This is a genomic window from Stutzerimonas sp. (genome assembly GCF_982611455.1).
The window spans coordinates 1-81,781 of sequence record NZ_CEXBBO010000022.1 but is presented as its reverse complement, the minus strand read 5'-3'; the positions used below and the strand labels follow the sequence as shown (position 1 = coordinate 81,781).

The 81,781-nt window shown below is 60.1% G+C and carries 79 protein-coding genes and 1 pseudogene; 45 read left to right on the top strand and 35 right to left on the bottom strand.

The window, feature by feature from the left end; genetic code table 11:
* Positions 1-198: 198 nt before the first annotated feature.
* The 3 genes from AC2LD7_RS14385 to AC2LD7_RS14375 all read left to right on the top strand — a co-directional run bounded on the left by AC2LD7_RS14385 (position 199) and on the right by AC2LD7_RS14375 (position 3,449).
* Entirely contained in the window at positions 199-1,914 is a 1,716-nt protein-coding gene (locus AC2LD7_RS14385) for a proline--tRNA ligase (RefSeq protein WP_484598414.1), read from the top strand.
* An 8-nt stretch (positions 1,915-1,922) separates the two neighbouring features.
* Entirely contained in the window at positions 1,923-2,870 is a 948-nt protein-coding gene (locus tag AC2LD7_RS14380; protein WP_484598413.1) for a hypothetical protein, read from the top strand.
* Positions 2,871-2,939: 69 nt separating this feature from the next.
* The gene (locus AC2LD7_RS14375) at positions 2,940-3,449 is read left to right on the top strand and encodes a transglycosylase SLT domain-containing protein (protein WP_484598412.1); all 510 of its coding nucleotides are present in this window, start codon (positions 2,940-2,942) and stop codon (positions 3,447-3,449) included.
* Between the two features lie 60 nt (positions 3,450-3,509).
* On the opposite strand, the gene AC2LD7_RS14370 is transcribed toward AC2LD7_RS14375, so the two are convergent.
* Positions 3,510-3,965, bottom strand: a complete 456-nt coding sequence (locus AC2LD7_RS14370; protein WP_484598411.1) for a TlpA family protein disulfide reductase — start codon at positions 3,963-3,965, stop codon at positions 3,510-3,512.
* A gap of 25 nt (positions 3,966-3,990) precedes the next feature.
* Positions 3,991-5,211 carry a virulence factor BrkB family protein gene (locus AC2LD7_RS14365; protein ID WP_484598410.1) on the bottom strand — a complete coding sequence of 407 codons (1,221 nt, stop codon included), beginning with the start codon at positions 5,209-5,211 and terminating at the stop codon, positions 3,991-3,993.
* 173 nt (positions 5,212-5,384) lie between these two features.
* Here AC2LD7_RS14365 and arsC point away from each other — a divergent pair, with 173 nt between their 5' ends.
* The 3 genes from arsC to AC2LD7_RS14350 are packed head-to-tail and all read left to right on the top strand — an operon-like array spanning position 5,385 to position 6,743.
* Entirely contained in the window at positions 5,385-5,738 is a 354-nt protein-coding gene (arsC, locus tag AC2LD7_RS14360) for an arsenate reductase (glutaredoxin) (RefSeq protein WP_484598409.1), read from the top strand.
* Positions 5,735-6,340, top strand: a complete 606-nt coding sequence (wrbA, locus tag AC2LD7_RS14355; RefSeq protein WP_484598408.1) for an NAD(P)H:quinone oxidoreductase — start codon at positions 5,735-5,737, stop codon at positions 6,338-6,340. Before arsC ends, wrbA (AC2LD7_RS14355) begins: the two co-directional genes overlap by 4 nt.
* A complete protein-coding gene (locus AC2LD7_RS14350) occupies positions 6,333-6,743 on the top strand; it encodes a DUF2069 domain-containing protein (protein WP_484598407.1) in 411 nt (136 codons plus the stop codon). The genes wrbA (AC2LD7_RS14355) and AC2LD7_RS14350 overlap by 8 nt, the downstream gene beginning before the upstream one ends.
* Before the next feature lie 113 nt (positions 6,744-6,856).
* Here the strand turns inward: AC2LD7_RS14350 and hda are convergent, their stop codons facing one another.
* The 3 genes from hda to AC2LD7_RS14335 all read right to left on the bottom strand — a co-directional run bounded on the left by hda (position 6,857) and on the right by AC2LD7_RS14335 (position 9,842).
* Complete coding sequence (gene hda / locus AC2LD7_RS14345; RefSeq protein ID WP_484598406.1) at positions 6,857-7,561, bottom strand: DnaA regulatory inactivator Hda; 705 nt, start codon at positions 7,559-7,561, stop codon at positions 6,857-6,859.
* Positions 7,558-8,655 carry an AI-2E family transporter gene (locus AC2LD7_RS14340; protein WP_484598405.1) on the bottom strand — a complete coding sequence of 366 codons (1,098 nt, stop codon included), beginning with the start codon at positions 8,653-8,655 and terminating at the stop codon, positions 7,558-7,560. The genes hda and AC2LD7_RS14340 overlap by 4 nt, the downstream gene beginning before the upstream one ends.
* 131 nt (positions 8,656-8,786) lie before the next feature.
* Positions 8,787-9,842 carry a DUF2066 domain-containing protein gene (locus AC2LD7_RS14335; protein ID WP_484598404.1) on the bottom strand — a complete coding sequence of 352 codons (1,056 nt, stop codon included), beginning with the start codon at positions 9,840-9,842 and terminating at the stop codon, positions 8,787-8,789.
* 324 nt (positions 9,843-10,166) lie between these two features.
* Here AC2LD7_RS14335 and purM point away from each other — a divergent pair, with 324 nt between their 5' ends.
* The 5 genes from purM to dapC are packed head-to-tail and all read left to right on the top strand — an operon-like array spanning position 10,167 to position 14,561.
* On the top strand, positions 10,167-11,225 hold the full coding sequence (purM, locus tag AC2LD7_RS14330; RefSeq protein WP_484598403.1) for a phosphoribosylformylglycinamidine cyclo-ligase: 1,059 nt from the start codon (positions 10,167-10,169) through the stop codon (positions 11,223-11,225).
* Positions 11,225-11,872, top strand: coding sequence for a phosphoribosylglycinamide formyltransferase (gene purN / locus AC2LD7_RS14325; protein WP_484598402.1), 648 nt, complete (start codon positions 11,225-11,227; stop codon positions 11,870-11,872). The genes purM and purN overlap by 1 nt, the downstream gene beginning before the upstream one ends.
* An 8-nt stretch (positions 11,873-11,880) precedes the next feature.
* On the top strand, positions 11,881-12,591 hold the full coding sequence (locus AC2LD7_RS14320; RefSeq protein ID WP_484598401.1) for a DUF3108 domain-containing protein: 711 nt from the start codon (positions 11,881-11,883) through the stop codon (positions 12,589-12,591).
* A gap of 55 nt (positions 12,592-12,646) precedes the next feature.
* Positions 12,647-13,312 (top strand): COG3650 family protein, encoded by a 666-nt coding sequence (locus AC2LD7_RS14315; RefSeq protein ID WP_484598400.1) that lies wholly within the window; start codon positions 12,647-12,649, stop codon positions 13,310-13,312.
* 52 nt (positions 13,313-13,364) lie between these two features.
* Entirely contained in the window at positions 13,365-14,561 is a 1,197-nt protein-coding gene (gene dapC, locus AC2LD7_RS14310) for a succinyldiaminopimelate transaminase (RefSeq protein ID WP_484598399.1), read from the top strand.
* 36 nt (positions 14,562-14,597) lie between these two features.
* On the opposite strand, the gene AC2LD7_RS14305 is transcribed toward dapC, so the two are convergent.
* Entirely contained in the window at positions 14,598-14,744 is a 147-nt protein-coding gene (locus AC2LD7_RS14305; RefSeq protein WP_484598398.1) for a hypothetical protein, read from the bottom strand.
* 11 nt (positions 14,745-14,755) lie between these two features.
* The gene (locus AC2LD7_RS14300; RefSeq protein WP_484598397.1) at positions 14,756-15,001 is read right to left on the bottom strand and encodes a hypothetical protein; all 246 of its coding nucleotides are present in this window, start codon (positions 14,999-15,001) and stop codon (positions 14,756-14,758) included.
* 138 nt (positions 15,002-15,139) lie between these two features.
* Between AC2LD7_RS14300 and AC2LD7_RS14295 the strand changes: the two genes are divergently transcribed.
* From AC2LD7_RS14295 to AC2LD7_RS14275, 5 genes are all read left to right on the top strand, one after another.
* Complete coding sequence (locus AC2LD7_RS14295; RefSeq protein WP_484598396.1) at positions 15,140-15,472, top strand: thioredoxin family protein; 333 nt, start codon at positions 15,140-15,142, stop codon at positions 15,470-15,472.
* A 130-nt stretch (positions 15,473-15,602) separates the two neighbouring features.
* Positions 15,603-15,974 carry an ArsC family reductase gene (locus AC2LD7_RS14290; protein ID WP_484598395.1) on the top strand — a complete coding sequence of 124 codons (372 nt, stop codon included), beginning with the start codon at positions 15,603-15,605 and terminating at the stop codon, positions 15,972-15,974.
* 43 nt (positions 15,975-16,017) lie between these two features.
* Entirely contained in the window at positions 16,018-17,052 is a 1,035-nt protein-coding gene (dapD, locus tag AC2LD7_RS14285) for a 2,3,4,5-tetrahydropyridine-2,6-dicarboxylate N-succinyltransferase (protein ID WP_484598394.1), read from the top strand.
* Between the two features lie 94 nt (positions 17,053-17,146).
* Positions 17,147-18,352, top strand: coding sequence for an aminotransferase class V-fold PLP-dependent enzyme (locus AC2LD7_RS14280; protein ID WP_484598393.1), 1,206 nt, complete (start codon positions 17,147-17,149; stop codon positions 18,350-18,352).
* Positions 18,349-18,762, top strand: a complete 414-nt coding sequence (locus AC2LD7_RS14275; protein WP_484598392.1) for a SufE family protein — start codon at positions 18,349-18,351, stop codon at positions 18,760-18,762. Before AC2LD7_RS14280 ends, AC2LD7_RS14275 begins: the two co-directional genes overlap by 4 nt.
* A 54-nt stretch (positions 18,763-18,816) precedes the next feature.
* Here the strand turns inward: AC2LD7_RS14275 and tcdA are convergent, their stop codons facing one another.
* Positions 18,817-19,623, bottom strand: a complete 807-nt coding sequence (gene tcdA, locus AC2LD7_RS14270) for a tRNA cyclic N6-threonylcarbamoyladenosine(37) synthase TcdA (protein WP_484598391.1) — start codon at positions 19,621-19,623, stop codon at positions 18,817-18,819.
* Between the two features lie 225 nt (positions 19,624-19,848).
* Between tcdA and dapE the strand changes: the two genes are divergently transcribed.
* From dapE to AC2LD7_RS14255, 3 genes are read left to right on the top strand one after another with little or no spacing between them, the layout of a single operon-like run.
* Positions 19,849-20,994 carry a succinyl-diaminopimelate desuccinylase gene (gene dapE / locus AC2LD7_RS14265; RefSeq protein ID WP_484598390.1) on the top strand — a complete coding sequence of 382 codons (1,146 nt, stop codon included), beginning with the start codon at positions 19,849-19,851 and terminating at the stop codon, positions 20,992-20,994.
* A complete protein-coding gene (locus AC2LD7_RS14260) occupies positions 20,988-21,797 on the top strand; it encodes a putative RNA methyltransferase (RefSeq protein ID WP_484598389.1) in 810 nt (269 codons plus the stop codon). Before dapE ends, AC2LD7_RS14260 begins: the two co-directional genes overlap by 7 nt.
* 22 nt (positions 21,798-21,819) lie before the next feature.
* Positions 21,820-22,191 (top strand): hypothetical protein, encoded by a 372-nt coding sequence (locus AC2LD7_RS14255; protein WP_484598388.1) that lies wholly within the window; start codon positions 21,820-21,822, stop codon positions 22,189-22,191.
* 91 nt (positions 22,192-22,282) lie between these two features.
* Here AC2LD7_RS14255 and AC2LD7_RS14250 read toward each other — a convergent pair whose 3' ends face one another.
* Positions 22,283-22,492, bottom strand: coding sequence for a cold-shock protein (locus AC2LD7_RS14250; protein WP_014852307.1), 210 nt, complete (start codon positions 22,490-22,492; stop codon positions 22,283-22,285).
* A 555-nt stretch (positions 22,493-23,047) separates the two neighbouring features.
* Between AC2LD7_RS14250 and AC2LD7_RS14245 the strand changes: the two genes are divergently transcribed.
* The 6 genes from AC2LD7_RS14245 to trhA all read left to right on the top strand — a co-directional run bounded on the left by AC2LD7_RS14245 (position 23,048) and on the right by trhA (position 30,039).
* Positions 23,048-23,362: a hypothetical protein gene (locus AC2LD7_RS14245; protein ID WP_484598387.1), complete on the top strand. Its 315-nt coding sequence runs from the start codon at positions 23,048-23,050 to the stop codon at positions 23,360-23,362.
* Positions 23,363-23,627: 265 nt separating this feature from the next.
* A complete protein-coding gene (locus tag AC2LD7_RS14240) occupies positions 23,628-24,014 on the top strand; it encodes a hypothetical protein (RefSeq protein WP_484598386.1) in 387 nt (128 codons plus the stop codon).
* Between the two features lie 221 nt (positions 24,015-24,235).
* A complete protein-coding gene (gene plsB, locus AC2LD7_RS14235; RefSeq protein WP_484598385.1) occupies positions 24,236-26,719 on the top strand; it encodes a glycerol-3-phosphate 1-O-acyltransferase PlsB in 2,484 nt (827 codons plus the stop codon).
* A gap of 163 nt (positions 26,720-26,882) precedes the next feature.
* Positions 26,883-28,517, top strand: coding sequence for a choice-of-anchor Q domain-containing protein (locus tag AC2LD7_RS14230; RefSeq protein ID WP_484598384.1), 1,635 nt, complete (start codon positions 26,883-26,885; stop codon positions 28,515-28,517).
* 195 nt (positions 28,518-28,712) lie between these two features.
* Entirely contained in the window at positions 28,713-29,399 is a 687-nt protein-coding gene (locus AC2LD7_RS14225) for a DUF4197 domain-containing protein (protein WP_484598383.1), read from the top strand.
* A gap of 22 nt (positions 29,400-29,421) precedes the next feature.
* The gene (gene trhA, locus AC2LD7_RS14220; RefSeq protein ID WP_484598382.1) at positions 29,422-30,039 is read left to right on the top strand and encodes a PAQR family membrane homeostasis protein TrhA; all 618 of its coding nucleotides are present in this window, start codon (positions 29,422-29,424) and stop codon (positions 30,037-30,039) included.
* Between the two features lie 51 nt (positions 30,040-30,090).
* Here the strand turns inward: trhA and AC2LD7_RS14215 are convergent, their stop codons facing one another.
* The 4 genes from AC2LD7_RS14215 to AC2LD7_RS14200 all read right to left on the bottom strand — a co-directional run bounded on the left by AC2LD7_RS14215 (position 30,091) and on the right by AC2LD7_RS14200 (position 32,904).
* Positions 30,091-30,327, bottom strand: a complete 237-nt coding sequence (locus AC2LD7_RS14215) for a hypothetical protein (protein WP_484598381.1) — start codon at positions 30,325-30,327, stop codon at positions 30,091-30,093.
* A gap of 18 nt (positions 30,328-30,345) precedes the next feature.
* On the bottom strand, positions 30,346-30,546 hold the full coding sequence (locus AC2LD7_RS14210) for a hypothetical protein (protein ID WP_484598380.1): 201 nt from the start codon (positions 30,544-30,546) through the stop codon (positions 30,346-30,348).
* Positions 30,547-30,862: 316 nt separating this feature from the next.
* Entirely contained in the window at positions 30,863-32,224 is a 1,362-nt protein-coding gene (locus tag AC2LD7_RS14205; protein WP_484598379.1) for a heavy metal sensor histidine kinase, read from the bottom strand.
* Positions 32,221-32,904 carry a heavy metal response regulator transcription factor gene (locus AC2LD7_RS14200; RefSeq protein ID WP_484598378.1) on the bottom strand — a complete coding sequence of 228 codons (684 nt, stop codon included), beginning with the start codon at positions 32,902-32,904 and terminating at the stop codon, positions 32,221-32,223. The genes AC2LD7_RS14205 and AC2LD7_RS14200 overlap by 4 nt, the downstream gene beginning before the upstream one ends.
* A gap of 219 nt (positions 32,905-33,123) precedes the next feature.
* Between AC2LD7_RS14200 and AC2LD7_RS14195 the strand changes: the two genes are divergently transcribed.
* The 5 genes and pseudogenes from AC2LD7_RS14195 to AC2LD7_RS14175 all read left to right on the top strand — a co-directional run bounded on the left by AC2LD7_RS14195 (position 33,124) and on the right by AC2LD7_RS14175 (position 37,534).
* Positions 33,124-33,387, top strand: coding sequence for a heavy-metal-associated domain-containing protein (locus tag AC2LD7_RS14195; protein WP_484598377.1), 264 nt, complete (start codon positions 33,124-33,126; stop codon positions 33,385-33,387).
* A 34-nt stretch (positions 33,388-33,421) separates the two neighbouring features.
* Entirely contained in the window at positions 33,422-33,856 is a 435-nt protein-coding gene (locus AC2LD7_RS14190; protein WP_484598376.1) for a DUF411 domain-containing protein, read from the top strand.
* 171 nt (positions 33,857-34,027) lie between these two features.
* A pseudogene (locus tag AC2LD7_RS14185) lies at positions 34,028-35,857 on the top strand (copper resistance system multicopper oxidase); the annotation flags it as partial.
* A gap of 53 nt (positions 35,858-35,910) precedes the next feature.
* Positions 35,911-36,876 (top strand): copper resistance protein B, encoded by a 966-nt coding sequence (locus tag AC2LD7_RS14180; RefSeq protein WP_484598375.1) that lies wholly within the window; start codon positions 35,911-35,913, stop codon positions 36,874-36,876.
* A 10-nt stretch (positions 36,877-36,886) separates the two neighbouring features.
* The gene (locus AC2LD7_RS14175) at positions 36,887-37,534 is read left to right on the top strand and encodes a c-type cytochrome (RefSeq protein WP_484598374.1); all 648 of its coding nucleotides are present in this window, start codon (positions 36,887-36,889) and stop codon (positions 37,532-37,534) included.
* A 65-nt stretch (positions 37,535-37,599) separates the two neighbouring features.
* Here AC2LD7_RS14175 and mdoH read toward each other — a convergent pair whose 3' ends face one another.
* From mdoH to AC2LD7_RS14155, 4 genes are all read right to left on the bottom strand, one after another.
* On the bottom strand, positions 37,600-40,185 hold the full coding sequence (gene mdoH, locus AC2LD7_RS14170; RefSeq protein WP_484598373.1) for a glucans biosynthesis glucosyltransferase MdoH: 2,586 nt from the start codon (positions 40,183-40,185) through the stop codon (positions 37,600-37,602).
* On the bottom strand, positions 40,178-41,695 hold the full coding sequence (locus AC2LD7_RS14165; RefSeq protein ID WP_484598416.1) for a glucan biosynthesis protein G: 1,518 nt from the start codon (positions 41,693-41,695) through the stop codon (positions 40,178-40,180). The genes mdoH and AC2LD7_RS14165 overlap by 8 nt, the downstream gene beginning before the upstream one ends.
* A gap of 272 nt (positions 41,696-41,967) precedes the next feature.
* Positions 41,968-44,259, bottom strand: a complete 2,292-nt coding sequence (bglX, locus tag AC2LD7_RS14160; protein WP_484598372.1) for a beta-glucosidase BglX — start codon at positions 44,257-44,259, stop codon at positions 41,968-41,970.
* Between the two features lie 174 nt (positions 44,260-44,433).
* Positions 44,434-44,976 (bottom strand): DUF3087 family protein, encoded by a 543-nt coding sequence (locus tag AC2LD7_RS14155; RefSeq protein ID WP_484598371.1) that lies wholly within the window; start codon positions 44,974-44,976, stop codon positions 44,434-44,436.
* 127 nt (positions 44,977-45,103) lie between these two features.
* On the opposite strand from AC2LD7_RS14155, the gene AC2LD7_RS14150 reads away from it, so the two are divergent.
* Entirely contained in the window at positions 45,104-45,592 is a 489-nt protein-coding gene (locus AC2LD7_RS14150; protein WP_484598370.1) for an N-acetyltransferase family protein, read from the top strand.
* A gap of 63 nt (positions 45,593-45,655) precedes the next feature.
* Here the strand turns inward: AC2LD7_RS14150 and wrbA (AC2LD7_RS14145) are convergent, their stop codons facing one another.
* From wrbA (AC2LD7_RS14145) to AC2LD7_RS14135, 3 genes are all read right to left on the bottom strand, one after another.
* Positions 45,656-46,255, bottom strand: a complete 600-nt coding sequence (gene wrbA, locus AC2LD7_RS14145) for an NAD(P)H:quinone oxidoreductase (RefSeq protein ID WP_484598369.1) — start codon at positions 46,253-46,255, stop codon at positions 45,656-45,658.
* A 56-nt stretch (positions 46,256-46,311) separates the two neighbouring features.
* Positions 46,312-47,010: a pirin family protein gene (locus AC2LD7_RS14140; protein ID WP_484598368.1), complete on the bottom strand. Its 699-nt coding sequence runs from the start codon at positions 47,008-47,010 to the stop codon at positions 46,312-46,314.
* A gap of 160 nt (positions 47,011-47,170) precedes the next feature.
* Positions 47,171-48,046 (bottom strand): alpha/beta fold hydrolase, encoded by an 876-nt coding sequence (locus AC2LD7_RS14135; RefSeq protein WP_484598367.1) that lies wholly within the window; start codon positions 48,044-48,046, stop codon positions 47,171-47,173.
* A 372-nt stretch (positions 48,047-48,418) separates the two neighbouring features.
* Between AC2LD7_RS14135 and AC2LD7_RS14130 the strand changes: the two genes are divergently transcribed.
* Both AC2LD7_RS14130 and AC2LD7_RS14125 read left to right on the top strand, forming a co-directional pair.
* Positions 48,419-50,710 (top strand): hypothetical protein, encoded by a 2,292-nt coding sequence (locus tag AC2LD7_RS14130; protein WP_484598366.1) that lies wholly within the window; start codon positions 48,419-48,421, stop codon positions 50,708-50,710.
* Positions 50,707-51,123: a lysozyme inhibitor LprI family protein gene (locus AC2LD7_RS14125; protein ID WP_484598365.1), complete on the top strand. Its 417-nt coding sequence runs from the start codon at positions 50,707-50,709 to the stop codon at positions 51,121-51,123. Before AC2LD7_RS14130 ends, AC2LD7_RS14125 begins: the two co-directional genes overlap by 4 nt.
* A gap of 122 nt (positions 51,124-51,245) precedes the next feature.
* On the opposite strand, the gene AC2LD7_RS14120 is transcribed toward AC2LD7_RS14125, so the two are convergent.
* Both AC2LD7_RS14120 and AC2LD7_RS14115 read right to left on the bottom strand, forming a co-directional pair.
* Positions 51,246-51,956: an LrgB family protein gene (locus AC2LD7_RS14120; protein WP_484598364.1), complete on the bottom strand. Its 711-nt coding sequence runs from the start codon at positions 51,954-51,956 to the stop codon at positions 51,246-51,248.
* Positions 51,953-52,318: a CidA/LrgA family protein gene (locus AC2LD7_RS14115; RefSeq protein WP_484598363.1), complete on the bottom strand. Its 366-nt coding sequence runs from the start codon at positions 52,316-52,318 to the stop codon at positions 51,953-51,955. Before AC2LD7_RS14115 ends, AC2LD7_RS14120 begins: the two co-directional genes overlap by 4 nt.
* Positions 52,319-52,717: 399 nt before the next feature.
* On the opposite strand from AC2LD7_RS14115, the gene ccoG reads away from it, so the two are divergent.
* Both ccoG and mapR read left to right on the top strand, forming a co-directional pair.
* Complete coding sequence (gene ccoG, locus AC2LD7_RS14110) at positions 52,718-54,124, top strand: cytochrome c oxidase accessory protein CcoG (RefSeq protein ID WP_484598362.1); 1,407 nt, start codon at positions 52,718-52,720, stop codon at positions 54,122-54,124.
* 201 nt (positions 54,125-54,325) lie between these two features.
* Positions 54,326-55,735, top strand: coding sequence for a GntR family transcriptional regulator MpaR (gene mapR, locus AC2LD7_RS14105; protein ID WP_484598361.1), 1,410 nt, complete (start codon positions 54,326-54,328; stop codon positions 55,733-55,735).
* A gap of 161 nt (positions 55,736-55,896) precedes the next feature.
* Here the strand turns inward: mapR and AC2LD7_RS14100 are convergent, their stop codons facing one another.
* The 5 genes from AC2LD7_RS14100 to AC2LD7_RS14080 form a co-directional block, all read right to left on the bottom strand.
* Positions 55,897-56,676, bottom strand: a complete 780-nt coding sequence (locus tag AC2LD7_RS14100) for a PhzF family phenazine biosynthesis protein (RefSeq protein ID WP_484598415.1) — start codon at positions 56,674-56,676, stop codon at positions 55,897-55,899.
* A 132-nt stretch (positions 56,677-56,808) separates the two neighbouring features.
* Positions 56,809-59,934, bottom strand: a complete 3,126-nt coding sequence (locus AC2LD7_RS14095) for a transglycosylase domain-containing protein (protein WP_484598360.1) — start codon at positions 59,932-59,934, stop codon at positions 56,809-56,811.
* Between the two features lie 140 nt (positions 59,935-60,074).
* Positions 60,075-60,824, bottom strand: coding sequence for an MBL fold metallo-hydrolase (locus tag AC2LD7_RS14090; RefSeq protein ID WP_484598359.1), 750 nt, complete (start codon positions 60,822-60,824; stop codon positions 60,075-60,077).
* A gap of 3 nt (positions 60,825-60,827) precedes the next feature.
* Entirely contained in the window at positions 60,828-61,757 is a 930-nt protein-coding gene (locus tag AC2LD7_RS14085; protein WP_484598358.1) for a pyridoxamine 5'-phosphate oxidase family protein, read from the bottom strand.
* A gap of 26 nt (positions 61,758-61,783) precedes the next feature.
* On the bottom strand, positions 61,784-62,383 hold the full coding sequence (locus AC2LD7_RS14080) for a glutathione S-transferase family protein (protein WP_484598357.1): 600 nt from the start codon (positions 62,381-62,383) through the stop codon (positions 61,784-61,786).
* A 150-nt stretch (positions 62,384-62,533) separates the two neighbouring features.
* Here AC2LD7_RS14080 and AC2LD7_RS14075 point away from each other — a divergent pair, with 150 nt between their 5' ends.
* A complete protein-coding gene (locus tag AC2LD7_RS14075; RefSeq protein WP_484598356.1) occupies positions 62,534-63,094 on the top strand; it encodes a TetR/AcrR family transcriptional regulator in 561 nt (186 codons plus the stop codon).
* 23 nt (positions 63,095-63,117) lie between these two features.
* On the opposite strand, the gene AC2LD7_RS14070 is transcribed toward AC2LD7_RS14075, so the two are convergent.
* Both AC2LD7_RS14070 and AC2LD7_RS14065 read right to left on the bottom strand, forming a co-directional pair.
* The gene (locus AC2LD7_RS14070) at positions 63,118-66,192 is read right to left on the bottom strand and encodes an efflux RND transporter permease subunit (protein WP_484598355.1); all 3,075 of its coding nucleotides are present in this window, start codon (positions 66,190-66,192) and stop codon (positions 63,118-63,120) included.
* A 5-nt stretch (positions 66,193-66,197) separates the two neighbouring features.
* Positions 66,198-67,295, bottom strand: a complete 1,098-nt coding sequence (locus tag AC2LD7_RS14065) for an efflux RND transporter periplasmic adaptor subunit (protein WP_484598354.1) — start codon at positions 67,293-67,295, stop codon at positions 66,198-66,200.
* 95 nt (positions 67,296-67,390) lie between these two features.
* Between AC2LD7_RS14065 and AC2LD7_RS14060 the strand changes: the two genes are divergently transcribed.
* Positions 67,391-68,044 (top strand): TetR/AcrR family transcriptional regulator, encoded by a 654-nt coding sequence (locus AC2LD7_RS14060; protein ID WP_484598353.1) that lies wholly within the window; start codon positions 67,391-67,393, stop codon positions 68,042-68,044.
* Positions 68,045-68,113: 69 nt separating this feature from the next.
* Here the strand turns inward: AC2LD7_RS14060 and AC2LD7_RS14055 are convergent, their stop codons facing one another.
* Both AC2LD7_RS14055 and dgt read right to left on the bottom strand, forming a co-directional pair.
* A complete protein-coding gene (locus AC2LD7_RS14055) occupies positions 68,114-69,322 on the bottom strand; it encodes an ammonium transporter (protein WP_484598352.1) in 1,209 nt (402 codons plus the stop codon).
* Between the two features lie 383 nt (positions 69,323-69,705).
* A complete protein-coding gene (gene dgt, locus AC2LD7_RS14050) occupies positions 69,706-71,202 on the bottom strand; it encodes a dGTPase (protein ID WP_484598351.1) in 1,497 nt (498 codons plus the stop codon).
* A 127-nt stretch (positions 71,203-71,329) separates the two neighbouring features.
* Here dgt and AC2LD7_RS14045 point away from each other — a divergent pair, with 127 nt between their 5' ends.
* The 3 genes from AC2LD7_RS14045 (at position 71,330) to AC2LD7_RS14035 (ending at position 73,879) form a co-directional block, all read left to right on the top strand.
* On the top strand, positions 71,330-71,518 hold the full coding sequence (locus tag AC2LD7_RS14045; RefSeq protein ID WP_484598350.1) for a hypothetical protein: 189 nt from the start codon (positions 71,330-71,332) through the stop codon (positions 71,516-71,518).
* Positions 71,519-71,646: 128 nt separating this feature from the next.
* The gene (locus tag AC2LD7_RS14040) at positions 71,647-73,569 is read left to right on the top strand and encodes a HAMP domain-containing methyl-accepting chemotaxis protein (protein ID WP_484598349.1); all 1,923 of its coding nucleotides are present in this window, start codon (positions 71,647-71,649) and stop codon (positions 73,567-73,569) included.
* Between the two features lie 178 nt (positions 73,570-73,747).
* Complete coding sequence (locus AC2LD7_RS14035; protein WP_484598417.1) at positions 73,748-73,879, top strand: hypothetical protein; 132 nt, start codon at positions 73,748-73,750, stop codon at positions 73,877-73,879.
* A 56-nt stretch (positions 73,880-73,935) separates the two neighbouring features.
* Here the strand turns inward: AC2LD7_RS14035 and AC2LD7_RS14030 are convergent, their stop codons facing one another.
* Entirely contained in the window at positions 73,936-74,832 is an 897-nt protein-coding gene (locus tag AC2LD7_RS14030; protein WP_484598348.1) for an EamA family transporter, read from the bottom strand.
* 228 nt (positions 74,833-75,060) lie between these two features.
* On the opposite strand from AC2LD7_RS14030, the gene AC2LD7_RS14025 reads away from it, so the two are divergent.
* Together AC2LD7_RS14025 and AC2LD7_RS14020 are read left to right on the top strand one after the other, a co-directional pair.
* Positions 75,061-75,765 carry a YebC/PmpR family DNA-binding transcriptional regulator gene (locus AC2LD7_RS14025; RefSeq protein WP_484598347.1) on the top strand — a complete coding sequence of 235 codons (705 nt, stop codon included), beginning with the start codon at positions 75,061-75,063 and terminating at the stop codon, positions 75,763-75,765.
* Between the two features lie 35 nt (positions 75,766-75,800).
* Positions 75,801-76,145 (top strand): YajD family HNH nuclease, encoded by a 345-nt coding sequence (locus AC2LD7_RS14020; RefSeq protein WP_484598346.1) that lies wholly within the window; start codon positions 75,801-75,803, stop codon positions 76,143-76,145.
* Positions 76,146-76,229: 84 nt separating this feature from the next.
* Here the strand turns inward: AC2LD7_RS14020 and AC2LD7_RS14015 are convergent, their stop codons facing one another.
* Entirely contained in the window at positions 76,230-76,661 is a 432-nt protein-coding gene (locus AC2LD7_RS14015) for a universal stress protein (RefSeq protein WP_484598345.1), read from the bottom strand.
* 121 nt (positions 76,662-76,782) lie between these two features.
* Between AC2LD7_RS14015 and AC2LD7_RS14010 the strand changes: the two genes are divergently transcribed.
* From AC2LD7_RS14010 to AC2LD7_RS14000, 3 genes are all read left to right on the top strand, one after another.
* Positions 76,783-77,232 (top strand): group II truncated hemoglobin, encoded by a 450-nt coding sequence (locus AC2LD7_RS14010; RefSeq protein ID WP_484598344.1) that lies wholly within the window; start codon positions 76,783-76,785, stop codon positions 77,230-77,232.
* A 102-nt stretch (positions 77,233-77,334) separates the two neighbouring features.
* Positions 77,335-77,883, top strand: a complete 549-nt coding sequence (locus tag AC2LD7_RS14005; protein ID WP_484598343.1) for a non-canonical purine NTP pyrophosphatase — start codon at positions 77,335-77,337, stop codon at positions 77,881-77,883.
* Between the two features lie 10 nt (positions 77,884-77,893).
* On the top strand, positions 77,894-78,685 hold the full coding sequence (locus tag AC2LD7_RS14000; protein ID WP_484598342.1) for an SIR2 family protein: 792 nt from the start codon (positions 77,894-77,896) through the stop codon (positions 78,683-78,685).
* Positions 78,686-78,771: 86 nt separating this feature from the next.
* Here the strand turns inward: AC2LD7_RS14000 and AC2LD7_RS13995 are convergent, their stop codons facing one another.
* Together AC2LD7_RS13995 and AC2LD7_RS13990 are read right to left on the bottom strand one after the other, a co-directional pair.
* Positions 78,772-79,287, bottom strand: a complete 516-nt coding sequence (locus AC2LD7_RS13995) for a hypothetical protein (protein WP_484598341.1) — start codon at positions 79,285-79,287, stop codon at positions 78,772-78,774.
* A 303-nt stretch (positions 79,288-79,590) separates the two neighbouring features.
* Positions 79,591-81,537: a sodium:solute symporter family protein gene (locus tag AC2LD7_RS13990; protein WP_484598340.1), complete on the bottom strand. Its 1,947-nt coding sequence runs from the start codon at positions 81,535-81,537 to the stop codon at positions 79,591-79,593.
* Between the last annotated feature and the right edge of the window lie 244 nt (positions 81,538-81,781).

Below are 81,781 nucleotides of genomic sequence, written 5' to 3'. Positions count from 1 at the left end.
TCGGCAGGGGCTGAAGTCAGCCAGAAATACACAACTACTTCAGACCATCCCTAGTAACTCACGCAACACAAGAAGCCCGGCACTCGCCGGGCTTCTTCGTTCTGACCCTGTAGCTACCCGATCGATTCTGTACGCCACCGTAGCGCCGCCGTACAATGCCGAGCCAAACTCCCCGCTCTGCAAGGACATAACGGCCACATGCGCACCAGTCAGTTCCTGCTCTCGACCCTCAAAGAAACCCCTTCCGATGCCGTCGTCATCAGCCATCAGCTGATGCTGCGTGCCGGAATGATTCGTAAGCTGGCTTCCGGTCTTTACACCTGGATGCCGATGGGGCTCCGTGCTCTGCGCAAGGCCGAGGCGATCGTGCGCGAGGAAATGAACAAGGCTGGCGCTCTGGAAGTGCTGATGCCCGCCATTCAGCCCGCCGAACTCTGGCAGGAATCCGGCCGCTGGGTGCAATACGGCCCCGAGCTGTTGCGCCTGAAAGATCGCCACAACCGAGAGTTCTGCGTAGGCCCGACGCATGAAGAAGTCATCACCGACCTGGCACGCAACGAGCTGAACAGCTACAAGCAGCTGCCGATCAATTTCTATCAGATCCAGACCAAATTTCGTGACGAAATCCGTCCCCGCTTCGGCCTGATGCGTGGCCGGGAATTTCTGATGAAAGATGCCTATTCCTTTCATGGCGATCAGCAGTCACTGCAAGAAACCTATAACCGCATGCATGAGGCGTACTGCAACATTTTCAGCCGCCTAGGGCTGGACTTCCGCCCCGTACAAGCCGATACCGGATCGATCGGTGGCACCGGTTCGCATGAATTTCATGTCCTGGCCGACTCCGGCGAAGACGACATCGCCTTCAGCGACAGCTCCGATTACGCAGCCAATATCGAGAAGGCCGAAGCCATCCCGCGCGAAACCGAGCGAGGCGCTGCCAGCGAAGAGCTGCGCCTCGTCGACACACCGAAGGCCAAGACCATCGTCGAGCTCGTCGAGCAGTTCGATCTGCCGATCGAGAAAACGGTCAAGACGCTGGTGGTGCATGGCACCGAAGAAGGCCAACTGGTTGCACTGATCGTCCGCGGCGACCATGAACTCAACGAGATCAAGGCGGCGAATCTGACGCAGGTGGCAAGCCCAATGGAGTTCGCGTCCGATGCGGAAATTCGTGCAGCGATTGGCGCCGGACCCGGCTCGCTGGGCCCGCTGAACCTGCCGATCAGCTGCATCATCGATCGGTCGGTTGCATTGATGAGCGATTTCGCCGCTGGCGCTAACCAGGACGACAAGCATTACTTCGGCCTCAACTGGGAGCGCGATCTGCCGCTGCCCGAGGTTGCCGACCTGCGCAACGTCGTCGCTGGCGATCCGAGCCCGGACGGTGTCGGCACATTGGTGATCAAGCGCGGCATTGAGGTCGGCCACATTTTCCAACTGGGCACCAAGTACAGCGAGGCAATGAACTGCAGTGTCATGGGCGAAAACGGCAAGCCGGTAACGCTGACCATGGGCTGCTACGGTATCGGTGTATCACGCGTGGTCGCTGCGGCTATCGAACAGAATTATGACGATCGCGGCATCCTCTGGCCGGACGCCTTGGCGCCCTTCCAGATCGCTCTGGTGCCAATGAAGTATGAGAACGAAGCAGTCCGCGAAGCGACGGACAGGCTCTATGCCGAACTCACCGCTGCCGGCTACGACGTTTTACTCGACGACCGTGACAAGAAGACCAGTCCGGGCGTCAAATTTGCCGATATGGAATTGGTAGGCATCCCGCATCGCGTCGTCGTGGGCGATCGCGGACTTGCCGATGGCACCCTGGAATACAAGCATCGGCGCGATGCACAGAGCCAGGCCGTGCCCGCTGCCGATATCCTCGAGTTCATTAATTCGCGCGCCAACCGCTGACGGAAATCATGCTCAACCGACGTGTTCCAGCCTGCGCCACGCTTTGCGTGGCGCTTTTTCTTGGCGGCTGCGCCAACCAGCTGCCCCAACGCAGCGAACAGGAAGCCCGCACCGAACGTGAGCTGCTCGATCACAGCCTGCGTATCGAGGTGGGCGAGCCGCTGCTTGAGCTACCTCAACGGCGCGTTCGTGTGCTCGACCAGAAAACGTACGAAGTCACCGATTTCGAAGTGACTCGCCGCTACGACCGTTACACGCCTTACCAGGCGTGGCGCGAATTGTACGAAATACCGCTGGGCGCAGTCGCCGTGGTCGCCGGAATAGGCGCCAACGTGCTCAACGTGGCAATGCTCGGCAATCTGCCGGAAAGCGCCACGCGTGACTGGATCAGCTATGGCTTTTCCGGCCTCAATCCCTTCATCAACGTCGAGTCCAATGGTCGTTCGCAGCAAAATCTTGCCAGCCTCGATGAGCAACGCCGCGACGAACGACTGGAATATTCCAGCCTGCCCTGGGCTGAGCGCCCGGTACTGGTCACGGCAGGCTCCGAGACCCACGAACTGAGCACTGATCGCAACGGTGTGCTGCGTCTGAATCTTCTTGACGGTCCGTTCGCCGATCAGGACATCAGCCAGGTCGGCAGGCTACACCTGCAGGTCGAAGACTCGCAGGATGCTACCCGCGCCGATGCCATGTTGCTGGTCAGTCGCAGCTTGCGCGGCAAGCTTCTCGAAGCCCATGACCTGATTTTCGACGACCTCGAAGGTGACGACGTGAGTCGGTGGGTGCATCGCGTCAAGCGGCTCTCGGAACTGGGGCTGGAAGAGGAAGCCAGCGAGCTCGAGCAGAGCCTGATCGAACTGACGCGCAACGATCCCGATCTGCAGCAGGAGTTTCTACGCAGCCTGATGCAGGATGCCGGTCGTCAGGCCAGCGATCCGGGCGAAGACGGCTGATTCATCGTGACGTCTTTGCGTTACTTGTTTTGGCTGGTATTGGTCATAGCCTGGCCGGCCGCAGCGAACGTGCGCCAAGCCCCAGAGCCCGAACTGCGCGAGCTGATGCAGCGTACCGTGGCAGAAGCCGGGAGCTTTCAGGATCGTTTCGAGGCCGAGGTCTGGCTGTTGGATATGTCAACTCGGCTGAAGCGCTACATGCCCGACCCGGGGGAGCGATTAACCTTGCTGCGACTGGTCCATCAAGAAGCCAGCAAGGCGGGATTGAAGCCCGACATGGTCCTGGCGCTGATCCATGCCGAAAGTCATTTCGATCGTTTCGCCATTTCGTCCGTCGGCGCACAGGGCATGATGCAGGTGATGCCGTTCTGGAAAGCAGAGCTTGGGCGTCCGCAGGACAACCTTACCGATAACGCAACCAATCTGCGCTACGGCTGCACCATCCTCAGTTACTACCTGAAGAAAGAAAACGGTGACATCAATCGCGCCCTAGCCCGCTACAACGGCAGCCTCGGCAAAACCCGTTATCCGGCGAAGGTCATCGGCTTCTGGCAGGATTTCTGGTATGTGAAGCCCTGAACGCAGTGGTTAGCCTCAAGCGGCATAAAAAGCGCCACATACTTTGCTTGCAGCTTCGCCTTATCGGGCCAACCGCGCGAGATGTTCCTGAAGCCCTTCGGCGGTCTGCTCGCCAACCAAACTCTGGCGCACCTTGCCAGCCTCATCGACGATATAAGTCACCGGCAGCACCGCACTGCGTGGCAACTCCAGACGCTCAGCCGGGTCCACGCTGAGCACTCGGAAGCGTATGCCCAGGTCTTCGGCTGCCGTGGTCAATTCGCCACCTTGAAGCCCATCGAAATTCACCCCGAGCACGGTGATGTCATTCCTCGACTCGTCCAAGGCATTGAGTTCGGGAATTTCGGTTCGGCATGGGCCGCACCATTCCGCCCAATAATTTATTAACAGCCACTGACCCTCGAGCTGCTGCGCCGTCACATCTGCGCCGTGTTGGTCTGGTCCCCAATCCTCTTTGCAGCCAGCCAGTGCCAGACAGGCGAGCAAGCCGAGAGCCCCCATGGATCGCTTGATCATCTTTGGTTCCTTGCATAGTGCTTGTTCATACCCGCCGCGCCTGCAGCCAATCAGCGACACTGCCACCGAATAGATTCGCCTGTTCCTGCTGCAGCAGTTCCAGCGATTGGCGCAGCGTTGGATACCAGGGCTCATCAAGGTGCGCTGGCAGCGCCTGCATTCCCGAGAGCGGCCAGGGGTTATGGCGCAACAGCCGGTCGAAGCTGTAATGGTTCAGGTCGCGACACAGCACCCAACCGGACGATCCGGTCCGGCAGACAAGTTGCTCCCGCTCGAAGAATTCGAATATTTCGTCCCACTCATCTTCTGGCAGCTGCCAGCCGCTTCGATGCGCATCGCGCAGGCGCACCTCGCGCCCGGCCTGGTGATTTTCATAAAGCACCCTCAGCAAACCGAGCATTACCAACAAACGCGGAACCGATCGACGCCGCCACTGCTGCGACGAAGACAGGCCGCACACCAGCTCCGCACCGAACAGCACGATCATCCAGGAAAGATAAACCCAGAGCAGAAACAGCGGCACCGCCGCGAATGCCCCGTAAATCAGCTGATAGCTAGGAAAATAACTCACATACAAACCGAACATCTGCTTGGCCGCCTCGAACAGGACCGCGGTAAAGACGCCACCGACAAGCGCGTGACGCAGGGGCACGCGAGTGTTGGGCACGGCTGCGTAGATCAGCGTAAACGCCGCGATACTGAGCACCAGCGGCATCGCCTTGAGTATGGTGCGCACGCCTATCAGCGCATGCGGGCCGGAAATCAGCGACAGCGAGGTGATATAGGTACTCATGGCAAACCCCGCACCCAGCAACAGCGGGCCGAGGCTGAGAATGGCCCAGTACAACAGGAAGCTCGACATTCCACGGCGAGGCTGTCGCACCCGCCAGATGACGTTGAAGGCTTTCTCGATGGTCAGCAGCATCATCAGCGCGGTCGCCATCAGAAACCCGACACCGAACCAGGTCAGCTGCCTTGCCTGATCAGTGAACGCGACCAGATATTCCTGAATGGTTGCGCCCGTCGAAGGAATGAAGTTACTGAAGATATACATCTGGATCTGCTCGCCAACGCCTTGAAACGCCGGGATTGCCGAGAGCATGGCGAAGGTGACCGTCATCATCGGCACCACCGCGAACAAGGTGGTGTACGTCAATGCAGCTGCGCTGTGTGGGCCGCGGTCCGCTAGAAAGCGCTGCACCAGGAAACGGCCGAACTCCATGAAATCGTTGATCCGTTGCTGCATTCCATCCCCTCGGTGACGAAATCACTATCGTCGGCTGTCGGCTGTCGGCTGGCTCGGCAAGCTTGTGACAATCGAAGCCTACCTGTTGCTGACAGCCGCTTGCGACCAGCGTTTCAGGCCTCGCTGCATTGAAGGTTAGAATGGCCAACTACACTGGCGCGAAGCAACCACAAATGACCGAACTGACCTTCTATCACAATCCACGCTGCTCGAAATCACGCAGCGCGCTGGAGCTGCTCGAAGCCCGCGGGCTCAACCCCACCGTTGTCCGTTACCTGGAAACGCCACCCTCCGCCGCCGAGCTCAAGCATATCCTGACCCGCCTGGGCATCGGCCCGCGGCAGTTGCTGCGCAGCGGTGAAGACGAATACAAAACCCTTAACCTGGCCGATCCAACCGTCACCGACACGCAACTCATCGACGCGATGGTCGCGCATCCGCGACTGATCGAGCGGCCGATCCTGGTAGCTGGCGATGTGGCGGTGATCGGCCGACCGCCAGAGAAAGTGCTGGAGATACTGCCATGAGCGCACCGTACATTCTGGTGCTGTATTACAGCCGCCACGGCGCCACGGCCGAAATGGCACGACAAATCGCTCGCGGTGTCGAGCAGGTCGGTTTCGAAGCGCGGCTACGTACCGTGCCGGCAATCTCTACGGAATGCGAAGCCGTGGCGCCGACGATTCCGGAGCAGGGCGCGATCTATGCGACGCTCGACGACCTGAAGAACTGCTCCGGCCTAGCGCTAGGCAGCCCGACCCGTTTTGGCAACATGGCCGCTCCGCTGAAATACTTTCTCGACGGTACCAGCGGCCTCTGGCTGACTGGAGAGTTGGTGGGCAAGCCCGCCGGCGTATTTACCTCGACCGCCAGCCTGCACGGCGGCCAGGAAACTACTTTGCTCTCCATGCTGCTGCCTCTGCTGCACCACGGCATGCTGATACTCGGCCTGCCATACAGCGAGAACGCATTGCTGGAGACCCGAGGTGGCGGTACCCCCTACGGCCCTAGCCATCACGCTGGCGCAGACGGCAAGCGTCTACTGGATGAGCATGAAATAAACCTCTGCCGCGCATTGGGCCATCGCCTCGCGCAAACCGCCAAACGTTTGGAGAATGCCCGTGGCTAGAAAGCCCAAACCGCTGCCTTCGCTGGAATGGCTGACACCGCGCGTGAAACTCAGCCGGGCGGTCAGTTTGGCTAGCTTCATCGGCCTGGCCGCACTACTGGTCATCTGGAATCTGGCTTTTGCCGACCTGCACGGTGCGCGCACCTGGGTGGTGATCAGCATCCAGCTAATTCCGCTTCTGTTGGTCGCCCCGGGGATGATTTCCGGCAGTCCTCGTGCCCATGCCTGGACCTGCTTCATCGTCAACCTGTACTTCATCCAGGGCGTGCTGGCCGCCATCAACCCGACTCGGATGGTCTACGGCTGGCTGGAAGCGATCATCAGCCTGACGCTGTTTATCAGCGCCCTGCTCTACACCCGCTGGGCTTATCAATACGAACGCAAAGCAATGGGTGAAAGCTGAGGCAAGCTTGGAAATCTCGCGAACCCTTCATCACGCCGTAGGGTGGGCTTCAGCCCACCAGTTCGGCGTTCGGTTGCACCCTCGGCGGAGCGCAACAGCTTGCAGCCAGTCTTTTACCAGCCGAGGGTTTCCTTGAGAAAGGGAATGGTCAGCTTACGCTGCGCCTGCAGTGACGCCTGATCGAGTCGATCGAGCAATTCGAATAGCGCGCTCATGTTGCGCGCGCCACGCGTGAGGATGAAGCGACCGACATCATCCGGCAGGTTCAGGCCGCGTCGCGAAGCGCGAAGCTGAAGAGCGCGCAGCTTGTCCTCGTCGGAAAGCTCCTGCAGTTGGAATACCAACGAAAGACTCAAACGCGACTTGAGGTCCGCTAGCTGCACCGCAATTTCTCGCGGTGAAGCATCGGCGGCGAGCAATAGACGCCGACCACTGTCACGCAGCCGGTTGAATAAATGGAAAAGCGCTTCCTCCCAGACCGGATCGCCCGCCACCGCATCCAGATCATCCAGACATACCAGCTCGCTCTGTTCCAAGTTGTCCAGCAGCGCCGGTCCATATTCGGCGACCTCGGAGAGCGGCAGGTAGACCGCCAGTTCACCTCGCTGCTCGACCCGCAAACAGGCGGCTTGCAATAGGTGGCTGCGCCCAACGCCGGCATTGCCCCAGAGATAGATCAGCTCGTCGGTCCAGCCAGCCTCGGGCGAACATACGCGCTCGACATAGCCCAGCGCGGCAGCATTGGCGCCCGGATAGTAATTAGCGAAGGTGGCATCGTCGCGTAGACGAATACCCAGAGGAAGCTGAACAGGTTTCATGTTTGGCTGGGTGGTTCGACCGGCGGCTCTGCGTAAAGATCGGAGAGTTTATAGAGATCATGTACGTGACGCAGCAGAACCATGATCACCGCCGCCACCGGTAGTGCCAGCAGAACCCCGGTAAAACCGAACAATTGCCCACCCGCCAGCACCGCGAAAATCACCGCGACCGGATGCAGCCCGATCCGATCACCCACCAGTAGCGGCGTCAGCAGCATGCCCTCGAGCATCTGTCCGACGGTGAACACCGCCGCAACGCCCAGCAACGGATAGGGCTCCAGACCGAACTGGAACAGCACCGCGATGATGGCTGCTGCGATACCGACCACGAACCCCATGTAAGGCACGATGCTCGCGAGACCAGCCAACACTCCGATCAACAACCCCAGCTCGACACCGACCAGCATCAGCCCGACGGAATAGACAACCGCCAGCGCCAGCATCACCAATAACTGGCCACGCAGGAAGGCTCCGATGACCTCATGGCATTCGCGCATCAGCGCCATGACGGTCTCCTCACGCCGCCTGGGCAGCAACGACCGCAACTTGGCCATGATCAGATCCCAGTCGCGCAGCAGGTAGAAGCAGACCACCGGCACCAACAGCAGATTGGCCAGCCAGGCCAGCCAGGCCAGCAAAGCGATGCTCGATGCAGTCGCCTGGCTGAGGATCACCGCTACCACGTCCTTTGTGCTGCCCAGATTTTCGGAAAACGCACTCTTTAGCTGATCGAAGCGCCAGAAATTCTCGTCGAGACCAAACTGCATCTGCACCCAGGGCAGCGCCGTCAGTTGCAGCCAATCGAGCCCCTGGGGTGCAAGCTGATAAAGGTGCATCAGCTGTTTGCCAAGCATCGGCACCAGCACCAACAACAACAGCAAGCACAGCAGAATGAACAGCGCAAAAACCACAATCACGCCCCAGGTCCGGGACAGCTTCCAGCGCTCCAGACGATCAACCAGAGGATCGCCCAGGTAGGCCAGCAGGATGCCTACTAGAAATGGCGAAAGGATTGGCGAAAGCTGATAAATCAACCAGCCGAGCAGCAACAATGCCGCCAGCCATAACCAGCGGTTGGTGTGAGTGATCGTCATGTTCAAGACGCCTTGCTCCAAGATGATTCGCAGGCTGTAGGACCGCTGCAGGCGAAAGGGATAAGTTGAATCGCCGTCGAGGTGTAAGTTCAGCGCGCGGTGCACACGAGCAAGGCGCCCCGGTTTCAGCGTTACCAGCGGTAGCGCAGCACCTCGCCCTTATCCAACTGCGGTGGCTGTTCGGCAGCAGGTTGACCCGGCTGTTCAAGCGGTGCCTCGGCATCAACCGGTTGCGCCTCGATTTCATCGGCAGGTATTTCCTGCAAACGCGCCAGTGCCAGCTGTGCGCGCAGTTGCTCAGGGCTGGCATTGAGGCGATACACCAGACGATCGTTTTCGACACGCTGCAGGCGAGCGTCGAAGGGTTCGAGCAGGCGATCCAGTTCGGCAAACCGCTCGACATCGGCGCCCAACACTTCAAGCGTAATCTCCGCTGTCTCGCCAGGCGCGACGCGGTATTGCGGGGCGAGGAACTTGCTGACCGCAAGCATCACGGCATCGGCCAAGGCGGCCCGGCTGTCGCCGTTCGTCTTGCCCTGCGTTTGCTTGTCGCCGAGCCAGAGTCGCCAATTCGCTTCCCAGGTTTCGCCGGATTGCCTGGCCATCACGGCTAGCAGCCCATCTGCATCGTAACGTTCGGACGCCTCGCGAAGCGCTTGCGGATCCGTCGACCCAACCGTCTCGGCAGTGGCCGCGAGTTGCTCGCTAAGATCGGCGAGCGGCAAACGCAGCGGCAAACCCCGATGGCTAGCAGCCGCTTGCAAGTCGGCAGAACCCTCCTGGGCATCACCGACGAGCTGCGAGCCGTTAGGCGACTCTCCAAGCCACCAGGTCAGAATGCTCGGACGGTCCGCGCCCCACAATGACAGACCGGCTGATCGCAGAGCGCGCTCGGTAGTGATCGGGTCAAAATTCACCACCACTGCATTGTCTTCGTAAGCGTATCTACCTATCAGCTGCTGCGGATCCTTGCGCAATTGCGCAACGGCCGCCTGATCCGTCTCGGCGTTACCCGTCAGGCGCAGTACCAGTGTGTCGAAGGCCTTGCGCAATGCCTCTTCGCGCTCTGCCGGCTGCTGGCTGGCAACCGGTTCGCGTACCTGGTACAGATCGCTGAGAGGTGCAGCCATGCCTGGAACGGCAACGATTGCGCAGCAGAGGGCCAATAGGGGAGGAATAAGACGCATGAAAGTACTCGCTGGCTGGCCAATCATGGGGAGCCCGCCGGTCGCGCGGAGGCAACCGGGTTCGGCCACGGTGAATCAAGCGTTATACCTTAAACAGGCGTCTGAATCGGGGCAACCGCCACACATATGAGTTGAGCAACGAGCGCCAAAGTCCATGCAGTTTTTTGCAGGCATGCCCTGCGAGATCGCGCGGGATGGCCGCTATGCGGCAAGCCTGATAAAATCGCGCGCTTTCCCAGACCGGTCCGGCGTCCTCGCCGCGTCGAGACAACAGCCTCGTTCCGACCCGGTCGCCCGCACTCTCCTCACAGGTCCGGATTTTTTATGAGCAAGCAACCTTCCATCAGCTACAAGGACGCCGGTGTCGACATCGATGCAGGCGAAGCGCTGGTCGAACGCATCAAGGGTGTTGCCAAACGCACCGCGCGTCCTGAAGTCATGGGCGGTCTGGGCGGTTTCGGCGCGCTCTGCGAAATCCCGGCTGGCTACAAACAGCCCGTGCTGGTGTCCGGTACCGATGGTGTCGGCACCAAACTGCGCCTGGCGCTGAATCTGAACCGTCACGACAGTATCGGCCAGGATCTGGTCGCCATGTGCGTCAACGATCTGGTGGTGTGTGGTGCCGAGCCACTGTTCTTTCTCGACTACTACGCCACCGGCAAGCTCAACGTCGACATCGCCGCCACCGTGGTCACCGGCATTGGCGCCGGCTGCGAACTGGCCGGCTGCTCGCTGGTCGGTGGCGAGACCGCCGAGATGCCCGGCATGTATGAAGGCGAAGATTACGATCTCGCCGGTTTCTGCGTCGGCGTGGTGGAAAAGAGCGAAATCATCGATGGCTCAAAGGTTACCGCTGGCGATGCACTGATCGCTCTGCCCTCCTCCGGTCCGCATTCCAATGGCTACTCACTGATCCGCAAGATCATCGAAGTCGCTGGGGCCGATATCGAGAACATCCAGCTCGACGGCAAGCCGCTCACTGAACTGCTGATGGCGCCGACCCGCATCTACGTCAAGCCGCTGCTCAAGCTGATCAAAGACACTGGCGCGATCAAGGCCATGGCCCATATCACTGGCGGCGGATTGCTGGACAACATTCCGCGTGTACTGCCCGATAACAGCCAGGCCGTGATCGACGTCGCCAGTTGGCAACGTCCAGCCGTATTCGACTGGCTGCAACAGCAGGGCAACGTCGACGAGCACGAAATGCACCGTGTACTCAACTGTGGCGTCGGGATGGTCATCTGCGTGGCGCAAGATCAGGTCGAGACGGTTCTCGCAAACCTGCGCAGCTCCGGCGAGTCGCCGTGGGTTATCGGTGAAATCGCATCGGCTGGCGAGGGTGCCGAACGCGTCTTGCTGAACAACCTGAAAAACCACTGATGAGCGCGCCATGCAATGTCGTGGTGCTGATCTCAGGGTCCGGCAGCAATCTTCAGGCCTTGATCGACAGCCTCGGCGAGGGCAACCCGACACGTATCTGCGCGGTCATCTCGAATCGCGCCGAAGCGTTGGGACTGCAGCGCGCACAAGCAGTCGGCATTGCTACCCACGTCGTACGACACAGTGACTTTGCCGACCGTGAAGCCTTCGATGCGGCATTGATGGAAATCATCGACACGCACGAGCCGCAACTGGTGGTGCTGGCCGGCTTCATGCGTATTCTCACGGCGGGCTTCGTTCGCCGCTACCAGGGCCGCCTGCTGAACATCCATCCATCTCTGCTACCGAAGTACAAAGGGCTGGACACCCACCGCCGTGCACTCGAAGCGGGTGATCTTGAGCACGGCTGCAGCGTGCATTTCGTCACCGAGGAGCTTGATGGTGGCCCCGTGGCAATACAAGCCGCATTCACCATCGACCCTGACGAAAGCATCGATACGCTGACCAGTCGGGTTCACGCGGCCGAGCACATTATCTACCCGTTGGCCGTTCGCTGGTTCGCTGAAGGCCGCTTGCGCCTTGCCGAGCAAGGCGCGATGCTGGACAACATTCCGTTGCCGACTACCGGCCATCTGTTACGAATCTAGGAGATATTATGCGTCGCGCCTTGCTGCTCGCTCTCGCCGCACTGGCCTTGCCGGTTCAGGCTCTGGAGCTCAAACCTTTCTCCGCCAGTTACACCGCCGACTGGAAACAGGTGCCTGTCAGCGGCACCGCACAGCGCAGCCTGGAAAAACTCGACGGCGATACCTGGCGGCTGGATTTCGAAGCTTCCATGCTGGTGGCCAGTTTCAATGAGCGCAGCACGTTCAGTATCGAAGGCGAAACCTTGGTGCCGCAGAGCTACCGCCTCAAGCGCAGCGGGCTTGGCAAGGGAAAGACGATCAAGCACGACTTCGACTGGGCCGCCAAACAGGTAGTGGGTGAAGATCGCGGCGATCCGGTCAAGCTGCCGCTCAACCGCGGTTTGTTGGACAAATCCACCTATCAGATCGCTCTGCAGGAGGCTGTGGCGGCTGGCGAGAAGAGCATGAGCTATCAGGTCGTCGATGGTGATGAGATCGAAACCTATGACTTCCGTGTACTCGGCGAAGAGAAAGTCAGCACTAAAGCCGGCCAGGTCGATGCGATCAAGGTCGAGCGAGTGCGCGATCCGACTCAGAGCAAGCGCCAAACGATTCTCTGGTTCGCCACCGACTGGGATTACCTGCTGGTGCGCTTGCATCAGATCGAGAAAGACGGCAAGGAATATCAGATCATGCTCGAAGAAGGCACTGTCGACGGCAAAGCCGTAAAAGGTAACTGATCCCCTGCGCCGGCCTGCCGGCGCAGCACTACCCGCCGCCACCACGAGTCTGTTCATGACCGCTTCCCGTGTCCTGCTGTTCGCCTTGCTACCGATTTTCGCCGGCTGTCAGTCGCTGTCATGGAACGATGAGCCTCCGGCGCCGCCAACCGAGCGGCTGCAGGGCGAAGTCACGCAGGCCGATGGCAAGTTACTGCTGCGCACTTGCCAAGGCCAGCGCAGCCTGGAGCTGCTGGATACCGGCACGACAGGCCTGCCGGACGATGCGCAGGTGCTTTTGGCGGACGGCGGCCAACCGTTGTTCGCAGACGTCCGTGGCAGTCTGATTTCACGACCCGACGGCAAGGGCCAGCTGCAGCTGAGCCAGGTCTATCGACTACAGGCCGAAGGTCCGGGCTGCAGTGCACCTGATTTCAAACAATTGATGCTGCGGGCTGGCGGCCACGAGCCGGGCTGGAGCCTGCGTATCACCCGTCAGGGCATGCTGCTCGAACGTCCTGGCCAACCACCGTTGGCCGTGCCCTATCTCGAGGAGCAACTACCCAGCGGTCAAACCAGTTTCAGCAGCGAAGCCAATAACCAGCGACTCAACCTCTGGGTCGCCCCGCAGCGCTGCATTGATACCGCCACTGGCGCTGTCAGCCACCTGACTGCCGAACTTCGCCTTGACGACCAGACCCTGCGTGGCTGCGCCTATTACGGCGGCGCGCGCAACGACTGAACTTATCGAAGCGCGTTGCTGCGCGCCTATTGACGTTTCGAAGACCCCAACAATGAATGACGCCCTGACCCTGCTGCAGCCCTACCCATTCGAAAAACTCCGTGGCCTGCTCGCCGACGTACAACCAGCGGCCGACAAGCGCCCTATCGCCCTTTCGATCGGCGAACCGAAACACCGCTCGCCGGATTTCGTTGCCCAGGCGCTGGCCGACAACCTCGACCAGTTGGCGGTGTATCCAACTACGTTGGGCATTCCCGCGCTACGCGAATCGATCGCTGGCTGGTGCGAACGCCGCTTCGGCTTGGCTGAGGGCGCAATCGACCCAGCGCAGCACGTGCTACCCGTCAACGGCACCCGCGAGGCACTGTTCGCCTTTACCCAGACCGTGGTCAATCGCGGACCGGATGCATTGGTGGTCAGCCCCAACCCCTTCTACCAGATCTATGAAGGTGCGGCCCTGCTGGCCGGCGCGACACCGCATTACCTGCCGTGCAACGTCGAGAATGGTTTCAACCCGGACTTCGACGCGGTCTCGGCCGATACGTGGAAGCGCACACAGATTCTTTTTCTCTGCTCACCTGGCAACCCTACCGGCGCCCTGGTGCCGCTCGACACCCTGAAGAAGCTGATCGCATTGGCCGATGAGCACGATTTCGCTATCGCCGCCGACGAGTGCTACAGCGAATTGTATTTCGATGAAAACCAGCCGCCGGCAGGTCTGCTGACGGCATGCGCAGCGCTCGGTCGCGATGATTTCAAGCGCTGCGTGGTGTTCCACAGCCTGTCCAAACGTTCCAACCTGCCCGGCCTGCGCTCCGGCTTTGTCGCGGGTGACGGGGAGATTCTCAAGGCCTTCTTGCTTTATCGCACCTATCACGGCTGCGCCATGCCAGTGCAGACGCAACTGGCCAGCATCGCCGCCTGGAACGACGAAGCGCACGTACAGGCTAACCGCCAGATGTACCGGGAAAAATTCGATGCGGTGCTGGATATCCTCGCACCGGTAATGGATGTACAGCGTCCCGATGGCGGCTTCTACCTTTGGCCGAAGACGCCTATCGACGACCAACGTTTTACCCGCGAGCTCTTCGCGCGCGAACACGTGACCGTGGTACCCGGCTCTTATCTGTCACGTGAAATCGACGGATTCAGCCCAGGGGCTGGCCGGGTTCGCATGGCACTGGTCGCGCCGCTCGCAGAATGCATCGAGGCCGCCAAGCGAATCCGCGATTTCGTCGCCACGCTGTAATGCCGGAGCCGGACGCTACGGCGTCCGGCGGGCAACTCAGGCGACGCCCGGCGGAATTTTGTCCTTGCCGTAATCCCGCAGTTTTTCCAGATTCTCTGGCTTCATGTGTTCAGGAATGTCCGCTGTGGTTGAATCATCACGCTTGTCATGATCATCCACGTCCGGCTTTTCTGGCTCGTTCATGCTGCCCTCCGTCAGATCGCGTTCTCTTCCCAGATCAGCTCGCCCTCGTCGTTGATCTCTCTCACCTTGGTCAGCGCCGCCTCGGCAGCGACATCCGCTTCCGAGGCAAGATCGAAACGCCGACCGTTGGCGACCTTGACCACATGGGCATTTTCATCCGTGCCACGGCGCTTCACAGCGATCACTGCCTCGAATGCGTCCTCGGCGGGCACCGCGGACGAAATGGCTTCATAGTTCTCGAAATGCTTGCGTGCCATACATGACCTCATCGTTGCGACTGTCATCAATGGACAACGCTCGAAGGGAAAAAGGTCGAACGGCTTCGAGACCCTGCAGCTGAACCGAGAGCCGCCGACGCGACTCCCATCTTTAACGTCATCACCGGGAGCCCAGCCATGCCCATGAATGAGATCTACAGCGCTAGCGCACCCTCGCGTGCGGAGGTGGACGCTCTGGAAGGCTTCACCCTGCTCGAATTCGGCACCGCCTGGTGCGGCCATTGTCGTGCGGCGCAGCCATTGCTAGCCGCTGCCATGGCCGAGCGCGACATTCGCCACCTGAAGGTCGAGGATGGTCCGGGGCGAGCGCTGGGCCGCTCTTTTCGCGTCAAGCTTTGGCCAACCTTGATTCTCATGCGCCAAGGGGAGGAGCTGGGGCGTGTTGTGCGTCCTACCAGTACCTCGGTCATCGAGGAGCTACTCAGCCATACGGATAATGCCGCGAGCTAGCGAGCCCCCTGCCCGTCAGGCCCTAACACCAAGCCAGATTAGTGCTGGTCCTGGCCCTCCAGGCGGCAGGCTTTGTCTCGTCATGGCATAATTCGCGACCCCAGTTTGGCCGAGGAGCGCGGAGCCCGTCATGCCCGATCGAAACAAAGGACTGTGTCTGTACGGCATCAAGGCCTGTGACACGATGAAAAAAGCCCGCACCTGGCTCGATGAGCAGGGGCTAAGCTATAGCTTTCATGATTACAAGAGCGCCGGCATCGACCGCGCCCACCTGGAAACCTGGTGCGAAGAACATGGTTGGCAGACCGTACTCAACCGTGCAGGCACCACCTTCCGCAAGTTGGACGACGCGCATAAGGCAGACCTCGATCAGGCGAAAGCCATCGAGTTGATGCTGGCTCAGCCGTCGATGATCAAACGCCCGGTACTCGACCTGGGCAACAAGACGCTGATCGGCTTCAAGCCGGATATATACGCTGCCGAACTGGCAGCCAAGAACTGAGACCCGCTCGCCGAGACGAGCGCGATTGATAAAAGGATTCCCTATGAGCACTACCCTATTCAGCCTGGCGTTCGGCGTCGGCACCCAAAACCGTCAGGGCAACTGGCTCGAAGTCTTCTACGCGCAACCACTGTTGCAGCCGGCCGGCGAACTGGTCGATGCCATCGCTCCGCTGCTCGACTATCAGGGCGGCAACCAGGCGATCACCATCAGCACCACCCAAGCCGCTCAGCTGGCCGATGCCGTGAAATCGATCGATGCCACGCAGCACGCGCTGCTGACCCGTCTCGCCGAAAGCCAGCGCCCGCTAGTTGTCACCCTGCTCGCAGACGATGCCGCGCTGACTTCCACCCCCGAGGCGTACCTCAAGCTGCATCTGCTCTCCCATCGCCTGGCCAAGCCGCACGGCTTGAATCTGACCGGCATCTTCCCGTTACTGCCCAACGTCGCCTGGACCAACCAGGGTGCGGTGGATCTGGCCGAGTTGGCCGAGCGCCAGCTGGAAGCCCGCCTGAAGGGCTACCTGCTGGAAGTCGTCTCGGTCGATAAATTCCCGAAGATGACCGATTACGTGGTGCCGGCAGGCGTCCGCATCGCCGACAGCGCGCGTATCCGTCTCGGCGCTTACGTGGGTGAAGGCACCACAGTGATGCATGAAGGCTTCATCAACTTCAACGCCGGCACCGAAGGGCCGGGCATGATCGAAGGCCGCGTTTCGGCTGGCGTCTTTGTCGGCAAAGGCTCGGACCTCGGCGGTGGCTGCTCGACTATGGGTACCCTGTCCGGCGGCGGCAACATCGTCATCTCCGTTGGTGAAGGCTGCCTGATCGGCGCCAACGCCGGCATCGGCATCCCGCTGGGCGACCGCAACACCGTGGAATCCGGCCTCTACATCACTGCTGGCACCAAGGTGAACCTGCTCGACGAGCAAGGCGAGCTGGTCAAAGTGGTCAAGGCGCGGGAACTGGCCGGCCAGACCGACCTGCTGTTCCGCCGCAACTCGCTGAGCGGCGCGGTCGAATGCAAGACCCATAAGTCCGCCATCGAGCTGAACGAGGCGCTGCACGCACATAACTAATAGAAAGGCAGCGGCAGGCTTTAGGCTGCAAGCGGCAGGCAGTAGCGCTTGTTCCTTTGCCTGTCGCCTGTCGCCTGTCGCCTGAGGCCGCTTTATGGCTCTAATTTCCCCCTGGCGTGCCGACTTCCCCGCCCTGGCTATTCTCGAAGCCCAGGGTCAGATCTACCTCGACAGCGCCGCTACCGCACAGAAGCCTCAGGCGCTGATCGATGCGCTGACCGGCTACTACACCTGCGGTACCGCCAACGTGCACCGCGCCCAGCATCAACCAGCTGAACGCGCGACCCGAGCTTTCGAAGATGCGCGAATCAAGGTCGCTCGATGGCTGAATGCGACGTGTCCGACCGAGATCGTATTTACCCGCGGCGCCACTGAGGCGCTGAACCTCCTCGCCTATGGCCTTGAGCATCTGATCGAGGCGGATGACGAAATCGTCATCAGCGCGCTGGAGCACCACGCCAATCTGCTGCCATGGCAGCAACTGGCGAAGCGCCGGAATGCGAAATTGCTGGTATTGCCGTTGGACAATCGCGGCGTGATCGACACGGAAGCCGCCGCCCGCCTCATCGGCCCACGAACTCGCCTGCTCGCAGTCAGCCAGCTGTCCAACGTCCTCGGCGTCTGGCAACCACTCGCCGAATTATTGCCGCTGGCTAAGGCCCAAGGCGCGCTGACGGTGGTGGACGGTGCTCAAGGCGTTGTGCACGGCCGGCACGACATGCAGGCGCTGGCCTGCGACTTCTACGTGCTGTCCAGTCACAAGCTGTACGGCCCCGAAGGCGTCGGTGCGCTCTATGGTCGCGGCGAGTCGCTTCTCAAGCTCAGGCACTGGCAATTCGGCGGCGAGATGGTGCGCGTGGCCGACTTTCACAGCGCCGATTTCCATGCCGCCCCGCTGGGCTTCGAGGCTGGCACGCCGCCTATCGGCGGTGTGATCGGGCTTGGCGCCACGCTCGATTACCTATCGAAACTGGATGCGGCCGCAGTAACAGGCCATGAACAGGCGCTGCATATGAAGCTGCTGGCGGGCCTGGCAGCACGCAACGGCGTGCGCGTACTGGGTGAACCGCAGGTGGCGTTGGCCAGCTTTACCGTCGATGGTGTTCATCACGGCGACCTTGCTCATCTGCTCACTGAGCAAGGCATCGCCGTACGCAGCGGGACTCACTGTGCGCAGCCACTGATGAAGACGCTTGGCGTTGACGGTGCGATTCGCGTCTCGCTCGGGCTCTATAACGATGGCGTGGATCTGGAGCGCTTCTTTGGCGCTATGGATCAGGCGTTGGAGATGCTGCGATGAGCGGGCCATCCAGCGCCGCCAACGAAACGCTGCAAAATTTCCAACAGGCGTCCAGCTGGGAACAGCGTGCCCGCCTGCTGATGCAGTGGGGTGACCGACTCGAGCCAATCAGCGACGACGAGCGTAAAGATGCCAATCTGGTAAGCGGTTGCGACAGCAAGCTCTGGCTGGTTGGCGAGCGCCGCGCAGATAAATGGTACTTCCGCGGCACCAGCGAGGCGCGCCTGCTGCGCGGCTTGCTCGCGGTCCTGCTGGTGCGAGTCAATGGCCTGCAAGCAAGCGAGCTGCAGCGGCTCGATGTGGCGGGCTGGTTCGGTCAGCTCGGGCTGGCGCGGCAACTTTCACCGTCCCGCGCAAACGGCGTTAATGCGGTGCTGCAGCGAATGTGCGAGCTGTCACTGGCCGAGTGATCGAATTCACCATTTTCGATGGGTTACGCCCTCGGCCCCGACCAGCCGAAACCATCAGCTTCGCGTGCGCTCCGCCGGCCGCCTGGCACCGGCAACAAGCTTGTCGACCGCCCGCGCCGCAGCCACCATGCCGAAACTGGCGGTGACCATCATCGCCGCGCCGAAGCCACCCGCGCAGTCGAGCTTTACGCCTTCGCCAACGAAGCTCTTGCTCTGACACACGCCGCCATCGGGCTTGGGATAACGCAACTGCTCGGTGGAAAACACGCAGGGCACGCTATAGGTCCGTCCGGGCGTACGAGAGAAATTGTACTCACGGCGCAGCAACGAGCGCACTTTCGCAGCCAGCGGATCGTTGAAGGTCTTGTTCAGGTCCGCAACCTGAATCTGCGTCGGGTCCACTTGCCCACCCGCCCCACCGGTGGCAATGATCTGAATCTTGCGCCGCTTGCACCAAGCAATCAGCGCGGCCTTGGCCGGCACACTGTCGATACAGTCGATGACGCAATTCATCTGCTCTGTGACGTATTCGGCCATGGTGTCGCGCGTAACGAAGTCGGCGACCGCGTGCACCACGCACGCCGGGTTGATGGCACGGATTCGCGCCGCCATCTCGTCAACCTTGGGCTTGCCCACAGCCCCTTCCAGCGCATGGATCTGCCGGTTGGTGTTGGTCACGCATACATCGTCCAGATCGAACAGACTGATCTCGCCGACGCCGCTACGCGCCAGCGCCTCCGCGGCCCATGAACCGACCCCGCCGATGCCGACCACGGCAACGTGCGCAGCCGCTAACCGCTCGAGCCCGGCAGAGCCATACAGGCGGGCAATCCCACCGAAACGCTGATCATCGATAGACATCCCGATACCCCAGAAAAACGTCCGCCGATTATAGAACCGCCGCGCCCCGCGATCACAACCTGCACGGTTCCCCCTCGGAAGGCCAAGCGGCGGCGCAGCACCATAAACAGATTACGCACCGAGGCGACGGTCTAGCCGTAGCCGTCCTTTCGTCTAGCTTTCAGCGCTCTTTTCGGCTGTTTTTAATTTAATATGGCGCCCTTTCCCCGCCAGCCCGGAGCCGTGATGAACGCCGCCCTCACCCCTACCCTCGAACTCGCCTGCGAGCTGATCAATCGCCCATCGGTAACCCCGCTGGACGAGGGCTGCCAGCAGCTGATGATCGAGCGTCTCGCGGCTTGCGGTTTCGCCATCGAGTCGATGCACATCGAGGACGTCGAGAACTTCTGGGCGATACGCGGCAAAGAAGGCCCGGTTCTGTGCTTCGCCGGCCATACCGACGTGGTGCCCACCGGCCCGCTACAGGCTTGGCAGAACCCGCCTTTCACGGCACGCATCGATGAGCAAGGCATGCTCCACGGGCGCGGCGCGGCGGACATGAAGGGCAGCCTGGCGTCGATGATCGTCGCGGTGGAACGCTTTACCGCTGACCATCCGGATCACAAAGGGCAGATAGCCTTTCTGATCACCAGTGATGAAGAAGGCCCGGCCCACCACGGCACCAAGGCGGTGGTCGAGCGTCTACGCGAGCGCAGCCAGCGACTGGATTGGTGCATCGTCGGCGAGCCTTCGAGTACCAAACTGGTTGGCGATGTGGTGAAAAATGGTCGCCGCGGCTCGCTCGGTGGCACCCTGACAGTCCGAGGCCAGCAGGGTCACGTGGCCTACCCGCATCTGGCGAAGAATCCAATTCATCTTGCTGCTCCAGCGCTGGCCGAACTGGCCGCCGAGCATTGGGACGATGGCAACCCATTCTTCCCGCCAACCAGCTTCCAGATTTCCAACCTGAATTCGGGCACCGGCGCCACCAACGTCATCCCCGGCACGCTGGAAGCGGTATTCAATTTCCGCTTCTCTACCGAGTCCACGGTTGAAGGTCTGAAACAGCGCACCGCGGCGATCCTCGACAAGCATGGCCTGGACTGGAGCGTCGATTGGGCGTTGTCCGGCCTGCCTTTCCTCACCGAGCCGGGTGATTTGCTCGATGCCGTCGCCGCAGGAATCCGCAGCGTTACCGGTCGCGAGACCACAGCTTCCACCAGTGGCGGCACATCCGACGGACGCTTCATCGCCACCCTCGGGACTCAGGTAGTGGAGCTCGGCCCGGTAAACGCGACCATCCATCAGGTCGATGAGCACATCCTCGCCAGCGATCTCGATCTGCTGACCGAGATCTACTACCAGACCCTGGTCAACCTGCTCGCATGCTGATCTGTCCCATCTGCCAGGCCGCGCTGAGCCAGGTCGACAATGGTGTCGCCTGCCCGGCTAATCACCGTTTCGATCGCGCCCGCCAGGGTTACCTGAACCTGCTGCCGGTGCAGCACAAGAACAGCCGCGACCCCGGTGACAACCAGGCCATGGTCGAGGCGCGACGGCGCTTTCTCGATGGCGGCCATTACGCACCGCTGGCCGCGCGCCTGGCGCAGTTGGCGGCCGATCGCTCACCGCAACGCTGGCTGGATATAGGATGCGGCGAAGGTTACTACACGGCGCAAATGGCCCAAGCGCTGCCGGATGCCGATGGCTGTGCGCTGGATATTTCCCGAGAGGCGGTCAAGCGCGCCTGCAGACGTGCGCCGCAGTTGGATTGGCTGGTTGCGAGCATGGCTCGCGTGCCGCTGGCCGATGCCAGCTGCGATCTGCTCGCCAGCGTGTTCAGCCCGCTGGACTGGAACGAAGCCCGGCGCCTGCTCGCACCCGGCGGCGGTCTGCTGCGCATGGGCCCGACCCGCGACCATCTTTGGGAACTGCGCGGCCTGCTGTATGACGAAATACGTGACTACGATGACGAAAAACACCTGTCGCTGATCCCCGAAGGCATGCACCTCGCCCACAGCGAGACCCTGTCGTTCGAGCTGCAACTGGATAGCGCCCAAGCCCGCGCCGATCTGCTAGCCATGACTCCACACGGCTGGCGCGCCAGCGCGGAGCGCCGTACGGCGGTGATCGACGCGCCATTGCACGTGCGGGTTGCGATACGCTACGACTGGATTCAGCGTGACCAGCACTAAACCACACACAAGGCAGCCGCCCATGCGTCAACCGGACATCGAGATCTACCTCAGGGACGCCAGCCAGGGCGCCGTTACCGATTGGCTGACCCAGGCGGTTGGCCCCTGCTCACCCTGGCAACCAAAGGGTCAGACGTTCAAATGCAAAGCCGGTGAGATTCCGGTGACCTGGCTGCCCAAGGCTGTCGGCAAATGGCACAGTCTGCTGCTGGAAAGCGACGCCACGCCGTGGGAAGACGACATCGCATGCGCCCGCGCCGCGTTTCAGTCGCTGAAAGTGGAAATCCGCTGCGCCCCCGGTGGCTGGCAGGAAGAAGAGTCAGTGGAAGATGCCGACCGTTGGATGAGTGTGAGCGAGCGCGGCGAAGAGGAAATCGTCTGGCGAACCGATTGAGCCCGATACATTCGGTGCGATATCGGACATAACGCCAGCGCATGAAAAAGCCCGTCGATCGACGGGCTTTTTCCATTGTCGCGGTTGGCTGTCAGAGCCCCGCTACATCCTCGGCCTGCAAGCCTTTCTGGCCCTGGGTTACCGAGAATTCCACCTGCTGACCTTCGGCCAGAGAGCGGTGGCCTTCGCCACGAATAGCCTGATAGTGAACAAACACATCCGCACCACTACCACGCTGGATGAATCCATAACCCTTGGCATCGTTGAACCATTTAACGGTTCCGGTCTCGCGCTCAGCCATCCTACTTCTCCAACTCGATTCTTATTATTCCCCGTTTGGGGACGGAACGATCAGGCCCGACCCACTGAGTCCGCCTGCCTCGGCAATATACCGAAGCAGGCATGACAAGCGCGTTTCAGACCGTTCGCCGGCCGAGTATAGAACAGGAACAATTCTCGTCTGCGAGTTTTTTCCGGGCGTTGAAGCCAATGCCGACCGCGAAGCTGCCTGGCGGTGTAGATGAGTTAGAGGGGCGTTCCAAGCGCATCTGCGCCATCAACCCACCGACCTGAACAGACCTGCCGTGCACTACCGCCACAACCACACAACTCCGTAGGAGGATGCAACCCATCAAACTCACCGAAGCAGCTCAATCAGCCCGTCCTACGCCGGCGCCATAATCACCACGGCAGAACACCCCGCGTCAGCACCAGTGGGGACCATCGATTCGTGCGCTGGCGTTCGGGTTGTACTAGCCTCAACCCGGCCCTCACATGAGCAAGGTCAGCAACTCCAACGGCTGACGCACTGACAAAATCGATATAGCGAACCCGAATCCTGCTGGAGAAAGCCTGAATGATCATAGCCATCACCACGTTCCGGTTGCCCAAACCCATCACGCGGAGCGAGGCGCGCGAGATATTCCTGAGCACAGCACCGACATACCAAGGCGTGGCCGGTCTCGTCCGAAAGCATTACGTTCTTTCTGAAGACGGGAGCACAGCCGGCGGAATCTACCTGTGGAATTCCCAAGCCGAAGCGGAGGCGATGTACACCGAAAGTTGGAAAGTTTTTGTGCAGGAGAAATACGGCACGGAGCCGTCGGTCGCCTACTTCGACAGCCCTGTCGTGGTCGACAACATTACCCGACAAATTGTCTCGGATGACTAGCTTGCCTGAGCACGCTTACACAGCACCAAACACAGACACCTAGCCCCTCGTCGAACGGACTGCCTTAGGCTGCCGCTCATGTCGCACGTGCGACTTACGCCAGAGACGTTGCGATACTCCCTACCGTACAAGTAGCGCCCGTCATCAAGTCCGGCGGCTTCGACGAGCCGTTCTGTTTTATTAGACAGGACTACTCCATGCCTGGTTTTCAAGGCGTGAATCAGGCCATCCGCCTGACAATCATTCCAGCCAACGCCATATTGGCGTGGCTGAACTCAAACGTCAGGACGCCATGAACCGATCGTTGATCCTCCCCTTTCTAGTTGCTGCTCTAGCAGGCGGTGGTATCTGGGCATTGTCTCCCTTGATCACCGGACATGCTGAGCCATGGGATGCAAGCGGCATTTACTACACTGCGGCTCTGGTTTTATCTGGATTCCTGTCAGGCCTTCTCGCCGCAACGCCGCTCTGGTTGCTCTACGTTGGCAGCATCTTCGGGCAGGTCATGTACCTATTTCTGTTCTTGCCGTCAGGCCCACTGATAATCGTTGGCCTCGTATTCCTGTTGTTATGGTCGTTGTTATTTCTGGGCGGTGCCTATATGGGTTCTCGCGTTCGAGGGCGTTTTAGCCGTCGTCCAAGCGCGAGCTGACAATTCTTGCAGAGTTGGATAACGCGAGGCTTACCACCAACAGGCACGAACATTTTTCTGTACGTCGTAGGCGCATCATCGCTTCGGTGAAAAACGCTTTGCGGTTTTTTCCCCAACGCGAAGTCACTCATCCGAGCGTCAGACATTTTGCCCGCCACCCTCGCTTGCGGCACACTTGCGCCCTTCGAGGGCACCGCCCTTTTTCTAGCCGAATCTGCCGTATGACCCGTTCTCCATTCCGCCGTCTGATCTTCTCCATCGTGCGCCGCGTGCTGTATTTCTGGGTTCGCTCGGAAACCATCAACCAGTCCGCTTTCACCCTCAAGCTGGACCGCAGCAAGCCGGTGTTCTACGTGCTGCAGCGCGCGTCGCTGAGCGATCTGGCGGTGCTCGATCATGAATGCAGCAAGGCCGGATTGCCGCGTCCGGTGGCTGAGGTAGCGGTGGGGGATCACGTCGAGCCGGCGGCTTTCATCTTTCTCAATCCGGCTGCCAGTTGGTTCGGCACTCGAACGCGCGTCGAGCCGCCCGCGCCGTTGGTACGCCTGATAGGCGCGTTGGAACAGAACGCGGTGGACAACGCGCAGATCATTCCGGTGACCGTGTTCTGGGGGCAGAATCCCGCTCGTGAAACCAGTCCCTGGAAGCTGCTGTTCGCAGACAGCTGGGCTGTGACCGGACGGCTGCGCAAGCTACTCAGCATCGTCATGCTTGGCCGCAAAACGCGCGTGCAATTCTCCACGCCGATTCAGCTCAACGAGCTGGTGGCGCAGAACAAGGGCCACGAGCGAACCCTGCGCATGGCCCATCGAATGCTGCGAGTGCATTTCCGCAACCAGAAGACGGCGGTGATCGGCCCTGATCTGTCGCACCGCCGCAACCTGGTCAAAGGTCTGGTGCATGCACCACAGGTCCGCCAGGCGATAAAAGACGAAGCCGAGCGCGAGAACATCCCATTGGAAAAGGCAGAGGCCCGCGCGCTGCGCTATGGCAACGAAATCGCGTCGGATTACGCCTACACCGCCGTGCGCTTCATTGAGGTGGTGCTGTCCTGGTTCTGGAACAAAATCTACGACGGCATTCGCGTCAATCATCTGGAGCCGCTCCAGGAGGCGGTGCAGGGCTACGAGGTCATTTATGTACCTTGCCATCGCAGCCATATCGACTACCTGCTGCTTTCCTATTTGCTCTTCCGCAACGGCCTGACGCCGCCGCACATCGCCGCCGGGATCAACCTCAACATGCCGGTGATCGGCAGCTTGCTGCGCCGCGGCGGTGCCTTTTTCATGCGTCGCACATTCAAGGGCAATCCGCTCTATACCTCCGTTTTCAACGAATACCTGCACACCTTGTTCAGCCGTGGTTTCCCGGTGGAATACTTCGTCGAGGGCGGGCGCTCGCGTACCGGGCGCATGCTGCAGCCCAAGACCGGCATGCTTGCGATCACGCTGCGCAGCTATCTGCGCTCCTCGCGTCTGCCGATTCTCTTCGTCCCGGTTTATATCGGTTACGAACGGGTGCTTGAAGGCCGCACTTATCTCGGCGAGCTGCGCGGCGCGGCGAAGAAAAAGGAATCGATTTTCGACATCTTCAAGGTGATCGGCGCGCTCAAGCAGCGCTTCGGCCAGGTGTGGGTGAATTTCGGCGAGCCGCTGAAACTCAACGAGTTTCTTGAGAAGGAGCAACCGGGCTGGCGCCAGCAGAACCTGGCGCCGAACTTCCGTCCGGAGTGGCTTAACGAGACCACCAATCGCTTGTCCGAACGCATCGCTCAACGGCTCAACGAAGCAGCAGCGGTCAATCCAGTCAACTTGGTGGCGCTGGCAATGCTCTCCACCAGCCGTCAGGCACTGGACCGACGCTCGTTGGCGCGCATCCTCGATGTCTACCAGAACTTGCTGCGCACTGTGCCCTACTCGCCTCACACCACGCTGCCGGACGGCGACGGCGAAGCGTTGATTCATTATGTGAAGGACCTGGGCCTGCTGGCCGAGCAAAAGGACGCGCTGGGCAACATCCTTTATCTGGATGAGCAGAACGCCGTTCTGATGACCTACTACCGCAACAATGTGATGCATATCTTTGCATTGCCGGCGTTACTGGCGAGCTTCTTCCAGAGCAGCGGGAGAATCAGCCGCGAGCAGATCTTGCGCTTCACCGAGGCGCTGTATCCGTACCTGCGCGCCGAGCTGTTCATTCGCTGGGAGCCGGAAGAGCTCGAGGCGGTGATCGATCAATGGCTAGCCGCCTTCGTCGAACAGGGTCTGCTCAAGCTCGATGGCGAAACCTATGTGCGGCCGGCGCCTAGCTCACGTCAGTTCGTGCTGTTGACGCTGCTGGCGCGGGTAATCGTGCAGACACTGCAACGCTTCTACATGGCGATTTCGCTTTTGCTCAATAGTGGTCAGCACAGTCTTGACGCCGAAGAGCTGGAAACCCTTTGCACGGTCATGGCCCAGCGCCTGTCGATTCTGCACGGACTCAACGCACCGGAGTTCTTCGACAAAAGCCTGTTCCGCCACTTCATCAAAACGCTCCAGGACCAGGATGTGCTTCGCCAGGACGCAGCCGGCAAGCTCGGCTATCACGACAAGCTCGGTGAGCTGGCTGAAGGCGTCGCCAAGCGTGTGCTACCGGCGGAGATTCGCCTGTCGATCCGCCAGGTAGCCCTGGAACGCCACGAGGATGAACTGCCGGCGGATTAGCCCGACCTATGCGTCCGAGCCGGGAGCGCCGGCCTTGACGCGTGAACCGCGCTAATGGTTGTCAGGCTTAATGCCGAAACAATCATTCGGGCTTACATACACCGTCCATAATCAGCAAGGCTTCCCCTTAAACCCCTTGGTTAAACGCCACGAGGAGGCCTGCATGACACGCGCCAACGCTATCGCCCTGTTCCTTGCAGCCGGTCTAGGCGGCTGCGCAACACCCGACCTGACCAACCTGACACCGACCTCTACGGCGCGCTCGCTAGTGCCGCTGTATCCCTTGCGGGCGCAGGTTGACGGGCGCGGCAATCGTATCGCTCATGTCAACGCGGTTATTCATGGCATGCCCTGGTCGATGATGGCGTTACCCAGCGGTCAGCACGCAGTCGGCTACTTCGCCGATACTTGTGAAACCAACATTCCCTACCACTTCAGCGTCGGTTATCAGCGTCGCAATTTGCTCGGTTCCGGCTACTCCAGCACGGTTCAGGAAAAGCGCTTTCCAGAAGCCTCCGGTTACGTCCTGAATATCACTGGCGATCCTGCTCCAGAAGGCTGTGCGGCCCCGATCGGATTGACGTTGCGAGTCGACCACACGGCAGATGAGGTAGACATCGAGCCCGGCGATAGTCGCTGCGTGACCGTTTCCAATCACTGCACGCTCAGGGCGGCAGTCATGGAAAGCAACGCCAGTCAGGGCCACGACCTCATCGAGGTGCCGCCAGGGCGCTATCTACTTTCGTTGACGGGCAGCGAAACCGCTGATGTGGCAAACGATGCGATCGGTGACCTGGATATCACTGACGGCCTGACAGTGATGGGCCTTGGCCGCGCGGCAAAAAATGATGACCTTTCGGTGATTATCGACGGCGGCGAGATCGACCGGATTTTCGATATATACGCCGGGGCTCCGCAGGCCGTAACACTCGCTTACCTGCGGCTGGAAAACGGCCGACCAATGAATAGCGGTGGAGGCGCCATCTGGAACCGTGGCAACTTGCGGATGGACCGGATGCTGCTCCGCGCTAACCACATTGACTATGAGCTCGAATATTCCTGCGCTGCGTTTCCCAGCAGACGACTCTGCAATCGCGGCGGTGGTCTATTCAACGAGGGCCAGGCGCTGATTGCACGCTCGACGATCGAAAGGAACTCTACCGGCGATGTATCAGGCCACGGCGGAGGCATTTCCAACATGGGCAGCAACGCGCAGCTCTTTTTGCGAAGCAGTCTGGTTACCGCCAATGATGCCCGCTTCTGGGGCGGCTTGGTGAACTATCAGGGTCTGGTCGACATACAGAATTCAACATTCGCCGATAACCAGAGCACCACCAGCGGCGTACGCGCTGCGGAAATTGGAAATGCGGAGGGTCGGGTAGCCATCCGAAATTCGACCTTCAGCAATCCGTCGCAACTTTTCAGCCATTCGGGTGCGGGAACATTTCGTCTAGCCAACAGCCTGGTCGAAATCAAAACCTTCAACGATGTGCCCTTCTGCAGCGGTACGCTGACCAGCGGCAGCTTCAATGTCATTGGCGGCTCCAGCGACCTGGCCGATATTTTCAGCGGCTGTGGCTTCACACCGTCCACTGCGGACGAGACCGAAATACGCCTCAGCCTCGGCGCGCTGCAGGATAACGGTGGCCCAACCCGAACCATGGCTCTGCGTGAGCCGTACGAAGACAGCCCCTACTTCGACCCCATCGATATGGGTGGCGTACTGTGTCCCGAGACCGATCAGCGTGGTATGCCGCGCGATGACGGCAGCTGTGACGCGGGCGCTTTCGAATTCTGACGCAACCGGCGATGAAGTCAGCTCATCGCAGCCCATTCAGCCATTACGCCAGCCCGCTCGAACGGCAGCTGGCGAGCTGGCGCGGGTGAATGCCTCACAGCTGGCATGGCTATTCCGGCAAACCATCCGCCTGGCACGATGAGCCCACACTTTGTAAGCTCCCCGTTCGCTGCATCCATTCCAGAGGATTCAATCATGCTTCGCATCACGGCTCTTATCGGCAGCCTTCTGCTCTCTGCCGGGGCGCACGCCCTGTCGCTATCCGACACCAGCCAAGGCGATGCCAACGCCGGCCTCAAGGATGCCCTGAGCCAAGGCGCCAAGGTTGCCGTGGAGCAACTAGGGCGCCCCGGCGGTTTCAGCGAGGATCCGGATCTGCGCATCGAGCTGCCGGGCAACATCGGCAAGGCGTCGCGCATGCTGAAGATGATGGGCATGGGTGCCCAAGTCGAAGCGCTGGAAAACGGCATGAACCAAGCGGCCGAAGCGGCTGTGCCACAAGCCCAGGCGCTGCTGCTGGAGGCGGTCCGCAAAATGACTGTCGCAGATGCCAAGGCGATTCTGGCCGGTGGCAACGATTCGGCGACTCAATACCTGAACAAAACCAGCCGCGAGCAGATCCGCGCGAAGTTCCTGCCCATCATCAAGCAAGCCACCGATCAAGTCGGCGTCGCCCAGCAATACAACGCATTGGCGGCAAAGGCCTCAGGCCTCGGCGCGATGGATGCCAAGTACGGCACCGTCGAGGGCTACGTGGCCGAGCAGGCCCTCGATGGGCTGTTCACCGTCATCGCCGAGCAAGAGGCAAGCATTCGTCAGAACCCGGCCCAGGCGGCCACCAGCGTGGCGAAGAAAGTCTTCGGCGTGTTGACGGGCAACTGATCGACGAGGTTGGCGAGTACAGATGTACCACGGAGAAAAATTCAACGCCTGGACGCACCTTGCCGGTGGCGTGCTGGCCCTGATCGGAACGGTCTGGTTGTTGGTATTGGCCGTCATGGACGGCGATCTGGCAAAGATCGTCAGCGTGGCGATTTACGGCTTTACGCTGGTGCTGCTGTACAGCACCTCGACGCTCTATCACAGCGTGCGCGGTCGGGCGAAGACGATCATGCAGAAGCTCGATCACCTGTCGATCTATCTGCTGATCGCCGGCAGCTACACGCCCTTCTGCCTGGTCACGCTGCGTGGCGCATGGGGCTGGTGGCTGTTCGGTATCGTCTGGTCATTGGCGGTGATCGGCATGCTGCAGGAGATCAAGCCGCGCTCTGAAGCTCGGGTCCTGTCGATCATCATCTATGCAGTGATGGGCTGGATCGTGCTGGTAGCAGTCAAACCACTGCTCGCCGCACTTGGCACGGCCGGCTTCAGCTGGCTGGCCGCCGGTGGGGTTTTCTACACGGTTGGGATCATTTTCTTCGCTTTCGATCAGCGCTTCCGCCACTGGCATGGCATTTGGCATCTGTTCGTCATCGCCGGTAGCCTGCTGCATTTCGTGGCGATATTGCGCTACGTCGTCTAGCCGGTCGTTCCCTCCTAACGCAATCGAACCAACAACCGCCACCTGGCAGCGTCAGAGCTCGTGCATGCGGTTGACTTGCTGCGCCAATCGCATGGTTTCGTGCTCTTCCAGTTGCAGCATCTCACCGAGCAACTCGCTCGCTTTGTCGATACCGGGACGGTTTTCCAGCGAACGGTACAGATCGATGATCCGATTATGGATCGCGAAGACCTCCTCTGAGATTTCGTCGACGCTCATCCGCGCATAGGCATCGCTATCCAGCTCCAGCGCGAGCATGTCGCCTTGCACGAAATCGTGAAGCCTAGTCTACAGAGCGCGTGGGTCGGCGTGCTCTTTGATGCGGGCAATGGTCCCAGTCAGCTCCTGCTCATGCTGCGCCAGATAGACCATTAGCATCTTCGCCAGCGATTCGCCTCGCTCATCGGCCCCTTCGGACAGGCATTGGGACAGACGGCTATGGGCCTGGCGCGTCCAATCGATAAGGTCTTCGCATCGTTCGATGTTCATCGTTTCTCCATCCGCCGCTGTGATGGTTGTCGGGCGTGATATACGAGCAAGGCTGCCAAGCAGAGCAGTAGTGGACCGATGCAATCATGAGCAACGTCGATTAGCCAGTGCCAAGTGTCGGCCGGCAGAAAAACAATCCGACGGAGCCGATGACGAAGCTGTAATGCCATTTCGTATCACTCGATTGCAATCCTAACCAGCGAACGGACCACCACCGACTCTGGTCTGGAGCTGGCAGACCAGTTCATCCAGTCCCAGCGTGAGAAAGTAACTCAAAGGCTCCGACTAACGCCGATTTCCGTGGCGCTTCATCAGGTCAGCCCAGATGGCGGAACACGATATCGAACGAGGTCCAGCCGTCGTGGCTGCTGCAGCGGACCTCACCTCGATGCGCTTCGATAATCGATCGGGTGATCGCCAGCCCCAACCCCGCGTTGCTCGGGCTGCCTTCACGACGAGCCGGATCGACACGATAGAAACGATCGAACAGACGCGGCAAGTGATCTGCCGGGATGGTGGCGCCAGGATTGCCGATACTTAGCAGAACACCCTTCACTTCTGCCTCGATGCTCAGACGGATCACGCCGCCGTCTGACGTATACCGCAGCGCATTGGACAGCAGATTCGATAGCGCGCGGTGCAGCATCGGTGGATCACCCTCGATGCGACCGCTGCCGGACAGCTCGAAGCGAATGCCGTGCTCCTCGGCAGTCAGCTGGTAGAAATCCAGCAACTTGCCGCACAGCGCTTCCAGCTCGATCGGTTGCACCCGGGGAATGACCAGCCCATTGTCGGCTTTGGCCAGAAACAGCATGTCATCGATCATCCGCGCCATCCGGCGCAGCTCTTCCAGATTCGAGTGGAGGTTGTCCTGATAGTCTGCCGCACTCCTGCTTCGGGTCAGCACAACCTCGGTGTGGGTCATCAGATTGCTTAGCGGCGTGCGCAGCTCGTGGGCGATGTCCGCGGAGAAGTTGGATAGCCTGACGAAGGCATCTTCTAGTCGCTCCAGCATCGCGTTGAAGGCCAGCACCAGTTGCTGCAGCTCGGCCGGTGTCGACTCGGCGGAGATGCGCTCGGTCAGTGACTTGGCCGAAACCGATGCCGCCACCTGGGTGACGTCGCGCAACGGGCGCAAGCCGCTGCGCGCCAGCAGCCAACCGAGCAAGGCACTGATCAGCGCGCAGAGCACCAACGCGCCCCAGAGCCAGCCGGTCAACGTATGGAAGAATGCCTTGTGCGTGGTGACGTCAAGTGACAGCACGACGCGCAACGACTGACCGGCCGCCGTCACCGAGCCGGTCCTGCTGCGCCAGACATGACCGTCGTGCTGCAATTCGCCATCGCTGTCGCTGCTCGGATGCAGAGTCGGCGGCAAAGCGCCCCCATCGACGAACAGCAGCCGGCCTTGCGTATCGAATATCTGCGCGGAGAGTTCGCTATGGCCGCCCAGCAAGGCCTGCAATTGCGGGCGCAACTCGTCGAACTGCGCCAGATCATCGAGCTGTTGTAGCAGGCTTCGAGTGGCCTGGAATTTTTCCTCCAGTGTGTGCCGATCGAGCTCGTCGAAATGATGCTGGCTCATCTGGTTGAAGAAGAATCCGGCCGCCCCCAGCACGCCGGTGACGGCGAGCATGAACATCAGACTGAGCCGCGCCGTAAGCGACAGTTGCTTCATGGCGCATCCGGCTCGTCGAGCATGTAACCCATGCCGCGCGCGGTGTGGATCAGCTTGGGTTCGAAGCCGTCGTCGATTTTCGCTCTGAGCCTGCGGATCGCCACCTCGATGACATTAGTGTCGCTGTCGAAATTCATGTCCCAGACCTGCGAGGCGATCAGCGACTTGGGCAGCACCTCGCCGCGCCGACGCAGCAGCAGTTCCAGCAGCGCGAACTCCTTGGCGGTCAGGTCGATGCGCTGACCGCCACGCATGGCCCGGCGCTTCATCAGGTCGACTTCGAGATCGGCAATCTTCAGCTGCGTCTGCAAAGCCGCGGCGTTGCCCCTGCGAAACAACGTGCGCACCCGCGCCAACAATTCCGAAAAGGCGAACGGCTTGACCAGATAGTCGTCGGCGCCCAGTTCCAACCCCTTGACCCGGTCCTCGATGCGATCACGCGCGGTAAGAAACAGCACCGGTACCTCGTTGCCCGAGGCGCGCACCATGCGCAGCACCTCCCAACCCTCCAGGCCGGGCATCATCACGTCGAGAATCAGCAAGTCATACGGCGCGCTGAGTACGGACTGCAGCGCATCGGTGCCGGTGGTGACGCGGTCGACGGTGAAACCCGCCTCGCTCAAGCCCTGCTGCAGGTAGATGCCGGTTTTTGGCTCGTCTTCGGCGACCAGAAGTTTCATCGACTCATCCTTTCAAAGCATGGCGAGAGTGTGCAGCTATCGAGTGCGACGAACCAGAAGCTGACAGAAAAGTAATGTTCCGCTCAGCTTGGCGAAAGCCGCGAGGGGCTATTTCTGAAAGCAGAAAACGAGACTGCGCCGACTGCTTGACCTTGCCATGAGGTGAAGGTTGAAGATCCAACCAAGCCGGAATGACCGGCGACTAGCTGAGGACTTCTCATGAGCACCATCGATCTTCAAGTACAGGGCATGACGTGCGGCTCCTGTGTTCGCCATGTGACCCAGGCGCTGACACCCGTGGCCGGCGTCGACCGCGTCGAGGTGGACCTCAACACCGGTCTGGTTCGAGTCGAGGGCAACACCGACAGCACGGCGCTGATCGCCGCACTGGACGATGCTGGTTATCCGGCCCAAGTCGCGAACAACGCAACGCAAACAACCGCGCCTAAAGCCGGTTGTGGCAGCGGCTGCGGTTGCCACTAAGTTCTTTTTGGCCAAGTTCTTCTGGAGTACGCGTATGAAACTGAAACTCGCCATCTTTGCCGCCCTGTTCATGGCCGGTAGCGCACAAGCTGCAGAGATCATCGATGTGCACCGCGACGCCAATTGCGGTTGCTGTAAGGACTGGGTCAAGTACCTGCAGGCCAATGGCTTCGAGGTGCGCGACCATGTCGAAAGCAACATGAGCGCGGTTAAGCAACGCCTTGGCGTGGCACCGCGTCTGGCCTCCTGCCACACCGGCGTGATCGATGGCAAATTCGTCGAGGGACACGTGTCGATAGCGCAGATCCATGAGTTGAAGCAGCGAAACGACCTCGCCGGTGTGGCCGTGCCGGGCATGCCCGCTGGCTCTCCGGGCATGGACTACGGCCAGCCCGCGCAGGCCTATCAAGTGATCGGTCTGACAACGAGCGGCAAGGACGTGGTGATCGCGGAATATCCGGCGGACTGACTGGCACGGCGACCATCGTAGCCGGACCAGGCATCGATGGTTCCCATGCTCTTACGTGGAAACCATAACCGGGCCTCTCCTGCGGCTAGAACGCAAAGCGTTACCAAGTGGCGTACCCAAGCAAGAGCGTGGGCATGCTCATCAAGAAGACAGCTGACCGAGCAAGGCATCATGCGCTCCACATCTTCGCGACGAAACTTCGTCAAAAGCCTGGCTGCTAGTGGCATTGCTGCTGGGCTGGGCCCCTGACATCAGCCCGTATGGGCGGTGGCACGCCCCGGTCAGGCCAGCGAACAGGCTGTGCTGGCGGGCACCGAATTCGATCTGACCATCGACTCGCTCAGCGTCAACTTCAGCGGTCACGAACGCACCGCTATGGCCATTAACGGCAGCATTCCCGGCCCGCTTCTGCGTTGGCGTGAAGGCGATACCGTGACGCTGCGGGTGCACAACCGTCTGCCACAGGACACCTCTATTCATTGGCACGGCATCCTGCTGCCGGCCAACATGGACGGCGTGCCCGGCTTCAGCTTCACCGGCATCGCCCCGGACGGCATGTACGAGTACAGTTTCAAGGTGAAGCAGAGCGGCACCTACTGGTACCACAGCCACTCGGCCTTTCAGGAACAGCTCGGCGTCTATGGGCCGTTAGTGATCGATCCACTCGAACCCGAGCCGTTCGAATACGAGCGCGACTACGTGGTGATGCTCACCGACTGGACCGACGAAAGTCCGGCGCGAGTAATCAACAAGCTGAAGAAGCAGTCCGACTACTACAACCGCGGCCGTCGCACGGTTGGCGGCTTCATCGACGACGTGGCAGACCAGGGCTGGCGCGAGACGCTCGGCAATCGCTGGGCCTGGGCGAAGATGAAGATGACACCCACCGATCTCGCCGATGTCAGCGGTGAAACTTATACCTATTTGCTCAACGGCCAGGCACCGGACGGCAACTGGACCGGCCTGTTCCAGCCAGGCGAGCAGGTGCGGCTGCGGCTGATCAACGGCTCGGCAATGACTTATTTCGACTTCCGCATCCCCGGCCTGAAGCTCACCGTGGTGGCCGTTGACGGTCAGAACGTCGAGCCGGTGGAAGTCGACGAGTTGCGCCTGGCTGTGGCGGAAACCGTCGATGTCATCGTCACACCGGATGGCAGCCGAAACGCCTACACCCTCTTCGCTCAATCCATGGACCGCAGCGGCTACGCCCGCGGCACACTGTCGGTGCGTGACGGCCTGAGTGCGCCGGTACCGGAGCTCGATCCACGGCCGGAGCTGACCATGGAAGACATGGGACACGGTGATCATGGCTCCCACGGCGAGGTTGACGATTCGGCCGGGCAGGCTCCAGCGAACAGCCAAGGCGGTATAGATCACGCGCAGATGAACCATGGCCAGATGAATCACAGTGATATGGCCGAAATGGGTCACTCCGCCATGGGGCGCACCGGCATGGCAGATGCCGGCGGTCAGATGGAAATGCAGGCTCATCCCGCGAGCGAGAACGGCAATCCGCTAGTGGACATGCAGACCATGATGCCGGTGCCCAAGCTGAATGATCCGGGTATCGGCCTGCGCGACAACGGCCGCCGTATTTTGACCTACGCCGACCTGCGCAGCACCTTCCCCGACCCGGACGGTCGTGAGCCGATGCGTACCATCGAGCTGCACCTAACCGGTCATATGGAGCGCTTCGCCTGGTCGTTCGACGGCATTCCCTTCGCCGACGCCGAGCCGGTCCGCCTGAAATACGGTGAGCGGGTGCGCTTCGTGCTGGTCAACGACACCATGATGCATCACCCCATTCATCTGCATGGCATGTGGAGCGACCTGGAGGACGAACACGGCAACTTTCAGGTGCGCAAGCACACCATCGACATGCCGCCCGGCTCGAAACGCAGCTACCGCGTAACCGCCGACGCCCTCGGGCGCTGGGCTTATCACTGCCACATGCTGATGCACATGGACCTCGGGATGTTCCGTGAAGTCCGCGTTGAGGAATCGGAGAAGCATGTGCAAACGCCACAGGCGGAAGCTGAAAAAAGGGCATCAGCATGGCCATTAAGATACCGCTGACCATCGCCTTGATCCTGAGCGCTGCGCTCAGCCAGGCTCAAGAATCCATGGATCATCCGAGCCACACGGAGCATGGCGGTCATGCTCCGATCGCTTCCGAGCCGATGGATCACTCGGGAATGAGTCACGGCAACGCAACGACTATTCCGAGCGATATGGATCATGGCGCCATGGACCATTCGGCCGATGAGATGCCGCATCCACCCGCGACCGGTATTCCACCAGGGCAAGCGAGCCGCCCGCCCGTACCGACCATCAGGCCCGACGACCGCGCCGCCGCCTTTCCTGAACTGCCCGCGCACCAGATGCACCAGGGCGGCACGCACTTTTTGTTCGTCGCTGACGAGCTGGAATGGCAGGACGCCGACGATGGCAGCAGCCTGGCCTGGGATATCAGCGGTTGGGCCGGTGGCGATATCGATCACCTAGCGTTTCGCTCCGAGGGTGAGCGGACCAACGGTCGTACCGAAGAGGCCGAGCTGCAGCTGCTCTGGAGCCATGCCATTAGCCCCTGGTGGGAAACTGTTGCGGGTGTTCGCCAGGACTTCAAACCCGGCTCGCCGCAGACCTGGGCCGCCTTCGGCATACAGGGAATGCCACTGTATGGCCTGGAGACCGAAGCCACCGTCTTCATCGGCGAGGGAGGCCAGAGCGCGCTGCGCCTGGAGGCTGAGTACGACATCCTGCTGACCCAGCGCTGGGTCTTGCAGCCCACCGCGGAAATCAACCTGTACGAGCGCAACGACGATCGCCGCAGTGTGGGTTCAGGCCTGAACGATGCCGGCGTCGGGCTGCGCCTGCGTTATGAGATCAACCGGCAGTTCGCGCCTTACGTCGGGGTGAGCTGGGATCGCGCCTACGGCAATAGCGCAGATTTGCTACGCGCCGAGGGTGAAGATGCCAGCGAAGCCCGCGTGGTAGCGGGTATCCGATTCTGGTTCTGAGGTCCGGCAAATGCTTAAAACCATCACGGCGCTGCAGGCGGCTGCCCTCGTAATCCTTCTGATCGGCGCTGTCGTGGTGTATTCGGGCGTAGTCAACGTCGCCGCCGATAATCCGCACAGTGCGCCGATTTACGCATTACTGGAAACCGCTCGCGAACGCTCCATCGCGGTCCGCGCTAAGAATATCGAGGTGCCCGATCTTGGCGACGCAGATCTGATCCAGTCAGGCGCCGGCAACTACGATGCCATGTGCGTCGGTTGCCATCTCGCTCCAGGTATGACCGAAACCGAGCTGAGCCAAAACCTCTACCCCGCCCCGCCGAGTCTCGCCGATGCCGACCGAGAGAGCGATCCGGCCAGAGATTTCTGGGTCGTCAAGCATGGAATCAAATCCACCGCCATGCCAGCCTGGGGCAAGAGCATGGACGACCCGTACATATGGGGATTGGTCGCCATACTCGAACAGCTACCCGCACTGAGCGCCGCCGAGTATCGCGCGCTGGTGGCCTCAAGCGGCGGTCATGAGCACGGCGGTGGCGAGTCTGAAGGGCACGATCACGGCGGCAAGCACCAGGGCAGCCATCAACAGTCCGAGCCAAAACCCGCGGCAGACCCTGACGTCCATCATCACGCCAATGGCAGCAAGCACGTTCATTGACGGGGCTGCCGGCGGGGTTTGGAACGGCTTCGCGAGCTCGCGGCCACCGCCCCGCCTCAACAGCGCTAGCTCTGCAGGCTCTCGACTGGCGACGCTTGCGTCACCTCGCTTACGCCAAGTGGACGATAGGCATCGCGCCAGGCCTGGTAACGCTCGTCTTGCCAGACACACTGATGCAGGCGCGCCATGCCGTCCGGATCATTGAGCAGACGCCAACGTGCCGCTTCAGCGGCGCCGTTGGGCCCGGCATCAAGGATTTGCCGCATGCGCTGCTCGCGCAGCACCTCGGCGCCAGTCACTACCTTGGCGTGTCGTGCCCGCGCCATGCCGCATACCAATGCGTTATAGATCGGATCCACCGTCGCAGCGATAAAGCCATCGTGCAACGCATTGTCCTGGTTCTGCCGGGTATAACGATCAGTCGAGGCCAGCTCCTGCGGTGGGTTGAACTCCTCGGGAATCAGGAACAACTTGCACCGGAAGGCAGCCAGGCCGAGCCCCGTGCGACTGGTGATCACCGAGACCGGCGCCGAGAGGATCAGCGACACGACGATAGGTGCCAGCCACCACAGAAATGCCGGATCGAGCCAGCCTACCAGCGCCGTCCAGAGCACACCCAGTAGCATCTGCGAACCGTGCCGACGTAGTGCCTCGCCCCATGGCGTGGCATTGTCGGCACGCTGCGGCGAGTTCCACTGCACCGACCAGCCGAGGAACGCGGCGGTGACGAACACCGTGTGAAACAACATGCGTACCGGCGCTGCCAGCATCGAGAACAATGTTTCCAACAGCATCGACAGCAGCAGGCGAATACCGCCGCCATACTCGCGGGCACCCTGAATCCAAATCAGCAGCACGCTGAGCAGCTTGGGCAGGAACAGCAGTGTCAGCGTCGCCGAGAACAACGCGATAGCTTCGCGCGGATGCCATTGCGGCCACAGCGGATACAGCTGGTTCGGTTGCAGGAAATATTCCGGCACCATCAGCGTGTGAACCGCCAGCAACCCGGTCGACAACGCCAGGAAAACAAACCAGAGCGGTGCCGACAGATACGACATGACGCCGGTGAGAAACACGAACCGATGCACGGTGTGCATGCCCTTGACCAGGAACAGCCGGAAATTCATCAGGTTGCCGTGGCACCAACGGCGGTCGCGCTTGAGCTCGTCGAGCAGGTTCGGCGGCAATTCTTCGTAACTACCCGGCAGGTCATAGGCGATCCACACGCCCCAGCCAGCGCGCCGCATCAGCGCGGCTTCGACGAAGTCATGGGAAAGGATATCGCCGGCGAAGGACCCCTTTCCCGGTAGCGGTGCCAAGGCACAGTGTTCAATGAAGGGTTTGACCCGGATGATCGCGTTATGGCCCCAGTAATGGGATTCGCCCAACTGCCAGAAATTGAGGCCCGCGGTGAACAACGGCCCGTAGACCCGTGTGGCGAATTGCTGCATCCGTGCATAAAGCGTATCCATGCCCGAGGCCTTGGGCGCGGTCTGGATGATGCCGGCGCCGGAATTAGCTTCCATCAGCCGCACCAGGCTGGTCAGGCATTCGCCGCTCATCACGCTGTCGGCATCGAGTACCACCATGTAGCGGTAGCTACTGCCCCAGCGACGGCAGAAGTCGTCGATATTGCCGCTCTTGCGCTTCACCCGACGCCGACGGCGGCGGTAGAAGATATGGCCGAAGCCGTCGACCTCGCGACACAGCTCCAGCCAGGCTTTCTGCTCGGCGACGCAGGTATCCGGATCGTTGCTGTCGCTGAGGACAAAAATGTCGAAATGTTTGATTTGCCCGGTCGCCTTGAGCGACTCGTAGGTTGCACGCAGCCCGGCAAACACCCTCGGGACGTCCTCATTGGCGATGGGCATCACCAAGGCCGTGCGCGCATCGTCCGGAATCGGCTCGTCACCGAGCGTGGTGGCGGAAATGTTGTAGCGATCATGACCTTTGAGCAGCTGGAAAAAACCCATCAGCGCGGTCCAGAACCCTACCGACACCCAGCAGAACAACAACGCGAAGAGCAGCAGAATGCTCGTCTGCATCACATAGGGAAGGATCTGGCTCGCCGACTGCTGCAGCGGCTGCTGAAACACCTGCTGCAGATCCACCAGCGCCCAACCCTGGTAAGGCAGCACGGACTTCATGTGCCAAGTGGCGATAACGGTCTGCACGAGCATCAGGATCAGCAACGTGGTGCGACGCAAGCCGGCCACCTTGCGCCAGCCCGAGCGGTCTATGGCCAGCGAGGTGGGCACGTCGACCGTTCGATTCTTCTTGCGCAGCAATCGCCACCAGCTCAGACGCAGCACATTGGTGTGCCAGGGTTCTGGCACCATCCGGGTGCGCACGATTGGCGGCGTCGACTGAATGCAGACGCGACCCTGGTGGTCGCGCGAATGCGCCCGACCACGTTCCAGGGTTTCGCCCCAGCCGAGCTTCAGCCTTGCGGCGACCGAGCCCAGCAAACTGCCTGCGCTCGGCTCACCGTTGTCGGCGGTCGGCACGCTGCGGGCCAGGACCCGATGCAGATCGTCCAGTTCGCCGCCCTCCCGCTCCACCTCGCGAGCCAGGGTTTCGCGCTGTTCGGCACTGAGCGGCAGCTGCTCGATGTAACGTCCTGTAATTGGTTGCTCCACTGGGCTATTCATGGGACGGAATCTGGTAGCTCCAGGTTTCGGAAAGTGTCTTCTCGCCTTCCACCAGGGCTGCCCGCAGTTCTACTGGGCGGGCTGGATCGCGCACTTTCAGCCGTAACGTCAAGCGCCAACCCTTGGTCACGGGGTTGTGGCGCAGGTTGTTTTCCACCAGCTCGGCATTATCGCCGACACTTACCCGCGTGCTTACCGGTGCATCCGCTGGCAGCTCGGCCAGGTTCGGGCCAACGAAGTCGACGATGAGCGCGGTGCTGCCGTCGGGCTGGCGGATCAGGTTGGATTGTTTGACGTCACCGGCGGAAAGGCGTGTCTGCATGACCCAGGCTAGCGCCGGGTCATGCAGAGCCGGCTCGTCCATGGTGAAGTGCAGGGTATAACCGAAATCCAGCGGATTGCCCGGCTGCGGCGGCTCTTCGGGGACCCAGAAAGCAACGATGTTGTCGTTGGTTTCATCGGGTGTGGGAATCTCGATCAACTCCACACGCCCCTTGCCCCAATCGCCACGCGGCTCGACCCAACCGCTTGGGCGCAGTTCGTAGCGGTCGTCCAGATCCTCGTAACGACCGAAGTCCCGAGTGCGTTGGAGCAGTCCGAAACCACGCGGATTTTCAACGCTATAGCTACTGATGGATAGACGCTTGGGATTGTTCAACGGCCGCCAGATCCATTCGTTGTCGCCCGTATGGATCGCCAGGCCTTCGGAGTCGTGAAGCTGCGGCCGATAGTTGAGCTGACTGCTGGGCTGGTTGGCGCCGAACAGATACATGCTGGTCAAAGTACCGATGCCGAGCTTTTCGACCGGCTGGCGCAGATAGACCCGCGCCTGCACGTCAACCGTGCTGTCCTTGCCAGGCGTTACCACCATGCGGTAGGCACCGGTCGCGCGAGGTGAATCCAGCAGGGCGTAAATCACCAGATTGCGCCGGTCGGCCTGCGGCCGCTCCACCCAGAATTCGCGGAAGCGCGGAAACTCCTCCCCACCGGGCAACGCGGTATCGATCGCCAGGCCACGCGCCGACAGCCCATAAACCTGGCCTTTGCCAACCACCCGGAAGTAACTGGCGCCGAGCAGTGTCATCAACTCGTCCGCCTTGTCCGGCTTGTTCAGGGGATACAGCACTTTGAAACCGGCGAAACCGAGATTTTCCAAGGCTGCGGGCTCGATCTGCACCTTGCCGAAATCGAACATTTCCGGATCGTAGCGAACCTCTTCGACGCCCGTGGCGGAGATCTCGTTGATTTTTACCGGCACGTCGAAATGCATGCCCTGATGGTAGAACTGCAGCTCGAACGGCGTTTCCGCGTCGTGCCAAAGTGCTTTGTCGCCACGAAAGCGCAGTTGTTGATAGTCACCGAACGCCATGTCGCGGAATACCGCTGGCAAATTGCTCTGTGGCGCTACGTAGCGTTCTGCCGCCAGTTTCTCGGCTTTTACGGCAACATCTTCGATACCGAACGCCCAACTATTACCCGCTACCAGAGCCATGGACAGGCTCAACGCCATACCCAATACCCGGGCTTTGCGGACGCCTGTTCTGAAATGATAGGTTCGTGACACACCGCCTCCTGATTCATTGCGATTACCGCCAGCCGTTTCCGGCCCCGGTTTGCTTTCGTTGGTCTGCCGCAGCGGGAAATGATTCCCCGACCTGTCGTTAGTAATCGAAGCGGCGCGATCATCCCATGCCGGCTATTGGCCGGATAGCTACCGCGGAGACGATTTTTTTTAGCGACCCGCCCCGGCCGGTCGGATGTCTGATATCGCTACCGCCGCCTTCACTCCAGCACGAAGCGCTGCTGCATCACGTGCTGCGAATCCAACCCGATCTGCACTGCAAACTCACCCGATTCAGCCACTCGTTGCAGCTGGGCATTGACGAACTTCAGGTCGTCCTCATCGATGCTGAAACGAATCTCGCGTTCCTCGCCCGCCTTTAGGGCGACTTTGCGAAAGGCCTTGAGCTCCTTCACCGGGCGGATTACCGAGGCCACCAGATCCTGGATGTACAGCTGCACGACAGTCGCACCGTCGCGCTGGCCAGTGTTCTTCAACGTCACGCGTGCCTCCAGCGTGCCTTCGCGTGACATGGTTGGGCTCGACAAGCGGACCTCGGACACCTCGAAATGGGTATAACTCAAGCCGTAACCGAAGGGATAAAGAGGGCCGTTGGGCTCTTCGAAATACTGCGAGGTGTAGTTGCCTGGTTTGCCTTCGACATAAGGCCGGCCCACGCGGAGGTGGTTGTAGTAGGTGGGAATCTGCCCCACTGAACGCGGGAAGGAAATCGGCAGCTTGCCGGAAGGGTTGTAGTCGCCGAACAGCACGTCGGCGATGGCATGACCGCCCTCAGTGCCGCTGAACCAGGTTTCCACGATTGCATCGGCGTTCGCCTTCGCCCAGGCGAGCTCCAGCGGCCTGCCGTTCATCAACACCAGCACCAGGGGCTTGCCGGTCTCCTTCAATGCTTTCAGAAGAGCCTGCTGGCTCGGCGGGATTTGCAGACTGGTGCGGCTCGACGCCTCGTGGGACATGCCACGCGATTCACCCACCGCGGCGACTATCACATCGGCCTTTTCGGCGGTTGCCACCGCTTCGGCGATCATCTCTTCCGGTGAGCGAGGGTCCTGCACCACCTCCGGGTTGTCCCAGTTGAGAAAATTCAAATACTCGACCATATGCGGGTCATCGGTGATGTTGGCTCCGCGCGCATGGAGCAGGACCGCCTCGTCGCCCAGCGCGTCTTGCATCCCCTCGCGCAGGGTCACCGACTGTTTAGCGACACCCGCCGCAGACCAGCTGCCCATCATGTCCACCGGCGAGTCCGCCAGCGGGCCGACCAAGGCGATGGTGCCGCCCTTCTTCAACGGCAGCGTTCGATCGTGGTTCTCCAGCAGCACGATCGACTGGCGCGCAACGGCTCTCGCCGCCTCGCGGTGCAGACGGCTTTCGGCGTTGGTGTCTTTCGGATCATCGCGGGCTACGCCGATTCGCCGGTAGGGGTCGTGGAACAGGCCCATGTCGTACTTAGCGCCCAGCACTTCACGCACAGCTGAGTCGATTTCTCCGATTTCGACATCGCCCGCCTCGACCAACCCCGGCAACTCCTGGCGATACAACGAATCGGCCATGCTCATGTCGATGCCAGCCTTGATCGCCAGCCGGGCGGCCTCGCGCCCGTCGCGTGCCACGCCGTGGCGCATCAATTCACTGATCGCGCCGTGATCACTGACGGTCACGCCATCAAAACCCCAGTCCCGCCTCAGCAGATCCCGCAATAACCAAGTATTGGCACTTGCCGGTACGCCATTGATGGAGTTAAGCGCAACCATCACCCCGCCCGCCCCCGCGTCGATGGCGGCGCGATAAGGCGGCAGAAAGGCCTGATGCATGCGCATCGGGCTCATATCCACCACGTTGTAGTCGCGCCCACCTTCGACTGCACCGTAAAGGGCAAAATGCTTGACGCTAGCGGTCACGCTGTCGGGAGCCGCGGGCGATTCGCCCTGATAGGCCTGAACCATGGTGCGGGCGATTTCCGACACCAGGTAAGGATCTTCACCATAGCCTTCGGATGTACGGCCCCAGCGAGGATCGCGGGAAATATCGACCATGGGGGCGAACGTCATATCGAGCCCGTCGGCGCTGGCTTCGATGGCCGACACGCGCCCGCTCTTGGCTATCGTGTCCAGATCCCAGCTCGACGCCAACCCCAGCCCGATGGGGAAGATTGTCCGATGCCCATGCACAACGTCGTAGGCGAAGAAGATCGGGATTTTCAGCCGGCTTCGCAACGCGGCATCTTGCATCGGGCGATTGTCCTGGCGGGTGACGGTGTTGAAGGTACCGCCAATATGCCCTGCGGCCAGCTCCTCGAGAATGCGTGGTCGTGGCATGTCTGCGCCGATGCTGATCAAACGCAATTGTCCGATCTTTTCTTCGAGTGTCATTTGTTCGATCAAGCTGGCAATGAAGGCTGGTTTGTCATCCAGCAAATCAGGTCCGGTCTCGGCGGCGGCGACATGAAGCGAAAGGCCGGCGATTAAACCGAACAGATAAAGCCTTTTCATTAGAGGTTCCTGGCTTACGGGGCGTTTTTGGCGTTCCGCGTGGCTACCGGAATTGCCGGCTGGTCACCTGCCGAGTATGAATGCCTCGGCCTGTTACAAGCCACAGAGGCCATCACGCTGTGGCCCACGCGAATATTGCGGCGCGTATGCGAAAGCGGAGCGCGGATAGCGTGCCTAGGTCGTTGCAGCGAAGCGCTTTACGGATTCGAGCCAGTCGGCGTCCAACCGGCTCTGATCGGTTTCAATTTCGCGCGCCGCCAATGTTTCCCCGTGCCGATCGATCTCGCGAGCTGCCTCACTCAGGGCCGCGCTGTTGCCGTCCAACTGATGCATCTGCGTCAAACCCAAATGGTAAAAGCGCAACAACTTCATCGCATCCGAATCGCCAACGGCCACACCGGCAGTGACGTGATGCATGACGTTGGTCACACGCATCAGGCTGCGCTTGAGGTGCCAGCCATAGACCGCGCAATTCATCCACGGCTGCTTCCAGTACACCGAACGCACCAGCGCAATGGTCAGCAGCAGCCCGGCAGCGACGCCCAAGGCATTAAAACGAAGGTTGTCCCCGCCCGCCTCGCCGAATACCGCGACCGCCAGGGCGGCCAACCCCATGGCCAGTACCGCGAAGGTCGCTGCGATGATCAGCGTGCTGCGGCGAGTCTGTTGACGGTAGGTTTCGGGGCTAAGCTGCTTGTTGATCTCGAATATCACCATGAGTTGGTTCCTGGTTGGCGATGAGCAGGTTCGCGGCATTATCACCGCAATCGCACAACCGGTACCTGACGATGAGCATCAGAACTCCATTTGCAGCCGATGCGCACAGGACATTACGGAGAGGTACATGCGCCGACTCGCGACTCCAGCCGACTTGGACCGCGTCTACGACATCTACATGCATGAAGAAGTGGTGCCCTATCTCGGCTTCGACCCGATGCCTCGGGCGGACTTCGGCAAGGTGTTCGATCCATTGTTCGAAAGCGGCTGCTTCTACGTGTACGAAGTCGAAGGCCGCGTGCAGGGCTTCTACAAGGCGCAACGGCATCTGGGCCGCGCGGCGCATGTTGCCTATCTGGGAACCCTGGCGGTGGCGCCGGAGGTGAAAGGCAGCGGGATAGCCAGAGCGATGATGGACGATGCCCTCTCTCGGCTGCGCGAAGCCGGCGTCATCCGAGTCGAACTGACGGTCGAGGCGGACAACCCGCGTGCGATCGCCTTTTACGAACGCTTCGGGTTCATTCGCGAAGGTGTTCAACGGGCCGCTTACAAGCGTGCCTCCGATGAGCGCTACGTTGATGAATGGATGTACGGCCTTTTGCTAAACGAGCGATGAACTCGCACCGGACATACAACGCAGCGCCTGGCGGCCAAGCCGCCCGGCACCGCATCGACGGCTTCAGTTTTTCAACTTGGTCGTGACCTGAGCCACCAGCTCACCCTGATAGCGAGCAATGGTCAATTCCTTGTTGGACGGTTGGCGCGAGCCGTCACCGCCGGCGATCGTCGAGGCACCGTAAGGCGTGCCGCCGTTGGTTTCGGAAATATCGAAGAATTCGCCGATGCCGTAGCCAGTCGGGACGATGATCATTCCGTGGTGCGCCAGGGTGGTCCAGGTGGAAGTGATGGTCATTTCCTGTCCACCGCCGGTTCCGGTGGAGGTGAACACACTGGCGACCTTGCCATGCAGAGCGCCCTTGGCCCAGAGGCCGCCGGTCTGGTCTAGGAAGTTGCGCATCTGCCCGGACATGTTGCCGAAGCGGGTCGGCGTGCCAAAGATGATCGCATCGTAATCGGGCAGCTCGGCCGGAGAAGCGACGGGCGCGGCCTGATCGGTCTTGCCGCCGGCATTCTTGAATGCCTGTTCCGGCATCGTTTCCGGCACGCGCTTGAGAGTGACCTCGGCGCCCTGAACACGGCGCGCGCCTTCGGCTACCGCGTTGGCCATGGTTTCGATGTGGCCGTACATCGAGTGGTACAGCACAAGAATCTTCGCCATCTCTGTTTCCTCTTCCTGGGTTATATGTTCGGGTTGGACTCAATAATCATCGGTGTTCAGCGCACGTCGACCAGCACCACTTCGCTGTCTTCCAGCGCCTTGATCGTCAGCAACGCTTCATCGCGCACCGCCAGGCCATCACCCGCCGCAGCGATGTGATCACCAATCTCGATGCGCCCACTGGCGGGCACCAGATAGATCAGCCGACCAGGGTCGATCTGGTATTCGGCAACCTGCCCGGCTGAAAGTGTCGCCGCCACCAAACGCGCGTCGGCACGGATCGGCAACGCATCGCCATCGTCAGCTCTGCCGCTGGCGAGCGTGACGAAGGCTCCGGCCCGCTCGCCCGCCGGGAAAGGACGCGTGCCCCAAGCTGGCGGCAGGCCGGATTGGTCGGGGTAGATCCATATCTGGAAGATCTCGGTGGGCTCGTCTTCCAGGTTGTATTCGCTGTGAGCGATACCGGTGCCGGCGCTCATTACCTGCACATCGCCCGCCAGGGTGCGGCCGCGATTACCCAGACTATCCTCGTGAGTGATCGCGCCCTTGCGCACGTAGGTGATGATCTCCATGTCGCTATGCGCGTGTTTTGGAAAGCCCGAATGCGGTGCGATGGTGTCGTCGTTCCAGACTCGCAGGCGTCCCCAGTGCATGCGGGCGGCGTCGTGGTAATCGGCAAAAGAAAAGTGATGACGGGTATCCAACCAGCCGTGTTTCGCACCGCCGAGTTCGGCGCGGGGGCGTAATTCGATCATCGATAGCAACCTCTGAGTGAAACCAGCCCGGAGGGTTGAAAGCGCTACCGGGCGATGAGTGAGGTCATCTTTTATTGAATAGCTGGACATATGGGTGCATTTTTCGACACGAATTAATCTAATAATTCGATAACACCGCATCCCGCTCTGCCGTTTTTGTTCATGCCAAAAATTCCAGCGCCTCTTTCATCAACAGATCAGGCACTTCTTCAGGTATGTAATGACCGGCCGGCAGCGATTTGCCTTGCACGTCAGCCGCTACCTCGCGCCATTCCTTCAGCGGATCGAAGCAACGCTCGATGACACCTTTGGCTCCCCAGAGCACCAGCAATGGCGCTTCGATACGCCTTCCGGCGACGCGGTCTTCTTGATCGTGCTGAAGATCGATACCGGCACTGGCACGATAGTCCTCGCAAAACGCATGAATGGTGCCGGGCAGCTTCATACAGCGCAGGTATTCGGCATAGGCGGCATCGCTGAAGGGATGCACATGGTCGGCGCGAGTCGCCACGGCGGTGCGCAGGATGAGCTCTGGGTCAGCTTCGAGCAGTGTTTCTGGCAGCGGCGCCGGACGAATCAGGAAAAACCAGTGCCAGTAAGCGCGAGCGAAGGTTTCGTCGGTCTGGCTGTACATGGCGAGCGTTGGCGCGATGTCCAGCAAAATCAGCCGTCGCACGGCTGCCGGATGGTCCATTACCAGCCGATGGCTGACTCGCGCTCCGCGGTCGTGCGCAATTATGTCGAAGTGCTCAAAGCCAAGCGCGTGCATCAGCTCCACCTGGTCGCTCGCCATTTCTCGTTTGCTGTAGGCGATGTGATTGTCGCCGCCCTCCGGCTTACTGCTATCGCCATAGCCGCGCAAATCAGCCGCTACGACGGTGAAACGTTCAGCCAGCTGATCGGCAACTTTGTGCCAGATGACATGAGTTTGTGGGTAGCCGTGAAGCAGCAGCAAGGGCGGCCCGGAACCGCCTTTGCGATAAGCGATTCGCACGCCGTTGACTTCGCACTCGTCTCGCTGAAACTGCTCGAACATGGGATCACTCCTCAATGGTGGTTTCTAAGCCTAGGCGCAGATCGTTCAAGCGCAACAGTTGACATCAGCCAAGTCTCAGCGGAAGGCGGAATCCGATACATCGCCTCGTACAGCCCCTCTCCACCGGGATTGCTATAGCCAAACCAGCGCTGCATCGGATACACGCGAATTAGCCTGCAACTGTGCAACTCATTGCGCAGTCGACGTATTTGCTGCGAATCAGGCCATAAAACTGCGCTGTTCGTTTGCACCGCCGGAGTGCTTTGTCGCATGGTTTGCGCGGCCAGGTGAGCGCTCAGCTTCGCTGGCTCATCGGACGGGAAAAAGCGCGGGCAATGAATGCCCGCGCCATTCAGAACAAGGACAGTGGCGATGCCTGACAACATTGAAAATTGGAGTTATCCCTTTCCCAGTGGCGCTGCCCACCCATTCGCGGAGTTGACTAGCCTGGCCAAAGCCAACGGCGGTTATTACCCAATGGGGGCGAACGGCCTGTGGCATGGCGGCGTGCATTTCGATAAAGGCACCGACACGGCTTTAAATCAGTCCAGCGTTCGTTGCATCGCCGATGGTGAAGTAATCGCTTACCGTATCGACGAGCAATACCCGATCAGCGAATACACAGGCGATATCCCGCTGATCAAACGCGCACTATTTTCCACCGGCTTCGTCCTGGTCAGGCATCGCCTGTCGCCACCGCCACTAGGCACTACGCCTACATCGACCGCGCCAGTGTTGATCTTCTACAGCCTGTATATGCATCTGCAGGACTGGGCCGGCTACCAACGCCAAACAAACCTGCCACACCCGGAATTCTGGGGCGACGGAACATACCGCGTCGCAACCCAGGGCTCGGCCCTCAATGTACGCGCCGAGGCCAATCAGAACGCGGCGATCCTGGCCGCGCTATCCAACGGAGCACGGATCAAGATCAGTGCCGGAAACGGCGAGTTTCGCAAGCTGCTGAGCATCATCAGCGGCACGGCGGAGCCAGCGCTGGAGCCTACCGGCGACGAAGAAGCCCTGCCGGGCTACCTCGCGATCAAATTTCTTAAAGCACAACGCGAACCCCAAGCCATGGACAAGGTGGTGGCATTGGACGCTCCGATACCAATCAAGGCCGGCGACCTTATCGGCCACCTCGGCCAATATCAGAATCAAAGCGAGGGCACGCCTCAGCCATTGCTGCATCTGGAGGTGTTCAGCTGTGACGATGTACCCGCATTCATCGCGTCGAGCCGAGCTCACGCAGCTCGCCTGCCGGATGAACAGAAAACCCTTTTGAAAATCCACAAAGGCGCCAGCAAGCTTATCCCGCACCGGGCAGGTATTAGCCCCGATATCAGCGATGAGGGCGTCACAATCGGCGTTGATTTGATCCTCCCGCAAAGCCTTCTCGACAGCCTGCCCGCGGACGCCAAGCTGATCGCCCCGGCCAGCAACCACGGTACGTCATGCAGTCCAGAAATCCGCTGGTGGCGCCTCGACAATCTGCTAGCGGACCAAGACGGCCAGCCAATCAGCGGCTGGTTGGCCGAACAGGAAATGATCACCACCCGCCACAGCCCGTGGGAATGGGAAGGCTACGACTTCATCGAGGACGGCGAACGTCCGGTCAACGCCCTGGCGTATCACCTCGAAGCCCTACGCCGCCTGAACGAAGATGAACGGGCTAGCTACCAAGGCATGATCGACCTGTCCGACAAAGGCCCGATCAAGCAGCGCCTGCAGGCCATCCTTGACGGAAACGGCGACCAGAAAATCACCCCCGAAGAAATCCGCACCGCCATAAGTAAACCCTGGCACGCCCAGTCCATCGCCCAGCTGATTACCCGCCACGAAAGCGAATGGTTCTGGAATCCGGTCAAATGGGATGAGTTGGATGAGCTGATGGACCACAACTCCGCCGCCCCGAACTTGGATTGGGTTGAAGAGAAGAAGCGGATTGAAAGGTTGTCGTGGTGGAAAGATTTGGCCGGGAAACATGGGATAACAGCGGATAGCGTCGCTTGGCACTTCCACCCAATAGGTTTATTTGCGACCCATGCAATAAAGCAAAAACCGACAATCAAGGAAGGTCGAATTACATTCGATGCCGAAGGGAACGACATTCCTAGCTCAGCATATTTCAGCCGGACGATCCATTGGCCAGGCAATGAGCTATCAGGCGTCACCTTGGGTCGAGGTTATGACATGGGATCAAGAAGCGAGTCGGAGATATATAATCACATGATCGCGGCAGGCATTAGCACAACGCAAGCTTCGGAAATATCTCAAGCACATAACCTGAAAGGCCCTCATGCGCAGAAATTTGTAATAGAAAATAAGAAAAAAATAGGAGCGATAAGCTTCGACCAGCAAATTTTACTATTCAATTTAATTTATCCTTTCTATGTACGCAGAGCCATCACCAATTACGATGACTGGACCTCCGATGAACCAGACAGAACAGAGTGGGCTAACCTTCATCAGGTAATAAAGGATATATTGGTGGATTTTGTTTATCAGGGCTTCACCAAAGGGCCAAATCCGATGAAAGCAGGAATGAATAATGACGCAAATGAACTGATCAGATACATCGAAAACACACCAGCGATAAGCCAATATGAAAGTGGCAGACACAGAGCTGACTATTTGAGAAGAGCAGCTAAGGACGGCCAATGAAATACTTAACCTACCTAGCGACAGCCATCAGTTTATTGATCGCATCGACAACCAGTTACGCTACCGATCCAGAAAGTAGTTCCTGCAAATCACTTGAGAGCAGCCAACAAGTTTTCGAGTGTTCCATATATGAGAAGACAAAAGCAGATAAAGATCTGAATAATCAATATCGCAGCCTTCTAGAAAGAGTTTCTAGCCAATACAAATCAAACCGAGCCTTGAGCAAAGAATATATCCAAAGAATAAAACATTCTCAACGGCTATGGATTAAGCTGCGGGATGCAAATTGCGCACTGGAAACCTATCAGATAGAGACTGGCACTCAAGCTTATGAGGCCACGCTTAACTATTGCATAGCACGGATTAGCGGTGAACGCTCCAGATATTTGGAGCGCATCGCGCCCAACCTATAGCGAGCCAAACTAAATCTATGGGCTTCCACATTGCAACAAGTAGCCGAATGAAGGCTTACGAATTCTGCCCGATAGTTACAGAGAAGCAGTAGCGGAACATAGGCAGCCTGAACTTATTGAAATCAGCCCAACGCCAGCGGCAAAAACAGCGCAATCAGAATCCCCAGCAGACTCATACCCAACGCCGCGAAGGCGCCGCACTCATCGCCCTCTTCCAGTGCGCGCGCCGTGCCGATGGCGTGGGCGTTGATGCCATAGCTCAGGCCACGCGCAGCCGGATGGTCCACACCGGCCCAGCCCATCAGCCAAGGCCCTAGCGCAGTGCCGATGACACCTGTGAGCATGACGAAAACCGCTGCCAGCGAAGCGAGGCCGCCAATCTGCTCGGCAACCAGCATGGCGATCGGCATGGTTGCAGCTTTGGGTGACAGGCTCATCAGCACCGACAGGTCCGCGCCCATCGCCCCGGCTATCGCCAGTGTCAGAAAGACACCCAGTACGCCGCCGCTCAGCAAGGTAATGAGGATCGGCCAGAACAATTGCTGGATGCGCCTAAGATGGCGATACAGCGGCACCGCCAACGCCACCGTTGCGGGGCCGACCAGCACGGCGATCATCGAGGCACCCTCGCGGTAGCTCGCATAATCGACTCCGCAAAGGTAGAGCGTTCCTACGACCAATAACATTCCTACCATCACCGGCTGCAGCACCAGCCAGCCGCTGCGCCGGTATAGCGCCAGCGCCAGTTGGAATGCGATCAGCGTCAACGCCACGGAAAACAGCGGGTGATTCAACGTCATCGCCCAGACTTGGCTCCATTCCGGACGGCTCATCCTTCGTTCTCCTGCCGCCGATCCATCCGCCTAATGAGGAATTGCATTAGCCATCCGCAGAACGGCACGGTCACCATCAGCGATAAAACCAGGCCAGCCGCAATAGCGGGCAAGTCGGCGAGCAAGGCATCGCTGCTGGTCATGATTCCTGCCGCCGGTACGATCAGCAGCAGCGGCAAGTATTGCAACAGCAGCGCTGCAGTTTTTTCGAGAGGCTCAGGAATGCCACGGCGCAGCAACAGCAGGCCGAACAGCAACACCATGCCGATGATCGGTCCGGGCAGCGCAGGCAGCAGCAAGAGGTTAATGACGCTGCCAAGCAACTGCAGCACTACCAGCAAGGTCAGGCCTTTGAGAATCATGGTGTTTCCTTATCGACAGCAGAACAGATCGCGACTGGCCTAGGCCAGGCGACGAATGGCAGCACGCGCCCACGTCCGATGCAAGCTTCGGACTATCACCCGGCGCAGCAGCCACGAAACAGGTGCAGATAGGCACAAAAAAAGCGGATCACAGGCTTGTGAACTGGCATCGATTGCCTGTGGCGTAGCGCCGCATGCTTGCTCCTGCCCTCCGCCAGATCGAAAGCGAACCTGGGCGCAGATGCGGATACGGCGGGCCATCTGGCCCTGGCTGTCCGCCAACCAGCATCCTTCCATGCTCGATCTGATCCGTATTTTTTGTGTTTACCTGAACCTGTTACGCAACTCACGCCGGACGGATGATCTGCGCCGCCTAACTGACTGATAGGGGCGCGCATAATGACCGAACGAATTCCCGCCAGGATCATCGAAAGCGTTGATCCGAGCAAACCCATACGCCTGACACCAGCCCAGACTGGCGGACCGATTCATACGCGCAGCTTCACCGGCCTGTTCCGCAATCTGCGCCTGCTTGGCGGCAGCCTTTTGTTGCTGCTCTACTTCGGCACTCAATGGTTGAATTGGGAAGACCGGCAAGCGGTGCTCTGGGACTTGGGCAAACAGCAGTTCCACATCTTCGGCGCCACCTTCTGGCCGCAGGACTTCATCCTGCTGTCGGCATTGCTGATCATCGCCGCCTTCGGACTGTTCTTCATCACCGTGCTGGCCGGTCGCGTATGGTGCGGCTCCGCCTGTCCTCAGAGCACCTGGACCTGGATGTTCATGTGGGCGGAAAAGGTCACCGAGGGCGACCGCGGCCAACGAATCAAACTCGACGCCGCGCCCTGGTCAGCGGCGAAACTGCTACGCCGCGCGGCCAAACATGCAATCTGGTTGGCGGTGAGCCTCGCGACGGCAATCGCGTTCGTTGGCTACTTCACCCCGGTTCGTGAGCTGGCACGCGACCTACTCACGCTGGATGTGGGCCCGATCGCCGGTTTCTGGCTGTTCTTCTTCACCGCTGCCACCTACATCAACGCAGGCTGGTTAAGGGAACAGGTCTGCCTGCACATGTGCCCCTATTCTCGCTTCCAGAGCGTGATGTTCGACGCCGACACCCTAGTGGTTTCCTACGACGCCAGCCGCGGAGAAAGCCGCGGTGCGCGCCGCAAGGAAAGCGATCCGCACGCTCTGGGCCTGGGCGATTGCATCGATTGCACCCTCTGTGTGCAGGTCTGCCCCACCGGCATCGACATCCGCGACGGCTTGCAGCTCGACTGCATCAGCTGCGGTGCTTGTATAGACGCCTGCGACAGCGTGATGGACAAGATGGGCTACGCACGCGGGCTGGTTCGCTACACATCAGAGCGCGCGCTGCAGGGCGGCAGGACGCGGCTGTTTCGTCCGCGATTGATCGGCTACGCAGCGGTTCTGCTTCTAATGTTCGGTGCCTTTACCTGGGCGCTAAATGAACGACCAATGCTCTCGCTGGACGTCGCCAGGGACCGCACCCTGTATCGCGAAAACATGCAGGGGCAGATCGAAAACATGTACAGCCTCAAGGTAATCAACAAGACCCAGCAACACCGGCAGTACACGATTTCGCTCGGCAAGGGACCGTTCGGACTGCACGGTCAGCTCGAAATCGACTTGGCACCAGGCGAAATCGCAGTTGTGCCCCTGAGCGTGGTGCTGGTCGACACCAACACTTCTAGCCGCGAGCTGCGCTTCGAAATCAAGGATGCGAACGATCCGGCAAGCCGAGCGAGTGTCTTGAGCACCTTCATCGCGCCTGCGAACCGCTAATCGAGCCATCCAAGACACGCGTTTTCCTCGGTGCCGTTCGTAGGATGGGTCGGGCCGCCTAGGTGCAACCCATCAGTTCGGGTTGATGGGTACCCATTCCAACAGCTGCCCCGGCCAATACTTATGCATCGCGAACCGATGTCCGCATTCACCTAGCTCCAGTATCGTCACCCAGCATTGCCGCCAATGATTCGGAACAAGATGAAGCGCTACGAAAAATTCGCAGACGAGATAGCTGAACTGATCCGCACCGGCGTACTGGCGCCCGGCGAGCGAGTACCGTCGGTGCGCCATGCCAGCCGCACCTATGGCATCAGCCCTTCTACGGTTTTCCAGGCTTACTATCTGCTCGAGGACCGCGGCCTGATTCAGGCACGGGCGCGCTCGGGCTACTTTGTTCGCGAGCACGCCAAGCGTCCATTGCACGAACCCGAGATCAGCCCACGATTAGCCGAAACCACCGACGTTGGGGTCAGCGAATTGGTGTTCTCGGTGCTTGCCTCGCTGCGTGATCCGAATACCGTGCCCTTCGGCTCGGCTTTCCCAAGTCCTGAACTGTTCCCCCTACAACGCCTGGCACGCTCAATGGCGCAGAGCGTGCGCGACATGCCCGCTAGCGAAGTGATCGCCGAGATGACGGCCGGCAATCCGGCCCTGCGCCGACAGCTCGCCCTACGCTACATGGTCAGCGGCGTCATGCTGCCAATGGACGAACTGGTGATAACCACTGGTGCCATGGAAGCGCTGAACCTCTGCCTGCAGGCCGTGACCGAACCAGGTGATCTGGTCGCCATCGAGGCGCCAGCCTTCTACGCCACGCTGCAAGTATTGGAGCGACTTAAGCTAAAAGCGGTGGAAATCCCGGTGCATCCGCGCGACGGCATTGATCTGGATACGCTTGCAGGCAGCCTCGCCACCCTGCCGATCAAGGCGTGCTGGTTCATGAGCAGCCTGCAGAATCCACTGGGCGCGAGCATGGGTGAGCCCAAGAAACGGCAGCTCTACGAGCTGCTGCAGCGGCATCAGGTGCCGTTGATCGAAGACGACGTGTATGCCGAACTGTATTTCACCCAAGCCCCGCCCAAGCCAGTCAAAAGTCATGACCGTGAAGGGTTGGTGATGCATTGCGGCTCGTTCTCCAAGAGCCTCGCGCCGGGCTATCGGATCGGTTGGGTCGCCGGCGGGCGTTACGCCGAGCAGATCAGCCGACTCAAGTTAATGACCACCATTTCCCCTTCGGTCCCGGCCCAGGCAGCCATCGCCGATTACCTGCAGCACGGCGGCTACGACCGTCACCTGCGCAAGCTGCGCCACGCGCTGGAAATGCAGCAAGGCGCCATGCTCGCCTCTGCCGCCCGGCATTTTCCGGCCAGCACGCGGGTCACGCGCCCCAGCGGCGGCTACTTTCTGTGGTTCGAATTCCCGCGGCAAGTGGATTCCCTGCAGCTGCTGCAGCTCGCCCTGGCGCAGGGCATCAGTCTCGCCCCAGGCCCGATCTTCTCGGCTACTCAGCGGTTTCGAAATTGCGCACGACTGAACCATGGCCATCCCTGGGATGCGCGTTGCGAGAAGGCCATGGAGTTGCTTGGGCGGATGATCAGGTCGTTCTAACAGGGCGCAACGAAGCGGAATTGGATCTTAGACAAGACGCCGAAGCATACGAGGCACCGCGTTCTGCCGCTGCAATTCGTAGGACGGGGCGGACCGCGCAGGTGCAACCCATCAGCGCGACCTTGATGGGTTGCACCCACCCTACGATTTCACGCGCTACGCTAGATCTCGATCGTCCCCTGCAGGTACTGCACCGCCCGCCCGGCGACGAACACCCGCTCACCTTCTACCCGGCAATACAGCAGCCCGCTGCGACGCGAGGCCTGCAGCGCAACCAGCGACGATTTACCCAGACGCCGGGCCCAGTAAGGCGCGAGGCCAGCATGGATCGAGCCCGTCACCGGATCCTCATCGCCGCCATTGGCCGGCCAGAAATAACGCGAGACGAAGTCCTGCTCGCGCCCCGACGCGGTGATCACCACGTCAAGGGGCGCAAGCGTTTTGAACGCAGCGAGGTCCGGCGTCAGGCTGCGTACTTGATCCTCGTCCTCGAACACGGCGAACCAGGCCTGACGGTTCTTCAGGACTGCTTGAGGAAAGAGGCTGAGGCCGTTGAGCAGTTCCGCTGGAGGATTTTCTACGCGCTCCGGTTCACGATTGGGGAAGTTCATTTCCAACAAGCCGCTGTCCTGCTGCGCGACGCTGATGTCGCCTACCGCGACTGCACGGAACGTCAGCGGCGCCGTCGCCAGCCCCTGGCTGAGCAGCACGAAGGCACTGGCCAGGGTTGCGTGACCGCAGAAGTCAATTTCGGTCAGGGGCGAGAACCAGCGGATGTGAAAGGCACCGTCCGACTCGCGGACTAAAAAGGCGGTTTCCGACAGGTTGTTCTCGATGGCGATCGATTGCATCTGCGCATCGCTCAACCATTGCTCCAGCGGCACTACCGCAGCGGAGTTGCCCTTGAAAAGCTCATCGGTGAATGCATCGATCTGGTAAATCGGCAGTTTCATGCCCGGCCCTCTTCCTTACGCAGCGCCCATTATCGGGCGCGCTGATCGAGCAAGTCTCGCCGAGCGAAAGGCGCCCGGCAATCCTTCATACCGATCAAGCGCTACGTCAGCTGAGGACAGTCAGCGTCTCGACACCATGCTGGCAGTCAGCGTCGGATTGATCGGCTCCGCCGGCGGCTGACATTGCGTCTGCGCGCCCACCTGCAGATAGGGCTGGAGAATCGGCGCCATGCCCTTGAGCACCTGTACCGGCAATGCTGAGGTAAAGCGGAAGCTGTCCGCACCGCGCCCCGGAACGTAAGCGGTCAAGGTGCCGAAGTGGTTCGGGCCGAGATAGAAAACGAAGGTTGCGGTCCGGTTGATCGCCAGCGAGCTAATCAAGCGGCCACCCGCACCAACGGTCTGGATACGATTATCCCCCGTCCCGGTCTTGCCGCCGACTCGCAGTGGCTCACCATCGGTCTGCAAGAAGCTGCCTCGCAAGCGCCTCGCGGTCCCGCCCTCGACCACACTGGCCAGCGCCTCGCGCAAGGTTGCCGCGACTTCGCTATGCAGTACCCGAACGCCAGCGTCCGGCGTGATACCCAAGCGGGTTTCGTACGGTGTGTCGCTGGCGAAGTGCAGGCTGTCGATACGCACGCTGGGCAGACGTATGCCGTCGTTGACGATGATGCCCATCAACTCCGCCAGCGCGGCTGGACGATCGCCGGAGCTTCCCAGTGCGGTGGCCAGTGACGGCACCAAGTGATCGAAGGGATAACCCAGACGCTGCCAGCGACGGTGTATATCGGTGAACGCCTCCACCTCCAGCATGATGCGGATGCGGCTGTCACGGGCGCTCTTGTGCCGACTGCGGAACAGCCAGCCATAAACCTCCTGGCGTTGGGCGGTGCTGGCGGCAATCACCTCGGAGATACCCGCCTCCGGGTTTTTGATCAGGTAACCCAACAGCCACAAGTCCAGCGGGTGCACGCGAGCGATATAGCCCTGATCCGGCAGGCTGTAGGTGCCGGGGCCGTAGCGGGTGTACAGCGAATCGAGTGCCTTGTCGCTGAGTTCGAGGTCAGGCAGACCTTTTTTGAGGAAGCGGTCGAACGCGGCTCGATCGGCCTCCGGCATCAGATAGCGATGCACAGCGGCAAGCCGGGGCGGCGTAGGTCGCATGCCGTCGAGCAATACTTCAATGCGCTCGTCGGCGGTCTTGCCGCGGTATTTTTTCCAGAACCGCTGGAGGAATACCGAGCCTTCTCGATCGGCGAAACGCCTCAGGTACTCGCGGCGCTCGGGGTTGTCATCGCTCTTCAACAACTCGGCGCCGTTGGACGTCTGATAAGTGCTGTAACTCACCAGGTCGCGCATCAACCGCACGAATGGCAGGTTGATCGATTCCTGAAGAGCCTCGCGCATGGTCGGCAAACGGCCGTCGTCCTGGTGACGGAAATTGCCAAAATGGTGCATCCCGGCGCCAGTGAAGAAGCGCTCGGCAGGGCTCGCCGAATAACGCCGCTCCAGCGCGGCATCAAGCATCGCCTGCAGGTCGCGATCCTCGTTCTGGATCAGATAAGCCAGGGCCCAGCGCGTCAGGGGATCGACCGCTTCGGCCTTGCGCAATTCGCTGATCTCGCTTCGCGCGTAACGGTCATGCAGCTCGGCGATGACTTCGAGATAGGTGGTCAGCACACGCAGCTTGGCGGTCGAACCCAACTCCAGCTTGCTGCCCTCGTTGATGTCGAACGGCTGGTTGGTGTTGTCGGTCTGCACCCGCACGCGGAAACCCTGCTCGCCGCGCTCGAACAGCGTGAAGCTGTAGCGGACGTCGGCGGTGCGCTCTGGTGACAGCATGCGCTCGCCGAACAGCCCGACCTCACCTGCGAACTCCGGCTCTGCCAGGCGCTGAAGATATTCGCTGACCTGCTTCTGCAATTCGCCATGCAGCGGCGTGGTCGCGGCCAAATCTAGGCGATCCAGGTCGTACAACGACACGCCGAGCAGACTGCTCAGGCGCATGCGCGCGGCAGTGATGCCCTTGCTGGTCGGCACTTCGTGGATGCCTGGCTCAAGGCGCAGATTGCGGAAGCTGACCTTCTGCTGCAGCGCCGCGTTGCGCAACCGCGTGCCGATCACACCGCCGTTGGCCAGCAGACGGATGTGACTATCGGTGAGCGCCGCCATGTCGTCGCGCCCTGCACCGAGGTAATAGGACGGGCGCCGCTGGGCGATTAATAGCGAGAGCACCTGACGCAGCGCCAACCCCTGGGCTTCGTAACTTGTACCGGCATTGCGGCGCGAATCCAGCAGTCGGTTGACCTCGGCGAAATCCGCACCAAACCAGAGGCGCAAGCCATCGGCGATGCCGTGCACTTCGCCATGACCGTAGGCGGCGGACAGCGGGACGCTGTTGAGATAATCGCGAACGATGCGCTTGCGCGTGGCCAGTGTCTGCTGGCCCTCGCGATAAGTGCGGACACTGGCTGAAATCATCTGCCGGATTTTTTCTTCGGCGTTGTCGGTCCGCCCGTCAGGAGAGTGGCGGTACTTCTCCACTTGCGTCGCGAGCGTACTGCCACCAGCCGCCTGAACCGGCAACCCGAGCTGCTTTTCCACCTGACTGATGGCGGCCATGGTGAAGCGCGGCCAATCCACGGCGGGGTTGGCGCGGGGGCGCTCGGCGTTGAGCAGCCCGCGATCTTCGATGAACAGCAGGCTCATCGCGATGACAGGCGGCACGTCATCGAACGTCTCGTAGTACTGGTGTGGATAACTGTTGGCGTACAGCGGTTCGCCGCGGCAATCATCGATAGTCAACCCGGCCTGCGATTTCTCCGGGTACGGCACGAAAAATCCACGACTGGCGTACCGCTGCAACGCTGGCGAAAAGCGCATCTGCTGTTGAATATCGAAACCTCGGTCGGCCAACCGCCCAAGAAACATTGGCAGGTCGGCGTAGCCCAACCGACGGTCGAAAGGGCCTGCGTCGGGAAACTGAATACTGTCACTGGTGCCCGAGCCGATCTGGTAGTCGAGATTTTCTGCGTAACGGCTCAGCCAGAGCGCTTGCAGCTTTGAAGTGTGCATTTCATGCCAGGCGGCGTAGCCACCGCCGGCAAGCAACGAAACGCCCAGCAACACGCTTATACGGCGTGCCAAACGGCTGCCGTGCGTGGGGTTCTTACCGGGTTTTTTGATAAATGGCGCTCGTTTGCTGCCACCTACCCGGGATGTATCGGTCCGCCATACTGCGCCCATCTTTTCCGGCCTGGCTTTCTAGGGAAATCACAGGCTTAAGCTTAGCTGGAGGCGCTTCGTTCAGCGTGCCCAAGCAGACGAACGGAGCCGCTCAAAAACGGGGCTGACAGAGCAATGGTTCGGTGCCGTTAGCGCCTCTTCTATTCAACCCACCTGGGATAAAAACCGAGCCGCGCTTGCAACTGAGCATCCTGTACCTGCAAGACCTCAGCAGGCATTGGCTTTTGGCTGCTTTCACTGCCCACGGCGTCGCCACGAAAGAAGTAGCGCCGTCCATCATCCAGCATCAGAAACAGTCCCAAAGCGCCATGTCCGGGCAGTTTTACCAGCACCAACCGTTCGTCGCCAAACAGGTCGAGACTTTCCTCGAACCCCTGAAATGGACGCCGTTCGAAGCGCAGCGGCTGCCATTTGACGTCATGGGCGAATTGCGCCGGAATTACCGCGGGCGGCGTCGCGTTGCGGGCGTAATGGATGCTTTCCGGATTGGCCAGGACCGGTAGATCGGCGAAGTCAGCCAGCCCGGACGCGTATTCCCAACGGGCGCAACCCAGAACAACCCGCTCGACAGTGATGCCATCGCGCTCAAGCTGATCACGCACGGGCTGCACGGCACCGTAGCGCTTTCCTCGCCAGGGAGTCGCGCTATCCAGCTGCGCATCGATCTGCCGGCCAAGGCCGGTGCCAAATAACAATCGACTGCCTCGATGTTCGATCAAAACGGCGATGTGGTTGACCACTGGCGGCTGTACCCAGCCACCGTCGCGCCAGGCGTATTCGCTGCTGGAAGTGGTTTGCGCGGTGCGAACCAAACTGAAGCGTAGTTCCGCCGCATTCAGCGTCCCGGTCAATAGCATCAATGAAAAGCCAATAATCTTCAGGCTGCGCATGGCTCACACTCCTGCCTCGGGAAGAAACGACGAAATTTGAGGAGCAGCGAACGCCAGCGGCAGGCGCGAGCGCCGTAGCGTCCAGCGCCCCGGCGTCAGCGCGAGCATCCGCTCGGCGCCAGGCGGCGGCGTGACGCCCAACGTCGCGTATTGCTCCGGCCAGATCAGCTCGGCACGCGCCTGCAAATGCAGCAGATCGCCGCTGCTGAAATCGATCAGCAGCAGTCCACAGCGCGGCTCGCGCAGCAAATTGCCAAGCGTGTTGAACAGCCGATTGCCACTGTAATCCGGTAGCCAGAGACGACCGTCCCGACCGACTTCAATGAAACCGACCGGTCCGCCACGATGCGAGATATCCACCCCGCCGCCCTGCGAGTCCGAACTCTGGCTGGCAATGAACAGCGTGTCCGCCCTGCGCATCAGCGCGAGCCATTGTTCGTCCAGGCCGTCGCCTTCGAGCATTAACCCCGGCAGACGTGGAGTTGCCTGCCAATCGCGAGCCTGGATGTACTTCGGGCAATTGCCGAACGACTGAGCGACTGCAACGCTGAAGCCCTGCTCATCACTTTCGACGATTCGCCCATTCATGCGGTTGCGTCGTCGGGTCGGCCACTCGAGCCCGAGCAAACCGACCGCGGCGCGCGGCTGCAACAATGGTGCGATCGGGTCGTCGATTTGTGGCTTGGCACCGACACAAAGCAGAGCCGGATGCGGCGACCAGGCGAACCCGGCCTCACCGCAGAGTACCGACGCATGAGGCTGACCTTCGCTGTCCACCGCTGCCACTAACAAAGCCGGTAACTGCGCGAAAAACTCCCGGTGCTGGTCAGGCATGGACGAGCGGATCACACGGCTGCCTATCTGCTCGGCTTTATCGCGGACGCCGGCACGGGTCTGAACCCATTGCTCGCCGACGTGGAAGGGGCTGCTCATCGCGGTTACTCCTATTCCAAGCCGTTCTATTCCAAGCCGGGCATGCCGATGTAGCCCGGCAACTCACGAATGCGTGAGCACCAAGCACGTATTGCCGGATACGGGCCGAGATCAATACCGCCTTCGCCCGCCAGCGCCGCGTAGGGATACACCGCGATATCGGCGATGGTTGGCGCAGCGGTTTCTGCCAGCCAGGTATGCTCGGCAAGCTGCTGCTCGACCAGCTGCAAAGCCGCGAGCGCACGGCTGGCGGTCAAGGGTTCGTCAATCGGACGGCGAAACAAGCGCCCTACCCGAGCCGTGGCCGGGCCGTGATGCATTTCGTTGGCAGCGAAACTCAGCCAGCCAACGATGCGCGCCTGGATCAGCGCGTCCTGCGGATACCAGGCCTCATCGGCATAGCGCCGCGCCAGATAGACGAGGATGGCCTGTGAGTCAGCCACTCGCACATCGCCATCTTCCAGAACCGGAACCTGCCCGCGCGGATTGACGGCGAGAAACGGAGGTTGCTTGTGCTCGCCTTGCAGCAGGTTCACCGGCACCAGCTCAGCCGTCTGGCCGATCAGGCTGAGAAACAGGCGCGCCTTGTAGCAATTACCGGACAGGGTCAGATCGTAAAGTTTCATCGTGTCGCTCCTTCGCAAGATGGGGGTGGTAAGTCACAACTGGATAATAGACAGACCTGTCTGTATACTGCAAGCACAAAATGCTTATGAAGATGACGGATTGGAGGGAAAAGAATCGCTCCCGCATAATGGCCGCCCGAGGAGACTTACATGGCAACGAACAAGCGCGACCTACTGCTCAGCACCGCCGAGCGGTTGTTCTACACAGAGGGTTACCACGCCACAGGCATCGACCGGATTCTCAGCGAGTCCGGCGTGGCGAAGATGACGCTGTACAAGCACTTCAAGTCGAAGGAAGAGCTGATTCTCGCGGTGCTCGACGCGCGACAGCAGCCAATGCTCGAGCGCCTGCGCGAGGCGCGCGACAAACTGCCGCCACGCAAGGCGTTGCTCGGCGTTTTCGAAGGGTTGAACAACATGATTCACAGCCCGAGCGCGTTCTGTGGCTGTCTGTTCATCAACGCCGCCGCCGAATATCACGACCGCGATCATCCGATTCATCAGCGTTCGGCGACGTATAAGGTCCAGTTTCAGACGCATCTGCGCGAACTGCTCGAAGCGCTCGACGCACCGCAGCCGGAGCAGCTTGCGCGGCAACTGCAATTTTTGATCGAGGGTGCGTTGAGCATGGCGCATATCGAGGGGCCGGCCGACCAGGCGCTGCAGGCCAAGGCGGCGGCCGACCAATTACTGCAAGCCGCCGGCATCTGATTTGATGCCGGACAGTTGCGCCCTTATGCCGGGCGCTCTTCCTTCACGCGGAACCAAGCGGCGTAAAGCGCCGGCAGGAACAGCAGCGTCAGCGCGGTCGCGACGATCAAGCCGCCCATGATCGCTACCGCCATCGGCCCGAAAAACACGCTGCGTGACAGCGGAATCATCGCCAACACCGAGGCCAGTGCGGTCAGTACGATGGGCCGGAAACGGCGCACCGTGGCATCGATGATGGCGTTGAAGCGATCCTGACCGGCGCCGATGTCCTGCTCGATCTGGTCCACCAGAATCACCGAGTTGCGCATGATCATCCCCGACAACGCGATGGTGCCTAGCATCGCGACGAAACCGAACGGTTTGCCGAACAACAGCAGGAACAGCGCAACGCCGATCAACCCCAGCGGCGCTGTGAGAAAGACTATCGCCGAGCGCGAAAAGCTTTTGAGCTGAAGCATCAACAGACTGACCACGACGATGATGAACAACGGCATTCCGGCATTCACCGAGGCCTGTCCGCGGCTGGAATCCTCCACCGTCCCGCCGACTTCCAGCAAATAGCCGCTGGGTAGCGCATCGCGAATCTCGCTCAACGTCGGCTCGATCTGCTGGACCAGCGAGGCCGGCTGCTGTTCGCCATAGATATCGGCACGCACCGTCACCGTCGGCAGGCGATTGCGATGCCAGATCACCCCTTCCTCGAAGCCATATTCCAGCGTTGCGACTTGCGACAAGGGCACGCTGAGACCGCTGGCGGTAGGAATCGCCAAGCTGGGCAGCATCGACAACATTTCGCGCTCGCGTTCGGTGCCGCGCAGCAGGATTTCGATCAGTTCGTTGTCCTCGCGAAACTGGCCCGCAGTGGTGCCGGTGAAGGTGCGCTTGAGGAAACTCGACAGCTCGACCGTGCTGACCCCGAGGGCGCGGGCACGGTCCTGATCGACATTCAGCCAGACCACCTTGCTCGGCTCTTGCCAGTCCAGATGAACGTTGGCGACATATGGATTTTCACGCACCTTGGCGGCGACCTGGCGCGCCAGCTTGCGAGCCACATCGATATGCTCACCGGTTACCCGGAACTGAATCGGATAGCCCACCGGCGGACCGTTTTCCAGACGGCTGACGCGTCCGCGCAAGGTCGGAAAATCTTCACGCAGGCGCTCGATCAGCCAGCTGCGAAGGGCTTCGCGCTCTTCGATACTCTTAGCCAGCACCACGATCTGGGCGAAGCTGGTAGCAGGCAGCTGCTGGTCGAGGGGCAGGTAAAAACGCGGCGAGCCGCTGCCGACATAGGCGACGTAATTGTCGATACCGGCGCGGTCCTTGAGCAGTTCTTCGAGGCGACGCACCTCGGCTTCGGTGGCCTTGAGCGAGGCGCCCTCGGTCAGCTTGAGATCGACCATCAGCTCCAGACGCCCCGATACCGGGAAGAACTGCTGCGGGACGACACGGAACAGAGCGATCGCGCCGACGAAGAGCAACAGCGTCAATACGATCACGGTTTTGCGCCGACGCACGCAGAAGTGAATGATCCGCCTCACCCGCTGATAGAACGGCGTGGAATAAGGATCGTGTCCTGCATCGCTACCACCGTGTTTTTGCGCGTGACGCTTGGCCAGATCGGGCAGCAGCTTGGCGCCCAATAACGGGACGAACATCACCGCGGCGATCCACGAGGCAACCAGCGCGATGGTCACTACCTGAAAAATCGAACGGGTGTACTCACCGGTACTCGATTGTGCCGTGGCAATCGGCAGAAAACCGGCCGCGGTGATCAGCGTACCGGTGAGCATCGGAAAGGCCGTGCTGGTCCAGGCGTAACTCGCCGCCTTGAGCCGGTCGAAGCCCTGTTCCATCTTGATCGCCATCATCTCCACCGCGATGATCGCGTCGTCCACCAGCAGTCCGAGCGCCAATACCAGCGCCCCGAGCGAAATCTTGTGCAGGCCGATATCTAAGTAGTGCATGGCGGCGAACGTCATCGCCAGCACCAGCGGGATCGACAGCGCGACCACCAAGCCGGTGCGCACCCCAAGTGAGAAGAAGCTCACCAGCAGCACGATTGCCAGCGCCTCAATGAGCACCTGCACGAACTCGCCTACGCTGGTCTCTACCGCTGCCGGCTGGTCAGACACCTTACGCAACTCCATGCCGGCCGGCAGCTCCTGCTGCAACCGAGCGAATTCGCCTTGCAGCGCCTCGCCGAGCATCAGTATGTCGCCGCCGGCCTTCATCGAGACCGCCAGCCCAATCGCCGGCTCGCCCATGAAGCGCATACGGGGTGCCGGCGGATCGTTGAAACCGCGGTAAACCTCCGCCACATCGCCGATACGGAAAGTGCTGCCAGCGACCCGGATGGGGAAATCACGAATTTCCTTGACCGTTTCAAAGCTGCCGGTGACACGTAACTGAACACGGTCGCTCGGCGTCTCGACGAAACCCGCCGACATCACTGCATTCTGCGCTTCGAGCGCCTGCTGCACGGCTTCCAGCGGTACTCCCAGGTTGGCCAGCTTGACGTTGGAAAGCTCGATCCAGATTTTCTCGTCCTGCAGGCCGATCAGCTCGACCTTGCCAACGTTCTTTACACGCTGCAGTTGCAGCTGAATGCGATCGGCATAATCCTTGAGCACGGCATAATCGAAACCTTTGCCAGTCAGCGCATAGATATTGCCAAAGGTGGTGCCGAACTCGTCGTTGAAGAACGGGCCCTGCACGCCGGCCGGCAGCGTGTGGCGGATGTCGCCGATCTTTTTGCGGATCTGGTACCAGAGATCGGGTATTTGCCCGGAGCGCAGCGAGTCACGCGCCATGAAGGTCACGTTGGATTCACCCGGACGCGAGAAGGACACGATGCGTTCGTACTCGCCGGTCTCCATCAGCTTTTTTTCGATGCGCTCGGTAACCTGGCGGGAGACTTCCTCAGCGGTAGCGCCCGGCCATTGGGTCTGGATCACCATCGCTTTGAAGGTAAACGGCGGGTCCTCGCTCTGGCCGAGCTTGCTGTACGACAGCGCCCCCACAACGGCCATCAGCAACATCAGATAAACGACGATCTGCCGGTTGCCCAGCGCCCAGGCGGAGAGATTGAAACGCATCGCGATTACTCCTGAGCAGCCAGTACGACCGGACGATTATCCCGATCGACCGCCCTTACCGACTGGTTCTCGTGGAGCATCTGCACACCGGCCAGCACTATCCAATCATCGGCCCGCAGGCCCTCGAGCACCGGCACCAGCGTGTCGCCGAAGGCCCCGGTCCGCACGGCCACTCGCTCCAGCGTGGCATCTTCCTTTATCCGCCAGACAAAGGCCTTGCCCTGCTCCGCCGTAACAGCCGAAAGCGGGACCGCCAAGGGCACGTCTCCGTTGTTGCGAATCGATACCAACGCGCTCTGACCGAGCTCGGCGGGCACGTCAACATCTGTAAACGCGACCCGCGCCGAGTAGGTACGCGACTGCGCGTCGGCCGCTGGCGATAACTCGCGAATCTTGCCGGGATACTGCTTGCCCGGTTGCGACCAGATTTCCACCGAGACGTTCTGACCGACCGAATAGCGATCCAGCGCCTGTTCCGGCAAATTGATCGCCACCTCACGCTCGCCGTCGGCTGCCAGCATGAACGCGGTCTGCCCTGCCGCGACCACCTGGCCAACCTCGACCCGACGCTGGGCGATCACCCCGTCGCGCGTCGCACGTAGCGTTGCGTAGTCGACCTGGTTGCTCGCGACGTCGAACTCGGCCTGTGCTTGTTGCAAGCGCGCCTGAGCCGAACGATAGGCATTTTCCGAAGAATCGAATTGCGAGCGACTGACCAGTTGCCGATTCATGAGGATCTTGTAGCGCTCGTGCTCGGCACGGGCGACTCGCAGGTTGGCCTCGGCAGCAGCAACCTGAGCGCGGATACCTTCGAGTTGCAGCCGCACATCTTGCGGGTCGAGCTTGGCCAACGGCTGATCCTTGCGCACCCGCTCTCCAGCCTCGACCAAGCGCGCGGTCACCTTGCCGCCGATACGGAACGCCAGCTCCGGCTCGTAACGCGCGTGTACTTCGCCCGGATAGCTCTCGACCGCCTCGCTGGCCGGTTGCGGCTGCACCACCATCACCGGCCTTGCTGAGAGTTGCTCGGGCTCGCCATTGCCGCAGCCGGCAAGCAAAGCGAAACCAATGACACCGAGGAAAGGCAGGACATGTCGAAACACGGTGGATCTCTCTCTGTCGCAAGGCGGGCTTTAATATCTATACTGTTCGGTATAGTAAAAATACCGAACTCACCAGTCTAGTATTAAAAACGAATATGAACGAAAGCCCATCCACAGCCTCTGGCCCAGGCCGTCCGAAGGATCCAGCCAAGCGCGAGGCAATACTGGCCGCCGCCAAGGTGCTATTCCTCAGCAATGGCTACGAAGGCAGTAGCATGGACGCTATCGCTGCTGAGGCCGGCGTTTCCAAGCTCACGCTGTATAGCCATTTCAAAGACAAGGAGGCGCTGTTTGGCGCCGCGGTGAAAGCCACCTGCGAAACGCGTCTGCCACGTAGATTGTTTGCGTTGGCGGATGGCTGCACGATCGAGCAGGTATTGCTGGATATCGGTCATGCATTCCAAGAGTTGGTCAACAGCCCGGAATCCATCGGCCTGCATCGCGTCATGGTCGCGATGGCAACGCAGAACCCGGCGCTATCGCGCATGTTTTTCGATGCCGGCCCGCAGCGGTTGTTGATCGATCTCGAGCAGTTGTTCATTCAAGCGGACAAGAACGGCATGCTTAACATGCCCGAGCCCATGCGTGCCGCCGAACACTTTTGCTCGTTGATCAAGGGCGCGACGCATTTTCGCCTGCTGATCGGCTATGCCGATTTGCCAGATACTGAAGAAGCGGAAAAACACGTACAGGATTGCGTCGCCGTGTTCGTGCGTGCCTATGGCGCCGCGAAGAACAAGACGAACTGAGCCAACGCACGACGAACCCCGGATGCACGATGCGACCCGGGGTTACTTCTGCATGTTGCGGCTGATTGGTCAGTCGTGGCTCAACGCACCAATCCGATGGATGGACAGGTCTGCTCCGTTGAACTCTTCTTCCTGGCTCAGGCGTATCCCGACGGTCGCTTTGAGGATGCCGTAGACCAGAAAACCACCAATCAACGCAACCAAAATGCCCAGAGCCGAGCCGATCAATTGGCTGAAGATACTGATTCCGCCCAGCCCACCCAGGGCTTGCTGACCGAAGATGCCGCAAGCCAGCCCGCCCCAGATGCCACACAGGCCATGCAACGGCCACACGCCGAGCACATCATCGACTTTCCACTTGTTTTGCGCCGCGGTGAAGGACCAGACGAACAAGACGCCCGCTATGAGGCCAGTGGCCAGCGCACCGACCGGGTGCATCACGTCGGAACCTGCGCACACCGCGACCAAGCCGGCCAGCGGGCCGTTATGCAGGAAGCCCGGGTCGTTACGGCCGATCACCCAGGCCGCAGCGGTACCACCAACCATCGCCATCAGCGAATTGATCGCCACCAGTCCACTGACACCTGCAAGCGTTTGCGCGCTCATCACATTGAAGCCGAACCAGCCGACGATGAGAATCCACGAGCCCAACGCCAGGAATGGGATGTTCGAAGGCGCGAAAGCCACCAGCCGTCCCTCACGATATCGCCCGTTGCGCCGGCCCAGCAGAAGGACCGCACCGAGCGCCAACCAGCCGCCCATACCGTGCACGACCACCGAACCGGCGAAGTCATGGAACGGAGCGCCGAAAGTCGCTTCCAGCCAGGCTTGGAGACCGAAATTACCGTTCCACATCAGGCCTTCGAAGAAGGGATAGATGAACGCGACGATGAGCAGCGTCGCGCACAATTGCGGGCCGAAACGCGCGCGCTCTGCGATGCCTCCAGAGATGATCGCCGGAATCGCCGCGGCAAAGGTAAGTAGGAAAAAGAACTTCACCAGCGAATAGCCGTTTTCGGCGATGAGCTGGTCAGCCGGCTGCATGAATGTCACACCGTAGGCGACCCAATAGCCGATGAAGAAATAGGCCAGCGTTGAAACGGCGAAGTCAGCAATGATTTTGGACAGCGCGTTGACCTGATTCTTCAGGCGTACGGTGCCAACTTCGAGGAAGGCGAAACCCGCATGCATCGCCAGCACCATTACGGCGCCCATTAGAATGAATAAGGTATCGGCGCCATGGATCAGCACTTCCACCGCACTACTCGAACTTTCCATTTAATACCTTCCCGCCGGGTGAATCGCACCAAAACGGCCAGCAGCGCCAGGAAGACGCACCATGATGCGTCACACCCTGGATGGCCGCTCGCCATTGCCTATTACGGCTGGCTGCCAAGAACAATTGAATCCCATTTTGTAAGCCTTCAAATTCAAAGGTTTACAGCCACTTCCGCTTGGAACCGGACTTTTCCACTGCGCCATTTGAGGGCGACAACAGCAAAGACGCACCAGGCCATTGCAAGGCCTGTACCAGCGAAACGGATAGATGGATCAATTTGGCGCAGGAGGCGTGAGCGCGCGGTGAGCCAGGCACCGCGAAGCAAGCGCTGACGGCAACACGAAGAGGTCGAGCGCCCCAGAGCGGGGCAGCGTCGAAGAAGTTACAAGGCGGACAAAGTACGAAACTCGTCCTGAGCCAGCTGATCGGTCATGCCGCTGACAAAATCCTGCAGCATTCGGCAACGGTAGTAGAACTCCCACAGCGGCTGATCGGGCGAATCCTCTGGATGAGCTTTCATGGCTTCGTGGTAGGCCTTGATCAGCTGGCTCGGCAGCCGGCGGGCCAGCATTTGCAGATATGGTTCGCGGCGGCAGCCACCCTCGGTCAAGGCCTGGAAAGTGGCTGGAGCGACACGCAGTAGCGGTGCATAGGTATCCAGCAATCCCTGGAGAATTCGGTATCCCTGCAACTGCAGAGTTTCCACCTCGCGATGGCAGAAGACTCGGTCCATCGCTACACCTTTGAAGGTCTGTACGATCGCGTTGGGCAGACTGGCGTCTTCCAGCAGTGCTCGGTCCAAGGTGCCGTGATAGACAGCCTCGATATTCTCAATGAACTGCTGGGCCGCATGCTGCACCAGCGGATGGACCATGTTCACCCGCAACCAGATGAAGAACTCGCCCACCTTGTTTATCGGCTCTTTTTCCGCACGTGACTCGGCATAGGCGACCATGCTGTTGAAGCTGCGGCCGGTCGCCGCGATCGGCTCGTCCGGCGAGCCGTGCTCGGCGAACTTGGCGACCAGCAGCCGCGCCAATTGCTCGATGGTGAAGATGCCTTTCTCCACCGAGTCTTCGATATCGGCCAGGCAATAGGCGATGTCGTCCGCCGCTTCCATGATGTAGGCGACCGGATGGCGAGTGCCCGGTTGCAGATCCAGAGCCGCCTGCATACCGACTACAAACGACTCCTCGGACAGATAGAAGCCCGGCTTTTTATGCAGATAAGCACCCGGCGAGCCCTCCGGCGGTCTCGGCGCATAGGCGGCACGTACATATTTAAGCAAGCCGGCCGTCTGCGTGTAGGTCAGGTTTAACCGCAGCAAGCTGACTACCAGCCGGATCGCCTGGGCGTTGCCTTCGAACTGTTTGAGATCGAAGAGCATGCGCCTGCGTAACTCGACATCGCCCTGCTCAGCCGGTACCGCGGCGTCAAACAGACCTTCCAGGTTGCGCGCGAACCACTCGCCGATGGCGAACTCGCCGAAGTGTCCAAAGGGGGGATTTCCGATGTCGTGCATCAGGCAGGCCATTTCCACCAGGCTTTCCAGCGCCCCTTCCAGACCATCGAGGCCGTACTGACTGGCTTTTTCGCCGAGCTGCTTGTATAGCGTGCGGACGATAAAACGGCCGGTCTGTTGCACTTCCAACGAATGCGTCAGCCGACTGCGCACGGCCGCATTTCGCTCCAGCGGGAACACTTGGGTCTTCTGCTGCAGCCGGCGTACGGCAGCGGATGTGACGATGCGCCCGCGATCGCTCTCAAGCTGGTCGATGATCAGCGACAGGCCGCCTTCGGACGCCAGGAGGCCCGACTCCACACGGCCATGAGGCCGCTGGCGGGAAATCTTGTGCTTGAAATTGATGGGCCCCGGCATGGATCGCACTCGCTAACGGAAGAATGGGGCGAGCCTAGCGCGGCATGACGGCTTTACCAAGACCACCGGCGGCACTACGGTGCACCCGCTGGACTAAAATCACCGCTTTGCATGAAGCGAAGCCAACATGAGTCGGTCAGATTTCCATCAACAACATGCCGAGCGCGCCACTGCAGAAGCAAAACGGCTGTTCGATAAGCGATCGGCACTGGGTGCTCGCTGGCTGCCCTGGGTCGCATCGGAGCTTTATCAACTCGCTCCACCTGAATACGCGGCGATGGTTCGACGGGAACTGGCGCGCCTCAACGAAGGCTGAACCCGAGATCACGCGCCCTTAAAGCGACCTTCTGCGTCATCAGACAACATCCTCAAGAAATTGCCAGAACTGCCGATGTCGTAGTACAACAATTCGCCACCGGCACATCACCGGCCTGAGGAATAACAATGAAAAATCTCAAGGTCAGCTACAAGCTGGCGCTCGGTTTCGCCGCCGTACTGCTGTTGACCGTATGCGTCGCCGTCATTGGCGTGTTCAGCATGGACGCGCTGATCTCCCGCAGCGACAAGGCGCAGACGGCGGAGAATCTGCTTAACGAAGCCAACGAAATTCGCTACGCGCAGGTGCGCTTCGAGGAGCGCGGCGACGCCAAATACGTCACACGCGTCGAGGACTCAGTGGCAAAGATCGCCCAGATCGTCGAGCAGAAAAGAGCCAGCTTCTCAGAGCCGCAAGACCGCGACTATCTGGAAACCATCGCCAGCGAAGCCCACAACTACCAAGGCGCTTTTGAAAAACTGGTCGCTCTGCATAAGCAGAAGAAACAAACCCGCGCCAACTGGGTCGAGACCGGCAATACCACCGACAAACTGATTGGCGACCTGGAGCGACGTTGGAACGGCGTTCAAGGCAATCCGGTGCTGCACCCCACCGGCGATATCGCCAACATCGCCCTGCTCACCACCGAACTGGCCAAGCAGAACCGTTTGCTGCGCTACACGGTGCGTGGATATCTGATGGAAGAATCCGAGGCCGCCCTACAGGCCCTCAATCAACAGTTCGACAGCCTCAACGCCGCCATCGCTCCACTGGAAAACGAACTGATCGGGCCGCAGGCCGAGAGCCTGAAGGTGCTCAAGGCCAGCGCAAATGGCTACGTCGAGCTGGTCAAGAAGCTACCGCCCATCGTCGCCACTCAGCAACAGGCGCGCCAGGACATGGAAGCGATCTTCGCCAAGCTCTATGAACAGGCTCAGGGCATCATTGCCAGCCAAACCGGCAAACGCGCCGAGGAGGCCCAGACCAAGAAGATCCAGGTCATCGGTATCACCTTGCTGGCCATTGTTCTGGGGATGCTGATCAGCGGCTTGATCGTGCGTCAGATCACCCAGCCACTGAATCAGGCAGTGCGAATGGCCGAGCGTATCGGCGCCGGCGATATGACTGGAGAGGAAGCGGAAAAGCGCCACGACGAATTCGGTCAGTTGCTTGATGGACTAGGCAAAACCCGCGGCAACCTGCAGTCGCTCATTGGTCATATCGGCGGTATCACCACGCAGTTGGCGGCCGCCTCCGAAGAATTGTCGGCAGTCACCGAGCAAGCCAGCGCGGGCGTAAGCAGCCAGCGCCAGGAAACCGATCAGGTGGCCACCGCCATGCATGAAATGACCGCCACGGTGCAAGAAGTGGCGCGCAACGCCGAAGAAGCATCCGGTGCGGCCATGCGCGCGGATCAGCAGGCAACCAAGGGCAACGACGTGGTGCAACGAGCGCTGACGCAGATCGACCGGCTGTCTACGGAAGTCACCCTTTCCGCCGAGGCCATGACCCAGCTGAACCAGGAAACCGATGGCATCAGCACCGTGCTGACGGTGATCAACGGCATTGCCGAACAAACCAATCTGCTCGCGCTCAACGCTGCAATCGAGGCGGCGCGCGCAGGCGAGGCGGGGCGAGGTTTCGCCGTAGTCGCCGACGAAGTGCGCGGCCTGGCACAGCGTACCCAGCAATCCACCGCACAGATCGAAGCGCTGATCAGCAACCTGCAGAAGGGCGCGCGTACCGCTTCCGGGATGATGGACAGCAGTAGCAGCCTCGCCAAGGACACGGTCAGCCTGGCGCGTGATGTCGGCGAGGAACTCAAAGCAATCACAGAGACGGTGTCGATCATCCAGGCGATGAACCAGCAGATCGCCACCGCGGCAGAGCAACAAAGTTCGGTGGCCGAAGAGATCAATCGCAGCGTGCTCAACGTGCGCGACGTGGCCGACCAATCCGCCGAAGCGGCAAAGGAGACGGCCGCGTCCACTGCACGACTGGCCCAATTAGGCAGCGATTTGCAGACATTGATCGGCCGTTTCAAGGTCTGACGGTACTCGCTGCGCAGGGGTTGGTCGCGGTACAAAGTGTCGCTATTCAGCCCCGCCAATCAGGCGTAATCTCGGCTCATTCTATTTCGAATCTTCAAGCTCACTCCGAGGTGTACTGGCCACAGAGCAGACCGACGCAGGGATGCACCACCCAGCCAACAATCCGCGAGGCGACATCATGAGCAAAGGAATGGATACAAAGAAGAATGCGAAAAAGAAACCCCTGAAGACCGCGCAGGAAAAGCGCACGGCGAAACGAGACAAAGCCAGCGGCACGACACCTCTACTGGGCAGTCACGCCGCCCGCTGAGATTATCCTGCGTTTGCGGCGCCCCGCCCGGTTCTCCGGCGCGGGGCGCTTTGCTGTCAGGCCGCCGAACTACCCAGCGCCATGCGCACCCGGCCAAGCAGCCAGCCGCCACCCACATTGACGATCAGCCCGAGCATCACCAGCAACGCACCGATCGCTTGCAGCATGCCCAAGTGCTCATCGAGTAACAGCGCGGCGGAGGTCAGCCCCACCACCGGCACCAATAGCGAGAAAGGTGCCACAGTGTTCGCCGGGTAGCGTGACAACAGCCGGCTCCACAGGCTGTAGCCAAGGATCGTCGCGCCGAATGCCAGATAAATCAGAACTAGAATCGAATCCCAGCCGATGCCGCGCAGCGCGCTTTCAATTGCCTGCGGGCCTTCCAGAAACCACGAAAGCGCAAAGAAGGGAATCGGCGGAATCAGGCTGCCCCAGACCACCAGACCGACAAGATTCACCTTGCCCACCTTACGCGTGACGATATTACCCAGCGCCCACATCGACGCCGCGCAAATGGTCAGCACGAAGCCCGCCAGCGTCATGCTGCGATCGCCCTGTAGACCGATCAGCAGCAGGCCGCCAGCGGCGATCAGCAGCCCGACCAGATTGGTGGCGCGCAGCCGCTCGCCGAGAAATAACGCGGCGAAGAACAAGGTGAAAAACGCCTGCGATTGCAATACCAGCGAGGCCAATCCGGCCGGCATGCCCACTTTCATCGCCGAAAACAGAAAGGCGAACTGACCCAACGAAATCGTTGCGCCATAGGCCAGCAACCAGCGCAGCGGAAGTTGCGGACGCTTGATAAAGAGTACAGCCGGGAACGCCGCCAGCAGAAAGCGCAGTGATCCGAGCAGCATCGGCGGGATGTCGTCCAGACCGATCTTGATCACCACGAAATTCATGCCCCAGACGACGATCACGACCAGGGCCAGCAACAGGTCCTTGGGCGACATGGCGATTTCTCCGCAAGCAAAGACTTATTAAAGCTGGGCGCAATGCAGGCGCACTCATACAGCGAACACGCAATTCGACGATACAGTCCGCAGCGCCTACACAAACAGGCACCGTGCATCTCGCCGCATGACGCAGTGACGCGCGGGCCGTGCCTGCATCGGCTGCAACGGCTAGAATCGGCGTCTATCGGTCGACACCATCAACCCGTACCAAATACGAGAGTAACCATGGGCGCACAGTGGAAAGCGAAACATAAGGAAGCGGCAGCCAACGCAAAGGGTCGCACGTTCGGCAAACTGTCGAAGGAAATCATGATCGCGGCCCGCAGCGGTGCCGATCCGGATATGAATCCTCGCTTGCGTCTGGTGGTGGAACAGGCGAAGAAAGCATCGATGCCGCGCGAAACGCTGGAACGGGCAATCAAGAAAGGCGCCGGCCTGCTCGGCGAAAGCGTCAACTACGAGCGCACCACCTACGAAGGTTTCGCACCGCACCAGGTGCCGGTGATCGTCGAGTGCCTGACCGATAACGTCAACCGCACCGTGGCTGAAATCCGCGTACTGTTCCGCAAGGGTCAACTCGGCGCATCCGGCTCGGTCGCCTGGGATTTCGACCACTGCGGCATGATCGAAGCGGCGCCGAATGCCGCCGATGCCGACCCGGAACTCGCTGCTATCGAAGCCGGCGCGCAGGATTTCGAAGCCGCTGAAGACGGTGCCACGCTGTTTATCAGCGATCCCACGGACATGGACGTGGTCTGCCGCGCCCTCCCCGATCACGGCTTTACCGTGCAGTCGGCGCAGCTCGGCTATCGGCCGAAGAATCCGGTCACGACGCTGTCCGACGCGGAGCTGGAGGAAGTCGAAGCCTTCCTCAGCGCCATCGACGCCCATGACGACGTGCAGAACGTCTATGTCGGCCTGGCGGGCTGATTTAGTCTGGATCGAGTTCAGTAAAGGACAACATGATGAGCACGAACAAACCGAATACGCCTTACGCCCAGCGTGAACAGGGCTATCGCGAGAAGGCGCTGAAGATGTACCCCTGGGTCTGTGGACGTTGCGCGCGAGAGTTCTCGGGCAAGCGGCTGAGCGAGTTGACGGTCCATCACAAAGACCACAACCACGACAACAACCCGGAGGACGGCTCGAACTGGGAGCTGCTCTGCCTGTATTGCCACGACAACGAGCACTCACGCTATACGGACAATCAGTACCACGCCGAAGCCAAGCCAGGCAGCGACCTGGGCCCGAAGGAGACGTTCAAGGCTTTCGCCAACCTGGGCGATCTGCTCAAGCGCAAACCCGACTGACCAGGGTTCGGCCTGGGATCTGTTCCCGTTTCGCCGCCGCGTTGAGCGGCTCGCAGCGAAACGAGAACAGACCCTCGGTGCTGGTCACTTCACCAGCAGTACCGGTACTGAGACTTCATGAATCACCCGATTGGCCACCGAGCCCAGCAGCATGCCAGTGAAGCTACCCAGGCCGCGGGTGCCCATCACCACGGTGTCGCAGCCAAGTCGCTTCACCGCATCATTCACTTGCTCCGCCACGTTGCCCAAAACCGCATGAGTCTGGTGCGCGACGCCCGCCGCTTGCAGCGCTGTAGCGGCTTCTTCAAGCGTATGGTGCGATTTGGCCAGCAAGCTATTGTTGAGTTCTTCAACCACACTGGGAGTGACGAATTCACCATAGATAACCGGTTCCTGGCGCGCGTTCAGCACATGCACCTCAAGCGTTTTGGGGACATCGGCTGCGAAATCGATGATGTATTGCAACGCCCGTTTGGCATTGTCCGAACCATCGAAAGCCAGAAGAATAGTGCGCATATCGGTCCTCCATCGAATGTCTAAACCAGCATAGACCAACACCCAAGCGCGCCCGGCAGCACGACCGAGCCTTCAATTTCTTTCCGCGAACCGCCCTATCTCAAAGCTCAAAGGTAAGTTGATGAGTACAACTCTCAAAACCCCATTTGGCGTCGGTGACGCTTCATTTCAGGCAGCTGGCGGCGAAACCGGCATCGAACGCCTGGTCGCGGATTTCTACCGTTGCATGGATGAAGCTGAAGCAGCCGCTTGCGTACGGCGCCTTTACCCACAGAACCTGAGCGAGTCGCGCGAACGACTGGCGGCCTTTCTCTGCGGCTGGCTGGGTGGGCCGCGTCGCTACGCGGAGAAATTCGGCAGCATCAGCATTCCGCAATTCCATACTCGCTGGGCGGTGGGCGAAACCGAGCGGGACGCCTGGCTCGACTGCATGGCGCTCGCCGTTGCCAGGCAGAATTACACGTCGGATTTCGCCACCTATTTGCTGGCGCAGTTGCGAGTACCGGCAGAGCGCATCGTCCAGGCCGGGCGGCAGGCATGCCCAGCTCGCTCCAATCCACTTCAGCCCTAGCACCGGCTGAACCCCTGAGTACATCGATGCGTCTTACCCCTTGTGGGGTAAATGCGCGCCCTGCGGCATCGACGCTTCGAATGGCGCTGTCAGGTAACCCAGATGAAGATCCGCTTTGCCTCGGTCAATGAGCAGAAAATCCGTGACATAGGCGAATTTCTAGAGCAGAGCGGCATAGAGATCATCAACTTTCCGGTTCGGATCGTTGAAACCCAGACCGAGGACTTGCATCAGCTGGTCAGCGACAAATTGCTGGACGCCTTCAAGCTGATCGGTAAACCGGTTTTCGTCGAACATTCAGGTCTGTTCATCACTAGCCTGAACGGCTTTCCCGGCGGGCTGACCCAGACATTCTGGGATCGATTGCATGCCGTGCGCTTTTCCGAACTGATCGGCGGCCTGGATGATCCCTCCGCGGTGGCGCGAACCCTGATCGGCTACTGCGACGGGCGCAAGCGGCACTTCTTCGAGGGCGAGGTCGCGGGCAAGATTTCCCGCGAACCGGCAGGCGATGAGGGCTTCGAATGGGACAACGTGTTCATCCCCGACGGGTACTCATGCACATTCGCCGAGTTGGGTGGCGTCCATAACGATCTGTCCATGCGCAAGCGGGCACTGGATGCCTTCGTGACCCATTTGCGCGAGACCTGAGGGCAACTCGATGCAGAAGCTTCTGGAAGCCTACCGGCACAATCGCCTGATTCTTTTCGTTGGTTCCGGGGTATCGGCCAATATCGGGTTGCCGCCATGGCGAGACCTGATAAACGAGATTGCCCTGCAACTCGACTACGACCCCGACGTGTTCGACACCTACGGCAATTTCCTCTCGCTTGCCGAGTACTACCGTATCAAGAAGGGCAACATCGGTCCCTTGCGCAGCTGGATGGATCGTGAATGGCACAGAAATATCGAAATCCGCGACTCGGAGATCCATCGGCTGATCGTTCAAGGCAGGTTTCCTGCCATCTATACGACAAATTACGACCGCTGGCTGGAGAACGCTCATGATGCTCACGGCGTCAGCTATATCAAGATCGCTAATGCCAGTGATCTGGTAAAAGCCCGCGATGGAATTCGGCAGATCGTCAAATTCCATGGCGATTTCGATGATGATGACTCGATTGTGCTGGACGAGACGAGCTACTACGAGCGCCTGCAGTTCGAGACGCCGCTGGATATCAAATTGCGCGCGGACACTTTGAGCAAAGCAGTGTTGTTTATTGGCTACAGCCTTTCCGATACCAACATTCGACTGTTGTTCTATAAGCTTTCGAAGATGTGGAACGAGCACGAGACACTCGGCGTTCGGCCGATCTCCTATGTTTTTTCGCACAAGCCCAACCCCGTGCAGGAAGAAATTCTCAGCCAATGGGGTATTCGGATGATTACTTCAGAAGACGATGAGCCAGGACTGGCTTTGAAGAATTTTCTGAAGGAGCTGGTAGAGGCCTGATTAGCATCTCGGCAAAACTCAGGTTCCAACTTAATCAAGCGAGGCGAACAGTGGGTGCGATGCCGTTGGCATCGCACCCATAGCGATCAATAGTTGTAACCAATACCGACGCTATAGAAGAAAGCTCCATCATCGTAACGATCCTGCGCATCGCTTCCGCTTTTGAACAGGAACTGATACTCGGCCATCGCGGTGATGAAGGTCTTATCCTGCACCCAGTATTTAATACCCGCTTCAGGGCCACCCATGAAGGTCTCATCAACCTCCTCGCCATAGAGCCCGCCGACACTCACACCTATGAATGGACGGGTTCTTCCGCTGCCGAAGTGATAGTCATAAAACGCTCGCGTCGAGCCGTCGAACTGGACGCTCTCTCCTTCCGAGTCACGGGCATTGACTGTTTGCCGAATACCCCACATGGAAGATTCGTCCAAATAAGTACCCCAACTGCCCTGTACGGAGAACACTGTATCGTCGAAGTCCTTATCGCTACTGCCCGCGCCGCTCAGAGTAACTTCACGATCACCCGCCACCGGAACGGCAACTGCGAAAGTTGGAAGCATAGCGGCTACCAGCAGGGAAGTTTTGAAAAGTCGGTTCATGACACCACCTCTTGTTCTGCTATGGCGAAATACGCATGTCGCTCACGCGATGCGTATGCTAATGACCCAAGCACATCAAGACTGTTCATTTTATTTTAGATATACGAAGCAACTTATTAATGTTGCAGGAATTTTATTTTTCCAACCGCTTCGTTAGTTGATCGATCCGTACTAAATCGGCTAACACCAAACAAAAAAATCACTCCAACAAACAGAACGGCTTGTTAATTAAGTTTAATTAACGAAGCGGCCCCGACCCACAAGCGAGATGGCGAATCGGGGCCGGGAAGTTGCGCCTATTGATCAGGCAGAGCCGCTTTGCCTGGCTGAAATGTCTTCAGGCAGTGGCTCGTCTTCCGGGTCCGTGTCGAAGTCGAAGTCGCGGCCCATGGCGATGCGCAACCATACGGGTATCAACAGCAGACCGAGCGCCAGACACACCCAACTGATAACCGAACTGCCCTCAGGCGGCGGGAACATCAAGCGGCCCACGCCCACCAGCAGCGAGAACAGCGAAACCGCGGTCACTGCGACCGCAAACAACCGCTTACCAAGCGCCTTGATTGACACGGCCGCAGCGACACCGTTGAGCATCGCCGCGTGCCGCCAGAACCCGAACGGACGCACCCGGCGATAGAAGCGCTTGAGCGTCGCATCATCCGTGGCTGGCGTGATGAAGGTCACCAGGATGGCTGCGGATGTTGTGGTCAGGGCCATGATGCCGAGGCGAATCCATTCACGCTCTGGGTCGGTCCCCAGGTAATAGAGCAGCAGCGGCGCGGTGATCAGCGACACCGCCATGGCGGTCAGTTCCGAATACAGGTTGATTCGTTCCCACAGCCAGCGCAGCACCAGGACCGAGCCCATTCCCGCGCCGAATAGCAGCGAGATGAACCAGGCAGTCTGGATCGAGCCGAGGTTGGCCATGATGATCATCGCGATCACCAGAATGAGCACGTTGGACAAGCGCGCCACGACCACCAGTTCGCGGTCCTTGGGCTTACGCTTGAGCACATGGGGCGCGAACACGCCGCCATAGACATCGTTGCTCCAGTACGACGCCCCCCAATTGAGGTGCGTATCGACCGTCGAGGCCAGTGCCGCCAACAGGCCGACCAGCATCAGGCCGCGCACGCCCGGCGGGAGCAGGTCTTCGATCCCCTGCACGAACAGGGCCTCTCGCGCTGCGGTGAATCCTTCGCCGGCCGCCTCTCCAGGTGTGAAGGGATAAAGTACCAACAGTCCGACGGCGATCGCCATCCAGAACAGGCTGCGCAGAAAAATCTGCAGCCAGGCGAACACAAGGCCGGCGATCCGGGCGTCACGGTCGGTCGGGCACGCCATGCTCCGCTGCGCTAGATAGCCGGTGCCGTCGGAGTTCATCTGGAAAAACCACTGCAGCCCAATGATCACCAAAAATGGCATCAACGCCTCCCCGGCGTCCGATGGCGGCGCAAAGGAAAGCATTTTGCTGGCTTGATCGGCACCGTAGAGTTCGACGATACGATCCGTCAGCCCACCCAGCCCTCCTACTGCATCGATGACGAACCAGGCGTAGAGCAGCGTTCCGATCATCGCCAGGCTGAACTGCACCACATCCGTCTGGACCACCGCGCGCAGGCCACCCGTGATCGAGTACATGGCGGTAAAGGCGAGAATCAGCAGAATCGAGATGAGGTTATTGGCCGTCATCATGTCCGGCTCAAGACCGGTAATGCTTTCGCCTAGCTGAAGCCCGATGCTGGCAACGAAGCCGACTATGGGCTCGTACATGCCGGAGGGAAGCCACAGATGCCACGGCAAAAATACCTCCGCGATGCGGATCGCCGCGACCAGCACCATGGCCAGCACGACGCAGTTGATTACGGTGCCGTAGTAGATGGCCTTGAGCAGACGCAAAGGCGTGACGCCCTTGCCGCTGTAGCGCACGCGGGTCAGCTCGGCGTCGGTCAACACTCCAGCACGGCGCCAGCCGACCGCAAACACGAATGCCATCAGCAGAAACGCGAGGCCATAGATCCACAATCGCCATAGGGCGAAGATACCCGCCGTCGCAACCAGACCGGTCACCAGCAACGGAGTATCGGCGGCGAACTGCGTCGCGCCCATCGAGAAGCCGGCCTTCCAGCCCTTGATCGTCCTGCCTGCCAGAAAATATTCGTCGAGGCTCTGCGAGGCCTTGCCGCGAGCGCGCAGGCCGGAACTCAGGCCATATAGGATAAAAGCCGTCACTATCAATAAATCCAACATCTTGTTATGTCCTTTTGTTGGAGAGCTGTTCTGCTTGAGAACTTTCCAGATAGCGAAAGATTGCAGCGTTCGGATGAACGGAGCGATCTGCTCTGCAGAGGCATGCCAGCTGCCGCGTCTCGGCCAGCTGGGCTACCATGCGCGGTCTCGTTGGATGTCGCTTATGTTCGAAATTCAGCTGCGTCAGTTACCGGCCCAGAGTGTGTAAAAACACTTTCTTATCTTGCGTGCTTCAGCCCATTGC

Coding starts and splice junctions, on each gene's coding strand:
- AC2LD7_RS14385 (WP_484598414.1), top strand. CDS start 199: ATGCGCACCAGTCAGTTCCTGCTCTCGACCCTCAAAGAAACCCCTTCC.
- AC2LD7_RS14380 (WP_484598413.1), top strand. CDS start 1,923: ATGCTCAACCGACGTGTTCCAGCCTGCGCCACGCTTTGCGTGGCGCTT.
- AC2LD7_RS14370 (WP_484598411.1), bottom strand. CDS start 3,965: ATGATCAAGCGATCCATGGGGGCTCTCGGCTTGCTCGCCTGTCTGGCA.
- AC2LD7_RS14365 (WP_484598410.1), bottom strand. CDS start 5,211: ATGCAGCAACGGATCAACGATTTCATGGAGTTCGGCCGTTTCCTGGTG.
- arsC (WP_484598409.1), top strand. CDS start 5,385: ATGACCGAACTGACCTTCTATCACAATCCACGCTGCTCGAAATCACGC.
- wrbA (WP_484598408.1), top strand. CDS start 5,735: ATGAGCGCACCGTACATTCTGGTGCTGTATTACAGCCGCCACGGCGCC.
- hda (WP_484598406.1), bottom strand. CDS start 7,561: ATGAAACCTGTTCAGCTTCCTCTGGGTATTCGTCTACGCGACGATGCC.
- AC2LD7_RS14340 (WP_484598405.1), bottom strand. CDS start 8,655: ATGACGATCACTCACACCAACCGCTGGTTATGGCTGGCGGCATTGTTG.
- AC2LD7_RS14335 (WP_484598404.1), bottom strand. CDS start 9,842: ATGCGTCTTATTCCTCCCCTATTGGCCCTCTGCTGCGCAATCGTTGCC.
- purM (WP_484598403.1), top strand. CDS start 10,167: ATGAGCAAGCAACCTTCCATCAGCTACAAGGACGCCGGTGTCGACATC.
- purN (WP_484598402.1), top strand. CDS start 11,225: ATGAGCGCGCCATGCAATGTCGTGGTGCTGATCTCAGGGTCCGGCAGC.
- AC2LD7_RS14320 (WP_484598401.1), top strand. CDS start 11,881: ATGCGTCGCGCCTTGCTGCTCGCTCTCGCCGCACTGGCCTTGCCGGTT.
- AC2LD7_RS14315 (WP_484598400.1), top strand. CDS start 12,647: ATGACCGCTTCCCGTGTCCTGCTGTTCGCCTTGCTACCGATTTTCGCC.
- dapC (WP_484598399.1), top strand. CDS start 13,365: ATGAATGACGCCCTGACCCTGCTGCAGCCCTACCCATTCGAAAAACTC.
- AC2LD7_RS14305 (WP_484598398.1), bottom strand. CDS start 14,744: ATGAACGAGCCAGAAAAGCCGGACGTGGATGATCATGACAAGCGTGAT.
- AC2LD7_RS14300 (WP_484598397.1), bottom strand. CDS start 15,001: ATGGCACGCAAGCATTTCGAGAACTATGAAGCCATTTCGTCCGCGGTG.
- AC2LD7_RS14295 (WP_484598396.1), top strand. CDS start 15,140: ATGCCCATGAATGAGATCTACAGCGCTAGCGCACCCTCGCGTGCGGAG.
- AC2LD7_RS14290 (WP_484598395.1), top strand. CDS start 15,603: ATGCCCGATCGAAACAAAGGACTGTGTCTGTACGGCATCAAGGCCTGT.
- dapD (WP_484598394.1), top strand. CDS start 16,018: ATGAGCACTACCCTATTCAGCCTGGCGTTCGGCGTCGGCACCCAAAAC.
- AC2LD7_RS14280 (WP_484598393.1), top strand. CDS start 17,147: ATGGCTCTAATTTCCCCCTGGCGTGCCGACTTCCCCGCCCTGGCTATT.
- AC2LD7_RS14275 (WP_484598392.1), top strand. CDS start 18,349: ATGAGCGGGCCATCCAGCGCCGCCAACGAAACGCTGCAAAATTTCCAA.
- tcdA (WP_484598391.1), bottom strand. CDS start 19,623: ATGTCTATCGATGATCAGCGTTTCGGTGGGATTGCCCGCCTGTATGGC.
- dapE (WP_484598390.1), top strand. CDS start 19,849: ATGAACGCCGCCCTCACCCCTACCCTCGAACTCGCCTGCGAGCTGATC.
- AC2LD7_RS14260 (WP_484598389.1), top strand. CDS start 20,988: ATGCTGATCTGTCCCATCTGCCAGGCCGCGCTGAGCCAGGTCGACAAT.
- AC2LD7_RS14255 (WP_484598388.1), top strand. CDS start 21,820: ATGCGTCAACCGGACATCGAGATCTACCTCAGGGACGCCAGCCAGGGC.
- AC2LD7_RS14250 (WP_014852307.1), bottom strand. CDS start 22,492: ATGGCTGAGCGCGAGACCGGAACCGTTAAATGGTTCAACGATGCCAAG.
- AC2LD7_RS14245 (WP_484598387.1), top strand. CDS start 23,048: ATGATCATAGCCATCACCACGTTCCGGTTGCCCAAACCCATCACGCGG.
- plsB (WP_484598385.1), top strand. CDS start 24,236: ATGACCCGTTCTCCATTCCGCCGTCTGATCTTCTCCATCGTGCGCCGC.
- AC2LD7_RS14230 (WP_484598384.1), top strand. CDS start 26,883: ATGACACGCGCCAACGCTATCGCCCTGTTCCTTGCAGCCGGTCTAGGC.
- AC2LD7_RS14225 (WP_484598383.1), top strand. CDS start 28,713: ATGCTTCGCATCACGGCTCTTATCGGCAGCCTTCTGCTCTCTGCCGGG.
- trhA (WP_484598382.1), top strand. CDS start 29,422: ATGTACCACGGAGAAAAATTCAACGCCTGGACGCACCTTGCCGGTGGC.
- AC2LD7_RS14210 (WP_484598380.1), bottom strand. CDS start 30,546: ATGAACATCGAACGATGCGAAGACCTTATCGATTGGACGCGCCAGGCC.
- AC2LD7_RS14205 (WP_484598379.1), bottom strand. CDS start 32,224: ATGAAGCAACTGTCGCTTACGGCGCGGCTCAGTCTGATGTTCATGCTC.
- AC2LD7_RS14200 (WP_484598378.1), bottom strand. CDS start 32,904: ATGAAACTTCTGGTCGCCGAAGACGAGCCAAAAACCGGCATCTACCTG.
- AC2LD7_RS14195 (WP_484598377.1), top strand. CDS start 33,124: ATGAGCACCATCGATCTTCAAGTACAGGGCATGACGTGCGGCTCCTGT.
- AC2LD7_RS14190 (WP_484598376.1), top strand. CDS start 33,422: ATGAAACTGAAACTCGCCATCTTTGCCGCCCTGTTCATGGCCGGTAGC.
- AC2LD7_RS14180 (WP_484598375.1), top strand. CDS start 35,911: ATGGCCATTAAGATACCGCTGACCATCGCCTTGATCCTGAGCGCTGCG.
- AC2LD7_RS14175 (WP_484598374.1), top strand. CDS start 36,887: ATGCTTAAAACCATCACGGCGCTGCAGGCGGCTGCCCTCGTAATCCTT.
- mdoH (WP_484598373.1), bottom strand. CDS start 40,185: ATGAATAGCCCAGTGGAGCAACCAATTACAGGACGTTACATCGAGCAG.
- AC2LD7_RS14165 (WP_484598416.1), bottom strand. CDS start 41,695: ATGGCGTTGAGCCTGTCCATGGCTCTGGTAGCGGGTAATAGTTGGGCG.
- bglX (WP_484598372.1), bottom strand. CDS start 44,259: ATGAAAAGGCTTTATCTGTTCGGTTTAATCGCCGGCCTTTCGCTTCAT.
- AC2LD7_RS14155 (WP_484598371.1), bottom strand. CDS start 44,976: ATGGTGATATTCGAGATCAACAAGCAGCTTAGCCCCGAAACCTACCGT.
- AC2LD7_RS14150 (WP_484598370.1), top strand. CDS start 45,104: ATGCGCCGACTCGCGACTCCAGCCGACTTGGACCGCGTCTACGACATC.
- wrbA (WP_484598369.1), bottom strand. CDS start 46,255: ATGGCGAAGATTCTTGTGCTGTACCACTCGATGTACGGCCACATCGAA.
- AC2LD7_RS14140 (WP_484598368.1), bottom strand. CDS start 47,010: ATGATCGAATTACGCCCCCGCGCCGAACTCGGCGGTGCGAAACACGGC.
- AC2LD7_RS14135 (WP_484598367.1), bottom strand. CDS start 48,046: ATGTTCGAGCAGTTTCAGCGAGACGAGTGCGAAGTCAACGGCGTGCGA.
- AC2LD7_RS14130 (WP_484598366.1), top strand. CDS start 48,419: ATGCCTGACAACATTGAAAATTGGAGTTATCCCTTTCCCAGTGGCGCT.
- AC2LD7_RS14125 (WP_484598365.1), top strand. CDS start 50,707: ATGAAATACTTAACCTACCTAGCGACAGCCATCAGTTTATTGATCGCA.
- AC2LD7_RS14120 (WP_484598364.1), bottom strand. CDS start 51,956: ATGAGCCGTCCGGAATGGAGCCAAGTCTGGGCGATGACGTTGAATCAC.
- AC2LD7_RS14115 (WP_484598363.1), bottom strand. CDS start 52,318: ATGATTCTCAAAGGCCTGACCTTGCTGGTAGTGCTGCAGTTGCTTGGC.
- ccoG (WP_484598362.1), top strand. CDS start 52,718: ATGACCGAACGAATTCCCGCCAGGATCATCGAAAGCGTTGATCCGAGC.
- mapR (WP_484598361.1), top strand. CDS start 54,326: ATGAAGCGCTACGAAAAATTCGCAGACGAGATAGCTGAACTGATCCGC.
- AC2LD7_RS14095 (WP_484598360.1), bottom strand. CDS start 59,934: ATGGGCGCAGTATGGCGGACCGATACATCCCGGGTAGGTGGCAGCAAA.
- AC2LD7_RS14090 (WP_484598359.1), bottom strand. CDS start 60,824: ATGCGCAGCCTGAAGATTATTGGCTTTTCATTGATGCTATTGACCGGG.
- AC2LD7_RS14085 (WP_484598358.1), bottom strand. CDS start 61,757: ATGAGCAGCCCCTTCCACGTCGGCGAGCAATGGGTTCAGACCCGTGCC.
- AC2LD7_RS14080 (WP_484598357.1), bottom strand. CDS start 62,383: ATGAAACTTTACGATCTGACCCTGTCCGGTAATTGCTACAAGGCGCGC.
- AC2LD7_RS14075 (WP_484598356.1), top strand. CDS start 62,534: ATGGCAACGAACAAGCGCGACCTACTGCTCAGCACCGCCGAGCGGTTG.
- AC2LD7_RS14070 (WP_484598355.1), bottom strand. CDS start 66,192: ATGCGTTTCAATCTCTCCGCCTGGGCGCTGGGCAACCGGCAGATCGTC.
- AC2LD7_RS14060 (WP_484598353.1), top strand. CDS start 67,391: ATGAACGAAAGCCCATCCACAGCCTCTGGCCCAGGCCGTCCGAAGGAT.
- AC2LD7_RS14055 (WP_484598352.1), bottom strand. CDS start 69,322: ATGGAAAGTTCGAGTAGTGCGGTGGAAGTGCTGATCCATGGCGCCGAT.
- dgt (WP_484598351.1), bottom strand. CDS start 71,202: ATGCCGGGGCCCATCAATTTCAAGCACAAGATTTCCCGCCAGCGGCCT.
- AC2LD7_RS14045 (WP_484598350.1), top strand. CDS start 71,330: ATGAGTCGGTCAGATTTCCATCAACAACATGCCGAGCGCGCCACTGCA.
- AC2LD7_RS14040 (WP_484598349.1), top strand. CDS start 71,647: ATGAAAAATCTCAAGGTCAGCTACAAGCTGGCGCTCGGTTTCGCCGCC.
- AC2LD7_RS14035 (WP_484598417.1), top strand. CDS start 73,748: ATGAGCAAAGGAATGGATACAAAGAAGAATGCGAAAAAGAAACCCCTG.
- AC2LD7_RS14030 (WP_484598348.1), bottom strand. CDS start 74,832: ATGTCGCCCAAGGACCTGTTGCTGGCCCTGGTCGTGATCGTCGTCTGG.
- AC2LD7_RS14025 (WP_484598347.1), top strand. CDS start 75,061: ATGGGCGCACAGTGGAAAGCGAAACATAAGGAAGCGGCAGCCAACGCA.
- AC2LD7_RS14020 (WP_484598346.1), top strand. CDS start 75,801: ATGAGCACGAACAAACCGAATACGCCTTACGCCCAGCGTGAACAGGGC.
- AC2LD7_RS14015 (WP_484598345.1), bottom strand. CDS start 76,661: ATGCGCACTATTCTTCTGGCTTTCGATGGTTCGGACAATGCCAAACGG.
- AC2LD7_RS14010 (WP_484598344.1), top strand. CDS start 76,783: ATGAGTACAACTCTCAAAACCCCATTTGGCGTCGGTGACGCTTCATTT.
- AC2LD7_RS14005 (WP_484598343.1), top strand. CDS start 77,335: ATGAAGATCCGCTTTGCCTCGGTCAATGAGCAGAAAATCCGTGACATA.
- AC2LD7_RS14000 (WP_484598342.1), top strand. CDS start 77,894: ATGCAGAAGCTTCTGGAAGCCTACCGGCACAATCGCCTGATTCTTTTC.
- AC2LD7_RS13995 (WP_484598341.1), bottom strand. CDS start 79,287: ATGAACCGACTTTTCAAAACTTCCCTGCTGGTAGCCGCTATGCTTCCA.
- AC2LD7_RS13990 (WP_484598340.1), bottom strand. CDS start 81,537: ATGTTGGATTTATTGATAGTGACGGCTTTTATCCTATATGGCCTGAGT.